Here is a 115343-nt window from a genome sequence, read left to right as displayed (position 1 = left end):
AACAAGAGTTAATCTTTAACCTTTGGAAATTTAAAACCAGTGGAGTATTACATAAAAGCTTTATTCTGAGTGCAACATTTAATGAAGCATCAAAAACAGTTATAAATTATCTAGCAGAATTAACAGATAAGAAACTACATATATATGAAAGTGTAAGAACTCAACAGACTGAAAAACTGAGTAATTTGCATTTGTTCTTAACCAGAAAAAGAAATTATAAATTTGAGAGTGATGAGTATGTAGAGTTCTTCAAGAAAATAATAAAAGAACATCAGCATTTGAATATATTATCATACTCAAAAGATAATGCAATAAAAATAGTACAACTATTCCTAAATAATGATGAACTAAAGTCCTTAATTCAAGATAAAAAATGGAAAATAAATCTTAGTATCTCAGAAGACAATTTTGAGAGTTTAGATAAAAACAATTTTGAGAATATAGAGTTTGAGGGAAAGTTTTTAAAAGATTACTGCAATATAGGTACAATGTTTAGTACAGGGATAAGTATAGAACACGAAGATAGTGCTTATGTGATAATACTCCCAAATAGCTTTCCAAGTAGTAAAAATTTCAACAATAACAATTTAGGTATATTTAGTAATGGCACAATACCTATTATTCAATCTTTAGCAAGAGCTAGGGAAAAAGCAGATATATATGTAATAATGCCTACACCTACACAGTTAATTATTCCTGATATAAATGACCCTTATAATTCATATATACATAAACTACCTAACATTCCTATTTTAGAGGAACTGAAAGAAACTAATATTGAGAAAGATTTAGATTATTATTCAGAATATAGCCAAATTGGACTTGGAGAACAAGAAGCAATTATAAGAGTGAAGTATGGTCTAATCTATGCAGATGTTAAAAAGGAAATAGATCTTGTTCTAGAAAAAACTGATACAGGGGAAAGGGAATATTTGCCATCTCTTAGGTATCCATCCAAAGATGAATTTATGCTGAAATGGGGAGAAAAGTTCCTTTATAGTAAGTATGCAATTTTTGGAAAAGATTTATCAGCTTATATGATCTGGGCAGCTTTTAATAATCAATTTGTAAATTGTAGACTAAAAAGTATTATTTCAAAACCTACAGAAGAAGTAGTTATAGAAGATGGGCATTTGCATGATTATTTATATAATTTATTCATGGATATTTATAATTCAGAGGAACATCAGAACAAATTTGAAATATGTGACTACATTTTATATAAAGACTTTGAAAGGAATATTTTTTCAAATACAATATCATGGGCTAACAACTATACCCAGATATATAAATCAAACAAACCCTTTCAGCAACATATTATTGCTTTCTTCCAAAAAGCAATAAAAGGTAATAAAAGGTTGCATGACAATTATTTTCAAAAAGATCAATCAGGTCATGTAATAGACATTCCATTTAAAGGAGAAGATTATTTATTATGTTGTATGGCAAATGCCTTGATATATAGCAATGAACAACTCACAAATAATGCCCGAGAAAATAATCTTATTGAAACCTATCTGAATTTATATAAGCTATACCAAATGTTACTAGAAAAAATTGTTTTCATAAAAGAAAACAATGGTAAAAAATATATTTACTCAAATTTTAATAGTTTCTCAGAGAATCCATTTAGTGATTTTGAAACAGATTTTATTATAAGAACTATAGTTAATATAATGAAAGATGAATCTTACAAGGTATTTAGAAAATTTGATTCATTAAATCCAGATAATAAGAATGATGCACTAGTAAAAATATATAAAGAGCTAAAAAAGACATTCTTTATTAAAACAGGAAAATCTCACATAGATAAACCTATACCCAATACAGACCAAACAGAAAATATAAATATTGAATATATTGAGATTATTGAGTTACCCAAGAAAAGAACAGGCATAGATCTACTCTATAAATATGAATATGTAAGACAAGAAAATTATGATGATCTTGTATTATTAAATGAATGTGATATAATAGGTCAAGAATTTGATATGTATATTCAGTCAACTCAACCACTAGAGGACTATATGCCTGTTTCAACAATAACATTAGAAGGACGTGAATATAAGAATGAAATAAGAACAATAGAATAACATCTCATATATAGACACTTTTTTGTAAACTGCTATAATATAGTTTTTCAAAAAAGTGTTCACTATTTACAATAATATAATCCATGATAGACTCACCCCTATCATGGATTTTTTGTTGTTCCATCAAAAACAATAACCACTAAAATCCCAAATTATGAATTTAGAACTAAAACCCACCCAAAGAAAAGCATCAAAAATCAAAATGGCATTACAAGGCTGTTCCTCCTCAGGAAAGTCTATGAGTGCCTTACTGATAGCCAAAGGACTATGCAATGGTAACTTGTCTAATGTTGCAGTCATAGACTCTGAGAACAGTATTGAACTCTATTCCCATATTGGAGATTTCAAGGTTTTGAACCTTTCCCAGCCATTTTCACCAGAAAGATATATTGCAGCCATAGAATTATGTGAGAAGTCCAATATAGAGGTTATAATCATTGACTCCATTAGTCATTGTTGGCATTACCTCCTACAACTCCATAGTTCCCTTTCTGGGAACAGTTTTACCAACTGGAACAAGATAACACCCTTGTACAATATGTTTGTTCAAAAGCTCTTACAATCCCCTTGTCATATAATATGTACCATCAGAACAAAACAGGATTATATCATTAAAACTGTGGATAATAAAACCACAGTAGAAAAGATTGGTCTTAAAGCAATTCAGAGGAATGAGATAGATTATGAATTCACCACAGTATTGGATATTGATATTCACCATCAAGCTAAAGCAAGTAAAGACAGGACAGGTCTGTTTATGGATAAGTCTAGTTTTGTTGTAGATGAATCAACAGGAACTAAAATATTGGATTGGTGTAATTCTGGTCTTAAGGTAGATGATGTAAAGAGACAGATCAAAGAAACAACCTCATTAGATCAATTGACAACAATCTACAATCAATATCCAGAATGGTATAAACTTCTGGCTACTGATTTTGCCAAACAGAAAACATTACTTCAATCTAGGCAAACTAAATCAACAAATAATATTAACAATCAAAATATAAATCATCATGGAACAAGTATTACAAATAAGGCAGGGTAATTTGCCCTTATCATTCAGAACTCACAACAGAATAATAGAAGAAGCTGTAATCATTGAAGAATCTAATACAATTCAAAATATTACACAAGTTAGAACATCAGACAAAAGAACTCCCTTTATAGAAGCTAATACCAAAGAAGTCACATTTCAACATCTGAAACAAGATTGTGTTATTCCTGTTTTCAGCAAAGACAATGAAGTAACTATTAGTCATACCAATTTTATTGAAACAGTCTATGAAGCAGCAACAAAAGTATTTCCTAATGAGAGGATAGATGCACCAGAAATAAGAGTATCTCACCTTATTAAAGGCAGAACCCCAGATGCTATTCATAAATCGGTGAATGAGCTTCTTGATCAAGATAAAACCTTATACTATGAAAGAGCAGCCTTTGTAATGGAGATACCCACCATACATGAAGATATTGAGGGTAACCTCTTAAATTTGTCTATTGGTGGTGTGAGAGCCTATAACCATGAAAACCTGTACAGCAAGAAAAGTGTAGAGAAGTTCAAAGTCTTTATAGGATTCAAGAATATGGTATGTTGCAATCTCTGTGTTTCAACAGATGGCTTTAAGGAAGAACTCAGAGCCTTAAATTGTAATGAGCTAATCAATAAGGTAATTCAGATGTTTCAGCTTTATAATGTTTCCAAGCATCTGCAATTAATGAACACCTTTAAGAATTACAGCCTCACAGAACATCAATTTGCACAACTGGCAGGAAAATCAAGATTATACCAGTGCTTACCATCAAAAGAACAGAAACAATTACCCAACCTAGATTTTAATGATGGGCATTTGAATATTATTGCTAGGAACTATTATAAAGATGATGCTTTTTGTAGGAACAATGACAATTCTATTAATCTGTGGAAAGTATATAATCTCTTTACAGGGGCTAATAAGAACAGCTACATTGATTCATTTCTAAACAGGGCTGCTAATGGTACTGAGTTTGTAAATGGTGTAGCATCTGCTCTAAAAGGGGATAGTGAGTATAGGTGGTTTATTGAATAAGTCTAAGTTTTCATTACATTTGATATATGATTTAGACAGAGTTCTGCTTGTTTTTTATATAGAACTCTGTCTTGTCCAATATTATTAGTAGACTAAATTACACCTCTTCAATTATGAGTAAATACGTATATCTTGATTGGAATATATTCAATAAAATTGAACATATAGATTCTTTAGAGGAAGAAGAGCAAATAGTTTTCTCTAAAATTGAAGATTTTATTTTAAAAGGAGAAATTATTTGCCCCTATTCAAATGCACATATTAATGATTTAATAAGAGGTTATAGGAATAACCCTAATTTTATCAATGGACATATCTCAACCTTACAACGTTTAACAAATAATCTATCTATTGTTCAATATTGGGGTCATGAAAAAGTAACTTGGCATTATAGAGATGTAAAAGATTTTTTTGGTTCAGCACTGGACGAAAATAGTTTATTAGCTGATTCATACTCAGAATTGTGTAGTTGGGATGATACTGGGCTTTGGAATGCACAACTAAATCTAATGAAGTCCATAGAAATACCTTCCAGTTTTAAGAATGTATACAAAGCTAATTCAATATTCAATGTTATGTTTCCTAAGACAAAAATATATATGAATATGCTTGCATTGTGTGAGGATATATACCATTTCTCAAATAATGCGAAAAAAGATTTTACAATTTATAAATCATTAAAAAAATATATAAACCAGGCTAGATCAAATCTAAAACAACAACAAAAAATGTTGAGAGAAGTTGACAAAAGTATTTCTACTACACCTTTATATCTAGAGTTTGATAATATATTAGAACCCTACCTGCCTAAGACAAAAACAAGTAAAAATGAAGATTATCAAAAAATAACAGACACATATTTTAAACTAGATTTAAAAGGATTTAAGTCTGACGATAAATTCTCTAATTTACTAGATGATGCTCTCCATGTGTTTTATGGAGCACAATGTGACTATTTCATCACAATAGATGATAAATGCCATTATAAAGCTACAGAGACTTATCAAAAATTAGGAATACCTACTTTAGGATTAAAGCCAAAAGAATTTATTACAGCCTTCCTTGAATAAATATAATCTAATATTTAAGTTTTTTTAGTACTACCACCTCCATATAAAACAATGTTATTCAGGTCATGTTAATATAAATTTGAATAATAGATTTGACAGATAACCAAAAGGTATTTGGTTTTGATTGCAAGTTGAACCAAGTAGACAGGACTTCATCTCTATTTGTAGAATTGTGAAGTTCTGTCTTTAATTACAATTATTTATATGATTTAGTGATGCATTTCCCTGTTTTATAACATATTCAGAATTTAATATCTTATGAAGATTTATGTGTTACTTTCAATTTTAACTAAAACTTCAAATAATGATAAAAATCTACACAAAGGACAATCATGCAAAGCTATTAATTAAACTTATATTGGATGCTGTAAATAAGAATACAGATAATTCCAAATATGATTTTAAGACATGGACTGTTAAAATGAGACCAATGAAAAATACTGGAAAACTGGAATCTTTCATTAACCATATAGATAAAGATTGGAATGAAAAAGTAATGTTATTCTTAGATGAGAAAGAAAATAATATCATTCAAGTAATTGCATGCTATGATGAACATAATATTGACATTGATGGGTATACAAGTCAAAGACCTCATATTCAAGGTCGTTTTATAGGTGCCTTATTATCTAATATGCCAAGTGAATTTATAAAAATAGAAGTTATACCAGATTAATAATTAGTTAAATATGACAACTAAAGATCAACCAATTTGGAAATCTATAGATAATAGATTTGTTGCATATTTTGATATCTTGGGATTTAAAGATTATGTATTTAGTAATTCAACAGAAGATATCCATAAGATGCTTATTAGCCTCAATAAGATTTTACCATCAGACAATGATGAAGAAATTAGTGAAAAACATATTCTATGTACCACTTTTTCTGACAGTATATTTATCTTTACAAAATCAGATTCAATTGAAGAATTTAGAAATTTCATTCAATTTATAAGACGCTTTATGAGAAATTCAATTCGGAGAAAAATTCCTCTAAAAGCGTCTATTGCTTATGGAGAAATAGTTGTTTATAGGGATCGCAAAATATTCTGTGGGAAACCAATAGTTAATGCTTTTCTTCTACAAGAGGATCTTCAATATATGGGTATTGTTATTCATCATTCTGTTGAAGATTATATTATTAAGAAAAATAAATATATTTCAAATAAATACAAAAGGTATTTCAAAGAAATTGACACTCCTTTTAAGTATGGTTATAGAAAACACATGAATATTGATTATACAATATTGGAGTTAAATACTTCTGCTGAGATGAGAAGTAAGATTGAAGATCGAAAGAGGATAACTTCTGGTAATCCAAGGAAATATATTGATAATACACTTAAAATATTTGATAAATTTGATGAACTGAATCTTGGTTAAGGAATGAAAGCTATATTATACATTGGGATCAAGTTAGGTAATTATATTTTAAAGATTTACAATTAGTATATATCCCATGCAGAGTTTGAAGAAAAATACCTTACCTCATCATCTTTTAATTTGTCACTGGTGAAACTAGATACTAAATTTATTTTTATAAAATCTACAATTGTGAAGCTCTGTCTTTAATTCAATGAAATCATAGTTAATATCATAATGATTATCTAAAATAAACCTACTGAATGCACAAAATGAAATTTAGAAAAGTGGTTTTAGAAAAAAATGAAATCTTAAAAAATTTATCTATCTTGCAGTTTTAATTTTACACAAATGAAGAATTACATCTTTTTTATTCTAATCTTGTTTAGCATAGGGGCACAAGCTAATATTGACACTGTAAATCATCTAAAAGACACACTGAAGACTACAATTGGGGTTGAGAATGATTCTATCATTACATCTACTAATACTAATGGTGTAATACAAGAGAAAAATGAGAAAGCAGAGAATGATAATAGTAATATTTTTAATATCCTAAATGTAATTATACCTATTGTAACTCTATTTTTAGGTGTAGGATTAGATAAAATAATTGGATATTTTAGTAATAAGAAAAGGATTACTAAAGTAGGAAATAGGTGGGTAGCGGAACTATATTCTCTACAAGGTGCATTTATACCTCAAATAGAATCCCTAACAAGTTTTAAGAATCAACTTACTCCTGAGGATAGTAATATTCCTAATCCAATTTTACAAATCATACTAAGAGGCTCTATATTTAGTTCTTTTGATAAATATGATCTATTAGAATATATTGAGCTTAAAAATAAAAATATTGATTGGAAACAGTCTGTTAACATTTCTAATCAAGCAGTAGGATATACAACAAAAATATCAAGCATTTATGAGACTTTGATTCAAAACATTAATGAATTTAAGGCTAATTCTTCTTTATATACAACAAGTTTATCAAGGGATCTACAACAATTTCAAAGATCAATGACTGTATTTGCACAAGACATGGAAGAGCTTACAGATATGCAATCTACGGAATTATTAAGGAAAGTTTATGAGTTATACAGAACTCACTTTGCACCTCATTTAGAAGATAGTAATTTTAATCCATTTGATATGGAGAATAATTTTTTCAAACCGTTATTAGAAATTCTTAGTCCACATAGAAAAAATATGTCTGTTGTTGCTCTAGTGAATGCAATTACACCTTGCTTAAATAACATTAAGGCTATTTTATTAGAGAAAACATATATGAGAATCAACCTAGAGCATGTAATTAGAATATACGAGGGTTTGAATGAAGAGTTACCTATAATTGTGGAAAAAGTTGATTTTAAAAGTAGATGAGTGTTAATAAAGGAATATTTATGATTTTTATTTTTTATAAAAATTTCAGAGGGTAAATATTCCTTTGAGGTATGTGAAAACATGAATGCCCCCATATCAACACCCACCAATTTTTAAAATAAACAAGCTCCCCCTGCCATCTCTTATAAAAAAGGAAATCTGGCAGGGGATTATTATATTTACTTTTCTAACCATCCTTCAACCCTTACTAATTGTTGGTGAAAGATAATCTTTCATTGTGAGGTATCTCACTTAAAATCAACTTGCAAAAATTAGTATTATGGTAATAATTGTAGGATTCAAACAATGTGAATCAAAAGATGGAAAACAATTTGTAGCATTAGAAATTCAGGGAGAGCTAAGACTAGTTCAATCAGAAACAACAGGTAAGTTTTACCTTACAGCCAACAAAACAAGTATCTCAACCTCATTCCCTTTACAGGTATGCCAAACCTTATTGGGTAAGCAATTACCGGGTAATGTAGATAAAGTAGAATGTGAGCCTTATGAGTATGTAAATAAAGAGACTGGTGAGGTTCTGACCTTATTTCATACTTATGTCTATTCACCAGAAGAAAAGGCTATAGAGAACCACTCTATGCAACCTAGCTATATTCAAGAACCTTTCATCCAACAAAATCAAGCCTCTTTAGGGCAGTTTAGTTTGTCTGGTGTAATTGGTGCAGCATAATAATAAATAGTACCTCAGACCTTCTTTCTTTAGGTTTGAGGTATTATGTTTTTCTGCTCCTAGTTCATACAATGGACACTTTTTTGTAAAAGACTATATATAAGGTTTACAAAAAAGTGTCTACAGTTTACTATACAGGAATAATAATAAGGATATAATATAGGATTAGATAATATGTGAATATCAGAAACCCAATAGAGACCATTCTACAATAAAATCATCATTGGGTAAAATCCATCATTATATATTGTAATGTTCTTTTATGAGGGTTGATGCACAGGTAAGGTCATTCACCCCTATTTTTGATGAATTTCTGATGTTAGCCATTTGACAACATAATATATATACAGATTATTTTTACATTTGATAGTCTAAATATATGTGAAGGATGATTTTAATAGAAGCAGATAAACTACCTTTTTCCTTACCTAGTAATCAAATATTATATGTTGAGAGAGAATATAATGAGGTTTTAAACTCTCTTTTTCAAAATACAGAGATATATCAAGAGCTGTTCTATTTTGATAAAATAAGGATTAGGCAAGAGTTTCTCTATGGAGAAGCAGGGCAGTTTAACTTTATATATATTCCTCAATTGGTAAAACAATGGTCTAAAGAGTCTGATAGATTAAAAGAGTCATTACATTATCATTATCCAGATTTAGACCTAAATACAATTGATCTAACTAATAGTCTGAATATTGACACAGTATCATACACTAGGTTCTTTAGTCAAATTTTTGACCACTCAGATTTGGAACAAATAACAAATGGTCTATTAATCTATAGCTATTCACTTAAAATGTTTCTGTTCTGTTCTTTAGAAGCAAATAATAGTAGTGTGTTATTGGAGGAGATAAGGACATTTTTTGAAAATGTAGAAATATTCTTTGAAGGCAGAAGTGATGATTATGAAAACTTTTCTCCTACTTTCAGTAATTATGACAGAGATGAATACCTTATTGATGGTGGTTTTGATCATTATTTTATAGATAATACACGTAAAGCAATTAGTTTATTAATTCAGTCTGGACATGAGAAGCTTTTATTAAGATTGATTATGGAAGAAGTTTCTAAAGTAGATCAGGAAACAAAACTTAAATCTGCATTGAAAGATGTGTTATGCCTTATTGAGGCTAATTATGAACACAAGATTAGTAAAGTGGAGGCTTTTAAGAAGCACTATCTGACCAAAGAACTCAGTACAATTAACATAGATCAAGATTATAGAATATTCTTACCCGAATATAACAATCTTGAAATCAAGATGACACCATTACCTAAAGCTGTATATTTCTTATTCCTAAGACACCCAGAGGGTATAATGTTCAAAAACCTTTCTCAATATAAACACGAGCTACATTATATTTACAATGATATATCTAACCGTGAAAATATTGATGGCATAGGTAAAAGCATTGATGATATTTGTAATCCTGTTGAGAATTCCATCAATGAAAAATGCAGTAGAATAAAAGAAGCCTTTTTATCCCAATTTGAAGATGAGATAGCTAATAACTATTATATCACAGGAAATAGAGGCTGCCCAAAGTTAATTTCTTTAGATAGAACATTGGTAAAATGGAATACTAGTTTTTCTTATGATGACTCAGACTACTTCATCATTGATGATCTTGATTATGAAAACTTCTAAACAATCTGCAAGGTTGCAGAAATACCCCACCTATTAATATCTACTTTATATTTGTGCCAAAGGTGCAAGAAATAAGCTCATGCCTCATGTTCTAATTTGACATTCTCTTGAACTGATAGTTTTGTTATCAACAATAATTTATATTTTTGTTGAACTAACATTAATTGTTTGCTTATGAAGAAATAAGAATTTAGGACATAATTAATATAAAGCATTTTGCTTTATTACTCGTTGTAATCAGGAAATCACCACTTTTCAAAATTAGTCACAACAGTAATAAGTGAATGTTCATGTTATAGGCATGGGCTAACTTATTGTGACTTGGGTGTTGTGGTGATACCTCTGATTACTGTAAGGTTAGTACCATGCCTTACTTTGTTATCATGGTGCAGAATTGAATACAAAGAAATGAGAAGAACTCTTCTTTTATTAATTGTAATATTTTTTACAATAAAAAGTTTTACACAGACCTTGCCTAATCTTGGGGATTCAAAACAAGAAGTTAAACAAAGTCTAGCCAATAGTCATCACAAATTTATAGTATCTTCTTCTTACCCAGATAAAGACACCTATTCTATAGGTGCAGCAAATGATTATGTAGTTTTCATTTATTATTTTAAAAATAGTGATACATGCACAAGAATAGTGATTATACCTAAGCATAAAGATATATTATTAGGTCTGATTGAAGGTTATAATGAAAGTGCTATTGTTCTTTCTCCCTATGAATGGATAGACTATATTAAGGATAAAGCTATTAGTACTAAATTGTTATATGACGAAGATAATAATTTCCAATATTTACAAATAAAATATACAAAATGAAAAAAATATTATACGCAATAATGATTCTCTCTTTGCTGCTAAGTTGCAACACAACAAGAAAAACATCAATAAATAGACAACAAGAGTTTAAACAAGATATGGATTCATGGTTAGATTCATCTAAACATGATTTGTTATTAACTTGGGGAAGCCCAACCTCAGTTTCTTCTGATGGAAATGGAGGTGAAATTCTAACTTTTGAACAATTAAAAAGAGCATACTTTCCCGATTTTGGATATATTACTGTTGTAAATAGGTATATGTTTTACATTAACTCTCAGAATATTGTCTACAATTGGAGAGTTGACCAACAGAAAAGACAGGGACAATAATTGTAATAAGTCGAACTATGAATAATATAAAATTAGGAATGATTGTTACAGATATAGCCCATATTGGAAGATATGAAGTTATAGAGATTTACAAAAATGAAGTTAAACTAAAGTTAATATCAGGTAGACACATTGGAGTAAAGCCAGTAAATGATTTAGAAGTATTACCCATGTCATTATTTCTTGGAGGATTTATTGAAATCAATGACAATAGATTAAATGATGTAACAGACAATATTTCTGACATTAATACTAGAGCCACGAATATAAAAATTGAACACAGAATTAATTATATGAAAACATTTAACTCTATCATGTGGATATTGGGAACAATATATCACTTATGGACAGCTATTATTGCTTTTAGCCATAGTGTTATTGCAGGAATAGTGACCTTATTTTTACCTGCTCTAAGTGAGATATATTGGTTTTTTGCAACATTAGGAGATAATGCTATTTATACAGCACTTGCAATTATTTTTACCATTGGTGCAATTGTATATAAACTAATGGGAGGTAAACAATAATGATAATATGAAATCAAAATTATCACTTATCCCTATTTTTGTTCTGTTCCTCTTGCTATCATGTAAGGGGAACAGTAATAGGTATGTTTATTCTGATGGAGAATATAATGCAGAAATAAATTACTATAATCCTAAGACAGGTTCAAAATCAACATATACTTTAAAAATTGAGATAGAAGATGATAAACTTGTAAAAATATATTGGTCTAATGGAGGTTGGTTAGATAATAGTCATTTTACCCCACCTGATATTAGTAAGGGTATAGCTAGGTTTACTTCTGATAAAGGGTATAGGTATTTGGTTACAATATTAGATTATGAAGTAGATAATTCTGATAATGATAATACTTGTCCCATTTGTGGAGAATCTAAATATTTTGCAGATGATTATTGTGGTGATTGTCTGAAAAAAGAAAGTGATGATGAAAGAATTAAAAAAAAATGATAACCAATGAAGAACGAAGATGTTAGAAGTGAGAGTATAAATGAAATTGAATTATCAAGAGAAATACTTGATAAACTTTCTGTTTTTAATATTATTTATGCAGAGTTTGCAGAAGCTGGAGCTATGGGGTGTTGTGGGGAAGTTCTATTTTATACCATTGAAAATAGTCTCTTAATGTGTTATAAAACAGATTTATTCAAAGATGAGAATACTTATGCACAAGCAAAAAGATTATTGTTTAAGTATAGTGAGAATAAATCTCTAAATTATTATTATGGAGGTGTGGGTAATCATGTCTTTATAAATAAAGATGTTTCTCTTATAATAAGAGATGAACATTTTGTTTATAGAACAGGCAATAAAGAGTATGACATATATAGTTCAGTACGTGGTGTGTTTATCTCTGTTGTATATGCAATGCAAAATCCTAAAAATTAAATTGCCAAGAAAAAAAGATGAAGAAGAATATGAGTAAACAAAAAGATGAAAGAAAAGAAAGAATACTTTATGTAGTTTTCATAATCATGTTAATTATTAGCTTTTTCTCAACATGTATTAAACCGTTATTCATAAAAGATAAAGACCCTGAGAAAACGGAATATGAAATCAATAGTAGATTAAGGTTAAATTAAAAACAAAGTAAATTACCAATAAAATATTAATCTGTCTTGAATAAAAAGACTTGTTTGAACTACAACTTGAACTCAATAAAAAAAGCAACTACATTTTATTGTAATTGCTTGATATTTAATAGACTTTCAGTCTTGTTTTAATCTTTATTTCTTGCGTGACAGGCAGGTATTCTAACCAACTGAACTACCACACCATTTTTGTTTTACTTCATTTCTGAAGTGACATTTCCTCTGAAATGCGATGCAAAGATATGTCTGTTTTTCGTTTTCTCCAAACATTTCTAACGTTTTTTTATAAAAAAAATCATTTTACAATACAAACATTCATTATCCATTTCATTATCAGACATTATTAAGCAACAATTACTCAAATGGCTTATGAGAAGAAATAATATCCCAAAGTATTCTTTGGGATATTATTTCCATATGATCTTTTAATCTTTACTTTTTCAACCACTGATCAAACCAACGGAAGAACTCTCTCTGAAATAAAATTCCATTTTGAGGTTGAGCTATCCAATGGCTTTCATCGGGGAATATCAACATACGAGTTGGAATCCCTCTCAATTTAGCAGCATTAAATGCCATCATACCTTGTGAAGCCAAGATACGGAAATCAAACTCACCATGAGTAATCATGATTGGAGTATCCCATTTTTCAACAAAACGATGAGGTGAGTTAGCATACGAACGCTGAGCAATAGAATTGCTGCGATCCCAGAATGATCCTCCCAAATCCCAATTGGCAAACCACATCTCTTCTGTCTCCAAGTATTGAGCTTCCAGATTGAAAATACCTGCATGAGCTAAGAATGCTTTAAAACGTTCATTATGATTACCCGCTAACCAATATGCCGAAAATCCTCCATAACTGGCACCGGTACAACCTAAATGATCTTTATCAACAAATGGCTCTTTAGCCAGCTCGTCTATTGCTGAAAGGTAATCTTTCATATTCTGACCTCCATAATCTCCACTAATCTGCTCGTTCCACTCTTTGCCAAAGCTAGGAAGTCCACGGCGATTAGGTGCAACAATAATATAACCATTAGCAGCCATCATCTGCAAATTCCAACGATATGACCAGAATTGACTCACTGTACTTTGCGGTCCTCCCTGGCAATAAAGTAATGTCGGGTATTTTTTATTAGCATCAAAGTTTGGTGGATATACTACCCATGTCAACATTTTCTTACCATCGGTGGTAGCAATCCATCTCTCTTCTACTTTACCCATTGTTATTTGGTCAAGTATTTCTTTATTCTCATGCGTTATTTGAGCTGCCTCTCCTGTTGAAGTGCTCACCGAATAGATTTCATTTGGCTGAGACATCGAATGGCGAAGAGCAATCAGTTTATCACCTGCAATAGCAAACGATTCGTAATCATGTACACCCTTAGTCAGAGCTTTAATTTCTTTTGTATGAATATAAGCTTGGAATATTTGAGTCTTAGCCTCGACACACGATACAATATACATACTTTGATTATCCTTGCTCCAAACTGCAAAATCGGTATTATAATCGAAATTTTCAGTTACATATATTTTTTCGCCTGACGACAAATCCATTACAAACAATCTGTTTTTATCCGATTCGTATCCGTCGCGCTCCATACTTTGCCAAGCAACATACTTACCATCCGATGAAAACGTTGGGTTTATATCATATCCCATCATACCTTCGGTAATATTACGAGTCTCTTTAGTATCGAGATTATAGAAATAGATATCCGAATTTGTAGATAAAGCATATTCCAGCCCTTTTTTCTTACGGCAAGTATAAGCTACCGTTTTACTATCGGGACTCCAAGCAAGCTGCTCTATACCGCCCGAAGGAAGCATTGGCGACTCACAAGGCTCTCCCTCTAAAAGATCAAGATCGTTTACTAATTTTTCGCCGTCGAAGTCAGCAATAAAAGGATGGGGTACTTCTTCTACCCAAGCATCCCAATGTTTATACATCAAATCGTCAATGATACGACCCGAAGCTTTAGGTAAATCGGGGTATTTATCTACTGCACGCTCTCCGTATTTTACATTTTTGATATAAAGTACTTTTTTTCCATCGGGGGAGTAAGTAAAACCATTAATTCCGCCATTTACATCACTGATCTGAATACGATCTGTTCCATCGACGTTCATTTCCCATATTTGAGAAGATCCGCTTTCGCTGCTTAAAAACGCAACTTTAGAACCATTCTTTACCCAAACAGCATTATTTTCGCTCTTTGGTGTTTTAGTGATCTGCTTATTGTCTGTTCCATCCACATTCATGGTAAACAATTCGCGGTTGGTCTTATTCTGCTCAACGCTCACATAAGTAACACCGTAAAGCACTTTAGCGTTATCAGGAGATACCTGCACATCGCTCACACGCCCAAAGCTATACAAAGCCTCCGGGGTCATTACACCATCTGTAATTTTTATTGCAGATTTTCCGATCAAAGGTGCTTCGTTAGTATCTTCGGTTTTCTCTTTACCTGAGCCACAAGCTAACATTCCGGCACTCAAAGCAATCGCCATAATAGATTTGTATTTCATTCGTTATATAGATTGATAATTTTTACCAAATTTTTCCCTCAAAGTTATTCATTTTTACAATATTGTAAAAGCTTGGCTCTGTTTAAGTTTTCCCCTATTCTAAAAATATTAACAGATTAATTAGACTGAAGGTTACAAAAGATATTCGTAAGTAGCGAAAAGTAATCGGTAAAGAGACAAAGGTGAGGCTTTTCGCCTGTTTTTCTTTTTACATCATAATATTCTCGCTTCTTTTACTTCAAATTGTCATAGATTCTATTATTCAAATATATAGGTGTTATACTGTTTTGTTTCTAAACCAAGCATCTAATCCTTTACGGGCATCAGCTAGTTTGTCTTCCCAATGTTTGACCGAGTTTTGTCCTATAATATCTGTAATGTATTTAACTGCAATAAAGGGAACGTTGAATTCTTCGCAAACAATGGCTTGAGCAAATGCTTCCATATCTACAACATCTCCCTCTATAAATTCGGCTTGCGTAACAAAGCTATCACCAGTATTGCATACACCTGTTTGTCCGTTTGAGGATATCCAATTTAGAGCTATTCCTTTTTCGGAAAGTAGAGAGTTAAAATCTATTTCAAACTCAACCCCTGGAAGTTTTACAGACTGAAAGTCCCTGTCAACAAAGCGTCTACAAACAAACACGTCTCCAATAGTATGGTTTAATGTTCCTGATGTTCCCATATTCAATACAAAATCGGGACGCTTTTCGCAAATAGCCTCAGTTAGTTTCATTGCTGCTTTAGCTTTTCCAATTCCGGTTAAAACATATCTTATCTTATAGCCTTCGAGAGTTACGGGCATAAACTCATCTTTTACAGCATAAGTGATCAGAATTTCTTTCATCTTTAGTAATAGTATATATAGATAGGACTTCTTTTTAAATATAGAGTAAAGGTATAAATTAAAATATTAAGATGATAAAACCTCATGAATTCGGGATTGAAGACTCTTTATCTTTTTCTTTCTCGAAGTATGTTTTTAATTTTCCTTGATTTACTGTGACTGTTATACCATCTTTAACCTTGCATTTATTTACAGATCCTAATGGTAGAATAGTTATTACACCTGCACTCAGCATCTTTTCTAATTGGTTTAGTGAAATGTCGAAACATCTTCTAATAACTGAAGTTAATTTCAGATTGAGATTTAGACTGGTCTTTATTTCAAATTCAACTAAATCGCCTTCTATATTCAAGATGTCTTCAAGCATAATACCTTCATGAATTATATCATATTCGATATTACTATAATCGAGTTCCATGCTGTTTTTTCTTATCGTTTCAGGATCAAACGCATATTGCCAAGCTGTATTCTCGTCATTCATACTGAATTTATGATACAATTCTTTGTCAATAAGTTCGGGCTTTGTTCGAGAGAGAATTGTTATATTACATGTATTATCACATTTTACACATCTGTAAATCAGCCATACATCAATGCTCTTTTTTTGAGAGTTTAGTCTGAATTTATTGCTGCAATAATAAAGGTTACTACTTCTGCATTTACTGCATTTTCTCTTAAATAAGGGAGTAGTTGTCGGTATAACCTCCCATGTGAAATTTATAACTACTTTCTTATTTGTCTTTAATTCTTTTGAATTAGTCTGCTTAATATCTTTTTCGGAATTTTCCATTTGCATTTAATGCATATATGAATCAATTGATCGAATCGTGTAGAAACGGTCAATAAAGATTCGGTAATAGTTAAGCGGTAGCCTTTTAAAAGGATATCGTAAACTGATAATAAATTTTGATAATGAAAAATTCATTTGAGTTGAATTACTCAAATGAAAAATATATTAGCCTGTGGTATTAAAGGCTAATATTAAGCAGTAATATATAAGAGAATTATTCTCAAAGCACGAATGTTTATGATTTCGAGTACAAATATATAATTTTTCTTTTGCGGATACTCATTCTGAAGGATAAAGAGTGTAATTTACCTTTGCAGCCAAATAATAAAAAGTCTGTGACCTTAGATTATAAAATCTTGGAGAATATAGCTACTTTTATTTTCTATTTATAAATAACAGCTTTTATAAATAGATGAAAAAAATAAAGCCTCCCAACCCTTCTAAATAGGGGAGATTAAGAGGAGGCTGTTATACTTACTAATGCAATAAAAAGGTTTGAGACCTTAATTATTTTATGATGAAGATAGATGTTAATAATATTACGCTGAATTATACTAAAGCAGGTAAAGGTGATCCTCTTATCCTCTTACATGGTAATGGAGAAGATCTTCATATTTTTGATCCTCTAATTGATAAGTTGAAGCTCAATTTTACGGTGTATGCTGTGGATAGTAGAAATCATGGAGACAGCACTAAAACTAAAGACTGGACTTATGAGACAATGGCTGAGGATATTTTTCAATTGATTGAAAAACTAGAATTGAAAAGGCTATCGATAGTTGGTTTTAGTGATGGTGCAATTATTGCCTTATTATTGGCGATAAAGCATCGTGATTTATTCTATAAGATGATACTTCTGGGAGTAAACTTAAAACCGACGGATTTTAAGAAGCATATATACAAATCTTTGGTTGATGAATACGAGAAAACTCAAGACCCTTTAGTCAGAATGATGTTAGAGCAGCCAAATATAGAATTAGAAGAATTAAAAAATATAGAGACTCCAACGTTAGTTGTTTCGGCAGAAGATGAATTGTTCTATCGCAAAGGTTTCAAAGATATGGTGAAGATAATGCCAAATGCGAAATTGAAAATTATGAAAAATCATGATCATGGTAGTTATATTATAAATACAGATGTTCTATTCGATGATTTGGTAGAATTTATTCAATAACCTATATTATATAAATAGTAAGCGCCTGATATTTACAAATGTCGGGCGCTTACTATTTATGAGATTCTTTATGATTCTTCCATATTAGCAACTTTGGGTTTCAAGAATAATAGTTGAACACAAAGTACTATAAACACAAGAATACTCAACATGGCAAAATCATTTCCAAGAGTTCCCGAGTCGGTCGATTTTCCTAGGAGATTGGTGATAAATGCTCCTGCAAATACGCCAGTCATATTCATAATGCCATAAACAGTACCACGATATTTGGACGATACAAACTGACAAAGTATAGGCATATTATTGGCATCAAACATTCCATATCCGAAGCCGAAGCATAAAGCTCCTCCGATAATCATAGGTAAATTATGACCGAATCCTAAGAAAAGCAAAGATGGTATAGTTAACCCCAATCCTATTGCACCTGTATAGATACGTCCTTTTATATTCTTTTGTACCCATTTGTCGGATAATATTCCTCCAAGAATAACCCCAATAAAAGAAGATACAGCTATGGTAATGGTAGACATGGGGCCGGCGTGTGCCATATCAATCGACAGGTTCGATGAAAATAGAGTAGGGAGCCAGTTCTTAGTCGCCCAACCTGGCAAGCTAGGTGTTGCAAAATATAATAAAATAACCCAGAACCATACATTTGCAGCTAGCATAGTCAGCCCCTTGAATATGGGTATCTTTTCTACTGGCTTATCTGTTTTTACAGGTTGTTCTACGACCTTCTTATCTCTCAGGAAAAGAATTAATATAATGCTATATATAACACCAATGATACCAAACCAATGAAAGGTTGCTTCCCATGAGTATGCTTTTGCTACTGTAGCGCCGAAACCGCCAATTGCCTGACCCGTATATAAGCCAGTCATATGTATACCAACTGCCAGAGATCGGGTTTTATTGGAATGAAAATCGGCTATTAACGATAGTCCCGCAGGAATATAAAGAGCCTCACTCAGTCCCATTAATGCCCTAAGGGCATACAGTTGATCGAAGCTGGTGGCATACCCCATCAATAGTGTTACTAAAGACCAAACGAAAAGGCTGCTTACTATTAACCATTTACGGCTTATTTTGTCGGCTATTATTCCTGCAACAGGGCTCATAAGCCCGTAAGTCCATAAAAATATCGCCATCAGACGACCGAAATTTGCAGCCGATTCTAACTCCGTAATATCTATCATCATAGCATCTCGCATGGTCGATAACATCTGCCGATCCATATAGTTTAGCAGTGCAACAACCCATAACAATGCCACGACAACCCATGGGTAGATTGTTCTATTTTCTAATTTCATAGCTTTAAATAGTTTTTAACCGACTCTAATCTATCGATTTAAGGTTTATAATTTCCTTTTTTAATCCTTCTGAAATGGCTTTTAACTGAATATTGCCCGTTTGCCCTTTAATGGAGCGAATAATAACGAGGCATTTACCATTAAAAGCTTTTATATTTTTATTCTGAAAAGGCTCATGGCTGGTAGGGTCTCCGTTATCAGTGGCAACTATTTCTCCATTTCCTGATAATTCAAATTGTACCAGATTGTTAGCTCTGGGAACAAAAAGATCCTCTTTATCTTTGATTTCTATGGTTACATATATCAAGTCCTGCCCATCGGCTTTCATTGTATTTCTATCAGCATCCACTTTTAATTGATAAGCATCTCCACTGGTTTTTATCTTATCGGATGCCCATACTTTATTGTCTTTATAGGCAACAACTTCAATTACACCGGGTTCGTAAACTACATCATCCCATCGCAAACGGTATTCATATTCGCCTTTAATCTTTTTACCTAATGACTTTCCATTCAGAAATAATTCTGCTGAATCGCCTGAAGTATATACGTGAACGGGTGTTACCTGACCTATTCTTTCAGACCAATTCCAATGTGGAAGAATGTGAGCCATAGGAAGATCGGGACGCCAGCGTGCCTGATAGATATAAAAACGGTCTTTCTTGAAGCCAGCTAAATCTACAATCCCGAAATACGAGCTACGGGAAGGTACTTCTATTTTACCCATTTCTTTTAAGGCTTGTTCGGCTTTAGCACGTTCAATCGGATTGTGATAATTTGTAAGAACAGTCAAGTCTCTGGTGAATGGGGTAGGTTCTCCCAGATAGTCAAATCCAGTCCATACAAACTCTCCGGCATTGGCTTTAGCCTGATCTTGTCCCTTAAATTCGGTATCGGGAGGTGATGCCCAATCGGGAGCATATAAATCGTAAGAACTCATTTGGAATCCGATTTTACCTCCGCTTTTATCATCGTCTACGGGGAATAGATATTCGCCACGAGTACTTATACATGATGCTGTTTCACTTCCATAGAATGGAATGTTTGGACGGTCTGCACTAAATTTAGAATAAAGATGAGGCTTATAATTGAAGCCGAATATATCTGTCGTATTCTCAAAACCGTTGAAGGCTGCATTCGGATTGTCGCATCCTATTGTTGCCGGACGGCTTGGGTCTTCTTCGTGAACAATAGAAGTAAGAAGATTAGAAATGCGAATACCATCGGCAGAGCCTTGTTCGCCTACTTCATTTCCTGTACTCCACATGATTATACTCGGGTGATTTCTATCACGTTGCATAAATGCTCTTAGGTCTTGTTCATGCCAATCGTTAAATAAGATAGCATAGCCGTTTTTCTTTTTAGGAACTACCCATGTATCTATAAATTCGTCGATAACCAGAAATCCCATTTTGTCGCATAGATCAAGCATTTCGGGTGCAGGTGGATTGTGTGACGTACGGATGACGTTTACACCCATTTCTTGAAGAATTTCTAACTGACGCTCCATAGCTCGGTAGTTGAAGGCTGCACCTAATGCACCTAAGTCGTGGTGCATACATACACCTTGTAGCCTAACCCGTCTGCCATTCAGATGAAAACCATCATTTGCTTTAAACTCAATGGTTCTTACTCCAAAAACAGTATTGTATGTATCTATTGCTTTTCCGTTTTTTTGTAGAGTGATTGATGCTACATACAAATGAGGATTATCTATATCCCATAAAACAGGCTGTTTTAAAGTCAGTGATTTTTCAAGTAGACTTTCTTTGCCCGATAATTTTAGAGGTGTATTATCAATAACCAGAGGTTTTCCCGTAGGATTACCTTGTTTGTCTACATTGTATATTTCGGTTTTTACATTTATCTGATCTTTTGCCGAGTTAACATTATCTATGTTCATTTTTAGATTCAATGTGGCTCTCTCTTTACTTATATCTGTGGCTGTAATAAACGTACCCCATTGAGCAATACTTACAGGATTGGTTTTCGTTAGCCAGATATTACGATAGATACCTCCTCCCGGATACCATCTGGAAGATTCATCGGGATTGTCAAGGCGTATTGCAATCACATTTTTTTCTCCTGCTTTCATATAGGGAGTCAAATCTATACGGTAAGATGCATAGCCATAAGGCCAGCCTCCAACAAAATGTCCATTACACCAAATTGTAGAAAAAGACATGGCTCCGTCTACATCCAGATAAAATTGTTTTCCTGCATCGGATGCATTTATATCTAAACTTTTGCGATACCACGACACTCCGAACCAAGGTAACTTGGCTGTTTCTCCCGGATATTGCTGAACAAAGGGACCTTCGATTCCCCAATCGTGAGGAAGATTTAATTGTCTCCAACCGCTATCATCATAACCGTATTGGGCGTACTTTCCACCGTCGAGGTTTCCCGTTGGTTTTTGTGGCTTATTTGATGTTACAAGGAATTTATTTCCCGAAGGAAGAACCCATTGTTTTATTTTTGCATAGTCGAGCGTGTGATTTATTTCAGTAGAGTCGAGTTTCTTAAATCGCCAACCTTCATTAAGTGATACTCTGTCTCTGGACGAAAGGTTCTGTCCAAGAAATAAAAGACAAATAATTAGTAGATAGTAATGTTTCATATGGTATGTTTAAGTAGATGATAATTTAAAGTGCCCTGCTTTAGAGTTATATCTCTGTTGTGATTTACGAAGTATCTGTGATTTTATTTAATAGTAATACAATTTACTTCTGCTGTACGGCTTCCCGGTTTTAATTCTCCACAGATAATATAGATTTTGTTTTTCTGGATAGCAACGCCTGCTCCTGCACGAGCCAATTGTGGAAACTCTCCGAGTGTTTCCCAACTATTGGTTTTCAGGTTAAGTGATATTAATTCTGTTTCGAATTTATACCAGCCAATCTCTTGGCTCATGTATTCTTTTCCTACTAGCTTAAGAGAATCAGCCAATGCAGTATCTCCGTTTTCTTGCGCTTCTTTAGTTTTTTTGATCCGCTTTAATGCAGATGAAAAAAGGTCGTAATTGACTCCTCCCATAAATAGAATCTGATCCGCTTTGTAGGGAACTCCGGCTGCACCAACAAATGTTTTTATGGTGTTGTTTCCTGCATCAATTTCGGAAACATTATCCCATTGTTTTTTCTCAGGGTTATATCTTATGATGTTTGTAAACACTTTAGCTTCCGCTTCATCGTAACCTCCTGCTACAAACAATTGACCGTTTTGTGCAACTACAACGGGTTGTTGACGTTCATAGTCCGTAGGTATTGTAATTTGTGTCCATCCATTTTCTAATTTATCCAAATCAAGCGTAAAGATGAATCCTTTTGTTTTGTTACTGCTTACCCCTCCCGTAGCATATATTGTTGAGCCGATAAGGGATGCACCTCCGTTGAAATGACCTGCTGGTAATTGAGGCAGTTTTGTAAAGATAATAGAATCTACGTCATACTTAATAAGGGTTACGTTAGTTAACGAACCGTCTTTGTTTTGTCCACCAATACAAACCAGTCCTTTGGGTGTGGAGACAGAAGCTCCATATGCTGCTTCGTAGGGAAGTGCTTCGCATTTTATCCATGATTTATTCGTTGCATTATCGGATATGTCGAGCACAAAAACGTCATTGTAAAATGCTTTTACACCTCCTTCTGATGCCGGTTTATCGGGGAAGTTAGATCCTCCGGCAACAATTAATTTATCTTCGTAGACTCCGGTAAATGGAGCTGATACCCCTCCTTGAATGGGTAGGTCGGGTAGTGGCTCACAATTTATAATTGTTTTCATATCGTTTTCGGTTTTTTCTTCTGTTTTAAATATCTTATTGCTTAAGTTGTTTATCATTTTTCTCTGAGATAAAAAGATGATCGCCAAAACAAGAAGACTTATAAGAATTGTACTTTTTTTCATCGCTTTGCTTATTCGTTTACATAAGGCAATATTATTTTATGCCACAATATATAGCCTGCTCCCAATAGATGTAAACCATCGTTGGTATAGGCCGGGTTCATTTTATCCGTATCATTTTCTTTAAAATGAGAATACAGATCTATATATCGAATATTGTGTGTATATGAAATATCACACAACCTGTTATTTACTTCTTTTATTATATCGGGTTTCATATGACTTTGAAACATCCCAAAATCAGGGTTCACAGGTAATATGCTTTGTATATAAATTCGCGTTGATGGCGATTCTTCTTTTATTTTGTCTATAATCCGTTCAAAATTTATTATTATAGAATCAACTACCGTACTTTTTGCAATATCATTAATGCCTATCATTAAAAATATTTTAGCAGGTTTGTTTTTTGTTATCATTTCAAGCCGGTCATAGACTCCGAGGGTAATGTCTGCACTGATGCCTCTGTTCTTGACTTTATTATTATTGAACAGTTCTGCCCACTCAGCACCGTTTGTAATACTATTTCCCAGAAAAATAATATCGTGCGGCGATATGGATAGTTCTTCAAACAGTGAAGTTCTTTGTTCATAAAACGTAGAGTACTTACGCTGTTGGGCAAAACCATTCAAAGAGAGAAAAATACATATAAAAATAATCGTGTTTTTCATAAATAAAAGACCTTATATCTTTTTGTCTGGCGAATAGATTAATCCATTCACAGCCTTATTTCCGTCCGGTGTTACAAAAACGCAGGTAAACATCCACTTTACAAGTCGTATCTCATGAGTTGAGAATTTGCCAACAGGTAATTTCAGTAAAACTTTATTCCAACCTTTATTTAGAGTAATTGATATGGGTTCTCTAACCTCGAAATTTTCGTTTGTTAAAGGTGTTTCATTTGATTTTTCTGTGTGATTCGATAGCCATTGAGGCGGATGAATCTCATCATTATTGACCCATATCTTACTTTCTTTATAATCCCACTTGCCTTGTGGCGGAGGCAGATCTTTTTCTGAACGGCTGTAATTCTGGAAATTTATCCATAATCCAACCTCTTGCTTCTTATCTGAGTATACATATGTATATGCATATGCAGTATGGTCGGGTTGAGGGCCTTTATAAAATGTTGGAACAAAAGGACCCCAAACATGACGTAAGTAAATCGCTGCTCCCGTAGCATCTCGGGTGTTATACGTTTCTCCCTGATACTGATATGTATTGTTTAATTCTACTTCTTCGGGAGGAAATACTTTGGTTAATTCTCCCTCATTCGGAAAAGCATCGGTTATGCGCCACTTTACATTTGTTTGTTTAACATACGCAAAAGGGTATCCTTTGAAGTTGTTGGCCTTATGCCAGAGTAATCTGTTTTCGAAATCTTGAAACGATCTAAATTCGGGAGAATCTTCTTCAGGTAACATAGTGCCATTTTTGTCAAAGTACTCGTATCCTCCACCCAGCCAAGCTCGTTCTGCTAAAGCTAGCATTGAGGGATAGAAGCCATTCTGAATAAGCAAATCATATTCGGATGCTACGTATCTGTCGTGCCACATACCTATTATGCTGCCGGCGTGATCTTCATCACCATGCTCTTTGTTTAAAATCTTACTGTTATATAAGGATATTATATCAGCAAAAGCATCGAAATGATTTATGTAATGAAATTTTGAATCGATGGCAGGGATGCCTTCTTGTGCTTTCCCTCTATAACTCCAAAGTTGTGTCATATCTATCTCTCCCGGTTTGTAATTCCACCCCGGATTCCACGAAATAACTTTCTTTCCCTTGTTACGGATATAGGCGATCATTTCGGGTACAAAATCGGGATTCGTAAACTCTATTTCATCAGTACCAATGTGAATATAGGGTACATCGAAAGTTTCGCAGACCTCATCCATCAATAGTTTGAGAATAGCCATACCTTCTTTACTTTGCATATCGTGACGAAATGCTTTACGAAATGCCAGACTATGCCCCGGCATATCTACCTCTGGAATAAGTAATACATTGTGTTGTTTACAAAATTCAACTAACTCGCGAGCTTCTTTTAATGTATAATATCGACCGGGCATACGTTGATAATTGATACCGTCATTAAGCATCGGAAATATTTTGCTTTCGAGTCTCCATCCTAAATCTTCGGTCTGATGCCAATGGAATACATTTATTTTGTATTGAGAGAGAATAGCGATTTCCCTTTTCAGCTCTTCCATTGAAATGTAGGTGCGTCCTACATCCTGCATAAATCCTCTTATTCTGAAAGCAGGATAATCGATAATCTCACACCCTTCGAAGGTCGATTTTATTTTGCTTTCTACTTGCAGTTGACGTAGTGTTTGTATCGCCCAGTATACACCTTTTTGAGTAATTGCTTCAACCTTTATTCTATTCTTTGTTACAGTTAAAGTATATGCTTCGTCTTTGTTGTAAAGGGCTGTTGGTATATCATCAACCAATATTATTTCTATCTTTTTCTCGCTCTGTTTTACAATCTGACCTCCCGTTGAGGAGATAAAGTCTGCCCACTCTTTTTGCAATACAGGAGTGGACAGATATACTTTATCCATCTGAAAGTAATTATTGTTCTTTTTTATATTCTGGGGCTTAGGCAATAATTGCCCTATTCCGCCATAGGCATAGGCGGAACAGAATAATAAAAATAAGAACAGAAACGGGAACTGTATATGTTTCATAGTGAGTGATTATAGTTAACTGAGGCTATAAACTCATTTTTTGATTATATCCGAAAGTTTTATTGCTTGAAAAGTCATGTGAGCCACACTGCTTTCATAGAATATGCCCACTGTTTCTTTATCAATCATCGAAAGGCAGGAGTATCCCCAACTGTAATCCTCATCAAGTAAGATTTGCTGTTCGGGTAACCAAGTATTTCCTCCATCTAAACTTGCTTTGATAGTTATATCTTTTCGCTCTTTCGTTGTATTTGGGTTTGAGAACAATAGTATATCTTTCTTTAAGACATTGTCTTTGGCTGCTACTTTAATAATGCTAGCCATGCAAACAGGTTCTTGTAATGCTGAGCGAGACGATGGGTGTTCCATCCATGTTTTTCCCATATCTTTGGTTGTCGCTACCGCACGGCTTCCACCCCTGTTGTCTCTCATATTTAGCATTAGCACGCCCGGTTCTATTTCTACAACCTGCGCTTCGGTCGTATTAGTTCGGGCATAATTATGTGTTTGCCATGTTTTGCCATGATCTTTACTATATATGATTCCGGCGTTAGGTATTCTTTCAGAATCTATAAATTGACTTGCAAATACGATTGTTCCATCTTGCATGGTGATACCGTTTCCGGGGCCTTGAAGAAGAAAATACCATGAAGGGTCTTTAAGTTGAGGTGTAATGTTGATTGGCTTTGACCATGTCTTGCCATCATTGTCACTTTTTACCATTACCAATTGAGCAGTTTGATCTATCCCCATTCCTTGTTGCGAGTTAAACCATGCTCTGCCATTACCCATGCCGTGCGTCCAAGCTGCAACTACCCAAATAGTACCAGTTGTTTTATCAACCAGAATTGCAGGATCGCCTACACCATTCTGAGCCTTAGGTAGTCCGCCGTATTCGTCAAAGTCCATGATGATGCGCATGGGCTCCCATGTTTGACCTTTGTCAACACTGCGGCTCAATCCTACATGAACATATTCTTGAAGGTCTGCACTATTATTATAGCGTACATCGTATACACCAAGCATAGTTCCTTTATTGGAAGTAGCCAAACCCGGTATGCGATAAGCAGCAGCTTTGTCGTCTCCTGCATGGCGAACGCCTATCCCTAATTTTCGGCTAATCGATTTCTCTTTATCGAAAGCTAGAATAGCTGATTTATTATCCAGAATAACGTCTGTTATATTTGCCTGTACGTTAGAAAGCAAAGAAGCATCGGGTTTCATCTCTATACTCACCCAGAAATAATTAATACCCGGAAATAATGGCTGATCGGCTGTAAGTATAATCTCATTTTTGAGAGTACTTAATTCGGTCTTCTTTACAGAGTAGGAACTGTTTGCTGCAAAAGTATTTCCCGGTGCATCTTTAGAGATATATTGTACAGGGGCATAGAATGTTTTGCCTTCACGTTGCACACATTCAGTGCCGCTGTAGTATAATTTGATTGATTTTATTTCATTCAGATTTACCTTCTTGTCAAGATTTACTTTGACGTTGTTTAGAACTTTGCTGTTGGCAGCATCCAATCGGATATAAAATAGGACATTGTCTTGCCTGTCGGTTAGAATCGGAATTTGAGGCGCTTTTATTTTAACTGTATCACTTGCTGAATTTATTGTAAGTGATAATAAGAGAAAAAAGCTAAGGAATAAATTTTTCATGGTTTTGTATTTAGTAACGAGGAATATTCTATAAATATAACACTTTCCTTTACTGGTAATAGCCTCGTTATTGATAAGTAACTGAAAATATCTCATATTGTGTTTCAGAATTATAACTATCATTTGTTGCTATGCTTGCCAAAGCAATAAAAAGCTCAGAGACCTTAATTATAAAAGACTGCCCTGCACAAGGCAGTCTTTTATGATAGATTCTATTTATTCATATCCCGGTGTTTGAGTCAATGCGGGGTTTTTAGTTATCGTACTTTTGTCGATAGGCCATAGCAGGCGGAGTGGTTTTAGAGGATCGGCTAGTGTGTGTTTAAATACATACTCGTTTCCGAAACGTCTCAAATCGTACCATCTTTTTCCTTCGAGGATAAATTCAAAGAACCTCTCTTCCAATATGGCGTCATTTACATTCTTATCTATTGCTTGATTAGGATATGCTACCGAGCTGTCGTAATTATCTCCGTATGCACGCTTTCTAATGTCATTTATTTCGTTTGCAGGATTTTCTCCTAATATTGCTTTTGCTTCTGCAAGCATTAAGAGTAAGTCTGCATAGCGATAGATCGGATAATCGTCAGCAGCAACACGTACACTTCCGTTCATTGTTCCCGGATATTTTTTAGGATATGTACCTACTAATGTCAGTTTACCATCTACAAAGTCATATACTCCTTTTATGATTGCTCTCTTGCGTGAATCTTTATCATTGAAACGGGTATAGTTGGTAGTTCTGATTTGTAAACGTATTTGCCCGAAGTTGTTTTCTACTGCTGTATTTATTTTCGTGCCGGTTTCATCGTAGTAATTACGTAAGTATAAATCTCCCGGAAGAAGGTTGGAGGCATAGCTTCCTCCCAGAAGGTTAGCTTCGTTTAACTGATTGTGAATGGCGAAAATAATTTCGCTGTTGCCCTTCTTACTGTAATCGAACACATCGGTATATTTAGGCTGCAAAGCTAATTCAGGAGCATTCTTTTGAATATCAAGTAATGTTTCTTTTACTTTTGCAGCATCCGCAGTTCCTCCGTTAAGCTGGCGACTACTCCATAGATATACTTCGGCTTTCAGCATAAGTACTGCGGGTTTAGACCACAATGATTTTACTTTTTTTATCGAGTAATCATTCCCGAAAGAGTTAATGGAAGCATCTATATCTTTTTTGATATACTCCATAATTTCATTTGCAGGAGTGGCTGCTTTGTCGAGCTTTCCGATTTCGAAACTTTCACTTGGTTCTTCTGTATAAACAGCAGCTCCCCATGTGCGGTATAGTTGGAAGAAGTAATAAGCACGCATGGCGTAAGCTTGTCCCAAATAGTAAGCCTTTGCATTATCGGTCAGAACATTGGTTGAATTTGCTTTTTTGATGAAAAGATTAACCTGATTGATATTTGTATAGAAACCTCCGTAGTTAGATATCCCCGGATTATCTATATTTAGTGTATTGAAGGGAAATCTTTCCATTCCTTGTGAAGCTTCACCTCCAAAGGCTTGGTCTCCAAAAATATCACTTCGGGCATCACCCATTAGAAAGAAATTCCATGAATGAGTTCTGAACCGACTGTGCATACCATACATAAAAGCATCGAAATGTTCTTCGGTCTTCCAATAGTTTTTGTCCGTAATTTCGCTGGTCGGCTCAATATCTAAATCTGTACATCCACTTAGCAGGAAGAGCGATGTCAGAATATATATAAATATATTTTTCATTGTTTTCTGATTTATTAGTTATTAAGTAAATAGAAGTATTTAATGATATGTTTCTGGTTGATAACAATCAACAGTTGTCATACTTACCAAGGTTGTAAATAGGTTTTAGGTATTAAAATGCAACTTGAATACCAAACAATATACTTCTAGGAACAGGATAACGTCCGTTGTCGATACCGCCACGTCCATTCGCTTGATAATCTACTGCCGGTTCGGGCGATGTACCGTCATAACCGGTTATGTAGAAAAGATTTTGTCCGGTTACACTAAGTGTCATATCGCTCAGATAAGCTTTGCTGATTAAATTTTTAGGTAATTTATAGCTCAACGAAAGTTCTCTCAGTGATAGGTAATCTCCCTTTTCATAGAATAACGAACTGTTGTTGTGTAAGGCAGTACCTCCATTATTGGAACGAGTAATATTCTTCTTCGATAATTGATCAGCATAATAGAACTTAGGATATTTGGCATTTGGATTACTTTCCGACCAAGAATCTTTTACTTCTGATATGATATTAAATGTTCCTTGATATTGACCTAGCGAACGAGCTTTAAGATCATTATAAATAGTGTGACCTAATACAAAGTCGAAACGAGTATAAAGTGAGAAGTTTTTGAATGATAGTGACGATGAAAATCCTCCTGTCCAGTTAGGGAAAATGTTTCCTACTTTTACTCTGTCATACGAATTTATGATTCCATCATTGTTTAAATCTGCCCATTTCACATCTCCCGGTTCTATTTGTTGTTTTCCCGTTTTATTAGCTAGAGCATTCCATGCATCAGGCCCGTATAATTCGCCAATAGCATCGTAACGATCAGCTGCATTTGCTTTTATATCGTCCCAATCTGTAAATAAACGCTCATGCTTGTAGGCATATATTTCACCAAGTTGTTGTCCTTCCTGATATCCTCCTGCCCAGATGTTTTTGCCGCTTTTAGGGTCATATATTTCATGTCCTCCTTGGCGGTTATTCTCCAATCCGTTATTGGGTAACTTTAGTATCTTATTGGATACAAAGGCTGCATTGGCAGAGAAATCCCAGCTGAATCCTTTTGGATTATTCAGAATGTTGAATTTTGCTTCTATCTCAAAACCTCTGTTTTGGATGGTTCCCAAATTTGTTTTAAATGAATCGAATCCAGTATATCCCGGTAAATCAAGGTCGGTCAGCAAATCTTCTGTTTTGCGATTATAGTAATCGAATATCAGATAAATACGGTTTTGAAGAAGTCCAAGATCAAGTCCAACACCAAAAGTTTTACTTTTTTCCCAGCGTAAGTTATTATTTACAACACCTGTATTTAGAAATCCGGTGTTTTCGTTATATGCAGTCTGAGTTTTATAGATACCGTACACATCAAAATTGCCAATACCATTTACATTACCATTAGTACCATAAGTTATACGTGGTTTTACAACAGATACTGTTTTTTCGATGCTGGAATTTTTAAAGAATGCTTCTTCGTGCATATTCCATCCCCCTGAAATACCAGGAAAGAATCCCCAACGGTTATCCGATAATTTAGATATACCATCGTAACGAGCTACAAGTGATAGCATATAGCGATAGTTGAAGTTATAGTTGATACGTGAGAAAGCCGATACAATCTTGTAATCCGTTTTGGATGAAGATATAGATGTTTTCTCCGAAACTACGTTTAGAGTAGGGATGTCATCACTTGGAGCACCTCTTCCGGCAGCAGAAAATTCAGAATAGTTATTCTCAAATATCTCTCCCCCGATCATGGCATCTAAATTGTGCTTCTTGGCAAAAGATTCTGTGAATGTTAATGTTGCATTATGTTGTACCTGATAGGTTTTGGTTAACCTAAACATCGATTCTCTATTACTATCGGGTGTAGCACGATTTTGTAACTGGAATTTTTTATCGAATGATTCGAATTGGTAATCAACATAGTACAAAGAACTGTTTTCATTGAAGAATAATTTCTTAGGTATTAGCTCTAATTGTGCTCCTATATTGAATGTTGTTTTTCTGGTTTTATTTTTACGGCTAAGCTTTTCTTTCCAATATAAAGGGTTACCGTCCGATTTGCTAAAACCTGATGCAGGGTTGCCGTCTTTGTCATAAGGATCCCATGTAGGCCAGATACTCATTGATCGGTAGAATAACTCGAACTCGCCCGTTTCACCCGAGTTATTACCTGTCCATAAATTAGGTGAGCTCGATTGAGAGAAGATACCTCCCGCATTGACTGTTAATATCGAATTGATTTTATACGAACCGTTGATAGTTCCGCTGAAACGTTCATAATTTGTACCTACAACCTGTCCGTCTTCTTTGTAGTATCCAAGAGTCGAGGTGAATGTACCTTTCTCTGAACCTCCCGAGAAGCTTAAGTAATGGTCTTGCATAGATGCCGGATCGTTGAAAGCATCTTCACGCATTTGTCCGCCATAATCTTTAAATATAAGAGTTTGAGTTTCATCGTAAGGATCAGTCATCGATTTCCAACCTTCACCCAATAGGTGTTTGTTGTCGTTAGTCATTTTAGCAAGAGAGAAAAGTCCCCCCGAGTTTAATCCATATCCGTTTTGGTTATCAATCCCTGTACGCCCTGTACGTTTATATCCCAGACGATTATAGTATATGTAATCTTCGGCATTGAGAAAATTATATCCTTTTCGAGCATAGCTTGGTCCACCTCTAAATTTGTAGGCTACTAGCGATTGTCCTTCTTTTCCTTTTTTTGTGGTTACAAGAATAACTCCGTTATTGGCACGAGATCCGTAGATGGCAGTAGATGCAGCATCTTTTAATACCTCAATCGATTCTATATCCGAAGGATTGAAATCGTCCAAAGAGCGTATAATTCCATCAATAACAACCAGAGGGCCTTCCAGAGGTTTATTGATAGAAGCTCCACCTCTTAATACGATATTGGGACTGCTACCGGGTTTTCCCGAAGTATTTATTACCCGAAGACCGCTCACTGTACCTTGTAGAGAGGAAGCGGCATTTGCCATTACCGATGTCTTGAGAACTTTGTCATCTAATTTAGATATAGAGTTACTCATCAGCGATCTTTTCTGGCTGGTTCCATATCCTGTTATGATAACTTCATCCAGAATCTGTGAATCCTCCTGCATTACAATTCGTAAGTTGTTCTGATTTTGTGGTGAGATAGTTTGAGATTTATATCCTAAAAAGCTAACCGTTATTTTGCTGTCGGGTTTAGCTAATTCCAGAGAGAAATGTCCGTCGATATCGACCATTGTTCCATTTGCTGATCCTGCTTCGGTAACTGTTGCTCCGATAATAGGTTCATTATTTGTGTCAACTACAGTTCCTGTAATCGACTTTGTCTGTGCTATTATCTGCAAGGATAGACACAAACAAAATAATAATACCAAAAAGTTTCTCATAGAAGTGAATAATTAGATTTAATAAAAAAGTTAATATAATTGAGGAGAGGTAATATTGCTTGTAATTATTTCATGGCATATTTGATACGATTTTATCATCATGCGCGGTATATGAAAAGGCCCTTTAAACAGATTACCTTTAGCTGATTGAGATACAGTTCCGTCATAATGTAAATAGCCAAACCATTCGCCGTATTCCTTATCCGGAAAATGAGAATAAGTATAATCGCTAATTTGCTTGTGCATTTCGAGATACTTAGGGTTTTTTGTTGCCTGATAAGCATATAGAGTGGCTATAATAGTCTCGGTTTGCGGCCACCAGAATTTCATGTCATGCGAATAATCCTGAGGAGGTAGATTCTTGCAATCTTTAAAATTGCTTATTCCTCCTTTTTCTTTGTCCCAGCCCCATTCCCAAGACCAGTCGAGAATAGTTGTTGCAGTCTTAACCATCTCAGCATCCCAATTTCGGAATTTGGCTTCTTCCAATATAAACCATGCGGTTTCGATGCAATGCCCCGGATTTATGGTTCTACCTAGAGCACTGTCTATAAATTCTCCGTTAGGGCCTACAGTTTCCAATAGAGCCTTAAATTGGGGATGTATGAAATTTCTACAAATAGAATCTATTGATTCATTGATTTGGCTATCAAGACTAGGGTCTTTAATTGCTTCACGTATTCTGCTCGCTGTATTTATCAGAATCATAACAAGGGAATGTCCTTGCATGTCCACTGTCTTTTCGTATTTCGGTGTTAATAACCCGGGTGTATTTATTAGCCTTAGCATATTCTTAAATAAGGCAAGTGCTTTTTTAGCATAGCCGGTATCGCCCGAAGCAATAGCATATTCAGACATGGCAATTGCAGCAAATGTTTCTGAAAATATGTATCTGCGTTTTCTTATAGGTTGCCCTGTATTTGTTACTTCAAAATACATTCGACCATCGGTATCAAAGCAATGTTTCTCTATAAAGTCTATTGTCAGTTTAGATGCTTTCAGCCATTCGGGATTTTTTTCGATAGTATTGTATGCAAAAGCACAAACGAATGCAAATCGTCCTTGAAACCAAACAGACTTTGTGGTATCAATCAGCGATCCATCCCTGTTAAGGCAGGTGTAAACGCCTCCGTTTACTTTGTCTAAACCGTTGGTTAACCAAAAAGGCATTATATCTTCGATCAGATCTTTTCGATATCTTTCCGCCCAGTCTTTTATGTATTGATTTGTAGCTGTCATTATTTAAAAAGTGTATAAGAGTGTCCTGTCAGCAATAAAATTGTTGACTAAATTGTTTGTTTTTAGGGTGTTCCGATTTTTAGAGTTTATTGCATCTCTCGAAGAAATTTATGTTTTCCAGCTCTTTCTTCATATTAGATTCTTCCTCATCAGTCATATTCTGAAATGGAGTACGATTCTTTCCCAGATCCAAGCCTATCAGTTTCATGATTCTTTTTCCGCCTACAATATTTCCTCTGTAATGGCAGATCACGTTTATTACATCTTGTGAGAAGTTTTGCAATTCTCTGGCCTTTTCGAGATTACCGGCATTCCATGCAGTAATAATTTCGGTCAATGCTTTTCCGTTATAATTTGTGGTTCCTCCTATTCCGCCTTCTGCTCCGCCCATTGCCAGACAAGGTAATATCGTTTCATCCTGACCATGCAACATGTCGAATTTTCCGTTCTTATATAATCGGCACTGATTGTATTCGTATATACTTTCGTAAGTATATTTTATCCCTGCGAAGTTTGGAATACGACCGTCTACTGCTTCCAGAAAAGAAACCATCGGTAAATAAACTCCGTTAAATGCAGGAATATGATAGAAATAGAAAGGTAGCTCGGGAGCTCCGCATGCTATTTCTTCGCAATATTTTACAAGTTCTTCAATTCGCGCTACTTTAGGAAATGGAGATGCCATTGCTCCTATAGCCCATGCCCCTATTTGCTGTGCATGTTTGGCTAATTCGAAACTCGATTTTACACAAGTGCTGCCTACGTGTACTATTACTTTAAAATCTTTAGGTGTGGTTTTCACCCATCTTTCGGCTATCATCTTTCGTTCGTCATCCGTAAGTAGGTAACCTTCTCCCGATGAGCCATTGATAAAGACTCCTTTCAGTCCGTTTTTGGCTAGCATATGTCCGTAAGCTTCTATCGGTTCAAGGTTTATTTCTCCATTTTCAAGAAAAGGGGTAAATGGTGCATTTATCAATCCTTTTATTCTTTCCATAGTTATTATGTATTTTAAGATTATTATAGTATTAGAAAAGTTATATTGCAAATATATTAATTAAAATATTTAAATCAAGCTTATTTAATAAAATATTTTAGTTAATAATTCGATGATGGTTAATTTATTTCTTATTATACGTTTCGATCCATGTTTTTGTTGGTATATTGATTCAATATTTTGCTACATTTGCATTAATGAAAAACATAACTCAAACACAGTATGAATAAGAATTTTATTCAGGAAATAGCAAAAGGCACAAAAAATGCACTTATAAAGAAGAAGATAATAAATTACTATATTAATAATGGTAATTCGACTATTCCTGATCTGTCAAAAGAATTGAATCTAAGTATACCTACCATCACCAAATTGATAACGGAGATGTGTGCCGAAGAGTTTCTGACTGACTATGGTAAATTGGAAACATCAGGAGGCAGATATCCTAATCTGTATGGTTTAAATCCCGACTCGGGGTATTTTATAGGTGTAGATATTAAGAAATTTACAATAGATCTTGCCTTGATGAACTTTAAAGGCGAGATGTTGGATTTGCAAAAGAATGTACCTTTTTCATCGCAGAATACAACTGAGTCTTTTGAGAATCTGATCGTAATTATACAGTCTTTTATAAACAGCCTCACTATAAACTTAGAGAAAATACTGAATATAAACATCAGTATATCGGGACGTGTAAATACCGACTCGGGGTATAGTTACAGCTTATTCTATCTGGAAGAACGCTCGCTGACTGATATTCTGGCGGAACGATTGGGATACGCTATTTCCATCGACAATGACACCCGTGCTATGACTTATGGCGAGTATATGGTAGGGAATGTGAAGAACGAAAGCAATATTATTTTCATCAACATAAGTTGGGGCTTGGCAGTTGGAATAATAATTGATGGTAAATTATATCAAGGAAAATCGGGCTTTGCAGGAGAATTCGGGCATATTAATGTATTCGATAATGAGATACTTTGCCATTGCGGGAAAAAGGGATGTCTCGAAACCGAAGCTTCGGGACTGGCAATCCACCGTACATTACTCGAGAGAATAAATGCGGGGGCAAACTCCATCCTTTTGAAGAAAGAAAAAAGCCATACACCTATATTTCTCGAAGATATCATTGATGCGGTAAACAAGGAAGATGTACTATGTATAGATATCTTTGAAGAAGTAGGGCAGAAATTAGGCAGACAGATAGCAGGCTTAATAAATATATTTAACCCTGAACTTGTAATTATTGGTGGGACGGTTTCTCTGTCGGGAGATTATATTCTGCAACCTATAAAAAGTGCTGTCAGAAAATACTCACTTAATTTAGTTAATAAAGATTCAAATATTATTTTATCAAAGCTAAAAGATAAAGGAGGCATAGTGGGTAGTTGTTTACTGGCTCGCAGAAGAATATTCGAAGAATAGCGATGTAAGCATTTCAGTAGCGTTAAATATTCAATGCGATATTTTATCAACATAACTATCTTTATTTGTTACACTTGCCAAAGCAATAAAAAAGCTCTGAGAGCTTAAATAATGCGAATCGGCAGTTAAGTTTATCTATAAGTAAACGGTGATTGGTAAACAGCAAACCGGAGAAAATAAAACTCGTGAAAAAAGTGTTACTTTTGTTACTTTTGTAACCTTTTAGAAGGTTAGTTGCTGTAAGACAGTATTTTAGATGAATCACGAAAGTGACACCTTATAGCTGTTTTTGTTACCTTCTTGATTATTTTTTGATTCGTTTGTAACGAATGTCACTTTTTTAGAGATTCGATGTGTTTCGCCTAACGGTAGCCTTATCTATTAAAAAGATCGACACTCAATAGGAATATAATAATTAAAGAATATATTTGTAAGGTCGCAGACTTTTTTTATTGCTTTGGCAAGCATAACAACCAGAGATAGTTATGCTGATAAGCCATTGCATTAAATAGTTAGAATTACTTATGTACATAAATACGAACTTGAAGATATAGGATTAAATAGTTGGAATTACTTATATGGAACTCAAAAAATATATTTTACTTACTATTCTCTGCTTAGCATTCACAACTTCTCTTTTTGCTCAAAAAGACAGTATAAATGATGCTGAACGATTAGAAAAGAGAGTGGAAAATCTGGAGAGAATAGTTGGCAGGCTTAATAATGTGAGAATTACCGGCTACTTTCAACCCCAATTTATATCAGCCCAAAAGGATGCTAATCTGCGTATAGGCACTGCGAATGAAAACCCCGATAAAGGTTTTAATCGTGTAGGTATTCGACGAGGTCGTATAAAAACGACTTACGAAGAAGGATTGGCTGCCGTTGTTTTTCAAATGGATATGACAGAAAGAGCTGTTGGCATAAGGGATGCTTATCTGAAAATTAAAGATCCCTGGTTTAAAACGAGCTTTCTGCAAACAGGGCTTTTCTTCCGCCCTTTCGGACATGAGATAGGATATTCTTCTTCACGCAGAGAGTCTCCCGAACGTTCCCGAATCATTACCACTTTGTTCCCTAATGAACGCGATTTAGGAGTAAGTATACAATTCAGGACAAAAGAGGGGGTACCACTCGATATATTTTCTCTTGAAACTGCTTTGGTTGCCGGAAATGGTATAGCTATGGAAAATAATAGCAGAAGAGATTTTATCGGACATCTGACAGCATCTCCAAAAATCGGCAATAATGCTTCTTTAACTGTGGGAACTTCTTATTATTTAGGAAGTGTGTATCAGGGAACCGAAAATGTATACAGGATGCAGGATGGTGGTTTCGTATTGAATTCCGATCGCGGTAATATGGGACGATTTGCCCGACGGGAATACCTTGGCTTCGACTTGCAGGCTAGTTGGCTAAACTCATTCGGGAGAACACAAGTGAGAGCAGAATATATATTCGGACAGCAGCCCGGATCACAAAACAGTTCGGTGAGCCCCAATTCATCGGTGACTCTTTCTAATGATACCTATCTTCGGAATTTTCTGGGTGGATATGCCATCCTTATTCAGGACATCGGTAAGCTTCCTTTTGAAGCTATCCTGAAATACGATTGGTACGATCCTAACACGAAAGTATCGGGTAATGCTATCGGACTCAATGGAACAACAGAAGCCGATATACGATATAATGCGCTGGCGTTCGGGGGTATCTGGCATGCTTACAAAAACGTAGAATTACAAGCTTATTACGAAATACTCAGGAATGAGAAAACAAATAATCTTACTCGTTTTACAAACGATCTGAAGGATAACACTTTTACAGTCACACTTCAATATAGATATTAAATCGTATTATTTTTAATACAAGAATTTCCTTACTACTATAAAAAAATTAATCACTCATTGTAAAATAATTTTACATGATTGAGAAAACGACAAATCACTAATCGGTTATGAATTAGTGATTTGTCGTTTTTGGCATAGAATTGGTTTATATTTTACTAAAAATGTAATTATTATTATGAAATACGTAGCTACTATCCTCTTTATTCTGATGAGTATTACAGGTTATACTCAGGAGAAAAAATGGACTCTTATGGATTGCATGGAGTATGCTGTAAAGAATAGCCCCAGAAGAAGTAAACAGGAAGCTCAGAATAGCATTTATCATCAGAATTATCTGGAAGCTATAGGGCAGCTGTTGCCATCTATCAATGCAAGCACTTCGGCCTCTTTCAACTTTGGTAGAGGACTTGATGCCGAAACCAATACCTACACCAATATAAATTCGTTTAATAATAATTACAATTTATACTCATCACTTACTCTGTTCGATGGGTTAGCGAATGTTACGAGAGTGAGATTGCAGCATGTGAATAAATTGTTGGGAAGACAACAGTTGGAGTATACCAAAGATATGATAGCTTACGAAGTGATGGAGGCATTCTATAATGTATTATATAATACTGAAAGAGTAAAACTTGCAGAACAGGAACTGGAGGAAAGTACATCCAACTTGAAACAGGTACAGCGAATGATGGAGCTGGGTGTGAAAGGCTTTCCCGAAGTGGCAGAAATGACAGCACAGGAAGCGGCTAATAAATACAGTCTGACACGTCAAAAAAATATCCTCATTATAGGGGTTATTTTGCTGAAAGAGAAAATGAATTATCCAATTGATGAAACTCTTGAAGTAGGCGATGCAGGAGCATTGGATATAGTCGTTAAGTCGGATCAAACAGCATATACTATTTTCGAGCACTCAAAATCGTTTCTGCCTCAGGCTTTAGTTGCCGAGTCTTCAGTGAGAGTACAGGAGTTAGCATATAAATCGGCTAAAGGAGGTTTATTCCCTACTATAGCCGTAGAGGGTGGATACTCTACAGGTTTTTCGAGATATATGGATGGTAGCGAATACTCATCATTTGGGTATCAGTTCAAGAATAAAATGGGGCGATATGTTGGATTCTCGGTTCGAGTGCCTATTTTCAACGGTTTCTCCCGTACAGCAGAAGTAAGAAGAGGAAAAGCACAGCTTGTAATAACTCAAGCGCAGCGTGAAGAAACATTGCGGGTACTATACAGTGAGATAGAGCAGGCCGTTGCAGACATGAACGGACAGGTAGACGAATATTATCAGGCAAAAAAACAAACAGAGGCAATGGAAGTTGCCCAGAAAGTGAATGAACGTAAGTTCTCGGAAGGGCTTATCAGTGCATTGGAATTGCACACAAGTGCAAATCGCCTGCTACAGGCAAGAGCTGAAGAGTTAAACTCCCAACTTAAATTTCAACTTAAATTTAAGTTGGTGGCTTATTATAAAGGAGAGCCATTTGTCGTAGAAGATTAAGTTCGCAGAACTATTTATTGCTTTGGCAAGTGTAATAACGAGAGTTAGTTATGGTTCTGAGAAATGATATTAAATATTTTATTTTACTCAAAAGAGAATAGAAACAATAGATAACTACATATTGATATGGATACGATTATAGAGAAGAAAAAAGGATTGAAGAAGAAACATATTCCATTTGTGATTGGAGGAATAATCCTGTTGATAGCTGTCGGATGGCTTATTTTCGGCAATCATGCTTCGAAGCTGAATGTTGAGAAGCAGAAAGTAAGTGTACAATCCGTAACGAAGGGACAGTTCAATGACTATGTTCGTATCAGTGGACAGGTTCAGCCCATCAATACCATACAATTGAGTGCGATTGAAGGGGGGATGGTAGCCGAAAAGTTGATTGAGGAAGGCTCGGAAGTTCACAAGGGAGATATTGTTATTCAATTGACAAATCCGATGTTGAATCTTTATATTCTGGATAGTGAAGCCCAATTGGCGGAGAAACAAAATTTCCTTCGAAATACACAGGTTGCCATGGAGCAGGAGAAGCTGAACCTGAAAAAAGAGAAGCTTCAATTGGATATGGATGTAGAACGTAAGAAGAGAAAGTTCCTGCAATATAAACAATTGTACTCCGAAAATTTGACTTCGAAAGAAGAATTTATTCAGGCAAAAGAAGATTATGATTATGCAGTTGATGGTCGTAATCTGGTTGTGGAGCGTCAAAAACAAGATTCTATTTATCGGGGAATTCAGGTCGATCAAATGGAGGAAAGTTTATTTAATATCCGAAGAAACTTGACATTGGTACGTCAACGAGTGGATAACCTGAATGTAAAAGCTCCTGTTGACGGGCAATTGGGATTACTGGATGTGGAAATTGGTCAGACTGTTGCAACAGGCGGACGAGTGGGGCAAATCAGTGTTTTGTCTGATTTCAAAGTGGAAGCTTTGATTGATGAACATTATATTGATAGGGTAAGAACCGGTTTAGATGCAACTTTTGAACGTCAGGACAAAAACTTCGCTTTACGTGTACGCAAAGTATATCCCGAAGTAAGGGAGAAACAATTTAAAACTGATTTTATATTCGAAGGCGAACGCCCTGATAATATCCGTGCAGGGCAAACCTATTATATTAATCTGCAATTGGAACAACCTGTAGATGCTATACTGATTCCCAGAGGTGCTTTTTATCAAACAACAGGCGGACAATGGATATTTGTTGTTACTCCCGACGGAAGCAGAGCGATCAGACGTAAAATTACTATAGGAAGACAAAATCCCAACTTCTACGAAGTGACGAGTGGTCTTGAATCGGGCGAGAAAGTAATTACTTCGTCTTACGACACATATGGTGATGTGCAGGAATTAATCTTAAAGTAAAAAGAATATTACTATGAATAACTTTAATTTGATAATAAGATCATTGTTTAAAAAGAAAGAGAATAATATCATCAAAATATTATCTCTGGGAACGGGGCTTGCTGTGGGGCTGATAATTATCTCCAAAGTGTTTTTTGAGCTTAGTTATGACAACTTCTATCCCGATTCGGAGCGTATCTATCTGATACAATCAGTAGCAAAAGTCGGAACAGCCGGAAATGAAGAGACTAAGGAATATGTACAAGTAAGTGGTGCTATAGCCCCCGGTATGAAAGCCGAAGTGCCCGAAGTGGAATCTGCTACCCGCATTACGTATATGGGGTGGAAAACCCCATTCTATACTCCCGACAAGAAATATTATACAGGTACATTTATCATGGCCGACAGTTGTTTCTTTGATGTATTGCCCCGTCCTATGATTGTTGGAAATGCAAAAGAGATATTAGCCCGACCCTTATATGCATTAGTTTCTGAAAGCATTGCCCAAAAGATGGGAGGGAATGTTGTAGGACAATCTATTCAGCATGAGAGTTATCCGGGACGTCGCATCACTATTGGAGGCATCTTTAAGGATGTACCCGAAAATACTCATCTAAAGTATGATATTGTGGTGTCATTAGTCTCAATTAAAAATTTCTCGTATGATGGTTCGCTAGACTGGCTGGGAAACGATCGTTATTTGGGTTATGTAAAGTTAATGCCCGGTACCGATCCTGCAAGTTTGGCTCCTGCCATTCGTCAGATGCAAGAGCGTAATCAATCTATGGAGGATATGAAAAAAGCAGGCATCGATCTTTCTTACACACTATTACCGCTTGAGAAACTAAATAGCGATAACCCTGAGGCTAAACGAATGACTCTTTTGTTATCGGCCATTGCATTTGCTTTGATATTTACATCCATCATGAATTATATATTGATCTTGATATCCACATTGGTTAACCGTGGAAAAGTAATATCGATCTATAAATGTTATGGAGCTGAAAAAAAGGATATCTCTAAACTTATTTTTGGAGAGACTTTTTTTCACCTGATTATTTCTTTGGTAATATCGATACTCTTAATTTTTTGTTTCAGAGGCACAGCAGAAGAAATTTTGTCAGTATCCGTAGACTCTTTATTCTCCCTTCGCACTTGCTTGTTTCTAGGAATCATTTGTATCCTTATTTCCTTGATTATCGGTTTTATACCTTCGTATTTGTTTTCACGCATTCCTGTAGCGTCTGTTTTTCGTAATCTCACTGGTACACGCCGTGGGTGGAAAATGGCTCTTTTGTTTTTTCAATTACTAACAACAACCTTTCTGGTTACCTTACTGGTTATTGTATCACGCCAATACGATGTATTGGTGAATGTTGATCCCGGCTATAATTATGAAAAATTACTCTATTACAGAGCCAGTGGCATGAATGAAAACGAACGGCAAAAAATAATTGACGAGCTTCGTGCTTTGTCTGAGGTGGAAATGATTGCAACGGCAGATCAGTTACCTTTTTATAGTCAATCGGGTAATAATGTATTCCTGCCTAATGATGAAAGAGAGCTTTTTAATATTGCTGATTTATATGGAGCGGATGAAAACTATCTTTCTTTAATGAAAATCCCTATAATAGAAGGTAAAGGTTTTGATAAAGAAACATCGAATAAGGGAGATGTTATAGTCAGCCGTAAATTTGCAGATAAATTATCAGAAATAGCTAATTGGAAAGATGGTGCTATAGGCAAAGATATACGCATATCGGAACATGATGCCTGTCGTATCGTAGGGGTGTATAACGATATTCGAATAGGCTCAGTCAGCAATGAGGATCGCCGTCCGTCGGCAATATTCTATTCCGATAAACCGGCTGAATTTATACTGATAAAAATGAACGAATTGCAGTCTGATAATATTCAAAAAGTATATGATGTACTCAAAAAAATATTTCCTGAAAAAGATATTACACTCCCTATATATAAAGATAGTATAGTGCAGATATATTACAGTTCCCGACAGTTTCTGAATGCAATAACAATAGGCGGAATTGTTACTCTGATAATAACCCTTATCGGATTGATCGGCTATACTACCCATGAAGTGAATCGCCGCAGATCGGAGATTGCAATACGCAGAGTAAACGGAGCTACAATATCGGATATATTAAAGCTGTTTGTCAAAGATAATTTGTGGATTGTTTTTCCCGCACTTGTTTGTGGCGGAATAGCTGCCGCTATAGCTGCTGCTAAATGGATGGAAGATTTTTCAGAGAAAACAGAACTGTCTCCACTGCTATTTATTTCCTGTGGGACTGCTGTGCTAGTCACTGTGTTATCTGTTGTATGTCTGAATTGCTTATATACAGCCAATCAGAACCCTGTAGACACATTAAAAACCGATTAACTTGTAAACTTAAATTTTTCATTACTGAATAAACAATTTAAAAACCAATATTATGATACAGATTAAAGATCTAAAGAAAGTATTTCGCACAGAAGAGGTTGAAACAGTTGCATTGAACGGTATTTCCATGCATGTAACTCAAGGTGAATTTATCGCTATTATGGGACCTTCGGGCTGCGGTAAATCAACTTTATTGAATATTCTTGGTTTGTTGGATAACCCTACCTCAGGACACTATCTGCTTGATGGAAAAGAAGTGGGTAATCTGAAAGAAAAAGAACGTACACAATCCCGAAAAGGAAACATCGGTTTTGTATTTCAGAGTTTCAATCTGATAGAAGAGATGACTGTTTTTGAGAATGTGGAATTACCTCTTACATACTTGAAAGTAAAAGCAGCAGAGCGTAAAAAACGAGTAGAAGAAACGCTTCATAAGATGAGTATTAGCCACAGAGCAAGCCATTTTCCGAATCAACTATCGGGAGGTCAGCAGCAACGTGTAGCTATTGCCCGTGCTGTAATTGCCAACCCTAAATTGATCCTTGCCGATGAGCCTACAGGAAACCTGGACTCTAAGAATGGTAAAGACGTTATGGATTTATTGACAGAGCTAAATCAGGAAGGTGCAACAATCGTGATGGTGACTCACTCTCAACATGATGCTTCGTTTGCCCATCGTACCATAAATCTGTTTGACGGGCAAATCATTACAGAAGTAGAAAGTAAGATGTAAATCGTATTCTATTTCATCTCTAGCGAAAAAGAAAATTATGAAGCAATTTCTCAGGAATTTTAGCAAACAAAAGACTGTCGGCATATTGAATATTTGCGGCTTGAGTCTTGGGATCATGGTATCTCTTACTGTTGGATTATGGGCTATTAACGAATTGACATTCGATAATTTCCATGCCAATGGAGATAAAATGTATCGGGTTGTGCAGAGTTTTGTTTTAAATGAAGAACCGATAAAAGCAGCATCCTCTTTCAAACCATTAGGAGAATTGGCTGCAGCTGAAATTCCTGAAATAGAGCAAATGTGTAGGGTAGTAGTACGAACCGATGGTGTAACTATAAATAATATGGTTAACTGGGGTGTTAAGGTGCTTATTACCGATCATAATTTCTTTTCATTTTTCACCTTTCCTTTAAAAAAAGGCGATATAAGAACGTCTTTTTCTGCTCCCGATAATGTGATTCTAACTGAGTCCGCAGTTAAAAAATATTTTCAGGATGAAGATCCTATTGGTAAAATAATTAAGATTCATGGGTCTCAATTTACAGTCTCGGCAATAATGTACGATATGCCCCGAAATTCGCATATTCAAGGAGAGATGGTTTTTCCTTTGTTTGGTGAATTCAAAGATTTGGGCTGGAATAGTAGCTTTTCATATGATACCTACTTCGTTATACCTTGTAATGTTGATTTTGACTCTATTGAGAAGAAACTTACTCAAATTAATAAATTGGGTACATCTTCATTTTTAGACGGTGCGGATAATGATGTAAAGCTTGAGCCTTTAAACGAAATCCATTTTAGTAAAACGGATCCCGCTTTTGATAGTGCAGTGAAAGGAGATAAGCAGCTTTTGATTATATTTCTAACCACAGCCATTGCTATACTTATTATTGCTTGTATAAATTTTACGAATCTGTTTATTTCAACCTCTTTTATTCGGGCAAAGGCTATAGGAATTAAAAAATCGCAGGGAGCTAGTAAAATATCTTTGATATCAGATTTCTATAAAGAGACACTTGTGTATGTTCTGGTTTCTGTTGTTGGTGGTGTATTGCTTGCTGTATTTACTTTACCTGTCTTTAATAGTTATACCGGATCTCAGGTAAGTATCGATTTCTTGTCTCTTGAATTGTATTTATATATTATTTGCCTGATAGTTATAACAGCACTATTGGCAGGCTCTTTCCCTGCTCTTCAGATGACCCGATTCGGAATTATCGAGACGCTTACCAGTAAGTTTCGAGGAAAGAAGATGTCAGCCTTTCAGAAAATACTTATCATCATACAATTTACATCATCTATTTGCTTACTTATAGTAGTATTCTTTTTGGCTAGGCAGATTGATTATATCCTGTCTCAGGATTTACGGTTCGATAATAAAAACGTAATATATGTACAAGGATGGGATGCTTTTGGCGCTGACTATAAAGCTTTACGTGACGAATTGATTCAAGACCCATCAATCAAAGATGTTGCAATAAAACAATACAACTTGCCCTTTAAAATGGGGAATGGGATAGGTGGAAAGAATCTTGAAACGGGAGAGCAAATATTGCTGGACTTATCGGAGGTTACTCCTAACTATTTTGATCTTTTTGGGATGAAGTTTGTTGCTGGCGAAAACTCGCTGATTCTCGAAAGCTCATCCAGTGCAAATTACTGTGTTATTAATGAGCGTGCTGCTGAGGTTTTGGGACTTAAAGATCCGGTTGGAAAGTCCTTTAGTTTAGTGTCTATCGGGGGAAAGCTTAGTGAAAAAGATGGTGAACCCTATATTGTGAAGGGTGTGATAAGAGACACATATGTAAAATCGCTACATCAAGAGCCCGATCCCCAGATGTATCTTAGTGCATCGCACACTGCAAATAATCCTATATTTTTTAAAATTGCCGGCGATCCTCAAAAAGCAATAAGAACCATAGAGAAGAAATGGAAAGAAATTGTTCCGCATGTTCCTTTCGAATATCATTTTTTGGATGAAACGTACGAAAAGTTATACTTGTCTGAAATCAATACACGTAATGTTTTAAGCTATGCCTTGGTTATAACTTTTATAATTACAATAACAGGATTGTATGCCATGGCTTTTTATTCTATTCAGCGAAGGATAAAAGAAATAGGCATTCGTAAAATAAATGGGGCAACGCTTACCGACCTTTTACTATTACTTAATAAAGATATTGTGATATGGGTAATCATCTCTTTTTTTATAGCCTGTCCGATATCCTATTTATTCTTAAGTAATTGGCTGAATGGCTTTATCGTAAAAATAGATTTAAGTATATGGGTATTTCTTTTGGCAGGAACTCTATCAGCTTTGGTTGCATTGCTAACAGTAAGTTACCAAACATGGAAAGCCGCATCGACTAATCCCGTAGAATCTATTAAAAACGAATAATTTTAGTTTCCATAATATTCAGTCAAGGAGAAGTCTATTCTACATTTTTTTCATGTGCAAAGTGACTATTAGTAAGATAAAACTTCTCCTTCTTTTTATCGAAAAATTAAATATAAAAAACAATGAGAATAGCAGATTTAAAAATATACCAGAAGTTTCTGTCTCGAAACAAATTATATACCTTGGTATCGGTGGTTGGCTTTTCAGTATCACTTACGTTTGTGATACTATTGGGTATATATGTAAAGCAGGAACTGTCGGTGGATAGTTTCCATGAGAAGAAAGATCGGATATTTTTACTTGCTCATGACGAGTCTTCTAAATTTGGTAATCCAGTAGCCGATTTTGTGAAAGATAAATGTCCCGAAGTAGAGGCATATACCCGAATACACCCCATGTCTGTAGTCTTGGGCGAAAAAGGACAGCAGAAGGTAAAAGCAGAAGCGTTGTTCGCCGATTCGACTTTCTTTAATGTATTCTCTTTTAAATTGATCGAAGGTAATCCCTCGCAGGTACTTTCTACATTGAAGTCGGTTGTAGTAACAAAATCATTTGCAAATAAGATGTTTTCAGGTAAGAATCCTGTAGGAGTGCATCTTATAATTAATAATGTAGAGTATACTATTACAGGTATAATGGAAGATATTCCCCAAAATACGCAGATCCCTAAAGCGGATTTTGTTGTTAACTACGCATCTATTACTCAATTTTTTGGGGGTGATTGGATATTGACAACTCCATACAATTTTGGTTTCACTATGTATTTTCTGGAAAAAGAGGGTAGCGATCTGCCGGCTAAAACACCTATGCTATTGGAATTATTTAAGAAAGAGTTTTGGTTTTATAAAGACGGTTTTACCCAAGATCTTAAATTTATACCTCTTAAAGATGCTTATTTCGAGATAAATGAGCCGTATTCTAATCTCAGGACAAATAGTAAGACACTTATTTCGGTCTATACAGGTATTGTTATCCTTATATTGGTAATTGCTCTGTTGAACTATATTAATATGACTGTGGCTCAGGCAGGATTCAGAGGAAAAGAAGCAGCGATGAAGAAGCTTCTGGGCTGTAGCCGTAAGAGTTTAATGCTGCAATTATTGACAGAATCGCTTTTGATGACCTCTTTTACCTTTATTCTGGGGCTTTTCATGGCTTTTCTTATTGAGCCGTCTTTTAATAATCTACTGAATACGGATCTAAACTTATCAGACCAGTTGAGCTTTACGCTGATTTGTATCGCTACTATTTTCGTCCTATTTATTTCTATTGTAGCAGGTTTTATTCCGGCTATAATCATATCAGGATTTAACCCTATTGAAATAGTGAAGGGATCTTTTTCCCGTAAAGTGAAGTCGAAATATTCAAAATTACTTATTGTATTTCAGTATATCGTAGCTATCGTTTTGCTTATCTGTAGTTTCTTTATTAAGCAGCAGTCTGATTTCCTTGTAAATTATGATACAGGATTCAATCGTGATCGTATTTTTATAATGGATAATGTTCTGGATAGTGCCCGATTGGTAGGGTTTAAAAATATACTATATACTATATCCGGGGTTGAATTAGTTTCTTATAGTCAGGGAACTCCTGTTAGTGGCAGCAATAATAATTCTTTCGAGGTAGATGGAGTACAGTTTAGTTTTCAGGAGTTAGTTGTTGACTCTGTATTTTTCAAGATATTCGATATTAAGATATCACCTACCGGTATAGAACCAACCAATGATACTTATTGGGTAAATCAAAAAGCTTTTAATGCGCTACATCCCGATTCTGTTTCATTCATGGCAAATTTTGGGAACAACAATAATCAGCAAATAGCTGGGATTGTGAGTGATTTCAATTTCAAATCATTACATGAACCTATGGGATTAATGCGCATACGCAAACTTCCGGCTGGTCATTGGGTAGGGGATATTACCGTAAAAATAACAGAGGGAGCAGATTTGTATAAAACAGCAGATAAAATAAAAGATACTTATTCGAAATATAATGGCGGGGAGCTTTTTGAAGCCCGATTTGCAAATGATATCCTCCAGAAGGCATACGAAAAAGAAGAAAAGACTTCCCAAATAATATCTGCATTTGCTATACTTACTATTCTGATTATGGTGATGGGGGTCTTTGCCATGTCACTTTATCTGATTCGTCAGAAAGAAAAAGAAATAGGCATCCGAAAGGTGAATGGTGCTACCGAAGGTGAAATTCTGAGAATGCTGAATATGGATTCTTTTATCAGAGTGTTGATCGCATTTGTGTTTGCCTGTCCGATAGCTTATTATGCTATGAGCAGATGGTTAGAAGGTTTTGCTTACAAAATAGATCTTAGCTGGTGGGTATTTGTAGTTTGCGGTCTGATAGTATTGTTGTTGTCTCTTCTTTCGGTAAGCTGGCAAAGCTTAAGAGCTGCACGTGCGAACCCTGTTGATTCGATAAAAGGAGAGTAAAGAGTATTTCTTATAATATAGATATTATGTATAATATTCCATTTGTCGTAAGGCGTTTTCTGAAAACAAAAAACCTTCGAATTGTGAATTTGTTGGGTTTGGCTCTCATGTTTGCGTGTATACTTGTTTCGTATACTTATGTAAAAAGAGAACTTAGCTTTGATAAGTTTTATTCGAAAGCAGACCGCATTGTTCGTATGGCAGTGAGTTATGACGGACAACAGGCTGACGGGCGTATGTATGGTACAAATGTTAATCAAATAGTGCAAAGTATATCCGAAATTGAGGCGGTACTTAAATTGTCAAAAATAAACACAGCTATTCTTACTTCCAAGGGAACAAAGCAAGTGATAACCGATCTTTATTTTTCGAGTGATAACCTTTTTGAGATACTTGATATCCCTTTGCTTAACGGGGATAGTCAAACAGTTTTTAAATCACCGGGAAGTGTTGTAATTAGCGAAAAGCTGGCATATCAGCTATTCGGAAAAGCCGATATTATAGGAGAGAAAATAGAACTAAGTGGACGCAGGTTTCAGAATATGACATGCTCTATAGCCGGCGTTTTTAAGGACATGCCCGGTAATACTCATTTCCATACCGATATTATTGTCAGGGAAGCCGATTTTGATAATTCTTTTTTCTATGCTTATCTTTTGGTTACTAAAGGACCAAACTATTCAGAATTAGAGAAGAAAATATCAGATGTCTTTTTAAAGGAAAATCCTCAGAGACCTGGTGCTGAGATCAATCTAATGCCTATGGCGGATATTCACCTGCATAGCCATGTCCTGAGGGAGATGGAACCTAATGGCAATATCTATTATATCTATCTTATTATTGGAGCGAACATGCTACTTTTTATAATAGTAATGTTTAATTTGTGGCTTAATGCCAGTGTTATCTTTTCTTATAATAAAAGGTATTATCAATTACTGCGATTTAATGGAGCATCGTCTTATGTGGTGGCAAAAGATGAAATTCAGGTGGTGTTTTGGTTGACAGTTGCAGGTATATTAGCCGGTAAATTGATTTCCGTATTTGTTGCCGATTACTTCTCCATATCCTTTAACTTTATCTCCATTGGAGAAGAGATAATTCTCTGTTTATTCTTTTTATTTATTACTGTTCTTGTCTCATTATTTCCTGTTCTTTCGAATATTTCATCGACATTCTTTTTCAATGACCGTATTGATCTTAAAACCATTCGGTTTTCTTTTTCGAATGTAAAGTATATGCTTGTTATTCAATATAGTATTGTGATTTTTATCATTATAGTAACTCTTGGGATAAATAGCCAGATTACTCTGATAAGGAATACTCAGGTTGGAGGTATGGAGAGTAATATTGTTGTTTTCGATGAACAGCCTCCGGAGATAATCAGTAATTATTCATCATTAAAAGATGAATTATTGAAGCATCCCGAAATAGAATCGGTAACCGGAGCTATGCAACTGCCGGGATCAGCGGTCAGAGATATGATTGGGGCAACTGTCGAAGGAAAAGAGCAGATACATTTGCCGGTATTGGTTGTGGGTGAAGATTTCTTTCCTTTTTATGGCATTAAGATAGAAGCCGGAAAGATGTTTGCTCCTTTAAAAATGTCTCTCAAAGAAGAGGAAGAACTCCTTTTCAGACGGATAGATGAAAACATATTTTCGAATCTGAAAGAAGATATTATCCTTAACAGGAAAGCTTTACAAGTATTGGGGTTTACTTCACCCGAAGAGGCTATCGGTAAAGAAATAAAAATAGAACATAGTGCACTCGATTATACTCAATCGGCGGTAGTATCGGGAGTTGTAGACGATTTTACATATACCAGTGTCTACGAAGATGCTGTTCCGATGATAATATTACAGCGGAATATGTTTATGAATTGTTTTATGATTCGTTTTGTACCCGAACACGAAACGCAGGCTATGCAGACATTGAACTCGGTTTGGGGGAAAATAAATCCTGATTATCCGATCAATTATAAATTTCTGAGCGATACATATAATGTTGTATATAAAAATGAATTGAATGCAGGAAAGGTCATAAAGTTCTTTTCGGTACTATGCCTGATTATTACTATTCTCGGATTAATTGTTTTTATGGCATTTATGATAAAAACTCGAACCAAGGAAATCGGTATCAGAAAAGTAAATGGAGCAACTAATCGGGAGATTGTTACCATGCTTAATGTAAGTTTGTTGAGGTGGATTTTACTTTCTGTTTGTATAGCTATACCAGTAGCTTGGTTTATAATAGAGAAATGGCTTGAGAATTTTGCATATAAAGCCGATCTAAATTGGTGGATGTTTGTTACAGCAAGTGTTTTTGTTTCTCTTATCTCTCTCGTTGCTGTTAGTTTCCAGAGCTGGAAAGCTGCAAAGATAAATCCAGTGAATTCGGTAAAGAGTGAATGAAATAATAAGAAAATAACTCTCTTACTATATTGTATATTAAGTAATACAAAGTATCTAATACTATATTTTACTTGTATGGGCAGACCTGTGTGTCTGTCCTTTGTGATTGACCACATAGGTTCACCCCTGCACCAAAGCAATAAAAAGGTCTGAGACCTTACACATTAAACACCATGCTGAAAACAGTCCATTCGTTTGAAGTATGGTGTTTTAGATTTCCACCATGTAGTCGCATAATATAGCGTGAAACACTAAGTCCGATACCAGTACCGTAGTCTTTAGTTGTGAAGAATGGTATAAATATATGAGCGGCAATTTCTTGTGGAATAGGTTCGCCGTTGTTTGCAATGTCTATTGATACTCTATTCTCTGCTTCTGTTACCTTGATCTCTATTTTTCCATCTTGATTGGCTGCTATGGCCTCCAGAGCGTTCTTTATTATATTTACCAGTATTTGTGTTATTTGCCCTTCATCGGCATTTAATGTAGTCTGCTTATTTGTATAAATAATATGGGATACGATGCCTTTCTCTTCCAGATTTGCAGACTCGAGGCGGAGTATCTTTTCTAATAAGGGAATCAATTCGAATTGTCGGAATTGAGGAGTTGGTACTCCCGTAAATTTTCGATACGAATCGACAAATGTGATCAAACCTTTAGCTGTAGAACTAATGGTCTCAAGAGCATCTATTGTGTTTCTTTGAAGGGAATCGTCCGATGTTTCATCCGATTTCATTTTATAGGAAAAGAGCAAAGTTTCAGTTAAAGAAGTAATCGGCGCTATTGAGTTCATTATTTCATGAGTCATTACGCGAATTAGGCGTATCCACGATTCCATTTCTTTAGCTTCAAGTTCATTACCAATATTATTGAGGGTAATAACTTTCATTGCACCTTTCTTCAATGTTATTTTGGAAACATGCAGGCTTATCTGGATTTCTTCCCGTTCGTTGGCAATCTTTATTTGAGTATTGTCTTTTACTTCTAAGTCTTTAAAAAGCTCAGGTAACGATTCGTCAACAGCATTTAATTGGTTAAGGTGCGTAAATACAGGCAGTCCTAATAACTTATTGGTCGCACGATTGGTTGCATGCACATTGTTGTTGTGATCCAATATTATGATTCCTGTAGAAACACTTTCCAGAATAAGGCTCAGGAATTTTTCGTTTTCAATTACCTCTTTTCGTGCTTTTGTCAATATATCCTTGATGCGGTTCATCATCTGATTCAGCTCTTTCTCTCTCTTCGAAGTTTTGGCTTCCGTAAAGTGAAAAGAGTAATCTCCATTATCTAAGGCATTGAGCAGGAAAAGTATATTTTGATTGAATCTTTTATAATGGCTATAAAGATTCTTTAAGGAGAATATCGCCAATAATAGAAATATGCCGACATACACATATTCGTGTTGGACTATGAGAAAGGTGCTTGCCGCTACTGACAGAATCAATAGTATCAAAAAAAGTATGAGCTTATATTCGATCGATTTAAACATATTATCTTTTTATTATCATATAAGTTCGACTTATAAACCATACTTTTTCATCTTGCTATATAAAGTAGGGCGTGTGATGCCCAATTCGGTAGCAATGGCAGATATATTCTTATCGTATTTGTTCAAAGCTTTTTCAATTAGAATTTTTTCCATTTCCTCAAGAGTTATTGCTTCTATAACAGCCGCTTTATTTTCCATTGGTCGCATATAGAAATCGGTGGGTTGCAGTTCTGTTCCATCACTTAATATGACAGCCTTTTCAATTGCATGCTGTAATTCGCGCACATTCCCCGGCCATGAATATCCTTCTAGTTTTGAAATAGCTTTGTCACTTAATTTCAATTCTTTTTTGTTGTATTTTTTTGTAAACTTATCAAGGAAGAAGTTCGCCAGTAATACGATATCTTCCCGACGTTCACGCAAGGGGGGAACTTCTATTTGTATGGTGTCGATACGGTATAGTAAGTCTTCTCGGAATTCTCCGTCCTGAACCGCTTTAAATAAGTTTCTGTTTGTTGCACAAATAAGTCGTATATCTACGGGGATAGGAGTATTACTTCCGACTCTTATAATGTATCTTGATTGTAAGGCTGTCAGCAATTTGGCTTGTAGAGTATAACTTAGGTTTCCAATTTCATCCAGAAAAAGAGAGCCGTTGTCGGCTGCTTCAAATTTTCCTGCACGATCGGTTTTTGCATCGGTAAACGATCCTTTAATGTGTCCGAATAATTCACTCTCGAATAAGCTTTCGGTTACTGCGCCCATATCTACACTTACCAATGTTTCACTGGCACGTAAGGATAGGTGATGTATTTTTTTTGCGATTAATTCTTTACCTGTTCCATTTTCGCCGGTTATTAACACGTTGGCATCGGTCTTTGCTACTTTCTTGATGAGGGCAAGAAGGTTCTGCATTATTTTGGATTCTCCCCAACAGAAGTCTTCCTCTTTATTTAACTCGGAGTTTAGTACATTCTGCTTCTCGCGTAGCTTTTTTACTTCTTTACGAGATTGGCGCAGCGAAAATGCAGCTTGTAATGTAGCCAGTAGCTTTGTATTGTCCCATGGTTTGACAACAAAATCGGACGCTCCTTCTTTCAATGCTTTTACTGCCAGCTCGATATCCGCATATGCGGTGAAAAGCACAACGGGTAGTTCGGCATCTATCTTTTTGACTTCTGACAGCCAGTATAAACCTTCATTTCCGGAGTTTATTCCGGCAGAGTAGTTCATATCTAATAAGACAATGTCGGGATTTTTTTCTCTCAATGTCGAGATGAGTGTATTAGGCGAGGATAATAAATAGACATGTTCGAAATAACTGTCTAGTAGAATGCGTAATGCGCTTAGTACGTTTTTATTATCATCAACAACAAGAATACTTCCTTTTTTCATCTATAGGATCAATTAAGCTAATAGTACAAATGTAGTTAATAATCAAATAAGACTATCCGGGTTCTATAGAAATGGCCGAAATAAAAATTGAAATTACATGTTTTTAAATCTGAAAAATAATATTTTAAGAATTGTATGATAATAGAATTCACATTGATAGTGCTTAATTTTAAGAAAAATATGTTAATTTAGCGTTCGCTTTACAATTGTCAAACTTTGAGAAACTATACATCTTTAATATACACACAAATTATTTTATTATGAGAAAACTACTATTGCTTTTTCTGGGTATTATTTTTATACCCCTGGCTATGTATGCAGGTCCTGCTATGTCTGGTTTAATCAAAGACAAACAACCTGATGGTACACCTGTCGAATATTATCTGAGAGGTGATGAGAAAATTAACTGGATGGAGTCCCCCGATGGATATACATTATTGCTGGATAGTAGTAGGCGTATTGTGTATGCACTTCAAAACAGCGATGGAGACATAGAGCCTTCCACAGTTGTTTACAAGGGTACATCATTAAAAAGATCTATCGATCCTGCTACTATTGCTATACCTAAGAGATTGTTTTACAGCAACTCTCAGGTCGACAAAATGCTTCAGATCTGGAATGTAGAGAAGGAGCAGGTCAGAGTGCGATCGGTTGGCTCCCGACCCTATCAGGGAGAGTTTCGTGTATTATGCGTATTGGTAGATTTTGCCGATAGACCTATGACGACTGAAAATGTAAAGTATAAATTCGAAATGTTATTAAACCAAAGAGGTTATGTCGGTACATTAGGAAATCCCGGTTATGGTAGCGTAAAAGACTACTTTCTCGAGAATTCTTATGGCAAAGTGAATATCACTTTTGATGTGATTGGTCCTTATCGTGCCGAAGAAATGTCTAATTACAGAGGCACTCATGTATACCAAGTGACGAACTTGAGTAAACTAGGTAAGTTTTTAATACAAAATAAAATACAAAATGAACCTAATCTGGATTTATCTTTATATACGGATGGTTACAGTGAAATAAATAGGTTGCACATCATTTTTGCTGGAGAAGATCAGGCTTTTGCAGGTCTTGCTAATGGATTTGCTTGGGGACATCAGTATGGCTTTGGAATGGGAGCCTCTTCTGAACCTGGAAATCCGGACGACTATCTTTGTGTAAGTCCAAAAGATGGACAGACATATCGATTTAAACGATATTCTTGTTCTGCCGAATTAACTCCCAATATGCGAAATAAAGACGAGAAACAAGTTTCGACAATAGGTGTTCCGACTCATGAACTTGCACATCTTCTTTTCGAATCAAAAGATTTTTACGATGGATATGGTATATATAAAGGTACAGGACAATGGGATTTGATGGGAGGTGGCACTCATAATTATATAACAGATGATTTTTACTCGTCTATGTTCTATGGTAACAGCCCTGCACATATGAATATGTATGAAAAGATAAGGCTTGGTTGGGTCAAGCCTAAGGTTTTAACTAACTCTGGCTCTTTTAGTCTCGAAAATGCGGCGGAGAATCCGGTGGCATATATATACCAGAAGGGAAATAATCTGACCGACTTTACTTCTATTGAAAGTATTCAGGATGACTTTTTTATTCTTGAAAATCGTCAAAAGAAAGGTTTTGATGCCGGACTATTAAACGGTCCACAATACAATGGACCGTCATTTCAAGGAGGCTTACTGATATATCGTGTTGACAAGAATATAAGAATTTCTAGCCCCAATTATAGTTATCCCCAAAAACTATATCCGGTATGTGCATCATCTATATATGCTTTTCCCGGTCAGATAGAAGGAGGGAATATTGTCGATTCTTATGGAGATATAAATAATATCGGTTGTGTTTTCGGGAATGAATATACTTCATTTACTGATGCATCTATTCCGTCAGCTAAAACCGTATTGGAATATAACGATGGAAGTGTAGCAAATTCCATAGAGACCGGAAAGCCTCTAACCAATATTGTTAATCAAAACGGTGTTGTAACTTTTAGGTTTGGAGATTTGCCGGATGCAAAATACCATGAAGACGATAAAGAGGGATTGCGGGCATTTTTGAAAGAAAACAAAAACTTGGAAGCGTGTAATCTAGTCCCTAGCGATACATTAAATTGGAATATGTTGGAAGAGTGGGTGGACAAGTTCAATGCTAACAGTGGAATATCTGTAGAATGGTCAAATGAAGTACCCAAAAGGCTTATCGGATTGAATCTTAAACATATGGGTAACAAAATTACGGGGTCTATACGATTTGCTAAATTTGCTAAATTAGAATCTTTAGATTTTTCTTTTGGTACTATTCTTGCCAGCTATAATGTTACTAATTGTGAAAATTTAAAGACTTTAATTTGTTCGAACAATTTTTACATGTCTTCTCTAAATATAGCTGGCTGCCCCAATTTAGAATATTTAGAATGTAGTGTGAGCATGATAGGTAATTTGGATTTATCCGGGTGTCCAAAATTGAAATATTTGTCATGTTCAATTAATTACCTGACCGATTTGGATTTATCAAACTGTCCTGATTTGGAATATTTAGCATGTGGAACTAATCTAATAACCAAATTAAATGCATCCGTTTGTCCAAAATTAAAATATTTAGAATGTGAAAGGCTCACATATTTTATGAATTATAAAGGAAGTACTAAATTGACAGATTTAGATGTATCTGCTTGTGCTGATTTAGAATCTTTATTGTGTGGGAATAATGATTTGACCAATTTAAATATTTATGCAGGAAATAACTTAAAGAGACTTTCGTGTGCAAATAATAAGCTAACGGAATTAGATGTATCAAATTATTCAAAGTTGAATGATTTGTCGTGTGAGGGTAATCAATTAAAGGAGTTAGATTTAGCTGACTGTTCCAATTTATCGCATTTTTCATGCCAAAATAATCAATTGAAATCATTAAATAATATAGCAGATTGCATTAACCTACTTGATTTATGGTGCTCCAATAATCAATTGTCTCAATTGGATGTGTCGGCTTCTTTAAATATATTGCAACTTGATTGTTCTTTTAATCAATTGGCAGAGTTGAAAGTTCCTCAAAGATTAGATTGGAAGGAGTTGCATTGCAATAATAACTATTTGAAATTTTCAACATTACCACTCCCATTTCCCTCAAGTTCGTGGTATTCCTATTCACCTCAACAAGCTATCATTGGAGAAGACACCCCATCGGGTCAGATAATCGATTTGAGCAGTGAATATAATATCAATGGAAATATAACGACTTATTCTTGGTATAATCAAAATAATGAAGCAGTGGTATTGGAGAGTCCTGCTAATGGTAAATTTATTGCAAATTTGATATCAGGTAATCAATTCCTAATTTGCAAGATGACTAATGCTAATTTTCCTGGTCTTACATTGGAGTATACAGTGGAAATAGCCAATAGTACCAATATTTATCATGAAGACGATAAAGAGGGACTTCGTCAATTTTTGAGGCAACCATCTGCCGAAGCAGGTAAATTGAATCTTGAATTAGTTGGGCTTACTGTTTCTGATACAATTGCTTGGGATTTGTCAGAAGATTGGATTGAGAAGCAATATTTACCCGAAGTTAGTTTAGTCTGGAATACAGAATCTCCTCGACGACTGGTTGATTTTTACATAAAAGCTCTAAAAATATCAGGATCTTTAGATTGTAGTAAGTTCGCAGAGCTTCTAGATTTAGGGGTTTATGGTACTAAAGTATATGAATTGAATGTTTCATTAAACAAGAAATTAGAGAATTTATATTGTGCTGGGGATAATCTAACCGAGCTAGATCTTTCGAATAATAAAGCTTTGAGATCTTTAAACTGTGGAGGAAATATGATATCCAAGCTTGATTTAACGAATAATACCTTATTAGAACTACTTAATATAGAGGATACCTTAATTGAAGAAATCGATATATCTAATAATAAAAAGTTGAAATATTTTATGTGTCGTAGGGGACAAATAAAAAATATTGACTTCTCAGAAAATAAAGACTTAGAAGATATTGATTGTGAAAATAATCAGTTAAAGAAACTTGATTTGTCTAATAATAACAAATTAAAAAAATTATACTGTGAAAATAATAATCTAAAATTCTCGACATTACCTATTATTTCACCTTTCAAAGAACAATATCAATCCCAAAAGGCTATACTTGGAGAAGACACCCCGTCAGACCAAATTATAGATTTGAGCAGTGAATACAATATCAATGGAAATATTACTAATTATGATTGGCGAGAGGCTTCGGGAGCTCCTGTTTCTGTAAAAAGTTTAGGGAATGGTAAATTTATAGCAGAAAATTATGCAGGTTATGATTTGTATTGCGAAATGACAAACGCTACTTTTCCGAGTCTGAGAATTATTTACAATGTGAAAATAACTCAGGGGGCTATTGAGTTAAAGGATCATCTTAAAGTGAAGCTTGATAATAACCATTTAGTAAGTAAAGGTCAGACTTTCCAGATATATGCTAACACCAGTAGTAATTTGGATGCTGTACACTTTGGATTATATAATCCTGTAAATGGCGATTTAAGGGATTCATTAATCGTTATTTCGAGAACAAATAATGTGTATACGTGTCAATTGCGCTCACAAACGCCTAATAGTGCTTATATGTTGATGCCGTATATCTACAAAAATGGTGAACGAATAGATATTGAACGACCTGCATCTTCTGCTTGGATAGATAAATTACCTTTAAAAGTAAATGAAGATATATGGGGGCGTGCTGTAAACTCATATATTCCGAGTACAGATGTAAGTGTAAATAAATACATTCAGTTGAATATCAATAATAAAGTAAATGAATTGTTTGCAATAGACCAGTTTGTACCATTTAAAGTGTATATGCCAACCACAGCTCCAACTGCGGCACGTATTGGATTATTTTATCCGAATGGAGCTTTTTATATGGATATAACTGCTTCTCGAAGCACATACACTTACACTTGTGAGATAACTGACGAGGTACAAGAAGGTGATTATATCATTATGCCTTATATCAAAGAAGCAGGTAAGGTACAAGTCATAGAACGTACTCCGAACAGTAAATTGATGGATCGTTTACCGATTAAAGTAAATGCGGTTGACATTTGGGGCGATGATATATGGTCGAGTCCTTCATTCAGAACTGCTCCATTGAATGTGGAAGATAGAGCAGATAAAGTTTTAGTTTCACTGGAGAATCTATCAGATATATTGACTGTTAATGCATCTTCTGAGATTATAAAAACCGAAATATATAATATTCAGGGTATATTGATGAAAAAGGTTGATAGAGAATCACGCTTTTCTGTAAATAATTTGAGTGCAGGTGTATATATTGTAAAGGTGGCAACCTCAAAAGGAATCACCACTCATAAAATCAAAAAAGATTAAGTATGAATACTTCTGTATTTTGTGCAGAATAAAAGAAAGAGGAGATTTAATCTCCTCTTTCTTTTTATATGTTTACAAGATTAGTAAATTCCTCTTATAATGTTTGCTTTGCAGATATAACAGTTACTTCTAATACTCGTGTTAAGAAAGAAAACTTCTCTTTCATCATATCATAATCAGCCCCGATGTTGAGATATTTCGCAGTTCCTGTAATTAAAAAGCCTGTACCTTGATAATCTTTATAACCCAGAACTTCTTTGCTGCCTAATGTTAGTTTTATCTTGTTGTTTACTTCTACATTTTTTTGAGTTTTGCGTAATCCGTATGCAGGAATCAAGATTCTGCCATCTTCTGTTACTACGATATAGGAGTTCCATGTATTGGCGATATGTGGTTCATCAAGCCCCCAAGATACAATTGATACTACTCCTTCGTGATTAATTACATCAAAAAATTTCTCTGTGAGTATTGGCTTTTCCATTTTTTGTACTTATTTGTTTTAATTTTATTTCTGGTACAAAATTATGGATAAAGAATATTTTAAAAATTAAGCCAGTTTAAGAAATTGGAGTCAATATTTCTTTTTTCTGATTTCACTTAAATACTCAGGAGTAAGCCCGAGAAATGAAGCCAGCATATATTGTGGTATTCTTTGAATGAATTCTGGGAAATTAGCACTGAAATGTAGGTATAGCTCTTCTTTAGATAAATCGTAAAGTAGTTTAATTCTCAATTGTGATGCAGCTACTGCTCTTTGCATTATTATTCGGAAATAGCGCTCTAATATGGGTGCTTCCTTAAGTAGCTTTTCGAAAGATAGATGGTCAATTGCTAATATCTCGGACTTCTCGATAGCTTGTATGCTGTATGCAGATGGTTTTTGGTCGGCAAAGCTGAAATAATCGGTGATCCACCAATTTTCTAAAGCAAACTGAGTTATTTGCTCTGCACCTTTGTTCGTATAAAAGAACATTCGGGCACATCCTTTCTCTATAAAAAAATATGATTTACAAACTTGGCCCTCTTCCAATAAGTATTCTTTATTCTTGAGGTGTACTCGCTTAAAATATTTAGAGATGGTTTTAATTTGATCTTCCTCTAATTTTGTGTAACTTTGGATATGTTGGATGAGATCTGGATACATATTAGTTAATCGTTATAGTCTTATTCCGTTTTTTCAAAGATACTTCAGATTTGCCAAGAGACCTTCAAAAAACTTAATAATTTGTGCTTAGTAAAACAATCTGATTGTTTCTTTTAGCTGCTCGGATAGCTACTTAATACTTCTGTTTGCTCTTTCAAAAGATCTTGTTCTACAAAAACAATACGAGTTTAATCGTGTTTATATAGTATAGACTTTATTTATTTTCGTTGTTATACCTTTTTGAGTGTAGGGATAAATTTCAAAATTCTTTATGCTTAAAGAAGTAAATCGTTTGATTATGAAAATTAGAATGAAGAAGCTAAATTATGACCGCCTTAGATTGAGGTTTTAGACCTGTTTGCGACTTTGGTCAGAATTATAATATCTGTTACTTGTTTTAAATATTAGTGTGTTAAAAGCTCACTGTCTCTTAATACACTCCGATTGTACTAGGATATAAACTCTAAAACCGTATAATATGGATTATAGAATAGAGAAAGATACTCTGGGTGAAGTGAAAGTTCCATCAGATGCATATTATGGGGCACAAACCCAACGCAGTATCGACAATTTTAAGATTGCACAGGATATTAATCGTATACCCAAAGAGGTAATCCATGCTTTTGCTTATTTGAAAAAAGCCGCTGCTATAACAAATAGAGAGGCAGGAGTTTTATCGGCTGAGAAATGTGATCTGATCTCACGGGTTTGTGATGAGATACTGGCACATAAGCACGATAATTCTTTTCCTCTGGTAGTATGGCAAACAGGTAGCGGTACACAATCCAATATGAATGTAAATGAGGTAATAGCTAATCGTGGACATGTCTTAAATGGAGGAAAGTTATCCGATAAAGAAAAGGTTCTGATGCCTAATGATGATATCAATAAATCTCAATCATCGAACGATACATTTCCTACAGCAATGCATATTGCTGCTTATAAAATGTTGATAGAGAAAACTATTCCCGGAATTGAAAAACTGCGAAATACGCTTGCCGAAAAAAGTAAGGAGTTTATGTCGGTTGTGAAAATTGGGCGTACCCATTTTATGGATGCAACCCCTCTAACTCTCGGGCAGGAATTTAGCGGATATGTAGCACAGCTTGATCATGGGCTGTGTGCGATAAAAAATGCACTGCCACATTTGTCAGAACTTGCTTTGGGAGGAACAGCGGTCGGTACAGGTATTAATACTCCTGATAATTACTCTGAAAATGTAGCTGCAAAAATAGCCGAATTAACAGGTTTACCTTTTGTAACAGCACCCAATAAATTCGAGGCTCTAGCCAGTCACGATGCTATTGTGGAAACTCATGGAGCACTAAAAACGGTGGCTGTAAGTTTAATGAAAATAGCTAATGATGTTCGGATGCTTAGTTCTGGTCCACGTTCGGGTATTGGTGAAATTCATATTCCTGAAAACGAACCGGGGTCGTCTATTATGCCCGGAAAAGTAAATCCTACTCAATGTGAGGCTTTGACTATGATTGCCGCCCAAGTAATGGGTAATGATGTTGCTATAACCGTAGGCGGTGCTACAGGACATTTCGAACTGAATGTGTTTAAGCCTATGATTATCTATAATTTTCTTCATAGTGCTCGCCTGATTGGTGAAGGTTGTATAAGCTTTAACGATCATTGTGCAGTGGGTATTGAACCTATCCCCGAAACTATAAAAAAGAATCTGGATAATTCGTTAATGCTTGTGACTGCTCTTAATTCTAAAATAGGATATTATAAAGCGGCAGCCATTGCTCAGAAAGCTTATCAAGATAATACAACTTTGAAAGCGGCAGCTTTGGAGTTGGGCTTTGTTACAGCAGAAGAATTTGATGAATGGGTTGATCCTCGGAAAATGGTGGGGAATCTAATTTAAGGTTATAAGCTTTGTTATTACTGGGTTTACTAAGCAATAACAAAGTTACCAATTGAAATGAAAAAAGAAATCTGGTACAGATTGCTTTGTAAGAATCGGATTTAACCGATAGAAAATCAGCGAGACACGCTGATTGCATAAATAACAACATCGGTCGTCGAATTAATACATTATTCGGACAATCAGCAAGGAAATCAACTATTTGAGATTATCTGAGCGAAAACTTAACTGTAAATAATACTTGCCTCTCTAACCTGTTTTCTGAACCATAAGTTTCTGATGTTGAGCGTTGCATTATTCGCAAAATAGAACGGGTCAAAGAGCTTACTTCATACAGCAAACTAACTTACTCTAAAATAGCTTTTAAACTACATTATAGTAATGTTGGGCATTTATCTAACCGGTTTAAAGAAGGATACAGATTCTATACTCTCTTTTTTAGAGTGACGAAATGTATAAGATATACAAAACGATAGAATCTGTGAATTGTGTAATAACTAGCTAAAGTAGTGACTATTGCTTTATAGCTGATAACGTAACTTTAAGAAATATGGATAAAATAAGGTATTTGCATAAAAAAACAGAAGAACAACCTCTACGTGATGAATTATTCACGATTGACCAACTTATTCAGCATGCAAAAAAGCTTGCTTCAGAAGAAAAACTGACAAGCGGTCGGAAAGACAATTTCTTGCTTGAGCGACTCAATTACAATGATAAAGTGCTGCGCGATTTTAATAAATCGACACTTATACTGAATAAGCAAGAAAATATTACTCCTGCGACTAAGTGGCTGGTTGATAATTTCTATTTGATTGAAGAGCACGTTCAGTTGGCACGCCGGCATTTCCCCAAAAAATATAGTCAGGAGTTGCCGTGTCTGGAAACAGGAGTGTCAAAAAGAATGCCTCGGGTTTACAGCATAGTATTGGAGCTTCTTTCACATGTGGATGCTCAGATTGATAAAGAATCGTTGAAAGCTTTTATAGAGGCGTATCAAACCAAATCTCATCTGAAATTGGGCGAATTATGGGCTGTACCTATTATGCTTCGATTGGCTCTTATCGAAAATTTGCAACGTATTGTAAGCCGTTTACAAGAGAAGCAATCGCATCGAGATATTGCAAATGCATGGGTAGATAAGCTTCAGCTTATGGCAAAGAAAAGACCATCAAGGCTTATTGAGGTGGTCTCGGATATGGCTAAGTCTAATATCCCGCTTTCGAGTGCTTTTGTTTCGGAATTTTGCCAACGCTTATCGTCCCAAAATCCGATGCTTCATATTGCCCGAAGATGGCTGGAGCAAAGGTTGGCAGAAGAAGGATTAACTATTGAAGAGCTTATTCATCTAGAAAGTCAATCGCAGGCGGCCGATCAATTATCGGTAAGCCACAGTATTGGTAGTTTGCGTGCACTGGCGGCTACAGATTGGAAAGTCTTTGTCGAAACATTAAGCCTTGTTGAAAATACACTTAGAAAAGATCCAACCGGTATTTATAGCCAGATGGATTTTACTACTCGTGACCGTTATCGCCATAGAATAGAAACAATAACAAAATATTGTTCATTTTCGGAAGTAGAGGTTGCCGAGAGAGTAATTCAACTGGCAGAACAAGCGAAACTTCAGGAACAAAATACTTTAAATACGCACGTTGGTTTTTATTTAGTGGGCGACGGGCAACCTGTCTTAAACAAGTCTCTCAAAGTAAAAGAACCATTAAACACAGTTTTAGGAAGAGGAATTCATAATTACCCCTTGATCTCTTATGGCGGAGGTATTGTTCTCCTTACGTTTATAGGTGGAGGTGCGCTTATGGGGATCTTAGAAACCAGAGGGGTATCGTTTGATAATTGGAAAGCCATTCTTTTGTCTGTTATTTTTCTTCTGTGTGTTAGTCAGCTTGTTGTAGACTTGGTCAACTGGCTTGCCATGATACTTGTAAAACCGAAGATACTGCCTCGCCTCGATTTCTCTGAAGGTATTCCCTCTGAGTATCGCACAATGGTGGTTATTCCAACAATTATTTCGTGTCCTGACACAGTAGACCGATTAATAGATAATCTTGAACTACATTATCTGTCGAATAGGGATAAACATCTTCATTTCGCACTGCTTACCGACTTTGCAGATGCTTCGCAAGAAGTTATGGATTCTGATAATACGATTCTTGAACGAGCGAGAAAGGGTATTCAGATACTGAATGAAAAATATGTTGCGGATAGTAACTCGGTCAATTCTATTTTTTATTTATTTCATCGCCCCCGTCGCTGGAATTCGGGTGAAGATCAATGGATGGGATATGAGCGTAAACGAGGGAAATTGATGGAGTTTAATGCCCTCCTGAGAGGTAAAACCGAAAATGCTTTTTCTCTGATCGAAGGCGATACATCTATACTTTCATCTGTAAAATATGTAATTACGCTGGATACTGATACTCAACTTCCGGGTGATACAGCTTATCAGTTGGTTGGAGCAATGGCACACCCGCTGAACCATCCGGTTATAGATCCGAAGCGAAATATTGTAGTCAATGGTTATGGTATCCTTCAACCTCGTGTGTCTATTAATCTGGTTAGTAGCCAACGCTCTATTTTTACACGTTTGGTCTCGGGCGATCCGGGTATTGACCCTTATACACGTGCTATTTCTGATGTATATCAGGATGTGTTCCGTGAAGGATCATTCGTAGGAAAGGGTATTTATGATGTAGATGCTTTCGAGCAAGTATTAGCAAATAGATTACCTGAGAATAAAATTCTTAGTCATGATTTGTTAGAATCCACCTATGTACGTTCGGCATTAATAAGTGATATAGAACTATATGAAGCCTATCCTCCCGGTTACAATATGGATGCTATCCGCCGTCATCGCTGGGTTCGTGGCGATTGGCAGATTATTCAATGGTTATTGCCATGGGTTCCTACGTTTCAAAAGAAAGCAGCTAAAAATCCTATCACCCGATTAGGCAGGTGGAAGATGATGGATAATCTTCGACGTAGTTTAATACCTCCCTCTTTTCTTTTATTTTTAGTGTTGTTTTACGTATTATTTCCTCAAAGTATATGGCTGATGCCGTTGCTTGTAGGGATTATAGTTTTGTTGCCTGTCCTTTTGGGTCTATCAACAAACCTTCTTTATAAATTAGAGGATCAGTCATGGTTAATGCATTTGCAGGATGCCTTTCGGAAAAGCTGGCGTCAGTTGAAACAAGTTTTACTCTCATTGGTATTATTGCCTTACGAGGCTTACCTTAATCTGGATGCTATAATATGTACCTTATGGCGTTTGTTGGTGACACACAAACATCTCCTAAAATGGAAAACATCTATTGATGCAGAGCAAACCGCAGGAAATTCATTGTCCAGCTTCTATTCGGCAATGTGGTTTTCCCCTGTGTTTGCCATTGCTTGTGGCGCGCTTTTAGCTGTCTTTGACCCTCTGGTGTTACTCTGTTCTTTTCCTGTTTGGATTGTTTGGGCGGCGGCTCCCTGTATTGCTTGGTTTATTAGCCGTGCGTTTGAAGCACAGAAACCCGAATTTTCAACAGAACAAAATTTGCTTTTGCATCGTATTGCCCGTAAAACATGGTATTTCTTCGAGACATTTGTAAATGCTAAAGAAAACTGGTTGGCTCCTGATAACTTTCAGGAAGTACCCACACCTGTTATAGCAGCGCGAACTTCTCCGACTAATATAGGACTTTCATTATTGGCTAATTTGTCGGCGTACGATTTTGGATACCTTTCGGCAGGAAAAATGCTGGAACGCACTCAGCTGACATTTACAACGATGGGTGATCTGAAAAAGTATCGCGGACATTTATATAATTGGTATGATACACGTACCTTGGAACCTCTTCCTCCGTTGTATGTATCGAGTGTGGATAGCGGAAACATGGCAGGCCACTTGCTTACTTTAGGCGAAGGGTTAAAAGAGTTGAAAGATGCACCTGTTTATACTCCGGTTATTTTCGCCGGCTTATTGGATACTGTACGTGTTATGAAGCGATATACGGTCAAAAATTCCGCAATAGCCCAACTCGAAAAAGATTTGGAGGCAAGCCCTGAATCGTTACAAGGAGCGCTTGCCCTATTGCAATCCGTAAGACATCAGGCAGAAAGCCTAAGTAAGACTTTGTCTCTCGAAAATAAAGAAGTAGAATCGTGGGTGCAAATTTTACAACATAATATCGAAGATCATATCGAAGAATTATTGTATGTTGCCCCTTGGCTACAAATAAATCAACCGATACCCCATGAAGGGTTCGATAATAAGTTGGATGAGATTATTACAAATCTGAAAGAACTTGATAAAGGTCTTACTTTACGCGAAATCTGCAAGTTGGAAGATTCTCTTTGTCTCTCAATAGAAGAACAATTAGTTAACCTTCGGAGTCTTAAAGACCCATCGGTCAAAGAGCGAATAACTGCTTATTTGAATGCTTGGCTATCAGCTTTACGATTAGCGGTGAAGCATGCTGCTCAAAGAATGCAAATAATAAAATCATTGGCTGCACAAAGTGAATCTTTTGCTCGAATGGACTTTGCATTTCTTTATAGCACCTCAAAAAAACTATTTGTTATCGGGTATAATGTTAGTGAACAACGTATGGATAATTCGTCCTACGATATGTTAGCTTCCGAAGCCCGATTGTGCAGTTATGTAGCTATTGCGCAAGGACAAGTTCCTCAGGAACACTGGTTCTCGTTGAGCCGGTTGCTGGTAGTATCGCAAGGAAAACCCGTATTACTGTCGTGGAGTGGATCAATGTTCGAATACCTGATGCCTTTGTTGGTGATGCCTAATTTTGAACATACTTTGCTCGATCAGACTTATAAGGTAGCCGTGAGGGCTCAAATTGAATATGGTAAAACACTTGGAGTGCCTTGGGGTATATCGGAGTCGGGATATAATAGAACCGATACTTCGCAGAATTATCAATATAAAGCATTCGGTATTCCCAGTCTGGGATTAAAACGAGGTTTGTCGGAAGATTTGGTAATAACGCCTTATGCTACCGTTATGGCATTGATGGTTCTGCCCAAGAAAGCCTGCGAGAATATGCAACGGTTGAGTGAGACAGGTCACGAGGGAATGTATGGTTATTATGAAGCTATCGATTATACACCGTTGCATCTTCGTCCCGATCAAAAGAGTGTGAATATTCATTCGTTTATGGTGCACCATCAAGGAATGAGTCTGCTATCTCTGGTCAATCTGATAAAAGACAATTCTATGCAAAGGCGTTTTATGGCTTGTCCTATGCTTAGAGCTTCTGAGCTTTTGTTACAAGAACGTATACCGCATAATATATCAGAAACTGCCATATCCGATGACTCGGAATTCGAAATAAAAGGTCTGCACCCATTATTGGTTGATAGCTCGGAAGTAGTCCGAAATTTCAACGATATGGAGATTGCTCCGGAAGTTAATTTATTATCCAATGGTCGTTATCATGTTATGGTAAGCAATAGCGGTAGCGGATATAGCCGTTGGCTAAACGTCGCTGTCAATCGTTGGCGTGAAGATTCCACCAGCGACAATATGGGTATGTTTGTTTATCTGAGAGATAAGGACTCCGGTGAATTTTGGTCTACAACTTATCAACCGACCTTGCGTAAAGGTAAAAACGATGAGGCTATTTTCACTCAGGCATATGCTGAATTCCGTCAACGACAGGCTGATTTGGAGGTACACACTACAATCTGTGTTTCGCCCGAAGATGATGTCGAATTGAGACGTATACGATTAATCAATCGTTCGCAATCTGCCCGGACAATAGAGTTGACTACATACAGTGAAGTGGTAATTGCCCCTCAGGCAGCAGATGAGGCACATCCTGCCTTTAGTAATCTGTTTGTTCAAACTGAATTTTTGCACGATTCTTCGGCTATTTTATGTACAAGAAGGGCACGATCAGAGAATGAGACCCCTCCGTATCTGTTGCATTTAATATTGGTTCCCGGTAATCAGCAGGGAGAAGTATCATGCGAAACAGACCGTTCAGCCTTTGTTGGTCGGGGACGCACTTTAGCCAATCCTTTGGCTCTGGAGAATAAAGGACAACTGTCTAACAGCAGTGGTTCAGTGCTCGATCCTGCTGTTTCGCTGCGTCGTACTGTGACTATTCCGGCAGGTAGAACCGTAACGGTATCTGTTTTGTTGGGGATGGCAGAAACACGTGAAGTTGCGGTTGCTTTAGCCGATAAGTATCAAAATGTTCGTATGACCGAACGGGCTTTCGAATTAGCTTGGACGCATAGTCAAGTAGTTCTCAATCAACTGGGTATTGTAGAAACAGAGGCTCAATTATATAGTAAATTAGCCGGAGCCTTGGTGTATGCCAATGCTCAGCGCCGTGCTTCTCAACCTATCTTGAAAAATAATAGACGGGGACAAGATGGGCTTTGGAGTTATAGTATTTCGGGAGATACTCCTTTGGTATTGTTGAGAATTTCAGATGTTTCGGGTATCGAATTAGTCAGACAAATGGTACTTGCCCACGCTTATTGGCGTATGAAGGGTTTGACTGCTGAGCTGGTAATACTGAACGAAGATGTTTCGGTATATCGTCAATCGGTACACGATGAAATTGTCAATCTTATATCGTCGGGTATTGAGGCTCCCTTGTTAGAAAAAGCGGGAGGTATTTTTGTTCGTCGTATTGAGCAAGTTCCTCGCGAAGATATGCTATTGTTACAAGCCGCCGCACGTATAGTTCTGTCGGATGAATTGGGAACTTTGTCCAAACAATTGCAATCTCTAACTATTGCTGAGCTGCAAGTTGCATCTTTCCATCCTACACATTCGATAAGTTCGAAAGTAGAGAAACCTCTTCTTAAAAGGGATTTGATATTCGAAAATGGTTTGGGAGGCTTTACACCCGATGGTCACGAATATGTTATAACTCTTGAAGCAGGACAAACCACACCTGCCCCTTGGAGTAATGTGCTGGCAAATCAGCATTTTGGAACGGTTATTTCCGAGAGCGGAGGAGCTTATACTTGGGCAGAAAATGCACATGAGTTCCGTATCACACCTTGGAATAATGATCCCGTAAAAGATACTTCGGGTGAAGCCTTCTATATACGTGATGAGCAAACAGGAGAATATTGGTCGCCAACACCACTTCCTGCAAAAGGAGCAACTCCTTATGTGGTAAGGCATGGGTTTGGTTATACTATATTTGAACATACCGAAAATGGTATTGAATCGGAATTCACCATGTATGTGGCTATGGATGCACCCATAAAGTTTGGTGTGCTGAAACTTAAGAACGTTTCGGGAAGACCTCGTAAAATATCTGTTACAGGATATTATGAATGGGTGCTTGCCGATTTACGTCAAAAGAGTTTACTGCATGTACAAACAGAAATAGATGTACGTACGGGAGTATTATTTGCCCGTAATTTCTATAATATAGGTTTTGCCGGTAAGATTGCCTTTATGGATGTGGGAGAATCTCGAACACTAACGGGAGATCGTACCGAATTTATAGGTCAGAATGGAAGCCTTGCACAACCGGCAGCAATGAAACGCAGCCGCCTTTCGGGGAAAGTAGGTGCAGGACTAGACCCTTGCGGTGCTATGCAGGTAGTATTCGATCTGGCAGACGGACAAGAACGCGATACTCGTTTCCGACTGGGCTTTGCTCATAATAAAGAAGAAATGCGCGACCTCGTGTTACGTTTCCGACATACGGGTGCAGCCAAGGAGGTACTAAAAGGTGTATGGGATTATTGGAATCGTACATTGGGAACCGTAAATGTAGATACTCCCGATGCTTCGGTAAATATGATGGCAAACGGATGGTTGTTGTATCAGACACTAAGTAGCCGTATTTGGGCTCGTTCAGGATATTATCAATCGGGTGGGGCATATGGCTTCCGCGATCAGCTACAGGATGTGATGGCATTAGTACATGCCGAACCATCTATTGCACGTAAGCAAATTCTTCGTGCTGCCAGCAGGCAGTTTGTGGAAGGCGATGTACAGCACTGGTGGCATCCGCCTATGGGACGAGGTGTGAGAACTCACTTCTCGGACGATTATCTATGGTTGCCTTATGTTACTTGCCGATATGTATCAGCTGTTGGAGATACGGGTATTCTTGATGAAAGAGTATCGTTTATTGAAGGTCGGTTGTTGCACCCCGATGAAGAATCGTACTATGATTTACCGGGACGTTCACAAGAATCGGCTACTCTCTATGAACATTGTGTAAGAAGTATTAAATACGGACTTAAATTCGGGGTACATGGTTTGCCGCTGATTGGTTGTGGTGACTGGAATGATGGAATGAACCTTATCGGCGAAAAAGGACGAGGAGAAAGTGTTTGGCTCGGATTTTTCTTATATGATGTATTACTTAAATTCTCGAAAATAGCGACTCTTCGCAATGATACTGTATTTGCCGATCATTGTATAGAACAAGCCGGAGTGTTGAGAAACAACATAAGAGAGCAAGCTTGGGATGGTGAATGGTATCGTCGTGCTTATTTTGATAACGGTGAACCACTAGGCTCGAAAGTGAATGATGAATGTCATATTGATTCACTGCCACAAAGTTGGTCTATAATAAGTGGAGCCGGAGATCCCGAACGATCGTTGATGGGGATGGAACAAGTCGAGAAACAACTTGTTCGCCGCGAGGATAAATTAATCCAATTATTTACAGCTCCGTTCGATAAGTCGGATCTCAATCCGGGTTACATCAAAGGATATATTCCCGGGGTACGCGAAAATGGCGGACAATATACACATGGTGCTATCTGGACAGTTCTTGCTTTTGCTTTGATGGGTGAAACCGAGAAGGCATGGGAGCTATTCGGATTGCTAAATCCGGTAAATCATGGAGATACTGCCGAGAATATTGCAACTTACAAAGTAGAGCCTTATGTTATTGCTGCTGATGTATATGCCGCTGAGGGTCATCTCGGAAGAGGTGGCTGGACATGGTACACAGGTTCTGCCGCATGGATGTACCGTTTGTTGGTAGAGACTCTATTGGGTATAAATCTAATGGGAGATAAATTACAATTAGTTCCTCAATTGCCTCAGAAATGGGATAGTTATAAGATACATTATCGTTATAAAGATACGGTGTATCATATTACCATTCTGCGGATAAAAGATTCGTCATTGCCTCGTCTGATTATTGACGGGCAGCAACAAGAGAACAAAGATACTTTTGTTATGATAGATGACCGAAAAGAGCACTTTGTAGATTTATGGACTGTGTAATAAATTATACTTACAATAAAGAAAGAGGATAATCAATTGATTATCCTCTTTCTCTTTTAAATCAGGTAACTATCTGGTTTTACTTCTTTCCGATAGTATCCTCTACACGTTCTTTGATGTATTCTGCTTCGTGTTTTGCGGCATCTGCAGCAATTCTCAAATTCCTTTTGGACTTGCTTAGGAATTTATCAATTTCATCGCAACAACAATCAAGTTGTCCGTCATTGTACATTTTGCGAGCTAAATAAATAATACCGATACCGATTCCTACTCCTAAAATTACTTTTTTCATAACTGTATAAATTAATAGTTTATATTTTATTTTATGGCTTAGAGCCTTTAATTCTAATTATATTTATCCGAGGATAGATATAATTAGAATTTAGACTTTATTTTAAGTAATGTTTTAATACTGCTGCTGTATATGTAAATAAAGAACGTGTTTGCGGTATAGTTGCAAATCCGTTTAATAGTCCGAAATCGTGAATGACACCATTGTAACGAACTGTTGTTACATCTACACCCGCTTCATCTAGTTTACGTCCAAGAGCCTCTGCTCCATCTCTTAAAATATCATTTTCGGCTACCTGAATAACAGTAGGAGGTAAATCTTTTAGCTCACTTAATGAAGCTTGTAATGGAGCTAAATATATTTCTTTACGTTCTTTAGGGTCGGTGGTATATTGATCGAACATCCACTTCATCAAAGAAGAAGTAAGAAAACGTTGCTCAGCATATATATGGTATGAATCAGTCTCAAAGTTAGTGTCTGCCACAGGCCATAACAGAACCTGAACTTTAATTTCGGGACCTTTATTCTTCTTGGCCATCAAGCTAGTTGCGATTGACATATTTCCGCCGACACTATTTCCTACTAATGCGAGGCGTTTACCATCTACATTTATTTCATTACCATGCTCGGCAACCCATTTGGTAGCTTCGTAAATTTCATGAATAGCTTGTGGATATTTAGCCTCGGGCGAAGGTGTATAATTAACGAATACGGCGGCGTATCCCGATTCTACAACTAAGTCGCGAACCATACGTTTATGTGTTGGGTAATCTCCTAATATCCATCCTCCTCCGTGAGAGAAAATAAAAACTGGTAGTTTTTCTTTTACTCCTTTAGGGCGAACGATTGTTAACTTAAGAGTCTGAGAATTATATGTTATCGTCTTTTCTGATTCTTCAATGCCTGAGACATCTACTTTTACCCCTGCCTGAACAGTTGTAAGTACATTACGGGCATCCTCTTTTGAGAGGGTTTCAACTGCCGGACCTCCACCATTCAGAACTTTTAAATATTCCTTAGTTTCTAGACTCAGATGTGGATCTTTCAGATAATCCGGTGCCTTTTGTTTTTTATTTTCCATAAGAGTAATTTATTAAAGTCGTATCTTATTAAAACCGACCAGCTCATGGAAAAGTTCTGCTTTTTGAGCCTATTTAACTGTTATTGAGTAAATAATATATTTTTATTATTAATCTCTTATTATGTCTTAGATCTTCGCTTAAAACCAAATACTGCTTCTCTTGGATCTGTTTTTCCTTCAAGTTTATTCCTTATCATTTGAGCTGCATTTATGCTAAAGGTGATACCGTTACCTCCATATCCCAGAGTGAAGAACATTCTGTTTTTACCCGGCCATGTTCCGATATAGGGTAATCCGTCTTTGGTTGAACTGAATGTTCCACACCATGACATATCGGTGATAAAAGGGGTTTTGGGGAATAGCTTTTTAAACTTTTTTTCGAGAATTGCAGTTTTCTCTCTTAAGAGATCATCGCGTTTTACAGGATCTTTAAATTCTTCGTCTTCACCACCTACCATAATCCTATTTTCATTAGTGGTGCGGATATATAAATAAGGGTCATTTGTTTCCCAAATAAGGCTTTTTTTGTACCATAAATACTCGGGTAGTACAGGTTGTGATATTATAACATAGGTAGAAGTAAGTTTCATTACCTGCTCAGGAAGAAACTTGCCTACCTCGAATCCGGCAGCTATTACTACGTATTTGCATTTTATGATTTTCCCTTTTATTGTTACTAACTCATAGCCTTTTGTAGTCTCTGTCCATTGGTCTATTTCTGTGTGGGTATATACTTTCAGGTTATCTTTTTTTCTGTGGTAATCCAAAAGGGTGATCGCAGCCAAATACGCATCTATTTGGCCTGATTCTTTATTCATTAAAGCTCCCGGAGCATCAATACCGTATTTCTTTTTCAATTCTTTATTATCTAAAAATGTGACAGGTAAATTGTGTTTCTTACGTATTTCAAACTCTTTTTCAATTAAAGATAATCCTTGCTTGTTACTTGCATAAAAAACACTGGGGACTCTTTCAAAATTGGGATTGATACCAATGTCTGTAAATATTTTCTCAATATCTGTAATTCCTTGCAGGCACGATCGGTATGCTAAAACTGCTTTGTCTTCTCCCAATTCTTTAGCCATTTTGTATAGAGGCACATCTATTTCATACTGCAATAATGCAGTACTTGCAGAGGAACTTCCGGTTGAAAGCGTACGTTTATCAACAACACAACATTTTAGTCCAGCTTCACATAATTCGTGAGCAACTAAAGCTCCTGTAATGCCCGATCCTATAATTGCAATATCAATTGCGATATCTTTTTCCAGAGGATTAAAATAATCATAAAGAGGATTTTTTACAATCCAATAGGGTAACCCTGAGTGTAAATCCATAGTTCTCTGTTTATTCGTTTATATGTAAAGAACCAATTGGTACAGACATTTGTTTATTGTTGATATTAGTTCTATCCAATTATTAACATAAGATTTCTCGGATGAAAGATTCGAATCAATTTTTAAAGTACTTTTTGTACTTCTCTTTGGTTGCTATTGGTCTTATTGTGGGTATAGCAATCCGTCATTATTATCATCTGTCAGTTGCTGATACAATTAATATTGTAGATGTAGGTACTCTTGTTGTTACTATTTTTCTGGCTGTTTATATTCCTGAAGTATTAGATCGTAAATTACAGATAAAAAGAGATAAAAAAGATCTTATTGAAAAGCGTATCGAAGAATTACAGGCTTTGTATCGTAGAATGAACTTGGTTGTGCAGGGTGAGCAAATATTAAAGCCAAAAGATTTTCGTGTTATAAAGAATATTTCAGATATAAGTCAACATAAATTGGAAACGATTATTACTTTACTTACTTATTCGGGTATGCATACTTCTTTCACCGAAGATATAAAGAATGTGAGGAAATTATGTCAAGAGCATAAAGATTTAGTGTGGTCTGAGGATATGGAAGAAGAAGGATTTACTTATTCGGAAGACATACAAGATAAAGAAGAGTTGCTCTATAATAAGATTGATGAAACAACTTGTTTACTGATATTTAAAATAAGTGAAGCTTAAAAAGAGTAATTTCTTTGTTTATTTCATATAATGAGAAATTTTGAACATTTTAAAGGAAGAAATGAACATGTGCTTCTGCCGGTTTTTGTACATATTTGTTAAAAGAGGAACCACAAAAATTAATTGATATGTTTAAAGAAGATATTGGTATTGATGCGGGAACTATTTGGAGACATCTTTCAGAGAAGGGTATATTATCTATACATGAAATTGGAGAACTAACCGATTATCGTGATGGATTTATATTAATGGCTTTGGGATGGTTGGCACGAGAAAATAAGATACTTTTTTCAGAGAAAGACGACGCTTTATATGTTGAGTTGGTTTCGTCTTCTCCCGAAATGTATTATTGATTCAGGATTAAGCCCATGATAATAAAGTAATCTTATTGTTATGGGCTTAATTTTTTTCAAATAAGATTATTTATAATTAGGTAATAGAATTGATGATGCGAATTTTATACCCTTTTTTAGTAGGGTTTTTCTTTTCTGAACGATCATATTAAATAGAGATAAATTATCCATTCATTTAATATTGATTATTTATGAGAAAATTAGCCTTACACATTCTTCTGTCTTTTATATTCGTATTCTTCTGTAATTATCTTCAAGCACAGACCAATCCTTCACACAATGAACGCATTCATACAAAAGCTTATGCAGGAATGGATGCCAAAAGTGATCTTGTTCCCTACGAATTTGAACGGCGTGCGGTTGGTGACAACGATATCTTGATCGATATCCTTTATTCGGGTATTTGCCATTCAGATATACATACAGTTAAGGGAGATTGGGGAGGTACCCCTTATCCTTGCGTTCCGGGCCATGAAATTGTCGGACGCGTTACTAAGGCGGGTAAAAATGTACATAAGTTTAAAGTCGGAGATATTGCCGGAGTAGGTTGTATGGTAAATTCGTGTGGAGAATGCGAATACTGTAAAGCAGGTGAGGAGCAATTCTGTACAAAAGGTGCTACATATACCTACGGTAGCAGCGAAGACGAGGGGTATACGAAAGGCGGCTATTCTACAAATATTGTTGTTAAAGAATCATTTGCTATAACAGTTCCCAATAATGTGCCATTAGATAAAGTGGCTCCGCTTCTTTGTGCAGGTGTAACTACCTATTCGCCTTTGCGTTATAATCATGTGAAGAAAGGAGATAAAGTTGCGGTTGCAGGATTCGGAGGTTTAGGACATATGGCAGTGCAATATGCTATATCGATGGGTGCGGAAGTTACGGTTTTCGACATAACAGACGATAAGCGTCAGGCAGCTTTAGATATGGGTGCCGTAAAATACGTGAATACAAAGAACGAAGGAGAAATGAAAGGTTTGAATAATTCATTCAACCTGCTTATCAGTACTATTCCTTTTGCTTTTAAGGTAGAACCATATATGGCTATGCTTAAAGTGGATGGAACGATGGTACTTTTGGGTGTACCTCCCATAGATCAAACTCCAACATTAAGTACATATGCTTTGTGGAGCAGACGAAAAATATATCATTCGCTTATCGGTGGTATTCGCGAAACACAGGAAATGTTAGATTATTCAGTTAAGAATAATATTTATCCAAAAGTGGTAGTTATTCCTATTCAAAAGATTAATGAAGCATATAAGAATGTATTGGATGGAAAAGTTCAGTTCAGATATGTAATAGATATGGCGTCATTAAAATAAGGTGTCAGATTTTTTATTGAATTTTCTTTTTTGCTACTGACATAAGGCTGTCACTTGTTGCCTGTACTTTTGCTGATGATAACAAAGTATAACGAATAAAACAAGTAAAATTATGTTAGTAAAAGCCTATATCACATTTGATGGACAAGCCGAAGAAGCTCTTAATTTCTACAGAGAAGTATTTAACGGAAAAATAGAGAATATGATCCGCTATGGAGACGGCAAAGGTGATACTTTAGCCGATCAATTGGACGAGAGTACTAAGAATCGCATTGAAAATGCCCGATTAGATTTTGGTAATAATTGTTTTAATGTTTCGGATATTCTACCCGGTGAAAGATTTATTGTGGGAAATAATATTCATCTTGATATTGTTTTCTTTGACGATAAAAATGTAAAAGAAACTTTCGATAAACTGGCGGTAGGAGCAGAAATAATTGAGCCTCTCGGAGCAAAACCTTTTTCTCCGAATTACGGTAATCTGACCGATAGATTCGGTATCAACTGGAGTATTATGCAAATGCCAAAGCGCAATTAAAATCTTAGATAGAGAATGTGTTGACTTACTTTTGTGGTCAACACATTCTTTTTATATCTTTATCGATACTCTCAATTGAACTGCCGAATGAACCGACTAGAACGAATATCCTCCATACTTGTACAATTACAATCCCGATCGGTAATAACTGCACAGCAAATAGCCGATCGATTCGATATTTCTTTGCGTACTGTTTATCGTGATATACGCACTCTTGAAGAAGCAGGTATTCCCATTATCGGAAATGTGGGTATCGGTTACTCCCTTGTTGATGGTTACAAATTACCCCCATTGATGTTTACACGTGAAGAAGCGATTGCATTTCTTACGGCCGAAAAGTTTATCGAAAAGATGAGCGATTTGCAGAATGTGCAATCCTATAAGTCGGGGATGAGCAAAATAAAAGCCGTTTTAAAATATATCGAAAAGGATTATCTCTCGGATGTTGAAGATAATATCAGTATTTTGGGTAAGAGTGATACAGGCCGGGAGCTTCCAACAGCCATAACACAATGTATTCTTAAAAGTATCTCAGAACAGAAGGTGATGCGCATTATTTATTTCACTAACGAAAACATGTCCGAAAGAGATGTAGAACCCATCGGATGTTTTTATAGCCAGATAAATTGGTATATGGTGGCATTTTGTAGATTGAGAAACGATTATAGAAGCTTTCGTATTGATAAGATAAGCAGTTTTGCTCTAACAGATGAGCCTTTTTCTAAAGAACATTTATCATTGCCTCAATACATTGAAAAATACAGATTGCAAAAGGATATTTATGAAGTGATTATTCGCGTCAAAAATTCTGATCTAATAACTATCAACGATTATAAATATTACCACGGTTGGTTGAAAGAGGAAGTTGAAGGCGATTATACGGACATACATTTCAGGATATTCAACTTAGAGCATTTCGCCCGATGGTACTTATCGTTTGCTGATATTGCCAATATTATAAAACCCGATATTCTGAAAGAAAAAGTAAAAGATCAGATCAATTCATTACTCAATAAATATTCTGGACATAAAAGTTGAAAACTCCTTGCTTTAGGTTGGTAAAACAAGGAGCTAAACTATTTATATCTGTTATTTATTATTTCTCTCTGCTACAACTTCTTTCAGAATGTTAGTACCATTAATAGCTGCCGGAAAGCCTGCATAAACTGTCATAAGAAGCATAATACCCTTAATCTCGTCTATCGTTAGTCCTACATTTAAACCTCCGTTTATATGGAATTTTAATTGAGAAGGAGCATTTCCCAAAGTTGTTAATGCTGCAATAGAAGCTGTTTGTCTAAGTTTCTTATCAATATTATCCCGAGAGTATATATCGCCATATCCGTATTCTATAACAAATCTTGTGAGTTCGGGAGAGAAGTTATCATAAGTATCTATTATCAGTTGTTCTTGATTCGAATCGAGGCTTGCCAGTGCTTTTGAGCCTGTTTTTCTTCTGTCTTCATTATTAGGCGTTGGTTGTTGTCCTATACTATCCACAATACTTTTCTCTTTCCTTTCATTTAATACTTCTTTGAAAGCATTCATTGCATTAATAGCTTTCGGGAAGCCTGCATAAGCTGACATCTGCAAGATCACTTCCTTTACTTCATTAACAGAACTTCCTGTATTTAATGCCCCATTGAGATGAACTTTTAATTGAGGAATTGCTCCCTGTGCAATTAATGATGATACGGCAGCAATCTCTTTCGATTTATTATCCAATTTATCAAGGCTATATACATCCCCGAAAGAATATTCTATAATAAATTGGCTTAATTCGGGAGAAATGTTTTTGAGTCCGTTTACAACATTTTCGCCAGCTTCGCCGTCAATTTCCTGTAACTTGTTCCAACCACGTTGGTAACGTTCCGATTTTTCTATTGTATTCATATCTTTTATTTGTGCTGATGCAACCAGAGGTGTAATAAATATCAGGGTAAATATTATTCTGAATTTCATTTTTTGTTTAGGTTATAAAAATTTTACAATTGCGTTATAGAATTCCTGAGGAGCTTCAACAGGTAAGTGATGTGCAGCCTTATGTTTATAGTTAATCGTTTAGGAAAGCGAGATAGAGTGCGTAAGAATCTTCGAGAATCCGATAACTGCATATTTTACCTTCCTCAACAATAAACTCGATCATCCAGTCACTGCTTACTAGTTTTGATGTGGGTTTAACAAAATGGGTGAAATCGCCGATGACAATCACTAAATTTTCTTTGGCAAAATAGTGTTTTATATTAAATTCTTTAGGTTCGAAGTTTTGGGTGAATTTCCGGAAAAAATCCACAATTTCATCCTTACCTTTCCTTCTACCAACTGTGGGTACATTTTGAGACCCTTTAACCAACCAAACTGCATTGTCATTGAGCAATTCGAGGGCTTTAGCCGTATCTCCTTTGAGGAAATACCCAAAGTACATTTTTACAATTTCTTCATTTGACATAATCATCTACTTTTATATTTGTAGTACAAAAGTAGTTTAGCTGCTAATGATCGTTATAGGACTTTTATTCTTGTTTTCGGTACTTTTTTAGAAAGTCGGACGGAGAGAAAGATGTTTTCTTTTTGAATATTCGGGAGAAGTAAGATGAATCTTCGAAACCTAATTGAAAAGCAATTTCATTGATGTTTTGGTTGCTGAAAAGCAGAAGTCGTTTGGCTTCTGTAATCTTTAGGTCTAACAAGTATTGCTTTGCCGATTCGCCTGTTGAAGTTTTGCAGATTGTGTTCAATTCGTCTGTTGAAATGTTGAGTTTTTCGGCATATTCTTCTATCGAAAGCTTTATATTGTAATCAAATATAAGCGTTCTGAATTGCTCGATAACTGAATTGTGGGGATGAATACTGATTTCTTTTTCTTTAGCAATTCTGCGGACAAGGGCATACACATATTGGATACTTATCCTGATATTACTGAGTGATAGATTATCATTTAAATCAGATTCTTTAATCAGGTTTTGCAAGACAATCTCTACTTGCGATTTGTCTTTTCCTTCAATATCAATATACGGGAATGGGCAGTCCACATCAAGTTCTTTACCTAGAGTTTGGTCTACCATCAATATATAGCCTTTGCAATTGTCGGAGTAATCCCAATTATGTATCTGGGTTGTATTAACCAAAAAAATGCGCTGAGGTTTTATTTCATATTCCTGAAAATCGATTACATATAAGCCCGTCCCTTCAGTAAACCATACCAGAGAGTAGAATGAATGACGGTGAGGCCATTCAACATCGCCATCGTCTGTTCCTTCGAACGTTCCCGAAAAATGGGGGATAAAGTCTTTAGAAATAGAGAGTATTTCTGATATGGAATATTTCTGTAACATATTTTGTATGTTTGTTGAAAATATAAAGATTGGCACTAACTCTGTAAAGTTATGCATAAAATAGATAAAGAAGCTTTTGTTCAGGCTGTATATGATATTGTAAAAACAATTCCCTCCGGGCGTGCTACCAGCTATGGAGCTATTGCCAAGGCTGTGGGTTACTACAATATGCCTCGGATGGTAGGTAAAGTAATGAGCCAATGTAACTCGTTCGAAACCGGTATTCCCGCTCATCGGGTGGTGAATAGTCAGGGGATATTATCGGGCAGAGATGCTTTTGGAGGTTCGAGTGAAATGCAAAAGCTCTTAGAAGCGGAGGGCGTAGTTATTGTCAACAATAAAATAAAGAACTGGAAAACTGTTTATTGGAATCCTCTAGAAGAGATAAACATCTGACTTACTAAGAATCGATATCAATATATTTTTATTTGCTGAATACTTCTCTTTCAAAATAAATTATATCTTTGCTGCTACACAAAGGCCTTACGCCTTTTTACTTATATAATTTTATGTTTACTACAAATAAGTATCTGGTGTTGTAAATAGCTTGTGTCTAATCGATACATGCTATCCTTTCACTATTTTATCGGACATCTCTTAACTGTCTGATGCTATTTTTATATCCATTTTTTACAATAACGTTATAGTATCTCTGCTTCAGAGGTATTGATATCGATTCGCGTATTCATAATTATAAGATTATAATGAAAAATAAAACGATTATACGACAAGAAGAACCGAAAGACTACAAAGAAATATACGATCTTATCGAAACAGCTTTTAAAACAGCTAAAGTAAAAGACGGAGATGAACAAGACTTTGCCGTAAAGCTTCGAAACAGTGAGAACTATATTCCCGAATTGGCTTTGGTTGTAGAATATGAAGGGAAATTGATAGCCCATGTAATGCTAACTAAGACCTATATAACGGATGGAGATAAAAAGTTTGAAGTGCTTCTTTTGGCTCCTGTTTCCGTACTCTTAGAATATAGAGATAAGGGAATTGGTTCGATGGTAATTCGCGAAAGTTTCGAACGTGCCAAGTCAATGGGATATAGTTCTGTATTTCTTTGTGGAGATCCGGGTTATTATCACCGATTTGGTTTCAAATCAACATCTGAGTTTGGAATAAATAATGCAAATAGTATTCCCGATCAGTATGTAATGTGTTGTGAACTCAAAGAAAATGCTTTGCAAGGAGTTAGTGGGATAATCGGATTCTGATCTGTTCCTACTGGATGGGCGACCTTTGTGATCGTCTATTGTTGAAGGATTGGAGCAAATTTAACCGGATAAAAGGTATCTTTTATTTATCTATAAATAATGAGAGTGCTGTGTAAAAGTAACAAGCAAGAGGAAAAATAAAACCCGTAAAAAAAGTGTCACTTTTGTAACCTTTGTAACCTTTTTCTTCTTTGTGTATTGAATATCAATGTCTTAAAAAGGTGACAGAAGTATACAAAATAAGTTTATTTGTAACCTAATGGTGAGTTTATTGTATCTCTGTTTAAAGTGCTGATTTATATCGAAATAATTAAAGAATCGAATTTGAAATGATTATAGAAACAACAAGATTAAGAATTATACAACTTACAGCGGAGCAATTTGAATTGTGGCTATCCGGAGTTGAAAAGATGGAGCAAAGTTTAGGATTAACACCTTCTAAAGAGCATCTTGACGAGCATGTACAGAGTGCAATGGAAGCTCAATACAAGAAGGCTCTAAGTGATCCTGATAATTACCTTTGGTTAGGTAATAGACAAATTATACTGAAATCGGAGAATAAATCTATAGGTAGTGCCAATTTTAAGAACTCACCGCAAGAGAACTCCGATGTGGAAATAGGCTATGGCATAAATGCAGATTATAGAAATGAAGGCTATATGACAGAGGCTGTTCAAGCGATGTGCGAATGGGCATTGCCTCAAAGTGGGGTAAATAGTGTGATAGCCGAAACAGATAAAGAGAATGATGCTTCCCAAAAAGTATTGAAAAAATGTGGGATGAAAAAGTATGATGAATCTGATACCGGTTTTTGGTGGAAATTAGAAAAAAGTAAAAGAATGAACATACTTAATACAAAACCGGAGGTGTTTAAGAAGACCGAGGCTTCTATCTGGACTGATCTTTATATTCAAAAGAATCTATTGGAAGCACATCTTAATCCTTCTTCCGATGCAGCTAGCAGGAATAAGGAATCGATAGAAACAATAGTAGATTTTATAGATCAGCAAATTAAGCCTAAAAGTAAAATCTTAGATCTTGGCTGTGGTCCGGGATTGTATGCTGAGTCTCTCACGCAAAAAGGGCATACTGTAACTGGTATTGATTTTAATAAAAAGGCGATCGAATATGCTGTTAAGCAGAATGAATCCATAGAATATATTGAAGGTGACTATATCAAGAATTTTCCTCATGGAGAGTACGATGCCATCATTATGATCTATTGCGACATGGGTACACACTCCGATGATGATAGAGACATTTTATTGAATAATTGTTTTCATTCATTAAAAGAGGGAGGGAAAATTATTTTTGATGTTTTCAATGAGGATATAATCAAAGACAAACAAGAAGGTTCTGATTGGGAATATACTTCGAGTGGTGGATTTTGGGCAAAAGATGAGTATTTATTGTTGAGTCAGACTTTTCATTATACTGAAAGTAATGCTTTTGCATATCAGTATAATTTGATTCAGGGAGAGGATATTCAACACTTCATTATTTGGGATAGGTATTATACTCAAGATGAAATAACGAATGTTCTCCGCCAAGTTGGTTTTAAAAATATGTGTGTGAAGCATAAACTATTAGGAAATAATGATTTTACGTCAAATAATGAGATGTTTGTTATTGCGGAAAAATAGAGTAAATAATAAAGGACAGAAGGTTTTATCCTTCTGTCCTTTATATTTGAATGTCTTTTGAATAGGGGGTATTTTTATTATCTGTATTGGCAACAACCAGGTAATGCATCATAAGTACTTTGATCTGCTTTGTCTTTATCAGTATCGTGTCCAACTTTAGCTATTGCTTTGCTTATTGCATCAACAGATGTTTTTGACGCATCAAAGTTAAGATGTAGCTGTTTAGTCTTTTGATCCCACGAAGCGGAAGATACACCGCTCACTCCTTTTGCTACTTTCTCTATGCGATCCTTACACATGTCACAAAGCCCTTGAACATTAATGATTGCATGTTCACTCTTAGTAGAAGAGTTTGTCTTCATATCTCTATCACTGCCCATGCTCGACATATCATGACCTTCATGTCCCGTAACGGGACGTGAAGATTCTTCGTTCATCATGCTACGTTTTCCCTCAAGTTGAGCACTGGCGTCAATAGAGAATGCTCCGTTGGTTACAATCTCGTCGCCATCGTTAATTCCTGAAATAACAACATAAGAATTACCCAGAGAGGGACCTAACTCTATTTCGCGCAACATAAATGCTGGAGCATCTCCATCAGTTTGTTTTACATATACAATTGAGCGTTTACCTGTCCACAATACGGCAGATTTAGGAATAACAATCTCATTGTTGTATTGTTTCAATGGAGCTTTTATAATTGCATTAGCATACATCTCTGGTTTTAATTGAAAGCCGGGATTTGCTGTCTCTACTCTTACTTTTGCTGTACGTGTTGTTTTATCCAATATGGGGTCGATAAATGAAACTCTACCCGAGAATGTTTTACCAGGTACAGCTTGTAGCGAAAAATCTATTTTATCACCTACTCTTAGAAAAGGTAGATCAACCTCATAAGCGTCGAACATTGCCCATACTTGAGAAAGGTTGGCTATATCGAATAGTACATTTCCTTGATTCACATAATCTCCCTGATTTACTTTCTTGCTCACAACAATACCTCCTGTATTTGCTTTTATTTCAACAAGAGGAGAAACATTACCCGATCGTTCAATATTTAGAATCTGATCGTCAGTTAATTTCCATAAACGAAGTTTCTCTCTGGCTGCCTGAACAAGTAGAGGTTGAGCGGATGCCATTTTCGCAGCTTCCAATAATTCTTGCTGTGCACTCAATAACTCAGGAGAATAGATGGTAGCAATTGTTTGCCCTTGCTTCACAGTTTCTCCTGTGAAGTTGATAAACAATTTCTCTATACGTCCATTTACGTGTGAGGTTTGAGATTGCGACAATCTTTCGTCCGCTTTTATTGTTCCGTATAGTTGTACATCTTTTATCGGGTTCTGACGGCTCACTTTGGTTGTTTGAATATTTGCTAAAGCGATAGCCTCTTTCGACATCTGTATAGCATTGGGGTCTATTGCTTCATCAGACGATCCGCCTGATGTTTTCAGGGGAATCAGGTCCATTCCGCAAATAGGACATTTACCGGGTTTATCCATTTTTATCTGTGGGTGCATAGAGCATGTCCATACCTGTCCGGCTGCATCTTCATGTGCATGTTCTTCTGCTTCGCTGTGACTATGGGGATTGTTACCGAATATAGCCCATCCAAGAAATAGTCCAACGATAAGAATCAAACCATATTTTAGATAGTTGTTTCTTAGTATATTTTTTATTTTGTTCGTATCCATAATATGTAGTTTATTTTTGTTCTTCTATATCTTTAAATGAAATCAATTTCTGGATGGCTGCAACCATGGTGTTATAATTAGCTATGGCTTCGGCTCCCTTCAATTGGTAATCGAGAAGCTGACGTTGAACCTGAATTACATTCGTCAAATCGCTTTTTCCCGAAATAAACTCCTGCACAACCAGATTATAAGTTGTTTGTGCTAAATTGGATTGCTTTTTATAAAGAGCAATTTTTCGCGAAGCGTCATCCAATTGATGTTTAGTCTTGTATAATTCGGCTTCGAGAGTATTGAGAGTATTGGTGTATTTCTCTCTACTAGCTTGCCACCAAAACTTACTTTCTTTTTGTTGAGCCTTATATTTATTTCTGTATATAGGTATACTAACCGACACCATAGGCATAATCATGTCTTTTCCATTCATACTGCTCATCGTATTAGATGTGCCCATATCCATGCTCATTGGAGCTGTTTCAGTAGGAAGGCTTTTATTGATAAGCATATATTGAAGTCCTATACCAAACATCGGATAACTCATCTTTTTGTCCATTTCGGCTTTAGCTTTATAAGCAAGCCCCTCTTCATTTATCATTCCCAACATGGGGTTCTGATCTGTTATCTTATCCATTGCTGATGCTCCATCAAAAAGGAAAGGTATTTGATCGAATGAATCAGGAATAATAATCTCGCTATCAGCTGAACGATTTAGTAGGGCATTGAATTTGGCTTTTTCTGCTTTTATTTCAGATTGAAGGCTTTCTATGTTATTATCCAGTTCGGTTATTTCCATCTGAATACGTAGTACATCCGACATTCCCGAAGATGAACTACCTGACATACTGCCTCCACCTGAACCTCCCATTGATGACATTCCACTACTACTTTGGGTTGCTGCCTGTGTAGCAGCACCGCCACCCATTGATGACATAGAAGACATGCCTCCACCTGTTGAAGTAGATGTAGTTGAAGTTGCTTGAACAGGAGCGGAGAGTGCATACCCTGAGCTGGAACCACTTGATGGCGAAGAAAATTTTCTCAAAGCAAGTTCTTCTAACTGAGTTAAGAGCTTCTTATTCTCATGATTATTAATCAGTTTTTGTTGTAAGCTGCAAAGTATAAACCATTGGGTATATACATCCAGAAAAAGATTATCTCTTGTCTCACGAAACTTTTCGAATGACATTCTAGCCATATGAGTAGCTTCGGTTTGAGCTGCTTTTTTTGTTCCAAACCAAGGGAACATTTGCATCAGTTTAAATTCTGCTACCTGACGACCATCAATAATGTCCATCGGTTGAAGAAAAAATCCCATTTCCAATTCAGGGTCTTCATAAGCACCTGCTTGAGGCACTTTTTGTAATGATGCTTTGTAAGCCAGAAAATCGGACTTTACTCCCGGATTATTTCGGGCTGCTATCTCTAAATAATGACTTAACGAATCGGCGGTTTGTCCCCATGTGGGAGTGCTGATCAGAGTCATTACTACGAGTATTATTATATATTTATATTTTTTGTCTAACATATCGTTGTGTATTTTATTGTTACTCTTTTATACTACCACCTTTTTTGATAGCCCACTCTCTCCACCAGCATTGCAACACGGGAACAACAAACATTGTCATCGATTGAATAAGCATACCTCCAAATGTTGGTATAGCCATCGGGATCATTATGTCCGATCCTTTTCCTGTTGATGTGAGTACGGGTAACAAGGCTATTAATGCGGTTGCCGTAGTCATAGCTGCGGGGCGTACTCTTCTCAATCCTGCATGAACTACTGCTTCGCGGATTTCGTCTTTTGTCTGTGGGTTTCTTTCTAAAAACGTATCGTGTATATAAGTACCCATCAATACTCCGTCATTGGTTGCAATACCAAACAACGCGATGAAACCTACCCAAACGGCAATACTTAAATTGATCGGGTGCATCTGGAATAGATCCCGTAAGTTAGTGCCTCCCATAGAGAAGTTCATGAACCAAGGCTCGCCATATAGCCATAGCAAAATGAATCCTCCAGCGAAAGCAACTAATACTCCAGAGAAGTGAATAAATGAGGCAGTCACAGTTTTGAACTGGAAGTACAGAATCAAGAGTATCGCTAATAAACTAAGTGGGACAACTATTAGTAGGCGATTGGCTGCCCGTTCTTGTTGTTCGTAATTACCTGCGAATTTATAAGACACACCTTTAGGTAATTGTAATTCTCCTGAGTTGATTTTTTCTTTTAATATTTTATCAGCTTCATTTACAACGTCAACCTCTGCTTTGCCTCCTATTTTATCAAAAATAACATACCCTAAAAGAAAAGTATTCTCGCTCTGAATCATTTGAGCGCCTTTAGTGTATTCTATATCGGCTACCTCTTTTAGCGGAATCTGTGCACCTGTTGCAGTAGGTACAATTAATCTGGCTAATTCATCGGGGTTACTTCTCAATTCTCGTGGGTATCTCAAGCGTACAGGAAAACGTTCCCTGCCTTCTACGGTTGTGGTGAGAGCCATTCCTCCCACGGCCGCACCTATTACATCCTGCAAATCGGCAACCGTAATGCCGTAACGAGCCATATTTTGTCTGTTCAACTTAATCTCTATATAAGGTGCACCTACTGCACGATCATAAAAGACAGTTGAAGGTAAAATAGAAGGCACATCTTTGAGAGCTTGCTCCATGACTCGTCCTCCTTGCTCGATAGATTCCAGATCAGGGCCAGATATTTTTAATCCCATCGGAGCACGCATCCCTGTGGATAACATCACTAAACGAGCTTCAATAGGTTGTAATTTTGGCGCAGATGTTAATCCCGGCATATGAGAAACATTTACTATTTCTTGCCAGATATCATCTGTATTCTTAATATGAGGACGCCACTGACGAAGATAATCACCTCCATTATCAGCCACAAGACTATCAGCAGGTATTAATCTGAATCCGTCTTTTGGCTTATAAACGGAGCCATCTTTAAGAATGAATTCGCCATCTCTGTTTACTTTGAATCTTTTTCTATGACCATTTTCATCCAAAATATATTCAGATCGGTAGTTAATTGTATTTTCAAACATCTGAGTTGGAGCAGGGTCTAGAGCCGAGTTTACACGTCCCCATTTACCTACTGCAATTTCTACTTCGGGAATGTTGCTAATGCGTTTATCCAGAGTTTCTATAAATTGAAGATTCTGTTCTATCCCCGTATGCGGCATACTTGTGGGCATCAATAGAAATGATCCTTCGTTGAGGCTTGGCATAAACTCTTCACCTATTCCCGGGAATCTCTCGCTTGATGCTTGCCAGAATCCTGTCTGTCTGACACTTTTCCAACCAACAGTTTCAAAACCTTTGGCTATTACACCAAAAGTAGTATCGAAGCCTAGCCATATAACGATTCCGAAGAATACGGTTACAAGAGGCAGCATCATAAATTTCCAACGATGAGCCAGACACCAGCGTAAAATGCCTTCATAATAGATAACCAATACCCACAATATTCCCAATATGATGGCGATAGACGCTATCACAAATACAAAATTGATAGACAAACCTTCTTGTGTTCCTATCGGTAGCCATTCTATAGTCAGATAATACACTGCTATTAGAAGGGCTATTCCAATATTTATATATGTAGGTATCTTGTTGTTCTCCCAATAATAGGCGAATAGATTATTCAAGCCTAATAAGGTAAGCCCAAGAGCAGCAATAACTCCTGTGAACATAAAGAGAATAATACCTCCTGCTACAAGAACTATATTGGCTACTTTTTTTACTTGCTTAGATGTTATTTTAAGTGAGAAAATATAATAAGCAATGGTTGGCAGCATAGCAATACCCAACAAGAATGCAGAGACCAGAGCAAATGTTTTTGTATATGCCAAGGGCTTAAATAGTTTACCTTCCTGAGCTTCCATCGCAAAAACGGGAAGGAAACTGATTATTGTTGTAAGCATAGCAGTAGATAAAGCTCCCGAGACTTCGCTTACACTCTTATAGATAAGGTTTACAAAGGCTTTTCCTTTCCTGACGGTGAGATTCTCTTCCTCTTCCATATGCCGGATTATATTCTCGACAAAGACGACACCCACATCTATCATAACCCCGATAGCAATGGCAATACCAGATAGTGCTACAATATTAGCTTCGACACCTGTGTACCGCATTATTATAAATGTACAGAGTACTGCAATCGGTAAAATACTTGATATGATAATAGATGCCCGTAGATTGAATACGAGAACAATAACTACTATAATACAAATAAGTATCTCATGCGAAAGAGCTGTTTCGAGTGTTCCTATTGTTTCTTGAATCAATCCCGATCTGTCATAGAAAGGTACAACTGTAACTTTAGATACAGTACCATCTGCCAGAGTCTTTTGGGGAAGACCTGCTTCCATCTCTTTGATCTTTTCTTTTACATTGTTGATAACCTGCATTGGGTTAGACCCATAGCGGGCAACAACTACACCACCTACAGCTTCAACACCTTCTTTGTCTAATCCGCCTCTTCGGGTAGCAGGACCAAGGTTGACAAATGCAACATCTTTTATTTTAACGGGTACACCGTCTCTAACTGTTATTGCAGCCTCTTCGAGATCAGATACATTTTTTATATAACCTAATCCTCTGACCAGATATTCTACCTTATTTATTTCTATGGTTTCTGCACCTATATCGAGGTTACTCTTTTGGATTGCATTCATTACATCCATCACCGAGACATTAAATGCTCTCATAGCATCAGGATTTATCTCAACCTGATACTCTTTGATAAAACCTCCAATAGAGGCTACTTCCGACACTCCTTCGGCAGACGATATAGAGTATTTTGCGTAAAAGTCTTGAATGGTTCTTAATTCATCGGGATCCCATCCTCCGGTAGGTTCTCCTGTTTCGGGATTTCTACCTTCTAGTGTGTACCAATATACTTGTCCCAAAGCAGTTGCATCGGGTCCTAAACTAGGCTGTACACCTTCGGGTAAAGTGCCTGAGGGTAGAGAATTGAGCTTTTCAAGAATGCGCGAACGACTCCAGTAAAATTCAACATCGTCATCGAATATGATGTAAATAAACGACATACCAAACATCGAAGTGCTTCGGATAGTTTTTACTCCCGGAACTCCTAATAATGAGGTTGTCAGTGGATAGGTAACTTGTTCTTGAATATCTTTTGGAGAACGTCCCATCCATTCGGTTGCTACAATTTGTTGATTCTCCCCAATATCGGGGATTGCATCCACGGGAACAGGATCACGAGGCAATAAGCCTCCATGCCAATTGAATGGGGCGGTCGATAATCCCCATGCAATAATCATAATAAGTAATAATATTGTTATTAACCTATTATCAAGAAAATACTTGATTATTCTGTTGATCATAGTTTTATTTTTTAGATTTAAGTTCTGTGTCTAAAGTTTGCCAGCCTCCGGCATTATATACATTAGTAAACCCTTTAAGGGTAAGTAATGTTTTTGCTTGCTCAGCTCTTTTTCCACTTTTACAGACAATTACAATGTTTTTGTAGTCTTTCAAAGGCAAAAGAGAGTCTTCAAGAGTTTGCAGAGGCATATTTATAGATGTTTCTATATGACCTTCGTTAAACTCTTCGGGGGTACGCACATCAATAATAATGGTAGACGGCTCATCTAGCAACTGTTTGATAACTTCGTACTGTGGTTGTTCTGTTGTTGAGATTACAGAATCATTTGTAATAGTTTGCTTGTGGCACGATTGTGCCATGGTATAGCTTGTTGATAAAGCGATACCCATTATTAATACATATAAAGGTTTCATTGTTCATTAATTTTATAAACATATACTAAATTTGATTATAGATATATCGAAAACACAAATAGCACGAAACTTGAATGGTAGAATTTCCACACATGTTTAGACATAAAAGTGCCTTGCCTATAATTAATTATTACAGACTTATAAAATTAAATACGGTAGATGCAGATGTAAGTAAGTAGGTCTACATGTTGATTTATGAGACCTCCGGGCGGAAAAGTTTGTCTGACTTCAACTGTATTATCAGGTTCAATAGAGTTTAATATATAGTTTAATGTAAACCAGACATTGTCAAAAGATGGCAATATATGATTGGTGTTAAGCTGTCTTTCTTGACGCTGATAATCGTCTGTTGAGATTTTTATTTTTTGAATATCACAACAATCTTCGTGCGATTTTGATAATCCTGATTCTTTATGATGAGATGTTGTATCAGAATTTTCTGCACAGCAAGATTGTGGTTCATTGTGTTGTGGCATATTTGGCATATCATCACAACATGACTTTTCTATATCATTATCTAAGATACCTACCGAATGTAAATTCCCTTCACAAAAATGCATTGCTAATACCGGATGGGCACCAACAACAAGCATTAATAAAAGTAGAAATATAGATACGATCCGTTTCATACGATAATTTAAGTAACGTTTAATATTTAATGCGATGTTTTATCAGTATAACTATCTCTGGTTGTTATGCCTGCCAAAGCAATAAAAAGGTCTGTGACCTTAGAATAATATGTAATGCCACAAAAATAGACATATTTTCCATTTTCGAACAATCATTTTGTTTTTTTTAATGATTACCCGTTTATATTCGAGGTTATTTAAAAGCAAAGAAGCTATTCGGATTTATCGAATAGCTTCTTGTTCTTATTATCTAGGTCGATACTTATTCTTGATTAATCAGTAGTCAAAACTGAGAATTCACCTATTCCGATGCGTTTAACATCGTCAACCACTCGTAAAATCTTTAGGCGAACAGTTTGACCTCTGATCGGGTCGAATTGAATTCGCTGTTCTATGGGATTGTGCTTGATGTTCGAGAATTCGCCCGAAGCAACCATTTTATCGTCTATATAAAATTGATAACTGTCGATATGACCTTGAGAATCTCGCCCTTGATTAGGTACATACACAAAGCCGTTGATTGTTTGAGGTTCTGTAAGAACTACTACCAACTCATCTACTGCTTCGGGTAGATAGTAAGCCGAAAAGCCATTTCCATCAAACATGGCAGATGTCTTCTGATGGTCTATATTCGAAACTCGATACGATGAAGAAGGTATATCAAATCGTCGGGCGCTAACGGGGCTCTGTTTCTTTTGTCGACGATCGTAAGTAATCGCGTTTATAGTTCCTTTCCTTGGAAACGAAAACGGAGCGTTATATACCATCGCTGTTTGCGGTGTGGGTTCGCTACCGTCAGTAGTATAAAGTATTTCGGCGCCATCGCTAGTCGAATTTATACGAACTTCGTCTTTTCCGTTACGTGTTATTCTAGGTTCTTCCATCAACATGGGTGCAAGGTATGCTTCTACATTGTTGATACATAGAGGACCTCGGGCTCTTGTGAAATTGATTCGGATTCGAGTTGCTTCTGTTGTAGCAAAACGTAAGATGCGCTTATAGCCAACGGTAGTCATGGAGTCGGAAGTTGCTATGGGAGACCATTGCCCTTTATTCTGAATTTCAACATTAAAAGAAGCTACTCTTTGTCCGAGAGGAATATATTCCTGAATCAAAAGTCTGTTTACAAGTGAAGGTTTCTTTAATGTAATAGTCAAAGAGCCTGTGGTTACTTCATCCGAAGTTGCCCAATAGGTATCCCAATTTCCATCATTTACCATACTTGGCGAAAAGGCTTTGTCTCGAGTATTGGTTGCTGTAACTGTAGCCCTTTTAAGAACATTATCTTTCAATTCGTCTTGCATTGCTCTATGCCAATCCATTATACGAAGAGAATCAATAGGGTGAATTCTTCCACTCAAAGCTACCGGAAAGTTAAGCAGTAGGTTTGCATTGCGTCCTACACTTTCGTAATATAAGTTTACCAGATTACCAACAGAACGTACTTGATGATCTTCGCGATCGTGATAGAACCATCCCGGACGGATCGATACATCACATTCGGCAGGCAGCCACGTATTTCCATTCTCCATTCCCCATTGATTTTGGGTATAATGAGGTTTTTGGTCGGGAGAAATCATAGACCAGTTTGTTTGTCCTGCCCAACCTTCTTCATTACCAACCCAACGGATATCGGGAACAGTACCACCGAAAATCATAGCCGAAGGATGTTTTGCCTTAATCATATCGCGGGCAACCTCATAACCGTAGTAAGTGTCAGCATTAATGGAGCGGGTTTCATCTGCACCACCATACCAACCATTACCACCATTAGCTCCGTCAAACCAATATTCGAATAAAGGTCCGTAATTAGAGATTAGTTCATTTATCTGTTCGTGGTATATCTTTACATATTCGTCTTTACCATAATGGGCACTGTTTCTATCCCAAGGCGAAAGATAAATCCCAAATTTCAAACCTTGTCTTTTGCAGGCATCTGATAGATCTTTTACCATGTCACCTTTTCCATCCTGCCATGGTGAGTTTTTTACACTATATTCTGTGGTTTTGGTAGGCCATAAACAAAAACCATCGTGGTGTTTAGCGGTGAGGATTACGCCTTTTAATCCTGCTGCTTTTATGATAGAAACCCATTGATTGCAATTCAGATCGGTAGGGTTAAAGGTTGAAGCGGGAGTATTTCCGTATCCCCATTCCAGATCATTAAACGTATTTAATCCGAAGTGAACAAAGGCATAGTTTTCCATCTTCTGCCATTGAACTTGCTCGGGAGTAGGTCCAGGTAAAATAGGTGAGGGTGGAGGTACATCAGCATACAATGAAAATATGCCGGAATAAATTCCTAACCCGATTAATAGATGTTTTAAATGCATGGTTATATCGATTTGTTATTAATGCCGATAAGTAGTTTAAAAGTTCTACAATAAAGGCTCATCAAGTGAATAAAAGTATTTAATGAAATACTATCGAATAGCAACAAGCTATTGCTGTTATACTTACCAAAGGTTACAAAAAGTAAACAAATTAAGTAACAAAAGTAACGGCTAAAGGGCTAATAACTGTCACTTTTGACCGTTTTGTAGGTCGCTGTAAATCAGTGATAAAACACTTAAAAGGTTACAAAGGTTACAAAAGTAACACTTTTTCACGGTTCTTATTTTCTCTTGTTGACTGTTGGCTGATAACTGTTTATTGATAGATAAATTTGCATAAATCGGGCAATCTTATAAACTGTTATTTTCTTATAGCAAAGATGAATTCATCAAGATATTCTCCATTTTTGAATAATACCTTTTCGAATTTACCTTCGAGCTTAAATCCTGCTTTTTCGAGGACTCGTTGGGATTGTCTATTGGTGGAGAATGGACGGGCAAATATTCTGGTGATATCAAATGTTTTGAATCCATAATCAACAATTTGTTTTATAGCCTCAGGCATGATTCCTTTACCCCAATGCTCTTCAGATAACCAATACCCTAGTTCTGCATTTTTGCAATGAATGTCAGTTTGAGGAAATATACCTATTGAACCAGCTGCTTCTTCATCTACTTCTATTGCAAAAACGTTAGTCGGATTGTTGTCTCTTATTAACGACAAGTAGTTTTTTGCATCTTCTATATTATAAGGATGAGGAAATTGATCGGTAAGGTATTTTGCTATATTGTAATTGTTTGCATGTTTTACCAAACTGTCTAAGTCCGAATCTTGCCACTTTCTTAATTTCCATTCCATATTATAAAGTTTTATTAGTTCTAGTCTTCCAATACTAAAGTTAAAACAGCTGTACTATTCATGCCATAATCGCCACTTCCATAGTTGTCCAGATATTTCTCTAACAGATATTGGTTGATAGCTTCCTCTTTATTCTCTATTTTTCTAAAGCCTGCCTTTTGATATGACTTAATTGCTCCGATATTCTTTTCCGAAGGTCTGATAATAAATTGGGTAGTATCCAAACTGCTATTCAAATAATTGATTAATTCTTTCAGAGCCTCAGTACCATAACCTTTTCCGCAATAAGCCTTCGATTTCAGCCAAATATCCAATTCAGCCATATGGTGATGAAGGTGAAAGCAAGCGTAACAAGTTGCACCTATCTCGTTCCCGTCTTTTTCGATAATCATAACCGAGCCTAAATGAAGGCTTTCTTGTTGGTAATAGAAGTCTTCGAAATCATTTTGAAACTCCTGCCATGTGGGGATTGGATTCTCCGGAAAATCGGGTTTACCCATATGCATAGCTGCAGTGTCGGAAAGGCATAGCCATTCGTATGTTTTTCTTTTCTCATCTATTGCAGCATGACGAATAGTAATCATAATAAATTCAAATATAAAGAGGGTTCTTCCATACAAATATAGCGGTTTATACTATTTTTGGAGAATTAGAGCAATTCTAAAATGGAATAAAATACAAAGGGAGCAATTTATACTCCCTTTGATTATCAGTAAACTGTTATTTCCAGCCCGGATTTTGGGTCAAATTGGGATTTAATAATATCTCGCCGGTAGGTAAAGGATCGAGGTAACGTTTATCTGTGTCGCTCCATTTACGACCAGCCTCTGTCAGCGATTTACCCAGATAGGGACGTAAATAAGTCTTTCCATTGTACTCAATTAATGGGCGGCCATTTTCGCCTCCGAATACGCCTGCCGGATACACCGAAATAACTTTATCCGTTACCCGGATACCAAGCATAGTCTTTGGGTTTTCAAAGAGTTTTCCTGCTTTCCAGCGTTTGACATCATCTAAGCGGAAGCCTTCTGTTATAAGTTCGATACGGCGTTCGCGACGTATTTCATATAGCAGAGGCGATATTGTATATCCGTAATCAATCGGATTGGGGTCTGCTATCGGATTAATTGTCAGATGAGGCATATCTACCCGATCCCTTAATTGATTGATCGTTAAATCTAGCACTTGCTGTGTACATTCTCCTAGTTCAGCTTTGGCTTCTGCGTATATCAATAACACTTCTGCATAACGATATACAAACCAGTCGAATGTAGTTTTTCGGGCTTCGGCTTGTACGGGAAGCGGTGAACGGAATTTCACACATGGATAACCTGTTACGGCAGCCGAAGGATCAACATTTGTATATGGATTTACTTGTTGTTCTCCATTCATTACCAAATAAGGACGGTTTTTATTGTCTACAATCTGATACAAACGTGGATCCCGATTCTTAATTTCAGTTTCAATATAGTCATCCCCTTGATAACGGCTGCTTGAGCCAATAGGTAAACCATCGTCGCAGAGGAATGACTCAATAAAATCTTTAGATAAGCCCGTTCCCGAACCTCCCGCCTGACGACCTGTCTGGTGTGTAAGAATACCGTCTTGGTAGATACGAGGCAAAATACATTCTTTATTTGCAATCAAATCTTCCTGCACAAATTGGTTGCAATAATATAATGGATACCCCTCAAAAGGTTTTTGACCTGCACCGGCATCTGTTCCTTTTACTATACTATAATTTTTTGTATTCATAATTACTTCTGCTACATCAGCAGCTTTGCGAAGTAGATCGTTAGAAGTAGGCGAGCCTGTCAGATTATGATATTTCTTAAAAGTACCTTCGTGTAAGCAAACACGTGCCAATTGTGTACGTGCAGCGTCTTTTGTGAGGCGCCCTTCGATTGCTTTTCCATATTCGGGTAACCAATTTATCGCAAATTCTAAATCTTCTATGATTTTGCCTAGGATGAAATCTCTGGAATCTCTGGCTTTGTATAGCTCTTCGGTATCGGTTGTCTGCAGGTCTTTCTCGTACCATGGAACATCTCCGAATTTCTTTATCTTTCCGAAATAATCCAGTGCCCTGAAAAAGCGGACTTCTGCTACATATACATTAATCTCGGATTCACTGCCTTTAACTTGCTGATAACGATTCAAAAAGAAATTGCAGGCACGAATATTTGTCCATGTCCACCCTGCACCCGATGCTGTGGACGGAATTGTGGATTCGTTGAAGAGGAAAGCACTGTAATTCGTTGTAATACAATTGTCGCTGGTATTATCCTTGTCGACGGCGGGTTCCGATAGATTAGTATAAAAACTATTTGCATATAGTTGTAAATCTGATACGCTCGACCAATAGGTTGCGTCTGTAACAGCGTCTAAAGGATCAATGTCCGTTACTTCGCATGAAGCTACTATTCCGGCAAATCCGAGGATATATAATAAATTTTTAAATTTCATAACTCTACTGAATTTTAAGGTTTGCAATTTGAAAATGTATATTGCTATACGATTCAATTCTAAAAGACATTGATTTCATCAGAATGTAAGATTAAGACCTATCGAGTACTTTCTCATAATCGGATAAGCCATATTGTCTATTGTTTCAGGGTCAAAAGATTTGATCAGATTGGTAAAAGTGAGTAGATTCTCTCCTACAAGGAATAGTCTTAACTTGGAAATACCCATCTTGTTGATTGTTGCTCTCGGTAAAGTATATCCTACAGTTAAATTTTTAAGGCGTGCATAGGCTGCATTTTGTATATATCGGTCGGAAATCTCTCTGTTACCTCCATTATTCCAGTTCGGGCGGGCAAAGTATGCTCCTGGATTGTCTGCTGTCCAATAATCGAGTGATTCTTTCAACGGAACGTCCCACTCGGAGGTGAAGCCCCAGAAATGTACACCGCTTGTGGCATAATCTCTTTTGCCGACCCCTTGCCAGAACATTTCGAAATCGAAACCTTTATATTCGAATCCTGCTGTAAAACCAAAGCTATATCGTGGAGTATTGTTTCCGATAATTGTTTTGTCTCCCGGATTATCCAATGTGTTATCGCCCCAGGAGATTTTGTCATCACCATCAAGATTTAAATATTTTACGTCACCGGCTCCCCAGTTACCACCCCAAAGTGCGCTTTGAGACGGACTGTTCTTTACTTCTTCGTCAGATTGGAAAAGTCCGTTAGACCGATACCCCCATATTTCACCTAATTTTTGTCCTACATAATACTGCCCAAGATCACCTGTCGGATTTATGAATCTGGTTATCTCAGACTGATAGTCGGCAAGCACCCCTCTCACCCAATACCGGAGACCATTTGGTAGTACCTGATTCCATGCCAAAGACAGTTCAAATCCCGTTGTTTTCATATCGGCAGCATTTTGCTTGGTTACACTGGCTCCAAGTACGGCAGGTAATGCCTGTCCCGAGGTCAGCATATCTTTAGTGTCACGCCTATATACATCGAAGGATGCTGTGAGTCGATTTTTCAGGAAAGTAGCGTCGATCCCCAGATTGACTTGATTTACAGTTTCCCACGTGAAAAACGGACTTACTAATCTCGAAGGACCTATTGCTACGGGAGTATCCCCATTTAATAGATATGCCATGGCGGTATTTACTGAATAAGAGGGCAGATAGGGGAAATTACCCATTTCTAAACCGTCCACTGTTTGATTACCGAGCGAACCGTATGAGGCACGGATTTTCATATCGTCCCACCATGTTTTCATTGGAGTCCAGAATGTTTCTTCAGAGATTCGCCATGCTCCCGATACGGAGGGGAAGAAAGCATACCTGTTATCCTTCGGAAATTTAGAAGAGCCATCGTAACGACCGTTCAATTCCAGCAGATACTTTTGTCTGTAATTATAGTTTAAACGCATAAATACTCCATTCACAGACCAATGGCTTTCGTTTCCGTTAACCAAGCGTTCTCCTGTAGCCAGATTTATCGAAGGATTATTGTTGTCAATAAGATCTTTGCGTGCTGCATAGAAATATCTGTTGTGTTTGTATTCCTGATTGTAACCTCCCATTATTTTAAAATTATGGTCTTCTTTGAATGTCTTCGTATATTCGGCAAAAGCATTCAGGGCAGTATAATAATCTTCATCATTAGCCATGACTACACTATTGGGATTAGTCCATGGATAATAATTCTCGGTTCCGGGAACTGCCGTGTAATCGAGGAATTTTCTTACATGTGTTTTCTGTCCCCTGTTATATACATTAAACGTATAATCGCCATTTACAACCAATCCTTCTAATGGAGTGATTTTAACAGCCGCAGTTGTCCATAAATCGTTTACCCTGATATTGCTGTTACCGCCCTGAGACTGGATAGCTATCGGATTCGTATAACTTCCCTGCCCTGCAAAATTGCCATTAGGGTGTCTTACGGGCATCAGAGGGCTAAGATCGTTTTTCAGATAACCGCTATAATTACTGATACCTGCATATGCAGTTGAATTTGCAGCTGATGTACCCCCTGAAGGGTGAACTTCCTTTGAATGATTATACATCACCTTTCCCGAAACATTAAGCCACTTGGCAATGTCGGACGACACATTTGTGTTGATATTGAACCTTTGATAATTATCGTTAGCCTCCTTCAACAAACCATTAACATTGTTGTAACCAACTGATGTGTAATAAGTCGAGTTTTTGCTACCTCCCGTAATTCCAATATTGTACTGTTGGGAAAAACTGGAACTTTTATAGATTTCATTCCACCAATTTGTATTTCCGGCATACTGATACTTATTGGGATTTATTTCAGGATCATAAAAAACGGGAGAATTATTCTTCGGGTCGTTATAATATTTTTCAGCATGCTCATATATTGCAGGATTGAAATAATGTCCACTACCTCCTCCGTTCTGGTAGGCGATGTCTATCATTTTCAAATATTCCATAGAGTTTATAGTCTCAATCTTCTTTGCCGGACTTTGCCAATAACCTTGTGTATTGAATGAAACTTGGGGCTTTTGATCTCTTTTCCCATTTTTTGTAGTAACCAAAATTACGCCATAGGCTGCACGGGCTCCGTAAATAGATGCAGATGCCGCATCCTTCAATACAGAGATAGACGCAATATCCTCAGGATTTATAAGATCGAGATCCATTTGTACATTATCAACAAGAACCAAAGGACTTCCCCCGTTTAAAGATGTATTTCCCCGTACATTAAAGCTTGAAGATTGTCCCGGTGCTCCGGATCTGATATTCACATTTAAATTGGGGATAACACCTTGTAAACCTTGTCCAACGCTCACTATAGGACGATTTTCGAGCACCTCTCCACTAACTTGTGCTACCGCTCCTGTCAGGTTTGCTTTCTTCTGTGTGCCGTAACCCACTACTACAACTTCGTCCAATAACTGTAGATCTTCCTTTAGAACTACATTTATTTTTCTCTGTGATCCAACAGTTATCTCTTGGCTTTTATATCCGATAAAAGAGAAGTTCAATACAGAGTTTGTGTTAGGAACTGTTATGGAAAATTTCCCATCTATATCTGTAGCTGTCCCTATCGTAGAATTTTTTACGACTATACCAATACCTATCATTGGCTCATTGTTCTCGTCTACTACTGTTCCTGTTAAAGCAATTTGAGCTTGTGCGGATATTCCTGTGAATATCATAAACATTAAGCAAGCAAATCTGGTCAGAAGTTTTCGCCGACCTTTTTTTGTAGATTGATTTTGCATAATTAATTTAGATTTATTAGTTTGTAAATTGAGGAGTATATTGTCATGGTGGATGACCTAAGAATGATTTGTTTCTAATAAAATAACCTTCGCTTCACTAATAAAATCAGTAAAGCAAAGGTTACTACGGGAATAGATTGAATATAAAAGGAACTAATAACGTTTGCGTGAGGATGAACACATAAAATCATGTATATATCTAATAGACATATACACGTGATTATATAAATGAATAGGACTTGTTTTAATAGATTTTTTTGCTTTATTATCAAAGAATAATAAAGTAAGTAATACTTAGAAGTTTGGTATTTTATTGATTTACAGCTCTCTCTCTCTCTCTCTCTCTCTCTCTCTCTCTCTCTCTCTCTCTCTCTCTCTCTCTCTAATATTTTAGAGCAAACCAACAAATCTGGAATGTTAAATTTCAGATTCCCTGTAATGATTTGTAGGTTTGAATTGTGTTTCATCGTATCTTTTAGGTTTAAGACAAATATGTTAAAATATTTTAATATAAAAATAATTTTTTATTGTATTTTGTTGACATTCATCTTGTGTTTTACAACATATGCTAAAAAATGTAATTTAACGTTTTATTCACGTGCAATTATTTTTTCTGAATAAACAAAACTTTATACTATTCTGTTTTAAGTAGATGAGGTTAAATAACCTCATTAAAAGATGATTAAAATAATAATGCATTATGGAAGATTCAGCAATTATTGTAGAAGAGATATATCCGGCTCCCCTTTCAAAGGTCTGGCAGGCTATAACAGATAAAGAACAAATGAAAGAATGGTATTTTACGATTGAAGACTTTGTTCTGGAAGAAGGAGCAGTTTTTAATTTTAGTGTATCTGATGAGGAAAGGTTATATCGTCATCGTTGTGTTATAACCGAAATTGTTCCTAATAAGAAGTTTCAACATACATGGACACATCCCGACCAGAGTAAAGGTGAGTCTATTGTAACATGGACGCTTGAACCTGTGAGGGATTATACGAAAGTGACTTTGACTCACGAAGGTGTTGATACTTTCTCTGATGGTGGTCCCGATTTTAAAAGAGAAAATTACTTAGCAGGGTGGAGAGAAATATTAGGAACGGAATTAAAACAGTTTTTAGCAAAATAATTATTTACCATTAAAAAATTAAATCCCATGACAACAGCAATTCAGCCATATCTAACCTTTAATGGTTATTGTGAAGAGGCTTTCAATTTTTATAAATCAGTATTTGGAGGTGACTTCGTACATATTTCTCGTTTTGGAGAAATGCCACCTCAGGAGGGAATAAGTTTTCCTGAATCATTTGCAAATAAGATAATGCATGTGGCATTACCTGTAAATGGTCAATTTATGCTTTTCGGAAGTGATAATATGGAGGGAGGTTGCGGCGGTCCCGACTTAGTTGTAGGAAATAATATTTCCCTTTCTATTCAGATTGATACAAAAGAAGAAGGCGATAAAATATTTGCCGGATTATCTGCAGGTGGAACTGTAACTATGCCCATGGAAGTTACTTTTTGGAATGCATACTTTGGAATGTTTACCGATAAATTCGGAATAAACTGGATGATTAATGTTGATTTAAATCCCGGAGAATGTCACTAAAATGGAAAAGACTATAAATCCTGTAGGTTGGTTTGAGATTTATGTTGAGAATATAGATCGTGCCAGACGTTTTTATGAAACGGTTCTCGACAGAGAAATGTTTGATCTCCCAATGTCGGAAGATTTGGATGATATGAAAATGGTAGTTTTTCCGATGTTGGATGATGCTCCGAATTCTTCGGGGGCTTTAGTTGAGATGAGAGGAGTTGAGCCCGGAGGAAATAGTACTATTGTATATTTCTCGTGTGATAATTGTGAAGTAGAGCAAAACAGAGTTGAATCAGCAGGAGGTAAAATCTTAAAGCCTAAATTTTCTATTGGTGATTATGGATTTATTTCTCTGGTTGAGGATACCGAAGGTAATTGTATAGGACTTCATTCATTAGCATAGTATTTTTGGTCACTAATCTTCTAAATTACTTAAAGTATGGCACAAGATAAGGTAGTGATTACGGTGCAGACACAAGTTAATGCATCAATAGATACTGTCTGGAAATGTTGGATAACTCCGGCTGATATCATTAAATGGAATAGTGCTTCTGACGATTGGCATACAACGAAAGCCGAAAATGATTTTCATGTAGGTCGTAAATTCAGTTATCGGATGGAAGCTAAAGATGGAAGTATGGGATTTGATTTCGGAGGTGTCTATGACAGTATTACTGATCATAAACAAATCAGCTATACGATGGACGATGGACGAGCAGCTACTGTAACCTTTTCGGTAATAGATGATAAACAGACCGAAGTTATCGAATCGTTCGATGCCGAAACGCTTAACCTTATAGATATGCAGCGAGACGGCTGGCAGGCTATTTTAGAGCGTTTTAGAAATTATGTAGAACATCAATCTTCTGAAAAATGACCAATAAAATTATTCCATGTCTTTGGTTTGATAATCAAGCCGAAGAAGCAGCCCTTTTTTACACTTCTATTTTTAAGGATTCAAAGATCGAAGGCATAAGTTATTATGGTAAAGAAGGTTTTGAAATTCATAATCAGCCCGAGGGAACAGTAATGGTTGTAGAATTTCAGATTAACGGACAATCTTTTAGTGCCATGAATGGTGGTCCTGTTTTTAAGTTTAATGAATCTATTTCACTGCAAGTATTTTGTGATAGTCAGGCAGAAATAGATTATTACTGGGACAAACTTACCAGTGATGGAGGAGAGGAGGTTCAATGCGGGTGGTTGAAGGATAAGTATGGGCTCTCGTGGCAAATAGTTCCATCCATCCTTCCCGAGCTAATGAAAGATGCTTCAAAAGCGGGAAAAGTAATGAATGCATTTATGCAAATGAAAAAAATGGATATTGATAAATTAAAGCAGGTTTAAGGAGGAATTGGTGACATTCAAGTTTCTCTCTTATATAATAGGTGAGAGTAGAGCGGGGAAGTAATCCTTTGTCAACAATATAAGCAGGGCGAAAAAAGTCTTTTAAGAATTTAGTTCCAATTTATATAATTGCAAAAAAATGAGTGAACATTATTCATAAAAACAATGTTATAGAAAGTGAAATAAAATGAGTATTCGGTCTAGGCTAATTCGAAAAGTGTAAATTATAAACAATATACGGCTATTTCTTGTTAACATAAGACGGAAGCTTAATTTGGAGTTGGATGTACAAAAATAAAATAGTAAAATTATGAGAACTTTAAGACTTTTTTCGCTAGTGCTATTTAGCGCCTTGATGTTTGCATCATGTAAATCGTCGTTGACCGTATCTACAGACTATGATCGCAGCGTTGACTTTTCGAAGTATAAAACGTTTGGTATTTATAAATTAGATGCCGAGGCTCAGACTATCAGCGAACTAAATAGAAATCGTATCTATGCGGCTATAAAAACTGCTTTGATAGAACGTGGCTTAACAGAATCTGCTACTCCTGATCTATGGGTAAACGGTTTGGCATTTGTTGAATCAAGAGAATCACATTCAAGTACTACTATGACTACCGGAATGGGTATGGGAATGGGTGGTATGGGTATGGGTGGTATGGGAATGGGTGGTTTTCACCGTCCTTATATGTGGGGAGGTCCTATGATGATGACCGGTTCCAGCGTAGCTCGTACTCAACACAATGTGGATATTTATCATAAAGGATCGTTATTGATTGACTTGATTGATGCAAGAACTAATACTCTTGTTTGGCATGCAGCAGGTAACCGCGATGTAGATAAAAACTTTGGACGCGATGCAGATGAAAAAATTGCAAAATATGTATCAAAAATGTTTGTGAGTTTTCCTCCTGCAACTATCGTAAACACAACAGTGAAAACTAAATAAGTATTTATAATTTTATAGTCTATATATAAAGCTGTTCCTTTTAAGGAACAGCTTTTTTATTTAAGAGGCATGGGGTGAGAGTATTAATGGCATTAAAATAAGAATCCCACCTACTCTCTAAGAGAGTGGCGGGACTAATTGAATTGTTATCTGTGACACTATATGATCACTTTATGGGTTTTACCCCTATGTTTTTTATGTAATTCTGCACATGCTCGTTTCGCTCTTCCGGCGTAAGGCTGGCAGGAAGTTCAATTGATGTTCTGCTATCAATTACTACACAAACAACTTCACCTATTCTTTTCTTATGATCTTCCAGCATTTGACTCACCAAGTCATTTGCTCTCACTCGTTCAGATCGATTAATAGCACCTTCTTTTCCTTTTTGGGGTGCTCTTTTTTTAGTTTCCATATTCTCCACTATTTATAAGTAAATAAATAAAACAACCTTCTCAGGCTTGATTTCTGTGAATATACTCAATAATAATCAGAAAAACAATTATTTAACAAATTTAGACAAGTGGAGAGATGCTAAATTTGAATAAAATTTTGTTGCTTTTGAGACAACGAACGAGTGTCGCAAAAGGATTCCCTATTAATGGCTGGTGAAAATTAACGAAGCATAACTATTGGTTTATTTTCAGATAACCATTTTTCGAGAACTACAAAATCTACATCTTTTAATATGATTTTTTTATCCTTATCAAGTAGATAAAGTGTCGGGATTGCTTTCAGATCATAAATCTTTTTATTTTGTACTGTTTGATTCTTATCGTAACCATTTATCCAGTATGTTGGAATATCATTCAGATGTTTTTTCCATATTTCTAAGTCGGCATCGGGATAAAAAGAAAGTATGGATAGATAGTTACTCTCCAATCCATCGCTTATAATAGGGGAATTCTTGATAGCTGCAATTACCTCTGCACATGCATGGCAGTCAGGATTATAAAAAAGTACAACTGTATATTCACTTCTTATATCGTATAGAGTACCTGTTTTTCCTGATGCTAAAGTATATGTGAAATCTGTAGCCTTATCTCCTATTCTGTTTTTAAGTATCATCTTTAGTCTGAAATCTGCACGCTCCTTGTCGGTTGCATTGGTTTTGGACGATTCTATAACATAGTTCAAAACAGGAATATAATATTCTTCGTTCCTCATTGGAGAATTAGGGTCATAGAGGTATTTCTTATATGTCTCCAGAAAGTAAGCATTCATACTAGTGTCTGCCTCGGCTTTCAGTAATGTATTCTTAATTGAGCTATAAGCAATATCTTTATTGGCATGAGGTAAAATCTCAATATAATCCGCCATGGCTTGCTCTGTAATACTAGGAAGATGAATATAAGCAGTATCGGCAAAATCAAAATTATCCCAATAATGCTCTACCAGATAATTAGCCCTGTCTGATGGGGTCGTCAGGCTTTCGGGAATGGTAGCCATTATAAATTTGCGATCTTTCTTTTCTTCGCTTATAGACTCGCCCTTTTTACTTACACTGCTGCATGTTAAAAAGCAGAATCCCAAAAGTAATAATAGGGAAAGATAAGTAATGTTATATTTTTTCATAATTATGTTTTGAAGTATGGTAAAGCATTCTTTTAAAATCAAGACGAATTTTTAATATATCATAACGCCAATTGGTCTCTGATGTATATAAAAGTAATAAAAAAACACTTTTGTTACCGGCTTTTCTTTTTCCTTTTTTATTGATAACTGTTTGCTGATAGATAAAATAACTCGATTACTGATTCATTTTGATACTTATTCTTTAATTTTCACATAGATATGCTTGATATGCTTTTTATCGGCAACCCTGACATCAATGTCGAAAACTTTGTTTAGAGATTTAATCAGTGGCGTAAGTTTTGGATAACCATAATTTCGAGGGTCAAAGTCGGGTCTCTTCTTGATAATCAGATTACCCATATCTCCAAGGAATGCCCATCCATCATCGTCAGCTAAATCCATAACAGTCGTTTTAAGTAGTTGAATAAGCTTTTTATTTATAGGCTCAATATTAGAGTCTTTTTCGCCTTTAGAATGATTTGAAGATAAAGAATCTTGCTGCGTGTCAGAATTCTCTATTTCCGAATTTCCGATTATCTCAATATATATAAACTTGTCACAGGCTACGATGAATGGATTGGGGGTCTTTTTCTCTCCAATGCCAATAACTAACATCCCCGACTCTCTTAGTCTGACAGCTAATCTCGTAAAATCGCTGTCGCTCGAAACCAAACAAAAGCCATCCACTTTTTCGGAATGCAGAATATCCATTGCATCAATAATCATGGCAGAGTCCGTTGCATTCTTTCCTGTAGTGTAACTATATTGCTGTATAGGAGTTATAGCATGCTCCAATAAGGGCTGTTTCCATCCCGATACGGTTGGTTTTGTCCAATCGCCATATATTCTTTTTATAGTAGGTATACCTATTTTAGCAATCTCATCGAGCATCCCTTTTATATTGGAATAGGGTATATTATCTGCATCAATGAGAACAGCTAACTTTAAGTCCTTATTCTCTCTCATAACCATTTGTATTGTTTAGTAATTTCAAATGTACGATTTCTTTGTTGTTCGGTTTGTATACTTTATACAAAAAAGTGACAATTAGTGTTTATTTTGTGTGTTTTTCAAGCTGCTGTAAATCAGATATTAAATATTGAAAAGGTAACAAAAGTAACAAAAGTAACAGATATTTCGAACTGTTTTTCCGATGAAGCCTCTGTAACTTTTTATTATTTCATTTTTGTTGAGACACGAAAGTCGCTTCCCATTCGCTTGTTTCCAATTGGAAGAAACAATTCTATCGGAGAAAATAATTGAAGGGTAGTTTTATCTTTTGCCATATTGCTTTATTATATAGATAAAGTAAATAGTTGTATAATATATATTTAATGTATTGCCTCCTGATAAGAGTTTTGATAGCTTTTATTGTCTGCAACTCTTTTATAAGTAGTAAGTTGTTCTTGAATGTTTCCTCTCTTTAGAGATGGTATTCTATTTAATTGGATTTTTTCTACATTTTTTCGCAATGGAAGAATAAACAATAGTTAATTTTTTTTGTTTCAATATCATAACAACCATATTTATGAGGAAAGATTATATTCATACGAAGAGAGAATGGTATTCTATTGATAGTGCTGATGTGATAGACACTTTAGAGTCTGATATTACAGTAGGGCTATTAGATGATGAGGCTAACCAGCGATTAACTCAATTTGGAGAGAACGTATTACCAGAAAAGAAAAAAGTAAGCAAGATTATTCGCTTCTTAAAACATTTTAATGACATATTAATATATGTACTTTTTGTTGCTGCAATTGTTACAGCTTTCCTAGGACATTATGTTGATACTATTGTTATTCTACTGGTTGCCGTTGTAAATGCATCAATCGGTTATTTTCAGGAAAATAAGGCCGAGAAAGCACTGGAAGACATCAAAAAGATGTTATCGCTTAAAGCTCAAGTCGTACGAGATGGTGTGAGAACGGAGATCGACGCTTCTCTTCTTACTATTGGAGATATGGTTTTACTGAGTCCGGGGGATAAAGTTCCTGCCGACTTACGTTTAGTAAGAGCCGACAACTTGAAAATAGAAGAATCTCCACTTACAGGAGAATCAGTTCCTTCGGAAAAGAAGGTTGCCGCTTTACCTGTTGATACAATGTTGGGAGATCGGATTAACATGGCTTTTTCGAGTACCACTGTTAGTGCAGGTACGGGAATGGGTGTTGTAATAGCTATCGGTAAGGATACTGAGATAGGCAAGATAAATGAAATGATCTCAGAAGTAGAAGAAATTACAACTCCTCTGCTCAGACAAACAGCTAAATTCGGAAAAACGGTATCTATAGTTATTGTAGGTATTGCATTTGTAATCTATCTGTTCGGACATTTCTTTAGGGATTACGATTCGGGCGAACTGCTTATGTCTGTCATAGGTTTGGCTGTAGCTGCTATACCCGAAGGTTTGCCGGCTATACTTTCAATTATTCTGGCGATAGGTGTTCAGAATATGGCTCGTCGAAATGCAATTGTCCGTACACTTCCATCAGTAGAAACATTGGGAGCAGTGTCGGTTATTTGTTCTGATAAGACGGGAACCCTTACTAAGAATGAAATGACCGTAAAAACTGTAGAAATATGCGATGGCGAATTTACAGTTAGCGGAACAGGCTATGCCCCAACAGGAGATGTGTTGAGCAATGGCGTTAAAGTAGATTTTGATTCAGAGCCTATATTGGAAGAGTTGATCAGCTGTTTCAATATATGTAATGAAGCATCTTTAGGGAAAGATGAAGACGAGCATTGGTTTGTAAAAGGAGATCCTACCGAGGGTGCTTTAATAACTTTATACCAAAAAGCAGATGTAGATCATAGCCATGTTGAACGTAAATCGACCATTCCGTTCGATTCGGAATATAAGTATATGGCTACCTTGATAGAAGATACCGACCATAATATTATATATATTAAAGGTGCTCCCGATCGACTTTTAGATATGGCTGAGAAAGAGAAATCTAAAGCCGGAGAGCAAGACTTTGATCGCCGTTATTGGGAGAGTAAAATTACAGAACTCGCTCAAAAAGGACAACGTATCATTGGTGCTGCCTATAAAAAGGTAGATAAAAGTATAATTGATATAGATCACGAAGACATTCACGATGGTATTGTTTTTCTGGGTCTTGCAGGGATAATAGATCCGCCACGTGAAGAAGCTATCGAGGCTATCAGATTGTGCTCGGAAGCAGGAATCACGGTGAAAATGATAACAGGCGACCATGTGGATACAGCTAAAACCATTGGTAAAGAAATGGGTATTGGTGATGGTACGAAAGCCTTACAAGGTAAAGATCTGGAAAAAATGAGTGATGCCGAGCTTGAAGTGGCAGCTCAGGAATATGATATTTTTGCCCGTACAAGTCCCGAACATAAATTGAAACTGGTGAAGGCTTTGCAAGCCAGAGGTACAATTTGTGCCATGACAGGCGATGGAGTAAACGATGCACCTGCCTTAAAAAAAGCAGATGTGGGTATTGCAATGGGTATCAAAGGAACTGAGGTTACAAAAGATGCTTCGGAAATGGTATTGGCTGACGATAATTTTAGTACCATAGTGGCTGCCGTTGAAGAAGGACGAAGGGTATATGATAATCTGAAAAAGACTATTTTATTTATATTGCCTACCAATGGTGCTGAAAGTTTTCTGATAATAGCCAGTATTTTATTTGGAACAATGATGCCATTAACTCCTGTACAAATTTTGTGGGTTAATATGGTAACATCGGTAACCGTTTCTCTCGCCCTTGCCTTTGAAAGAATAGAACCGGGAGCAATGAAACGTCCTCCACGATCGCCACAAACCCCATTATTAAGCGGATATTTTATCTGGCGAATATTGTTTGTATCGGTACTTATTGGGGGCGGAACTCTTTGGATGACTATAAATCTGTTGGATAAAGGCGTGAGTGAAGAAATTGTGAGAACCATTACATTACAAACAATCGTGATAGCTCAGATGTTCCACTTGTTTAATAGTAGAAGTATTCGTGGCTTTGCTTTCAATAAAGACTTCTTTACCAATAAAGCGGTATTTGTAGTGTCAGGTTTATTGGTTATTCTTCAATTGGCAATTACCTATCTTCCATTTATGAATAATGTATTTGGAACTTATCCTTTAGAGTTAAACGATTGGGTATATCCATTTATTCTAGGTTTTGCAGTATTTGTAATTGTGGAAATTGAAAAAGCTGTAATGAGAAAAATAGATGCTTTAAAAACAAAGTAAGGTATAGGTATTTCTGTTTTTAATAGTGATATATTTTACATTAAATAGAAAAGACGGATATAGTAATATGTCCGTCTTTTTTTATTCTAGAATAGTGATCTTATTTATCTGTTCTGAATGGAGCAGCAGGTAATCCTTCGCTATTGAATAAATTTACTTCGGGATTATTAGACCACGAATATCTTACAGAAACAGGATTAGTAACCTCATTGCTTTCAACAATTACTTTGTCTCCATCTAAGTAAGCTTTTGCCCATACAAATTTATTGTCAGCACCTGCAATTGAAAATCCTTTGATAGATTGGTTATTATCGCTCACTTTTAGACCTTTTGCTATATTGTCAAAATAGATAATCGCTTTGTTTCCTGAAATCGCCATCTTATTGAACGTGGGTCCTGAATAAATAATATCCTTTCGTCCGTAATCTTTATTCAGAGCAATCAAAGATAATCTTAGTCCTACATCTTGCTTATTTCGGGGGTGAATATCTTTAGCATCACCGATATCAGTAATTACCGCTTGTCCTGTATAAGGCAACGAAAGAGTCATGGTTTGAGCCTCGCGCAGTTCAGCCCATTTACTATCCTGAGGCTGATCGTCTTTTGCCATATAATTTGCCAGCTGTACCCAGTAGAAAGGAAATTCATAACCCCATTTATTTCTCCAATCATTGATTAGGGTAGGGAAGAGTGTGCGATAATTATAAGCCGCATTAGCATTATTTTCTCCCTGATACCAAATTACACCTTTTATACCCAAAGAGGTTATCGGGTTGATCATCGCATTATATAGTAATGAATTATACGCATTAGGCGAAAAATCAATGTAGCCGAATTCTTTATTAGTAACCGATTCTTTATACTCCCATTCTCCGGCTAAAGGATACTGGACTCCGTCCACTTCCAGATATATGTCCTTAGGCAAACCGTAAAGTCCACCACCTCCGGTATGGTCTGTAATTTTTATAGTTAACGTATTCACTCCATCTTTTAAAATATCTTTTTCGATCTTATATGTACGAGGTACGCCATAACCTACAGTCTCGCCCACTTTAAGACCATTAATCCACGAGATGTCATCATCGTCTATAGGTCCCAGATTCAATGTGGCCGTTTTTCCATTAGCATTTTGGGGTAATGTAAAGCTGTATCTGAACCAGACAATGCCGTCTATTGTGGCAAGCTCGGTCGATGACCATTCTTGAGGTACCTGCATTTTCTTCCATGCAAAGGAAATTCTTTTAGGAGCTTTAAACCATTCGTTCTTTATGCCCAGATCGTTTTTTAAGGCATTTAGATAGATCTGCTTTTTTGCTTCATTCTCTTGAGCAAATTTTGCTAGATCAATACCTTGTAATGCTGCATATCGTTCTTTGAAAGTATCGGGTAGCTTATTAAAAGAATTCTCACTGATCCATGTTTCTATATCCGTTCCTCCCCACGATGAGTTTATAATACCAATGGGAATATTCAGTTCTTTATTTAGTTTACGGGCAAAAAAGTAGGCAACAGCCGAAAAACCGGAAACCGTCTGGGGCGAACAAACCTGCCATTTTCCATTGAAGTCGGAATTGGGTGTCATACTCATTGCTTTTTCTACATTAAAAGCTCTGATTGTCGGATAATTGGCGTCTTTAATCTCTTGCTCGTAATTGTAGACTTGTCCCCATCCATTCACAGGCATCTCCATATTCGATTGTCCGCTGCATAGCCAGACATCTCCAATAAGAATATTATCGAACGTAATGGTATTGTTGCTTCCCTGTACTCTCATCTGATAAGGACCTCCATAGGGTATAGGATCAAGGTTTACAGACCAATATCCTGACTCGTCGGCTTGGGTGTTCTTCGTTTGTTCCAGAATACTGACTTGTATTTTTTCCCCCTTATCAGCCCATCCCCATATTTTGAGAACCTTGTCTCTTTGGAGAATCATATTATCCGAGAATATATGAGGTAATTTAACTTCGGCTTGCAATCCGCATGTAAGCAGACTCATAAGCAGTAAAATGTAAGCGTACTTCTTCATCAGGTATAAATTAAGTATTATTGGGGTTATCTTACTTATCTGTTCGTAATTTGTCTACGTGTAATTTAAGGCTTGCCAAAGTAATAAAAAAAGTCTGTGATCTTAATGAAATACTACTGGTAATTTTCTCTCTGTTTGAATATCTTTATGACTCATTCTACTACATCTTACCGAAATTTTAGAAGGTAGATTGTATGTATTATTATTGATCCGGATTTTAGTACAATTATCTAAATCGAATGATGCATTAGTCTTGGGCAGATCTTTATCTAATGGTGAAACAAAAGGTGCATATTCAATCAGGTTATTTGTGAAAATCAACCCTTGTGTACTTTTGGCTTTCAGTATAAGATTACCGTTAATTTTAAATGTATTATCTTCAATTTTGATATTTCTGTGTACCCAATCGTTTTTTGCATATTCGTGGTTTTCCGGTAAAATAGCAATCACATAATCTTTCGATGGAATATTATATCCACATTCTTCAAAAATATTATTACGAATCAGCACATCATCCACAGCACCCGACTCATACCAACTTCCAGCATCTGCTGCAATCATAATTGCATACATACCGGTACGGTAAAAATGATTATTCTCTATAACTACTTTCTTAGGGGTAGTAACAAGTAGCCCTCTGGTGTTGGTCATTTCAAATTTGCAGTTGCGTATATCAAGAGATGGTGTCCATGTAATGTTCTCGATAGCATCACCTTTAATTATTTCTTTAGGCAATGGTTTAGTTAATTCGAGTTGAATCTCTCGATCAGACAATCTCTTAACCCCTTTGACAATACCAAACCCTTTTGTTTGAAGGGTAGGGGAATGGACGAAAGCAATAGAATCGTTCTCAAAGAAAGCAGGCATACCGTAAGTTTGAGCATGCATAAACTTAACCGTTATTAAATTGGGAGCATTAATCTCTCTGATTTGTAAATAGGTTCCATGAACATTCACCGGATCGTCATGTAATCCTTTGAAATGGCAACTATCAATCTTTATACTCCCTTTGCATCCTGAAAAGTGCATGCCATCCGCAAAGGCGGCGATAGCACGTCCATGTGAGGGTACAATATTTATATTTTTATAGAATAGATTCTCCGAAAATTGAGACACGATACCTAATCCGTGCATATAATGCATATTCAGATTTTCGAATTGTATATTTTTCGACAAATTCACGAATACTCCCACATGATCTCTGATATGATCTCGTAAAGTAAATATTTGTCCGGCCTTATAATTTGTATTCGAAAAATCTCCTTCAAATTTCACTTTTAAAGGATCAATAACAGTCGCTTTACTCTGCTGTATAGGGTCAGACGAACTATACATATTTGTACCCTGTATTGTATCTGCCAAAAGAGTGAAATATGTATTCATTCCCCATTTTTCGCCATACCAGCTTAGTTTATTATCAATAATCGTATACTTGGAGTTGGGGTGTATGGCTGCTATAACAGAATCGGGAAATACTTTAAGAAATGTCATTTCCGACATAGTCGGGCGTTCGAAGTCTACAATTATATTCTGAAATTTGATGTTCGTCGATTTATCAATAGCCCAGCAAGTCATTTTTCCATGAAAAACAAACAAAGAGCCATTCCCCTCAACAGTTATATTTTTTTTATTCTCGAATAGTAGCCCGATACTTTTTATTTTCGATGGACAATCAGTTTCAGAGGATGTGTTAGTAATGAAGTACTCTCTTTTTTCTGCTTTGTCAGGCCAGAAATCGTAACGTCCTTTTGGGAAAACAATAGTTGTATTTTCTTTCTCGGACGAAGCGTTTATAGCTTGTTGAACGCTTTCTGTCACATCAACAAATGTATTTGGCTTTACGCCAAAATCTGAAACGTTTAGTATTTGGGCTTGCGTCCAAATACTAAAACATAACAGACCCATAATTAAAGAGAATATTCTCATTGTATTATATATTTAGCTAACAGTAAATAGTTGTAAATTATAACTGTCTCTTGCTATTATACTAACCAAAGTAATAAATAGGTCTGAGACCTTAAGGTATTTTTCTATACAAAAATAGTAATTAACCTTAAGATAACTTCCTCGCCCCATCTTTAATAATCACATCATATACCTTCGGCTTGGTCTTGAACTTTTGTTCGTAGCTTTCAGTAGCTCGCTTGATAAAGCCATCGTGCAACTCATCTTTGACCAGATTGATGGTACAGCCGCCGAAGCCTCCGCCCATAACACGGGAACCCGTTACTCCGCACTGACGGGCAACATCGTTTAAGAAGTCCAGTTCAGGACAGCTTACTTCGTATTTACGGCTTAAGCCGATATGCGTTTCATACATCTTTTTACCTACTGTTTCGTAGTCTCCTTGTTTCAATGCTTC

The 115343-nt window shown here is 36.1% G+C and carries 80 protein-coding genes and 1 pseudogene (1 of these 81 running past the window's edge); 42 read left to right on the top strand and 39 right to left on the bottom strand.

Annotation, left to right across the window (positions count from 1 at the left end; translation table 11 throughout):
• The 14 genes from CLV62_RS05525 to CLV62_RS05460 form a co-directional block, all read left to right on the top strand.
• Window positions 1-2093: the 3' portion of a DEAD/DEAH box helicase family protein gene (locus CLV62_RS05525; protein ID WP_110309781.1), read on the top strand. The gene continues 658 nt to the left of window position 1, outside the view; 2093 of the gene's 2751 nt are visible here — the last part of the coding sequence; the start codon falls outside the window, past its left edge; it ends in the stop codon at window positions 2091-2093.
• A 154-nt stretch (window positions 2094-2247) separates the two neighbouring features.
• Window positions 2248-3138, top strand: coding sequence for an AAA family ATPase (locus CLV62_RS05520; protein ID WP_110309780.1), 891 nt, complete (start codon window positions 2248-2250; stop codon window positions 3136-3138).
• On the top strand, window positions 3107-4159 hold the full coding sequence (locus CLV62_RS05515) for a DUF3871 family protein (protein WP_110309779.1): 1053 nt from the start codon (window positions 3107-3109) through the stop codon (window positions 4157-4159). The genes CLV62_RS05520 and CLV62_RS05515 overlap by 32 nt, the downstream gene beginning before the upstream one ends.
• Window positions 4160-4272: 113 nt before the next feature.
• Complete coding sequence (locus CLV62_RS05510) at window positions 4273-5229, top strand: hypothetical protein (RefSeq protein ID WP_110309778.1); 957 nt, start codon at window positions 4273-4275, stop codon at window positions 5227-5229.
• Window positions 5230-5533: 304 nt separating this feature from the next.
• Window positions 5534-5905 carry a hypothetical protein gene (locus CLV62_RS05505; protein WP_110309777.1) on the top strand — a complete coding sequence of 124 codons (372 nt, stop codon included), beginning with the start codon at window positions 5534-5536 and terminating at the stop codon, window positions 5903-5905.
• A gap of 13 nt (window positions 5906-5918) precedes the next feature.
• A complete protein-coding gene (locus CLV62_RS05500; RefSeq protein WP_110309776.1) occupies window positions 5919-6614 on the top strand; it encodes a hypothetical protein in 696 nt (231 codons plus the stop codon).
• Window positions 6615-6944: 330 nt separating this feature from the next.
• Window positions 6945-7976 (top strand): hypothetical protein, encoded by a 1032-nt coding sequence (locus CLV62_RS05495; RefSeq protein ID WP_110309775.1) that lies wholly within the window; start codon window positions 6945-6947, stop codon window positions 7974-7976.
• 280 nt (window positions 7977-8256) lie between these two features.
• On the top strand, window positions 8257-8667 hold the full coding sequence (locus tag CLV62_RS05490) for a hypothetical protein (RefSeq protein ID WP_110309774.1): 411 nt from the start codon (window positions 8257-8259) through the stop codon (window positions 8665-8667).
• 388 nt (window positions 8668-9055) lie between these two features.
• Complete coding sequence (locus CLV62_RS05485; protein WP_110309773.1) at window positions 9056-10321, top strand: hypothetical protein; 1266 nt, start codon at window positions 9056-9058, stop codon at window positions 10319-10321.
• Window positions 10322-10729: 408 nt separating this feature from the next.
• Window positions 10730-11146: a hypothetical protein gene (locus tag CLV62_RS05480; RefSeq protein WP_110309772.1), complete on the top strand. Its 417-nt coding sequence runs from the start codon at window positions 10730-10732 to the stop codon at window positions 11144-11146.
• A complete protein-coding gene (locus CLV62_RS05475; protein ID WP_110309771.1) occupies window positions 11143-11478 on the top strand; it encodes a hypothetical protein in 336 nt (111 codons plus the stop codon). The genes CLV62_RS05480 and CLV62_RS05475 overlap by 4 nt, the downstream gene beginning before the upstream one ends.
• Window positions 11479-11495: 17 nt before the next feature.
• On the top strand, window positions 11496-12005 hold the full coding sequence (locus CLV62_RS05470) for a hypothetical protein (RefSeq protein WP_110309770.1): 510 nt from the start codon (window positions 11496-11498) through the stop codon (window positions 12003-12005).
• Between the two features lie 7 nt (window positions 12006-12012).
• Window positions 12013-12450 (top strand): hypothetical protein, encoded by a 438-nt coding sequence (locus CLV62_RS21890; protein WP_185144247.1) that lies wholly within the window; start codon window positions 12013-12015, stop codon window positions 12448-12450.
• 6 nt (window positions 12451-12456) lie between these two features.
• Window positions 12457-12888: a hypothetical protein gene (locus tag CLV62_RS05460; RefSeq protein ID WP_110309769.1), complete on the top strand. Its 432-nt coding sequence runs from the start codon at window positions 12457-12459 to the stop codon at window positions 12886-12888.
• Window positions 12889-13523: 635 nt separating this feature from the next.
• On the opposite strand, the gene CLV62_RS05455 is transcribed toward CLV62_RS05460, so the two are convergent.
• The 3 genes from CLV62_RS05455 to CLV62_RS05445 form a co-directional block, all read right to left on the bottom strand.
• A complete protein-coding gene (locus CLV62_RS05455; RefSeq protein ID WP_110309768.1) occupies window positions 13524-15623 on the bottom strand; it encodes a S9 family peptidase in 2100 nt (699 codons plus the stop codon).
• A 277-nt stretch (window positions 15624-15900) separates the two neighbouring features.
• Window positions 15901-16473, bottom strand: a complete 573-nt coding sequence (locus CLV62_RS05450; RefSeq protein WP_110309767.1) for a 5'-methylthioadenosine/S-adenosylhomocysteine nucleosidase family protein — start codon at window positions 16471-16473, stop codon at window positions 15901-15903.
• 82 nt (window positions 16474-16555) lie between these two features.
• The gene (locus CLV62_RS05445; RefSeq protein WP_110309915.1) at window positions 16556-17263 is read right to left on the bottom strand and encodes a DUF1062 domain-containing protein; all 708 of its coding nucleotides are present in this window, start codon (window positions 17261-17263) and stop codon (window positions 16556-16558) included.
• A gap of 514 nt (window positions 17264-17777) precedes the next feature.
• Here CLV62_RS05445 and CLV62_RS05440 point away from each other — a divergent pair.
• Entirely contained in the window at window positions 17778-18437 is a 660-nt protein-coding gene (locus CLV62_RS05440) for an alpha/beta fold hydrolase (protein ID WP_221409216.1), read from the top strand.
• A gap of 68 nt (window positions 18438-18505) precedes the next feature.
• On the opposite strand, the gene CLV62_RS05435 is transcribed toward CLV62_RS05440, so the two are convergent.
• From CLV62_RS05435 to CLV62_RS05390, 10 genes are all read right to left on the bottom strand, one after another.
• Window positions 18506-19747: an MFS transporter gene (locus CLV62_RS05435; protein ID WP_110309766.1), complete on the bottom strand. Its 1242-nt coding sequence runs from the start codon at window positions 19745-19747 to the stop codon at window positions 18506-18508.
• Between the two features lie 25 nt (window positions 19748-19772).
• Window positions 19773-22367, bottom strand: coding sequence for a beta-galactosidase GalB (gene galB / locus CLV62_RS05430; protein WP_110309765.1), 2595 nt, complete (start codon window positions 22365-22367; stop codon window positions 19773-19775).
• An 83-nt stretch (window positions 22368-22450) separates the two neighbouring features.
• The gene (locus tag CLV62_RS05425) at window positions 22451-23530 is read right to left on the bottom strand and encodes a cyclically-permuted mutarotase family protein (RefSeq protein WP_170120018.1); all 1080 of its coding nucleotides are present in this window, start codon (window positions 23528-23530) and stop codon (window positions 22451-22453) included.
• 131 nt (window positions 23531-23661) lie between these two features.
• Entirely contained in the window at window positions 23662-24318 is a 657-nt protein-coding gene (locus CLV62_RS05420; RefSeq protein WP_110309763.1) for a GDSL-type esterase/lipase family protein, read from the bottom strand.
• Between the two features lie 12 nt (window positions 24319-24330).
• Window positions 24331-26343: a family 20 glycosylhydrolase gene (locus CLV62_RS05415; RefSeq protein WP_110309762.1), complete on the bottom strand. Its 2013-nt coding sequence runs from the start codon at window positions 26341-26343 to the stop codon at window positions 24331-24333.
• A gap of 33 nt (window positions 26344-26376) precedes the next feature.
• Window positions 26377-28005 carry a sialidase family protein gene (locus CLV62_RS05410; RefSeq protein WP_110309913.1) on the bottom strand — a complete coding sequence of 543 codons (1629 nt, stop codon included), beginning with the start codon at window positions 28003-28005 and terminating at the stop codon, window positions 26377-26379.
• Window positions 28006-28221: 216 nt separating this feature from the next.
• Window positions 28222-29727, bottom strand: coding sequence for a SusD family outer membrane lipoprotein NanU (nanU, locus tag CLV62_RS05405; RefSeq protein WP_110309761.1), 1506 nt, complete (start codon window positions 29725-29727; stop codon window positions 28222-28224).
• Window positions 29728-29839: 112 nt separating this feature from the next.
• Window positions 29840-33118, bottom strand: coding sequence for a SusC/RagA family TonB-linked outer membrane protein (locus CLV62_RS05400; RefSeq protein WP_110309760.1), 3279 nt, complete (start codon window positions 33116-33118; stop codon window positions 29840-29842).
• A 30-nt stretch (window positions 33119-33148) separates the two neighbouring features.
• Window positions 33149-34357: an AGE family epimerase/isomerase gene (locus CLV62_RS05395; RefSeq protein WP_110309759.1), complete on the bottom strand. Its 1209-nt coding sequence runs from the start codon at window positions 34355-34357 to the stop codon at window positions 33149-33151.
• Window positions 34358-34436: 79 nt separating this feature from the next.
• Window positions 34437-35354, bottom strand: a complete 918-nt coding sequence (locus tag CLV62_RS05390) for a dihydrodipicolinate synthase family protein (protein WP_110309758.1) — start codon at window positions 35352-35354, stop codon at window positions 34437-34439.
• Window positions 35355-35576: 222 nt separating this feature from the next.
• Between CLV62_RS05390 and CLV62_RS05385 the strand changes: the two genes are divergently transcribed.
• The 9 genes from CLV62_RS05385 (at window position 35577) to CLV62_RS05345 (ending at window position 51882) form a co-directional block, all read left to right on the top strand.
• Window positions 35577-36782 (top strand): ROK family transcriptional regulator, encoded by a 1206-nt coding sequence (locus CLV62_RS05385; RefSeq protein WP_110309757.1) that lies wholly within the window; start codon window positions 35577-35579, stop codon window positions 36780-36782.
• 578 nt (window positions 36783-37360) lie between these two features.
• Window positions 37361-38629: a hypothetical protein gene (locus tag CLV62_RS05380; protein ID WP_110309756.1), complete on the top strand. Its 1269-nt coding sequence runs from the start codon at window positions 37361-37363 to the stop codon at window positions 38627-38629.
• A gap of 175 nt (window positions 38630-38804) precedes the next feature.
• A complete protein-coding gene (locus CLV62_RS05375; RefSeq protein WP_110309755.1) occupies window positions 38805-40133 on the top strand; it encodes a TolC family protein in 1329 nt (442 codons plus the stop codon).
• A 126-nt stretch (window positions 40134-40259) separates the two neighbouring features.
• Entirely contained in the window at window positions 40260-41510 is a 1251-nt protein-coding gene (locus CLV62_RS05370) for an efflux RND transporter periplasmic adaptor subunit (RefSeq protein ID WP_110309754.1), read from the top strand.
• A 13-nt stretch (window positions 41511-41523) separates the two neighbouring features.
• Entirely contained in the window at window positions 41524-43890 is a 2367-nt protein-coding gene (locus tag CLV62_RS05365) for an ABC transporter permease (protein WP_110309753.1), read from the top strand.
• 52 nt (window positions 43891-43942) lie between these two features.
• Entirely contained in the window at window positions 43943-44623 is a 681-nt protein-coding gene (locus tag CLV62_RS05360) for an ABC transporter ATP-binding protein (RefSeq protein ID WP_110309752.1), read from the top strand.
• Between the two features lie 37 nt (window positions 44624-44660).
• Window positions 44661-47024: an ABC transporter permease gene (locus CLV62_RS05355; protein WP_110309751.1), complete on the top strand. Its 2364-nt coding sequence runs from the start codon at window positions 44661-44663 to the stop codon at window positions 47022-47024.
• A gap of 122 nt (window positions 47025-47146) precedes the next feature.
• Window positions 47147-49471: an ABC transporter permease gene (locus tag CLV62_RS05350; protein ID WP_110309750.1), complete on the top strand. Its 2325-nt coding sequence runs from the start codon at window positions 47147-47149 to the stop codon at window positions 49469-49471.
• A gap of 26 nt (window positions 49472-49497) precedes the next feature.
• Window positions 49498-51882, top strand: coding sequence for an ABC transporter permease (locus tag CLV62_RS05345; protein ID WP_110309749.1), 2385 nt, complete (start codon window positions 49498-49500; stop codon window positions 51880-51882).
• 157 nt (window positions 51883-52039) lie between these two features.
• Here the strand turns inward: CLV62_RS05345 and CLV62_RS05340 are convergent, their stop codons facing one another.
• Window positions 52040-53374, bottom strand: a complete 1335-nt coding sequence (locus CLV62_RS05340; RefSeq protein WP_110309748.1) for a sensor histidine kinase — start codon at window positions 53372-53374, stop codon at window positions 52040-52042.
• Between the two features lie 30 nt (window positions 53375-53404).
• Window positions 53405-54769, bottom strand: coding sequence for a sigma-54-dependent transcriptional regulator (locus CLV62_RS05335; RefSeq protein WP_110309747.1), 1365 nt, complete (start codon window positions 54767-54769; stop codon window positions 53405-53407).
• Window positions 54770-55029: 260 nt separating this feature from the next.
• Between CLV62_RS05335 and CLV62_RS05330 the strand changes: the two genes are divergently transcribed.
• Window positions 55030-60159 (top strand): T9SS type A sorting domain-containing protein, encoded by a 5130-nt coding sequence (locus tag CLV62_RS05330; RefSeq protein ID WP_110309746.1) that lies wholly within the window; start codon window positions 55030-55032, stop codon window positions 60157-60159.
• Between the two features lie 94 nt (window positions 60160-60253).
• On the opposite strand, the gene CLV62_RS05325 is transcribed toward CLV62_RS05330, so the two are convergent.
• Window positions 60254-60640: a pyridoxamine 5'-phosphate oxidase family protein gene (locus tag CLV62_RS05325; protein WP_245904016.1), complete on the bottom strand. Its 387-nt coding sequence runs from the start codon at window positions 60638-60640 to the stop codon at window positions 60254-60256.
• Between the two features lie 90 nt (window positions 60641-60730).
• Window positions 60731-61303: a Crp/Fnr family transcriptional regulator gene (locus CLV62_RS05320; protein WP_110309745.1), complete on the bottom strand. Its 573-nt coding sequence runs from the start codon at window positions 61301-61303 to the stop codon at window positions 60731-60733.
• A 478-nt stretch (window positions 61304-61781) separates the two neighbouring features.
• Here CLV62_RS05320 and fumC point away from each other — a divergent pair, with 478 nt between their 5' ends.
• Together fumC and CLV62_RS05310 are read left to right on the top strand one after the other, a co-directional pair.
• Window positions 61782-63182, top strand: coding sequence for a class II fumarate hydratase (gene fumC / locus CLV62_RS05315; protein ID WP_110309744.1), 1401 nt, complete (start codon window positions 61782-61784; stop codon window positions 63180-63182).
• 550 nt (window positions 63183-63732) lie between these two features.
• Window positions 63733-72426, top strand: coding sequence for a GH36-type glycosyl hydrolase domain-containing protein (locus CLV62_RS05310; RefSeq protein ID WP_110309743.1), 8694 nt, complete (start codon window positions 63733-63735; stop codon window positions 72424-72426).
• A 79-nt stretch (window positions 72427-72505) separates the two neighbouring features.
• Here CLV62_RS05310 and CLV62_RS05305 read toward each other — a convergent pair whose 3' ends face one another.
• From CLV62_RS05305 to CLV62_RS05295, 3 genes are all read right to left on the bottom strand, one after another.
• Window positions 72506-72718 carry a hypothetical protein gene (locus tag CLV62_RS05305; RefSeq protein WP_110309742.1) on the bottom strand — a complete coding sequence of 71 codons (213 nt, stop codon included), beginning with the start codon at window positions 72716-72718 and terminating at the stop codon, window positions 72506-72508.
• Between the two features lie 97 nt (window positions 72719-72815).
• The gene (locus CLV62_RS05300) at window positions 72816-73799 is read right to left on the bottom strand and encodes an alpha/beta hydrolase (protein ID WP_110309741.1); all 984 of its coding nucleotides are present in this window, start codon (window positions 73797-73799) and stop codon (window positions 72816-72818) included.
• A 119-nt stretch (window positions 73800-73918) separates the two neighbouring features.
• Window positions 73919-75136, bottom strand: coding sequence for an NAD(P)/FAD-dependent oxidoreductase (locus CLV62_RS05295; RefSeq protein WP_110309740.1), 1218 nt, complete (start codon window positions 75134-75136; stop codon window positions 73919-73921).
• Between the two features lie 101 nt (window positions 75137-75237).
• Here CLV62_RS05295 and CLV62_RS05290 point away from each other — a divergent pair, with 101 nt between their 5' ends.
• From CLV62_RS05290 to CLV62_RS05270, 5 genes are all read left to right on the top strand, one after another.
• Window positions 75238-75819, top strand: a complete 582-nt coding sequence (locus CLV62_RS05290; RefSeq protein ID WP_110309739.1) for a hypothetical protein — start codon at window positions 75238-75240, stop codon at window positions 75817-75819.
• 128 nt (window positions 75820-75947) lie between these two features.
• Window positions 75948-76172, top strand: a complete 225-nt coding sequence (locus tag CLV62_RS05285) for a winged helix-turn-helix domain-containing protein (protein WP_110309738.1) — start codon at window positions 75948-75950, stop codon at window positions 76170-76172.
• 191 nt (window positions 76173-76363) lie between these two features.
• On the top strand, window positions 76364-77500 hold the full coding sequence (locus CLV62_RS05280) for an NAD(P)-dependent alcohol dehydrogenase (protein ID WP_110309737.1): 1137 nt from the start codon (window positions 76364-76366) through the stop codon (window positions 77498-77500).
• Window positions 77501-77612: 112 nt separating this feature from the next.
• Window positions 77613-78038, top strand: a complete 426-nt coding sequence (locus CLV62_RS05275) for a VOC family protein (RefSeq protein ID WP_110309736.1) — start codon at window positions 77613-77615, stop codon at window positions 78036-78038.
• A gap of 87 nt (window positions 78039-78125) precedes the next feature.
• Window positions 78126-79076 (top strand): helix-turn-helix transcriptional regulator, encoded by a 951-nt coding sequence (locus CLV62_RS05270; protein WP_110309735.1) that lies wholly within the window; start codon window positions 78126-78128, stop codon window positions 79074-79076.
• A gap of 51 nt (window positions 79077-79127) precedes the next feature.
• Here CLV62_RS05270 and CLV62_RS05265 read toward each other — a convergent pair whose 3' ends face one another.
• The 3 genes from CLV62_RS05265 to CLV62_RS05255 form a co-directional block, all read right to left on the bottom strand.
• A complete protein-coding gene (locus CLV62_RS05265; RefSeq protein ID WP_185144246.1) occupies window positions 79128-80000 on the bottom strand; it encodes a carboxymuconolactone decarboxylase family protein in 873 nt (290 codons plus the stop codon).
• Window positions 80001-80091: 91 nt separating this feature from the next.
• Window positions 80092-80487: a nuclear transport factor 2 family protein gene (locus CLV62_RS05260; protein WP_170120017.1), complete on the bottom strand. Its 396-nt coding sequence runs from the start codon at window positions 80485-80487 to the stop codon at window positions 80092-80094.
• 64 nt (window positions 80488-80551) lie between these two features.
• A complete protein-coding gene (locus tag CLV62_RS05255; protein WP_110309910.1) occupies window positions 80552-81373 on the bottom strand; it encodes an AraC family transcriptional regulator in 822 nt (273 codons plus the stop codon).
• A gap of 51 nt (window positions 81374-81424) precedes the next feature.
• Here CLV62_RS05255 and CLV62_RS05250 point away from each other — a divergent pair, with 51 nt between their 5' ends.
• The 3 genes from CLV62_RS05250 to CLV62_RS21995 all read left to right on the top strand — a co-directional run bounded on the left by CLV62_RS05250 (window position 81425) and on the right by CLV62_RS21995 (window position 84239).
• The gene (locus CLV62_RS05250; RefSeq protein WP_110309733.1) at window positions 81425-81769 is read left to right on the top strand and encodes an MGMT family protein; all 345 of its coding nucleotides are present in this window, start codon (window positions 81425-81427) and stop codon (window positions 81767-81769) included.
• A gap of 308 nt (window positions 81770-82077) precedes the next feature.
• Window positions 82078-82596: a GNAT family N-acetyltransferase gene (locus CLV62_RS05245; RefSeq protein WP_110309732.1), complete on the top strand. Its 519-nt coding sequence runs from the start codon at window positions 82078-82080 to the stop codon at window positions 82594-82596.
• 329 nt (window positions 82597-82925) lie between these two features.
• Window positions 82926-84239 (top strand): GNAT family N-acetyltransferase, encoded by a 1314-nt coding sequence (locus CLV62_RS21995; protein ID WP_245904014.1) that lies wholly within the window; start codon window positions 82926-82928, stop codon window positions 84237-84239.
• Window positions 84240-84316: 77 nt separating this feature from the next.
• Here CLV62_RS21995 and CLV62_RS05235 read toward each other — a convergent pair whose 3' ends face one another.
• The 10 genes from CLV62_RS05235 to CLV62_RS05190 form a co-directional block, all read right to left on the bottom strand.
• Complete coding sequence (locus CLV62_RS05235) at window positions 84317-85933, bottom strand: efflux RND transporter periplasmic adaptor subunit (protein WP_110309731.1); 1617 nt, start codon at window positions 85931-85933, stop codon at window positions 84317-84319.
• A gap of 10 nt (window positions 85934-85943) precedes the next feature.
• Window positions 85944-87455: a TolC family protein gene (locus tag CLV62_RS05230; protein ID WP_110309730.1), complete on the bottom strand. Its 1512-nt coding sequence runs from the start codon at window positions 87453-87455 to the stop codon at window positions 85944-85946.
• Between the two features lie 19 nt (window positions 87456-87474).
• Entirely contained in the window at window positions 87475-91299 is a 3825-nt protein-coding gene (locus tag CLV62_RS05225) for an efflux RND transporter permease subunit (RefSeq protein WP_110309729.1), read from the bottom strand.
• A 4-nt stretch (window positions 91300-91303) separates the two neighbouring features.
• Window positions 91304-91714: a rhodanese-like domain-containing protein gene (locus tag CLV62_RS05220; RefSeq protein WP_110309728.1), complete on the bottom strand. Its 411-nt coding sequence runs from the start codon at window positions 91712-91714 to the stop codon at window positions 91304-91306.
• Between the two features lie 146 nt (window positions 91715-91860).
• Window positions 91861-92343 carry a hypothetical protein gene (locus CLV62_RS05215; protein WP_110309727.1) on the bottom strand — a complete coding sequence of 161 codons (483 nt, stop codon included), beginning with the start codon at window positions 92341-92343 and terminating at the stop codon, window positions 91861-91863.
• A gap of 272 nt (window positions 92344-92615) precedes the next feature.
• Window positions 92616-94676 (bottom strand): alpha-L-fucosidase, encoded by a 2061-nt coding sequence (locus CLV62_RS05210; RefSeq protein WP_110309726.1) that lies wholly within the window; start codon window positions 94674-94676, stop codon window positions 92616-92618.
• A gap of 361 nt (window positions 94677-95037) precedes the next feature.
• A complete protein-coding gene (locus tag CLV62_RS05205; protein WP_110309725.1) occupies window positions 95038-95535 on the bottom strand; it encodes a GNAT family N-acetyltransferase in 498 nt (165 codons plus the stop codon).
• 20 nt (window positions 95536-95555) lie between these two features.
• A complete protein-coding gene (locus CLV62_RS05200; protein ID WP_110309724.1) occupies window positions 95556-96119 on the bottom strand; it encodes a GNAT family N-acetyltransferase in 564 nt (187 codons plus the stop codon).
• A gap of 136 nt (window positions 96120-96255) precedes the next feature.
• Entirely contained in the window at window positions 96256-98001 is a 1746-nt protein-coding gene (locus CLV62_RS05195; protein WP_110309723.1) for a RagB/SusD family nutrient uptake outer membrane protein, read from the bottom strand.
• A gap of 78 nt (window positions 98002-98079) precedes the next feature.
• The gene (locus CLV62_RS05190; RefSeq protein WP_245904020.1) at window positions 98080-101196 is read right to left on the bottom strand and encodes a SusC/RagA family TonB-linked outer membrane protein; all 3117 of its coding nucleotides are present in this window, start codon (window positions 101194-101196) and stop codon (window positions 98080-98082) included.
• 760 nt (window positions 101197-101956) lie between these two features.
• Here CLV62_RS05190 and CLV62_RS05185 point away from each other — a divergent pair.
• The 6 genes from CLV62_RS05185 (at window position 101957) to CLV62_RS05160 (ending at window position 105152) form a co-directional block, all read left to right on the top strand.
• Window positions 101957-102385 (top strand): SRPBCC family protein, encoded by a 429-nt coding sequence (locus CLV62_RS05185; protein ID WP_110309721.1) that lies wholly within the window; start codon window positions 101957-101959, stop codon window positions 102383-102385.
• A gap of 27 nt (window positions 102386-102412) precedes the next feature.
• Complete coding sequence (locus CLV62_RS05180) at window positions 102413-102865, top strand: VOC family protein (RefSeq protein ID WP_110309720.1); 453 nt, start codon at window positions 102413-102415, stop codon at window positions 102863-102865.
• A gap of 1 nt (window position 102866) precedes the next feature.
• Entirely contained in the window at window positions 102867-103256 is a 390-nt protein-coding gene (locus tag CLV62_RS05175) for a VOC family protein (RefSeq protein ID WP_110309719.1), read from the top strand.
• 36 nt (window positions 103257-103292) lie between these two features.
• The gene (locus CLV62_RS05170) at window positions 103293-103730 is read left to right on the top strand and encodes an SRPBCC domain-containing protein (protein ID WP_110309718.1); all 438 of its coding nucleotides are present in this window, start codon (window positions 103293-103295) and stop codon (window positions 103728-103730) included.
• On the top strand, window positions 103727-104200 hold the full coding sequence (locus CLV62_RS05165; protein ID WP_110309717.1) for a VOC family protein: 474 nt from the start codon (window positions 103727-103729) through the stop codon (window positions 104198-104200). Before CLV62_RS05170 ends, CLV62_RS05165 begins: the two co-directional genes overlap by 4 nt.
• A 310-nt stretch (window positions 104201-104510) precedes the next feature.
• A complete protein-coding gene (locus CLV62_RS05160) occupies window positions 104511-105152 on the top strand; it encodes a DUF4136 domain-containing protein (RefSeq protein ID WP_110309716.1) in 642 nt (213 codons plus the stop codon).
• A gap of 166 nt (window positions 105153-105318) precedes the next feature.
• On the opposite strand, the gene CLV62_RS05155 is transcribed toward CLV62_RS05160, so the two are convergent.
• The 3 genes from CLV62_RS05155 to CLV62_RS05145 all read right to left on the bottom strand — a co-directional run bounded on the left by CLV62_RS05155 (window position 105319) and on the right by CLV62_RS05145 (window position 107690).
• A complete protein-coding gene (locus CLV62_RS05155; protein WP_110309715.1) occupies window positions 105319-105564 on the bottom strand; it encodes a hypothetical protein in 246 nt (81 codons plus the stop codon).
• Between the two features lie 200 nt (window positions 105565-105764).
• Window positions 105765-106724: a DUF5106 domain-containing protein gene (locus tag CLV62_RS05150; RefSeq protein WP_110309714.1), complete on the bottom strand. Its 960-nt coding sequence runs from the start codon at window positions 106722-106724 to the stop codon at window positions 105765-105767.
• A gap of 195 nt (window positions 106725-106919) precedes the next feature.
• On the bottom strand, window positions 106920-107690 hold the full coding sequence (locus CLV62_RS05145; RefSeq protein WP_110309908.1) for an NYN domain-containing protein: 771 nt from the start codon (window positions 107688-107690) through the stop codon (window positions 106920-106922).
• Window positions 107691-108252: 562 nt separating this feature from the next.
• On the opposite strand from CLV62_RS05145, the gene CLV62_RS05135 reads away from it, so the two are divergent.
• Complete coding sequence (locus tag CLV62_RS05135) at window positions 108253-110952, top strand: cation-transporting P-type ATPase (RefSeq protein WP_110309712.1); 2700 nt, start codon at window positions 108253-108255, stop codon at window positions 110950-110952.
• A gap of 100 nt (window positions 110953-111052) precedes the next feature.
• Here CLV62_RS05135 and CLV62_RS05130 read toward each other — a convergent pair whose 3' ends face one another.
• The 3 genes and pseudogenes from CLV62_RS05130 to CLV62_RS05120 form a co-directional block, all read right to left on the bottom strand.
• Entirely contained in the window at window positions 111053-112981 is a 1929-nt protein-coding gene (locus tag CLV62_RS05130) for a sialate O-acetylesterase (protein WP_110309711.1), read from the bottom strand.
• A gap of 102 nt (window positions 112982-113083) precedes the next feature.
• Window positions 113084-114907: an alpha-1,3-galactosidase-related protein gene (locus CLV62_RS05125; RefSeq protein ID WP_110309710.1), complete on the bottom strand. Its 1824-nt coding sequence runs from the start codon at window positions 114905-114907 to the stop codon at window positions 113084-113086.
• Window positions 114908-115034: 127 nt separating this feature from the next.
• Window positions 115035-115343 (bottom strand): annotated as a pseudogene (locus tag CLV62_RS05120) (galactokinase); the annotation flags it as partial.

Source organism: Indolivaga alginatilytica, assembly GCF_003201355.1.
In the GTDB taxonomy this organism is placed as follows: domain Bacteria; phylum Bacteroidota; class Bacteroidia; order Bacteroidales; family Dysgonomonadaceae; genus Dysgonomonas_A; species Dysgonomonas_A alginatilytica.
This window is presented reverse-complemented; position numbering and strand designations above follow the sequence as displayed.

Excerpts from the sequence above, each read along its gene's own strand:
- CLV62_RS05520 (WP_110309780.1), top strand. The coding sequence starts at position 2,248 with ATGAATTTAGAACTAAAACCCACCCAAAGAAAAGCATCAAAAATCAAA.
- CLV62_RS05515 (WP_110309779.1), top strand. The coding sequence starts at position 3,107 with ATGGAACAAGTATTACAAATAAGGCAGGGTAATTTGCCCTTATCATTC.
- CLV62_RS05510 (WP_110309778.1), top strand. The coding sequence starts at position 4,273 with ATGAGTAAATACGTATATCTTGATTGGAATATATTCAATAAAATTGAA.
- CLV62_RS05505 (WP_110309777.1), top strand. The coding sequence starts at position 5,534 with ATGATAAAAATCTACACAAAGGACAATCATGCAAAGCTATTAATTAAA.
- CLV62_RS05500 (WP_110309776.1), top strand. The coding sequence starts at position 5,919 with ATGACAACTAAAGATCAACCAATTTGGAAATCTATAGATAATAGATTT.
- CLV62_RS05495 (WP_110309775.1), top strand. The coding sequence starts at position 6,945 with ATGAAGAATTACATCTTTTTTATTCTAATCTTGTTTAGCATAGGGGCA.
- CLV62_RS05490 (WP_110309774.1), top strand. The coding sequence starts at position 8,257 with ATGGTAATAATTGTAGGATTCAAACAATGTGAATCAAAAGATGGAAAA.
- CLV62_RS05485 (WP_110309773.1), top strand. The coding sequence starts at position 9,056 with ATGATTTTAATAGAAGCAGATAAACTACCTTTTTCCTTACCTAGTAAT.
- CLV62_RS05480 (WP_110309772.1), top strand. The coding sequence starts at position 10,730 with ATGAGAAGAACTCTTCTTTTATTAATTGTAATATTTTTTACAATAAAA.
- CLV62_RS05475 (WP_110309771.1), top strand. The coding sequence starts at position 11,143 with ATGAAAAAAATATTATACGCAATAATGATTCTCTCTTTGCTGCTAAGT.
- CLV62_RS05470 (WP_110309770.1), top strand. The coding sequence starts at position 11,496 with ATGAATAATATAAAATTAGGAATGATTGTTACAGATATAGCCCATATT.
- CLV62_RS21890 (WP_185144247.1), top strand. The coding sequence starts at position 12,013 with ATGAAATCAAAATTATCACTTATCCCTATTTTTGTTCTGTTCCTCTTG.
- CLV62_RS05460 (WP_110309769.1), top strand. The coding sequence starts at position 12,457 with ATGAAGAACGAAGATGTTAGAAGTGAGAGTATAAATGAAATTGAATTA.
- CLV62_RS05455 (WP_110309768.1), bottom strand. The coding sequence starts at position 15,623 with ATGAAATACAAATCTATTATGGCGATTGCTTTGAGTGCCGGAATGTTA.
- CLV62_RS05450 (WP_110309767.1), bottom strand. The coding sequence starts at position 16,473 with ATGAAAGAAATTCTGATCACTTATGCTGTAAAAGATGAGTTTATGCCC.
- CLV62_RS05445 (WP_110309915.1), bottom strand. The coding sequence starts at position 17,263 with ATGGAAAATTCCGAAAAAGATATTAAGCAGACTAATTCAAAAGAATTA.
- CLV62_RS05440 (WP_221409216.1), top strand. The coding sequence starts at position 17,778 with ATGATGAAGATAGATGTTAATAATATTACGCTGAATTATACTAAAGCA.
- CLV62_RS05435 (WP_110309766.1), bottom strand. The coding sequence starts at position 19,747 with ATGAAATTAGAAAATAGAACAATCTACCCATGGGTTGTCGTGGCATTG.
- galB (WP_110309765.1), bottom strand. The coding sequence starts at position 22,367 with ATGAAACATTACTATCTACTAATTATTTGTCTTTTATTTCTTGGACAG.
- CLV62_RS05425 (WP_170120018.1), bottom strand. The coding sequence starts at position 23,530 with ATGAAAACAATTATAAATTGTGAGCCACTACCCGACCTACCCATTCAA.
- CLV62_RS05420 (WP_110309763.1), bottom strand. The coding sequence starts at position 24,318 with ATGAAAAACACGATTATTTTTATATGTATTTTTCTCTCTTTGAATGGT.
- CLV62_RS05415 (WP_110309762.1), bottom strand. The coding sequence starts at position 26,343 with ATGAAACATATACAGTTCCCGTTTCTGTTCTTATTTTTATTATTCTGT.
- CLV62_RS05410 (WP_110309913.1), bottom strand. The coding sequence starts at position 28,005 with ATGAAAAATTTATTCCTTAGCTTTTTTCTCTTATTATCACTTACAATA.
- nanU (WP_110309761.1), bottom strand. The coding sequence starts at position 29,727 with ATGAAAAATATATTTATATATATTCTGACATCGCTCTTCCTGCTAAGT.
- CLV62_RS05400 (WP_110309760.1), bottom strand. The coding sequence starts at position 33,118 with ATGAGAAACTTTTTGGTATTATTATTTTGTTTGTGTCTATCCTTGCAG.
- CLV62_RS05395 (WP_110309759.1), bottom strand. The coding sequence starts at position 34,357 with ATGACAGCTACAAATCAATACATAAAAGACTGGGCGGAAAGATATCGA.
- CLV62_RS05390 (WP_110309758.1), bottom strand. The coding sequence starts at position 35,354 with ATGGAAAGAATAAAAGGATTGATAAATGCACCATTTACCCCTTTTCTT.
- CLV62_RS05385 (WP_110309757.1), top strand. The coding sequence starts at position 35,577 with ATGAATAAGAATTTTATTCAGGAAATAGCAAAAGGCACAAAAAATGCA.
- CLV62_RS05380 (WP_110309756.1), top strand. The coding sequence starts at position 37,361 with ATGGAACTCAAAAAATATATTTTACTTACTATTCTCTGCTTAGCATTC.
- CLV62_RS05375 (WP_110309755.1), top strand. The coding sequence starts at position 38,805 with ATGAAATACGTAGCTACTATCCTCTTTATTCTGATGAGTATTACAGGT.
- CLV62_RS05370 (WP_110309754.1), top strand. The coding sequence starts at position 40,260 with ATGGATACGATTATAGAGAAGAAAAAAGGATTGAAGAAGAAACATATT.
- CLV62_RS05365 (WP_110309753.1), top strand. The coding sequence starts at position 41,524 with ATGAATAACTTTAATTTGATAATAAGATCATTGTTTAAAAAGAAAGAG.
- CLV62_RS05360 (WP_110309752.1), top strand. The coding sequence starts at position 43,943 with ATGATACAGATTAAAGATCTAAAGAAAGTATTTCGCACAGAAGAGGTT.
- CLV62_RS05355 (WP_110309751.1), top strand. The coding sequence starts at position 44,661 with ATGAAGCAATTTCTCAGGAATTTTAGCAAACAAAAGACTGTCGGCATA.
- CLV62_RS05350 (WP_110309750.1), top strand. The coding sequence starts at position 47,147 with ATGAGAATAGCAGATTTAAAAATATACCAGAAGTTTCTGTCTCGAAAC.
- CLV62_RS05345 (WP_110309749.1), top strand. The coding sequence starts at position 49,498 with ATGTATAATATTCCATTTGTCGTAAGGCGTTTTCTGAAAACAAAAAAC.
- CLV62_RS05340 (WP_110309748.1), bottom strand. The coding sequence starts at position 53,374 with ATGTTTAAATCGATCGAATATAAGCTCATACTTTTTTTGATACTATTG.
- CLV62_RS05335 (WP_110309747.1), bottom strand. The coding sequence starts at position 54,769 with ATGAAAAAAGGAAGTATTCTTGTTGTTGATGATAATAAAAACGTACTA.
- CLV62_RS05330 (WP_110309746.1), top strand. The coding sequence starts at position 55,030 with ATGAGAAAACTACTATTGCTTTTTCTGGGTATTATTTTTATACCCCTG.
- CLV62_RS05325 (WP_245904016.1), bottom strand. The coding sequence starts at position 60,640 with ATGGAAAAGCCAATACTCACAGAGAAATTTTTTGATGTAATTAATCAC.
- CLV62_RS05320 (WP_110309745.1), bottom strand. The coding sequence starts at position 61,303 with ATGTATCCAGATCTCATCCAACATATCCAAAGTTACACAAAATTAGAG.
- fumC (WP_110309744.1), top strand. The coding sequence starts at position 61,782 with ATGGATTATAGAATAGAGAAAGATACTCTGGGTGAAGTGAAAGTTCCA.
- CLV62_RS05310 (WP_110309743.1), top strand. The coding sequence starts at position 63,733 with ATGGATAAAATAAGGTATTTGCATAAAAAAACAGAAGAACAACCTCTA.
- CLV62_RS05305 (WP_110309742.1), bottom strand. The coding sequence starts at position 72,718 with ATGAAAAAAGTAATTTTAGGAGTAGGAATCGGTATCGGTATTATTTAT.
- CLV62_RS05300 (WP_110309741.1), bottom strand. The coding sequence starts at position 73,799 with ATGGAAAATAAAAAACAAAAGGCACCGGATTATCTGAAAGATCCACAT.
- CLV62_RS05295 (WP_110309740.1), bottom strand. The coding sequence starts at position 75,136 with ATGGATTTACACTCAGGGTTACCCTATTGGATTGTAAAAAATCCTCTT.
- CLV62_RS05290 (WP_110309739.1), top strand. The coding sequence starts at position 75,238 with ATGAAAGATTCGAATCAATTTTTAAAGTACTTTTTGTACTTCTCTTTG.
- CLV62_RS05285 (WP_110309738.1), top strand. The coding sequence starts at position 75,948 with ATGTTTAAAGAAGATATTGGTATTGATGCGGGAACTATTTGGAGACAT.
- CLV62_RS05280 (WP_110309737.1), top strand. The coding sequence starts at position 76,364 with ATGAGAAAATTAGCCTTACACATTCTTCTGTCTTTTATATTCGTATTC.
- CLV62_RS05275 (WP_110309736.1), top strand. The coding sequence starts at position 77,613 with ATGTTAGTAAAAGCCTATATCACATTTGATGGACAAGCCGAAGAAGCT.
- CLV62_RS05270 (WP_110309735.1), top strand. The coding sequence starts at position 78,126 with ATGAACCGACTAGAACGAATATCCTCCATACTTGTACAATTACAATCC.
- CLV62_RS05265 (WP_185144246.1), bottom strand. The coding sequence starts at position 80,000 with ATGAAATTCAGAATAATATTTACCCTGATATTTATTACACCTCTGGTT.
- CLV62_RS05260 (WP_170120017.1), bottom strand. The coding sequence starts at position 80,487 with ATGTCAAATGAAGAAATTGTAAAAATGTACTTTGGGTATTTCCTCAAA.
- CLV62_RS05255 (WP_110309910.1), bottom strand. The coding sequence starts at position 81,373 with ATGTTACAGAAATATTCCATATCAGAAATACTCTCTATTTCTAAAGAC.
- CLV62_RS05250 (WP_110309733.1), top strand. The coding sequence starts at position 81,425 with ATGCATAAAATAGATAAAGAAGCTTTTGTTCAGGCTGTATATGATATT.
- CLV62_RS05245 (WP_110309732.1), top strand. The coding sequence starts at position 82,078 with ATGAAAAATAAAACGATTATACGACAAGAAGAACCGAAAGACTACAAA.
- CLV62_RS21995 (WP_245904014.1), top strand. The coding sequence starts at position 82,926 with ATGATTATAGAAACAACAAGATTAAGAATTATACAACTTACAGCGGAG.
- CLV62_RS05235 (WP_110309731.1), bottom strand. The coding sequence starts at position 85,933 with ATGGATACGAACAAAATAAAAAATATACTAAGAAACAACTATCTAAAA.
- CLV62_RS05230 (WP_110309730.1), bottom strand. The coding sequence starts at position 87,455 with ATGTTAGACAAAAAATATAAATATATAATAATACTCGTAGTAATGACT.
- CLV62_RS05225 (WP_110309729.1), bottom strand. The coding sequence starts at position 91,299 with ATGATCAACAGAATAATCAAGTATTTTCTTGATAATAGGTTAATAACA.
- CLV62_RS05220 (WP_110309728.1), bottom strand. The coding sequence starts at position 91,714 with ATGAAACCTTTATATGTATTAATAATGGGTATCGCTTTATCAACAAGC.
- CLV62_RS05215 (WP_110309727.1), bottom strand. The coding sequence starts at position 92,343 with ATGAAACGGATCGTATCTATATTTCTACTTTTATTAATGCTTGTTGTT.
- CLV62_RS05210 (WP_110309726.1), bottom strand. The coding sequence starts at position 94,676 with ATGCATTTAAAACATCTATTAATCGGGTTAGGAATTTATTCCGGCATA.
- CLV62_RS05205 (WP_110309725.1), bottom strand. The coding sequence starts at position 95,535 with ATGGAATGGAAATTAAGAAAGTGGCAAGATTCGGACTTAGACAGTTTG.
- CLV62_RS05200 (WP_110309724.1), bottom strand. The coding sequence starts at position 96,119 with ATGATTACTATTCGTCATGCTGCAATAGATGAGAAAAGAAAAACATAC.
- CLV62_RS05195 (WP_110309723.1), bottom strand. The coding sequence starts at position 98,001 with ATGAAATTTAAAAATTTATTATATATCCTCGGATTTGCCGGAATAGTA.
- CLV62_RS05190 (WP_245904020.1), bottom strand. The coding sequence starts at position 101,196 with ATGTTTATGATATTCACAGGAATATCCGCACAAGCTCAAATTGCTTTA.
- CLV62_RS05185 (WP_110309721.1), top strand. The coding sequence starts at position 101,957 with ATGGAAGATTCAGCAATTATTGTAGAAGAGATATATCCGGCTCCCCTT.
- CLV62_RS05180 (WP_110309720.1), top strand. The coding sequence starts at position 102,413 with ATGACAACAGCAATTCAGCCATATCTAACCTTTAATGGTTATTGTGAA.
- CLV62_RS05175 (WP_110309719.1), top strand. The coding sequence starts at position 102,867 with ATGGAAAAGACTATAAATCCTGTAGGTTGGTTTGAGATTTATGTTGAG.
- CLV62_RS05170 (WP_110309718.1), top strand. The coding sequence starts at position 103,293 with ATGGCACAAGATAAGGTAGTGATTACGGTGCAGACACAAGTTAATGCA.
- CLV62_RS05165 (WP_110309717.1), top strand. The coding sequence starts at position 103,727 with ATGACCAATAAAATTATTCCATGTCTTTGGTTTGATAATCAAGCCGAA.
- CLV62_RS05160 (WP_110309716.1), top strand. The coding sequence starts at position 104,511 with ATGAGAACTTTAAGACTTTTTTCGCTAGTGCTATTTAGCGCCTTGATG.
- CLV62_RS05155 (WP_110309715.1), bottom strand. The coding sequence starts at position 105,564 with ATGGAAACTAAAAAAAGAGCACCCCAAAAAGGAAAAGAAGGTGCTATT.
- CLV62_RS05150 (WP_110309714.1), bottom strand. The coding sequence starts at position 106,724 with ATGAAAAAATATAACATTACTTATCTTTCCCTATTATTACTTTTGGGA.
- CLV62_RS05145 (WP_110309908.1), bottom strand. The coding sequence starts at position 107,690 with ATGAGAGAGAATAAGGACTTAAAGTTAGCTGTTCTCATTGATGCAGAT.
- CLV62_RS05135 (WP_110309712.1), top strand. The coding sequence starts at position 108,253 with ATGAGGAAAGATTATATTCATACGAAGAGAGAATGGTATTCTATTGAT.
- CLV62_RS05130 (WP_110309711.1), bottom strand. The coding sequence starts at position 112,981 with ATGAAGAAGTACGCTTACATTTTACTGCTTATGAGTCTGCTTACATGC.
- CLV62_RS05125 (WP_110309710.1), bottom strand. The coding sequence starts at position 114,907 with ATGAGAATATTCTCTTTAATTATGGGTCTGTTATGTTTTAGTATTTGG.